Source organism: Paenibacillus antri, from assembly GCF_005765165.1.
Classification (GTDB): Bacteria; Bacillota; Bacilli; order Paenibacillales; family YIM-B00363; genus Paenibacillus_AE; species Paenibacillus_AE antri.
Map to the genome: position 1 here is coordinate 288,357 of NZ_VCIW01000001.1, position 115,343 is coordinate 403,699.

At 62.1% G+C, this 115,343-nt stretch carries 93 protein-coding genes (2 of these 93 cut by a window edge); 20 read left to right on the forward strand and 73 right to left on the reverse strand.

Annotated elements, in window-relative coordinates; genetic code table 11:
• The 16 genes from FE782_RS01090 to FE782_RS01165 form a co-directional block, all read right to left on the reverse strand.
• Positions 1–2,842 carry the 5' portion of a hypothetical protein gene (locus FE782_RS01090; RefSeq protein ID WP_138191630.1) on the reverse strand. It extends 758 nt beyond the left edge of the window, so 2,842 of the gene's 3,600 nt are visible here — the first part of the coding sequence; its start codon is at positions 2,840–2,842; its stop codon lies beyond the left edge, outside the window.
• Between the two features lie 199 nt (positions 2,843–3,041).
• Positions 3,042–3,488: a phage tail protein gene (locus FE782_RS01095; RefSeq protein ID WP_138191632.1), complete on the reverse strand. Its 447-nt coding sequence runs from the start codon at positions 3,486–3,488 to the stop codon at positions 3,042–3,044.
• A gap of 8 nt (positions 3,489–3,496) precedes the next feature.
• Entirely contained in the window at positions 3,497–3,691 is a 195-nt protein-coding gene (locus FE782_RS01100) for a DUF6760 family protein (protein ID WP_138191634.1), read from the reverse strand.
• 2 nt (positions 3,692–3,693) lie between these two features.
• A complete protein-coding gene (locus FE782_RS01105) occupies positions 3,694–4,071 on the reverse strand; it encodes a phage tail assembly protein (protein ID WP_138191636.1) in 378 nt (125 codons plus the stop codon).
• A gap of 164 nt (positions 4,072–4,235) precedes the next feature.
• Positions 4,236–4,673 (reverse strand): phage tail protein, encoded by a 438-nt coding sequence (locus tag FE782_RS01110; protein ID WP_138191638.1) that lies wholly within the window; start codon positions 4,671–4,673, stop codon positions 4,236–4,238.
• Between the two features lie 49 nt (positions 4,674–4,722).
• Positions 4,723–6,408 carry a phage tail sheath family protein gene (locus FE782_RS01115; RefSeq protein WP_138191640.1) on the reverse strand — a complete coding sequence of 562 codons (1,686 nt, stop codon included), beginning with the start codon at positions 6,406–6,408 and terminating at the stop codon, positions 4,723–4,725.
• Positions 6,409–6,568: 160 nt separating this feature from the next.
• Entirely contained in the window at positions 6,569–7,105 is a 537-nt protein-coding gene (locus FE782_RS01120; protein ID WP_238392290.1) for a Pvc16 family protein, read from the reverse strand.
• A 48-nt stretch (positions 7,106–7,153) separates the two neighbouring features.
• On the reverse strand, positions 7,154–9,319 hold the full coding sequence (locus FE782_RS01125) for an ATP-binding protein (RefSeq protein WP_138191644.1): 2,166 nt from the start codon (positions 9,317–9,319) through the stop codon (positions 7,154–7,156).
• Positions 9,316–10,098 (reverse strand): eCIS core domain-containing protein, encoded by a 783-nt coding sequence (locus tag FE782_RS32530; protein ID WP_202914459.1) that lies wholly within the window; start codon positions 10,096–10,098, stop codon positions 9,316–9,318. The genes FE782_RS01125 and FE782_RS32530 overlap by 4 nt, the downstream gene beginning before the upstream one ends.
• A 96-nt stretch (positions 10,099–10,194) precedes the next feature.
• Positions 10,195–11,550: a PP2C family protein-serine/threonine phosphatase gene (locus FE782_RS01135; RefSeq protein WP_138191646.1), complete on the reverse strand. Its 1,356-nt coding sequence runs from the start codon at positions 11,548–11,550 to the stop codon at positions 10,195–10,197.
• Entirely contained in the window at positions 11,547–11,888 is a 342-nt protein-coding gene (locus tag FE782_RS01140) for an STAS domain-containing protein (protein WP_138191648.1), read from the reverse strand. The genes FE782_RS01135 and FE782_RS01140 overlap by 4 nt, the downstream gene beginning before the upstream one ends.
• Positions 11,869–12,333, reverse strand: a complete 465-nt coding sequence (locus FE782_RS01145) for an ATP-binding protein (protein ID WP_138191650.1) — start codon at positions 12,331–12,333, stop codon at positions 11,869–11,871. The genes FE782_RS01140 and FE782_RS01145 overlap by 20 nt, the downstream gene beginning before the upstream one ends.
• Positions 12,334–12,345: 12 nt before the next feature.
• A complete protein-coding gene (locus tag FE782_RS01150) occupies positions 12,346–15,375 on the reverse strand; it encodes an MFS transporter (protein WP_138191652.1) in 3,030 nt (1,009 codons plus the stop codon).
• Positions 15,376–15,514: 139 nt separating this feature from the next.
• Positions 15,515–15,910: a hypothetical protein gene (locus tag FE782_RS01155; RefSeq protein ID WP_138191654.1), complete on the reverse strand. Its 396-nt coding sequence runs from the start codon at positions 15,908–15,910 to the stop codon at positions 15,515–15,517.
• Positions 15,911–16,002: 92 nt separating this feature from the next.
• Positions 16,003–16,770, reverse strand: a complete 768-nt coding sequence (locus FE782_RS01160) for a Na-translocating system protein MpsC family protein (protein ID WP_238392291.1) — start codon at positions 16,768–16,770, stop codon at positions 16,003–16,005.
• Positions 16,771–16,907: 137 nt separating this feature from the next.
• Positions 16,908–17,234 carry a hypothetical protein gene (locus FE782_RS01165; RefSeq protein WP_138191656.1) on the reverse strand — a complete coding sequence of 109 codons (327 nt, stop codon included), beginning with the start codon at positions 17,232–17,234 and terminating at the stop codon, positions 16,908–16,910.
• A gap of 133 nt (positions 17,235–17,367) precedes the next feature.
• Between FE782_RS01165 and FE782_RS01170 the strand changes: the two genes are divergently transcribed.
• The 3 genes from FE782_RS01170 (at position 17,368) to FE782_RS01180 (ending at position 19,800) form a co-directional block, all read left to right on the forward strand.
• The gene (locus FE782_RS01170) at positions 17,368–17,769 is read left to right on the forward strand and encodes a (deoxy)nucleoside triphosphate pyrophosphohydrolase (protein ID WP_138191658.1); all 402 of its coding nucleotides are present in this window, start codon (positions 17,368–17,370) and stop codon (positions 17,767–17,769) included.
• An 88-nt stretch (positions 17,770–17,857) separates the two neighbouring features.
• The gene (locus FE782_RS01175) at positions 17,858–18,622 is read left to right on the forward strand and encodes a glucosamine-6-phosphate deaminase (RefSeq protein ID WP_138191660.1); all 765 of its coding nucleotides are present in this window, start codon (positions 17,858–17,860) and stop codon (positions 18,620–18,622) included.
• On the forward strand, positions 18,619–19,800 hold the full coding sequence (locus tag FE782_RS01180) for an N-acetylglucosamine-6-phosphate deacetylase (RefSeq protein WP_138191662.1): 1,182 nt from the start codon (positions 18,619–18,621) through the stop codon (positions 19,798–19,800). The genes FE782_RS01175 and FE782_RS01180 overlap by 4 nt, the downstream gene beginning before the upstream one ends.
• On the opposite strand, the gene FE782_RS01185 is transcribed toward FE782_RS01180, so the two are convergent.
• The 9 genes from FE782_RS01185 to FE782_RS01225 all read right to left on the reverse strand — a co-directional run bounded on the left by FE782_RS01185 (position 19,767) and on the right by FE782_RS01225 (position 31,158).
• Complete coding sequence (locus FE782_RS01185) at positions 19,767–20,963, reverse strand: ROK family transcriptional regulator (protein WP_138191664.1); 1,197 nt, start codon at positions 20,961–20,963, stop codon at positions 19,767–19,769. The two genes, FE782_RS01180 and FE782_RS01185, sit on opposite strands and share 34 nt — an antisense overlap.
• Before the next feature lie 84 nt (positions 20,964–21,047).
• Complete coding sequence (locus FE782_RS01190; RefSeq protein ID WP_158299196.1) at positions 21,048–22,091, reverse strand: CotS family spore coat protein; 1,044 nt, start codon at positions 22,089–22,091, stop codon at positions 21,048–21,050.
• Positions 22,092–22,106: 15 nt separating this feature from the next.
• Positions 22,107–23,288, reverse strand: a complete 1,182-nt coding sequence (locus FE782_RS01195) for a glycosyltransferase family 4 protein (RefSeq protein ID WP_138191668.1) — start codon at positions 23,286–23,288, stop codon at positions 22,107–22,109.
• A gap of 5 nt (positions 23,289–23,293) precedes the next feature.
• Positions 23,294–24,508, reverse strand: a complete 1,215-nt coding sequence (locus tag FE782_RS01200; protein ID WP_138191670.1) for a CotS family spore coat protein — start codon at positions 24,506–24,508, stop codon at positions 23,294–23,296.
• A 20-nt stretch (positions 24,509–24,528) separates the two neighbouring features.
• Positions 24,529–25,704 carry a glycosyltransferase family 4 protein gene (locus FE782_RS01205; protein ID WP_238392292.1) on the reverse strand — a complete coding sequence of 392 codons (1,176 nt, stop codon included), beginning with the start codon at positions 25,702–25,704 and terminating at the stop codon, positions 24,529–24,531.
• 129 nt (positions 25,705–25,833) lie between these two features.
• The gene (locus tag FE782_RS01210) at positions 25,834–26,904 is read right to left on the reverse strand and encodes an aldose epimerase family protein (RefSeq protein WP_138191672.1); all 1,071 of its coding nucleotides are present in this window, start codon (positions 26,902–26,904) and stop codon (positions 25,834–25,836) included.
• Between the two features lie 919 nt (positions 26,905–27,823).
• The gene (locus tag FE782_RS01215) at positions 27,824–29,380 is read right to left on the reverse strand and encodes a M1 family metallopeptidase (RefSeq protein ID WP_138191674.1); all 1,557 of its coding nucleotides are present in this window, start codon (positions 29,378–29,380) and stop codon (positions 27,824–27,826) included.
• Entirely contained in the window at positions 29,377–30,000 is a 624-nt protein-coding gene (locus tag FE782_RS01220) for an exopolysaccharide biosynthesis protein (protein ID WP_138191676.1), read from the reverse strand. Before FE782_RS01220 ends, FE782_RS01215 begins: the two co-directional genes overlap by 4 nt.
• Entirely contained in the window at positions 30,001–31,158 is a 1,158-nt protein-coding gene (locus FE782_RS01225) for an MFS transporter (RefSeq protein ID WP_238392293.1), read from the reverse strand.
• 1,100 nt (positions 31,159–32,258) lie between these two features.
• Here FE782_RS01225 and FE782_RS01230 point away from each other — a divergent pair.
• Both FE782_RS01230 and FE782_RS01235 read left to right on the forward strand, forming a co-directional pair.
• Complete coding sequence (locus tag FE782_RS01230; protein ID WP_138191680.1) at positions 32,259–33,062, forward strand: phytanoyl-CoA dioxygenase family protein; 804 nt, start codon at positions 32,259–32,261, stop codon at positions 33,060–33,062.
• Positions 32,999–33,922, forward strand: a complete 924-nt coding sequence (locus tag FE782_RS01235; protein ID WP_158299197.1) for an AraC family transcriptional regulator — start codon at positions 32,999–33,001, stop codon at positions 33,920–33,922. The genes FE782_RS01230 and FE782_RS01235 overlap by 64 nt, the downstream gene beginning before the upstream one ends.
• Before the next feature lies 1 nt (position 33,923).
• On the opposite strand, the gene FE782_RS01240 is transcribed toward FE782_RS01235, so the two are convergent.
• The 8 genes from FE782_RS01240 to FE782_RS01275 are packed head-to-tail and all read right to left on the reverse strand — an operon-like array spanning position 33,924 to position 43,056.
• Positions 33,924–34,706 (reverse strand): SDR family NAD(P)-dependent oxidoreductase, encoded by a 783-nt coding sequence (locus tag FE782_RS01240; RefSeq protein ID WP_138191684.1) that lies wholly within the window; start codon positions 34,704–34,706, stop codon positions 33,924–33,926.
• Positions 34,703–35,713 carry a DUF5107 domain-containing protein gene (locus FE782_RS01245; RefSeq protein WP_138191686.1) on the reverse strand — a complete coding sequence of 337 codons (1,011 nt, stop codon included), beginning with the start codon at positions 35,711–35,713 and terminating at the stop codon, positions 34,703–34,705. Before FE782_RS01245 ends, FE782_RS01240 begins: the two co-directional genes overlap by 4 nt.
• Entirely contained in the window at positions 35,710–36,753 is a 1,044-nt protein-coding gene (locus tag FE782_RS01250) for a zinc-dependent alcohol dehydrogenase (protein WP_138191688.1), read from the reverse strand. The genes FE782_RS01245 and FE782_RS01250 overlap by 4 nt, the downstream gene beginning before the upstream one ends.
• A complete protein-coding gene (locus tag FE782_RS01255) occupies positions 36,750–38,723 on the reverse strand; it encodes an alpha-galactosidase (RefSeq protein ID WP_138191690.1) in 1,974 nt (657 codons plus the stop codon). Before FE782_RS01255 ends, FE782_RS01250 begins: the two co-directional genes overlap by 4 nt.
• 38 nt (positions 38,724–38,761) lie before the next feature.
• Positions 38,762–40,060 (reverse strand): ABC transporter substrate-binding protein, encoded by a 1,299-nt coding sequence (locus FE782_RS01260; RefSeq protein WP_138191692.1) that lies wholly within the window; start codon positions 40,058–40,060, stop codon positions 38,762–38,764.
• A 24-nt stretch (positions 40,061–40,084) separates the two neighbouring features.
• Entirely contained in the window at positions 40,085–40,981 is an 897-nt protein-coding gene (locus tag FE782_RS01265; protein ID WP_138191694.1) for a carbohydrate ABC transporter permease, read from the reverse strand.
• A complete protein-coding gene (locus FE782_RS01270; protein WP_138191696.1) occupies positions 40,978–41,922 on the reverse strand; it encodes a carbohydrate ABC transporter permease in 945 nt (314 codons plus the stop codon). The genes FE782_RS01265 and FE782_RS01270 overlap by 4 nt, the downstream gene beginning before the upstream one ends.
• 18 nt (positions 41,923–41,940) lie before the next feature.
• Positions 41,941–43,056, reverse strand: coding sequence for a mandelate racemase/muconate lactonizing enzyme family protein (locus FE782_RS01275; protein ID WP_138191698.1), 1,116 nt, complete (start codon positions 43,054–43,056; stop codon positions 41,941–41,943).
• Between the two features lie 175 nt (positions 43,057–43,231).
• On the opposite strand from FE782_RS01275, the gene FE782_RS01280 reads away from it, so the two are divergent.
• Entirely contained in the window at positions 43,232–43,915 is a 684-nt protein-coding gene (locus FE782_RS01280; protein ID WP_138191700.1) for a GntR family transcriptional regulator, read from the forward strand.
• A 561-nt stretch (positions 43,916–44,476) separates the two neighbouring features.
• On the opposite strand, the gene FE782_RS01285 is transcribed toward FE782_RS01280, so the two are convergent.
• Both FE782_RS01285 and FE782_RS01290 read right to left on the reverse strand, forming a co-directional pair.
• Positions 44,477–45,661 (reverse strand): UxaA family hydrolase, encoded by a 1,185-nt coding sequence (locus tag FE782_RS01285; RefSeq protein ID WP_238392294.1) that lies wholly within the window; start codon positions 45,659–45,661, stop codon positions 44,477–44,479.
• Complete coding sequence (locus FE782_RS01290; protein ID WP_138191704.1) at positions 45,639–45,950, reverse strand: UxaA family hydrolase; 312 nt, start codon at positions 45,948–45,950, stop codon at positions 45,639–45,641. The genes FE782_RS01285 and FE782_RS01290 overlap by 23 nt, the downstream gene beginning before the upstream one ends.
• A gap of 152 nt (positions 45,951–46,102) precedes the next feature.
• On the opposite strand from FE782_RS01290, the gene FE782_RS01295 reads away from it, so the two are divergent.
• Complete coding sequence (locus FE782_RS01295; RefSeq protein ID WP_138191706.1) at positions 46,103–46,888, forward strand: SDR family NAD(P)-dependent oxidoreductase; 786 nt, start codon at positions 46,103–46,105, stop codon at positions 46,886–46,888.
• A gap of 43 nt (positions 46,889–46,931) precedes the next feature.
• On the opposite strand, the gene dapF is transcribed toward FE782_RS01295, so the two are convergent.
• Positions 46,932–47,933, reverse strand: a complete 1,002-nt coding sequence (dapF, locus tag FE782_RS01300; protein WP_138191708.1) for a diaminopimelate epimerase — start codon at positions 47,931–47,933, stop codon at positions 46,932–46,934.
• Positions 47,934–47,993: 60 nt separating this feature from the next.
• A complete protein-coding gene (locus FE782_RS01305; protein WP_138191710.1) occupies positions 47,994–48,737 on the reverse strand; it encodes a hypothetical protein in 744 nt (247 codons plus the stop codon).
• A gap of 160 nt (positions 48,738–48,897) precedes the next feature.
• On the opposite strand from FE782_RS01305, the gene FE782_RS01310 reads away from it, so the two are divergent.
• Together FE782_RS01310 and FE782_RS01315 are read left to right on the forward strand one after the other, a co-directional pair.
• Complete coding sequence (locus FE782_RS01310) at positions 48,898–49,437, forward strand: GNAT family N-acetyltransferase (protein ID WP_138191712.1); 540 nt, start codon at positions 48,898–48,900, stop codon at positions 49,435–49,437.
• Complete coding sequence (locus FE782_RS01315; protein WP_138191714.1) at positions 49,434–50,198, forward strand: CPBP family intramembrane glutamic endopeptidase; 765 nt, start codon at positions 49,434–49,436, stop codon at positions 50,196–50,198. Before FE782_RS01310 ends, FE782_RS01315 begins: the two co-directional genes overlap by 4 nt.
• Here the strand turns inward: FE782_RS01315 and FE782_RS32730 are convergent.
• A complete protein-coding gene (locus FE782_RS32730) occupies positions 50,195–50,920 on the reverse strand; it encodes an SEC-C metal-binding domain-containing protein (RefSeq protein WP_238392295.1) in 726 nt (241 codons plus the stop codon). The genes FE782_RS01315 and FE782_RS32730 overlap by 4 nt on opposite strands.
• A gap of 837 nt (positions 50,921–51,757) precedes the next feature.
• Here FE782_RS32730 and FE782_RS01325 point away from each other — a divergent pair.
• Genes FE782_RS01325 through FE782_RS01330 form a run of 3 tightly spaced genes read left to right on the forward strand, consistent with a single transcriptional unit; the run spans position 51,758 to position 52,761 of the window.
• A complete protein-coding gene (locus tag FE782_RS01325) occupies positions 51,758–52,285 on the forward strand; it encodes an accessory gene regulator ArgB-like protein (RefSeq protein ID WP_158299198.1) in 528 nt (175 codons plus the stop codon).
• Positions 52,282–52,404, forward strand: a complete 123-nt coding sequence (locus tag FE782_RS33070; protein WP_274388661.1) for a hypothetical protein — start codon at positions 52,282–52,284, stop codon at positions 52,402–52,404. The genes FE782_RS01325 and FE782_RS33070 overlap by 4 nt, the downstream gene beginning before the upstream one ends.
• A 21-nt stretch (positions 52,405–52,425) precedes the next feature.
• The gene (locus FE782_RS01330) at positions 52,426–52,761 is read left to right on the forward strand and encodes a LytTR family DNA-binding domain-containing protein (RefSeq protein WP_158299199.1); all 336 of its coding nucleotides are present in this window, start codon (positions 52,426–52,428) and stop codon (positions 52,759–52,761) included.
• 24 nt (positions 52,762–52,785) lie between these two features.
• On the opposite strand, the gene FE782_RS01335 is transcribed toward FE782_RS01330, so the two are convergent.
• The 9 genes from FE782_RS01335 to FE782_RS01375 form a co-directional block, all read right to left on the reverse strand.
• Positions 52,786–53,214: a DUF1801 domain-containing protein gene (locus tag FE782_RS01335; RefSeq protein ID WP_138191720.1), complete on the reverse strand. Its 429-nt coding sequence runs from the start codon at positions 53,212–53,214 to the stop codon at positions 52,786–52,788.
• A gap of 92 nt (positions 53,215–53,306) precedes the next feature.
• Entirely contained in the window at positions 53,307–54,071 is a 765-nt protein-coding gene (locus tag FE782_RS01340; RefSeq protein WP_138191722.1) for an SDR family NAD(P)-dependent oxidoreductase, read from the reverse strand.
• Positions 54,068–55,819, reverse strand: a complete 1,752-nt coding sequence (ilvD, locus tag FE782_RS01345; protein WP_202914460.1) for a dihydroxy-acid dehydratase — start codon at positions 55,817–55,819, stop codon at positions 54,068–54,070. Before ilvD ends, FE782_RS01340 begins: the two co-directional genes overlap by 4 nt.
• The gene (locus FE782_RS01350; protein WP_138191726.1) at positions 55,812–57,158 is read right to left on the reverse strand and encodes an aspartate aminotransferase family protein; all 1,347 of its coding nucleotides are present in this window, start codon (positions 57,156–57,158) and stop codon (positions 55,812–55,814) included. Before FE782_RS01350 ends, ilvD begins: the two co-directional genes overlap by 8 nt.
• Entirely contained in the window at positions 57,155–58,666 is a 1,512-nt protein-coding gene (locus tag FE782_RS01355; RefSeq protein WP_158299200.1) for a M81 family metallopeptidase, read from the reverse strand. The genes FE782_RS01350 and FE782_RS01355 overlap by 4 nt, the downstream gene beginning before the upstream one ends.
• Positions 58,663–60,000, reverse strand: a complete 1,338-nt coding sequence (locus FE782_RS01360) for a GH39 family glycosyl hydrolase (protein ID WP_138191730.1) — start codon at positions 59,998–60,000, stop codon at positions 58,663–58,665. Before FE782_RS01360 ends, FE782_RS01355 begins: the two co-directional genes overlap by 4 nt.
• Positions 60,001–60,037: 37 nt before the next feature.
• A complete protein-coding gene (locus FE782_RS01365; protein ID WP_138191732.1) occupies positions 60,038–61,654 on the reverse strand; it encodes a response regulator in 1,617 nt (538 codons plus the stop codon).
• A complete protein-coding gene (locus tag FE782_RS01370) occupies positions 61,632–63,401 on the reverse strand; it encodes a sensor histidine kinase (protein WP_138191734.1) in 1,770 nt (589 codons plus the stop codon). Before FE782_RS01370 ends, FE782_RS01365 begins: the two co-directional genes overlap by 23 nt.
• A 98-nt stretch (positions 63,402–63,499) precedes the next feature.
• On the reverse strand, positions 63,500–65,230 hold the full coding sequence (locus FE782_RS01375; protein ID WP_138191736.1) for an extracellular solute-binding protein: 1,731 nt from the start codon (positions 65,228–65,230) through the stop codon (positions 63,500–63,502).
• A 229-nt stretch (positions 65,231–65,459) separates the two neighbouring features.
• Between FE782_RS01375 and FE782_RS01380 the strand changes: the two genes are divergently transcribed.
• The gene (locus FE782_RS01380; RefSeq protein WP_138191738.1) at positions 65,460–66,416 is read left to right on the forward strand and encodes an ABC transporter permease; all 957 of its coding nucleotides are present in this window, start codon (positions 65,460–65,462) and stop codon (positions 66,414–66,416) included.
• Positions 66,417–66,426: 10 nt separating this feature from the next.
• Positions 66,427–67,305: a carbohydrate ABC transporter permease gene (locus FE782_RS01385; RefSeq protein WP_138191740.1), complete on the forward strand. Its 879-nt coding sequence runs from the start codon at positions 66,427–66,429 to the stop codon at positions 67,303–67,305.
• A gap of 256 nt (positions 67,306–67,561) precedes the next feature.
• Here FE782_RS01385 and proA read toward each other — a convergent pair whose 3' ends face one another.
• From proA to FE782_RS01405, 4 genes are all read right to left on the reverse strand, one after another.
• Positions 67,562–73,519 carry an anti-phage protein ProA gene (gene proA / locus FE782_RS01390; RefSeq protein ID WP_158299201.1) on the reverse strand — a complete coding sequence of 1,986 codons (5,958 nt, stop codon included), beginning with the start codon at positions 73,517–73,519 and terminating at the stop codon, positions 67,562–67,564.
• 359 nt (positions 73,520–73,878) lie between these two features.
• Complete coding sequence (locus tag FE782_RS01395) at positions 73,879–74,832, reverse strand: DNA/RNA non-specific endonuclease (protein ID WP_138191744.1); 954 nt, start codon at positions 74,830–74,832, stop codon at positions 73,879–73,881.
• Between the two features lie 30 nt (positions 74,833–74,862).
• Positions 74,863–76,242, reverse strand: a complete 1,380-nt coding sequence (gene hydA, locus FE782_RS01400; protein ID WP_138191746.1) for a dihydropyrimidinase — start codon at positions 76,240–76,242, stop codon at positions 74,863–74,865.
• 6 nt (positions 76,243–76,248) lie between these two features.
• On the reverse strand, positions 76,249–77,085 hold the full coding sequence (locus FE782_RS01405) for a sugar phosphate isomerase/epimerase family protein (RefSeq protein ID WP_158299202.1): 837 nt from the start codon (positions 77,083–77,085) through the stop codon (positions 76,249–76,251).
• Positions 77,086–77,299: 214 nt separating this feature from the next.
• Here FE782_RS01405 and FE782_RS01410 point away from each other — a divergent pair, with 214 nt between their 5' ends.
• The gene (locus FE782_RS01410; protein ID WP_138191750.1) at positions 77,300–78,985 is read left to right on the forward strand and encodes a PucR family transcriptional regulator; all 1,686 of its coding nucleotides are present in this window, start codon (positions 77,300–77,302) and stop codon (positions 78,983–78,985) included.
• Here the strand turns inward: FE782_RS01410 and ssuE are convergent.
• From ssuE to FE782_RS01475, 13 genes are all read right to left on the reverse strand, one after another.
• A complete protein-coding gene (ssuE, locus tag FE782_RS01415; protein WP_138191752.1) occupies positions 78,982–79,554 on the reverse strand; it encodes an NADPH-dependent FMN reductase in 573 nt (190 codons plus the stop codon). The two genes, FE782_RS01410 and ssuE, sit on opposite strands and share 4 nt — an antisense overlap.
• Positions 79,555–79,603: 49 nt before the next feature.
• The gene (locus FE782_RS01420) at positions 79,604–80,962 is read right to left on the reverse strand and encodes an LLM class flavin-dependent oxidoreductase (RefSeq protein WP_138191754.1); all 1,359 of its coding nucleotides are present in this window, start codon (positions 80,960–80,962) and stop codon (positions 79,604–79,606) included.
• 29 nt (positions 80,963–80,991) lie between these two features.
• Entirely contained in the window at positions 80,992–82,572 is a 1,581-nt protein-coding gene (locus tag FE782_RS01425) for an ABC transporter substrate-binding protein (protein WP_138191756.1), read from the reverse strand.
• A gap of 38 nt (positions 82,573–82,610) precedes the next feature.
• Positions 82,611–83,627 (reverse strand): ABC transporter ATP-binding protein, encoded by a 1,017-nt coding sequence (locus FE782_RS01430; protein WP_138191758.1) that lies wholly within the window; start codon positions 83,625–83,627, stop codon positions 82,611–82,613.
• Positions 83,587–84,615: an ABC transporter ATP-binding protein gene (locus FE782_RS01435; protein WP_138191760.1), complete on the reverse strand. Its 1,029-nt coding sequence runs from the start codon at positions 84,613–84,615 to the stop codon at positions 83,587–83,589. The genes FE782_RS01430 and FE782_RS01435 overlap by 41 nt, the downstream gene beginning before the upstream one ends.
• Before the next feature lie 17 nt (positions 84,616–84,632).
• Positions 84,633–85,580, reverse strand: coding sequence for an ABC transporter permease (locus tag FE782_RS01440; RefSeq protein WP_138191762.1), 948 nt, complete (start codon positions 85,578–85,580; stop codon positions 84,633–84,635).
• A gap of 18 nt (positions 85,581–85,598) precedes the next feature.
• Complete coding sequence (locus FE782_RS01445) at positions 85,599–86,516, reverse strand: ABC transporter permease (RefSeq protein WP_138191764.1); 918 nt, start codon at positions 86,514–86,516, stop codon at positions 85,599–85,601.
• A 303-nt stretch (positions 86,517–86,819) separates the two neighbouring features.
• Positions 86,820–87,302, reverse strand: coding sequence for a Rieske (2Fe-2S) protein (locus FE782_RS32535; RefSeq protein WP_202914461.1), 483 nt, complete (start codon positions 87,300–87,302; stop codon positions 86,820–86,822).
• Between the two features lie 165 nt (positions 87,303–87,467).
• Positions 87,468–90,599, reverse strand: coding sequence for a discoidin domain-containing protein (locus FE782_RS01455; RefSeq protein WP_238392296.1), 3,132 nt, complete (start codon positions 90,597–90,599; stop codon positions 87,468–87,470).
• 1 nt (position 90,600) lies between these two features.
• Positions 90,601–92,739: an alpha-galactosidase gene (locus FE782_RS01460; RefSeq protein ID WP_138191766.1), complete on the reverse strand. Its 2,139-nt coding sequence runs from the start codon at positions 92,737–92,739 to the stop codon at positions 90,601–90,603.
• Positions 92,740–92,765: 26 nt separating this feature from the next.
• Positions 92,766–94,439, reverse strand: a complete 1,674-nt coding sequence (locus tag FE782_RS01465) for an ABC transporter substrate-binding protein (protein ID WP_138191768.1) — start codon at positions 94,437–94,439, stop codon at positions 92,766–92,768.
• A gap of 121 nt (positions 94,440–94,560) precedes the next feature.
• Complete coding sequence (locus FE782_RS01470) at positions 94,561–96,297, reverse strand: sensor histidine kinase (RefSeq protein ID WP_138191770.1); 1,737 nt, start codon at positions 96,295–96,297, stop codon at positions 94,561–94,563.
• A complete protein-coding gene (locus FE782_RS01475; RefSeq protein WP_138191772.1) occupies positions 96,272–97,807 on the reverse strand; it encodes a response regulator transcription factor in 1,536 nt (511 codons plus the stop codon). Before FE782_RS01475 ends, FE782_RS01470 begins: the two co-directional genes overlap by 26 nt.
• Before the next feature lie 120 nt (positions 97,808–97,927).
• Between FE782_RS01475 and FE782_RS01480 the strand changes: the two genes are divergently transcribed.
• A complete protein-coding gene (locus FE782_RS01480; RefSeq protein WP_138191774.1) occupies positions 97,928–98,899 on the forward strand; it encodes an ABC transporter permease in 972 nt (323 codons plus the stop codon).
• 21 nt (positions 98,900–98,920) lie between these two features.
• The gene (locus tag FE782_RS01485; RefSeq protein ID WP_138191776.1) at positions 98,921–99,814 is read left to right on the forward strand and encodes a carbohydrate ABC transporter permease; all 894 of its coding nucleotides are present in this window, start codon (positions 98,921–98,923) and stop codon (positions 99,812–99,814) included.
• Between the two features lie 78 nt (positions 99,815–99,892).
• Here the strand turns inward: FE782_RS01485 and FE782_RS01490 are convergent, their stop codons facing one another.
• Together FE782_RS01490 and FE782_RS01495 are read right to left on the reverse strand one after the other, a co-directional pair.
• On the reverse strand, positions 99,893–100,855 hold the full coding sequence (locus FE782_RS01490; protein WP_138191778.1) for an aldose epimerase family protein: 963 nt from the start codon (positions 100,853–100,855) through the stop codon (positions 99,893–99,895).
• 17 nt (positions 100,856–100,872) lie between these two features.
• A complete protein-coding gene (locus FE782_RS01495; RefSeq protein WP_138191780.1) occupies positions 100,873–101,655 on the reverse strand; it encodes an SDR family NAD(P)-dependent oxidoreductase in 783 nt (260 codons plus the stop codon).
• Between the two features lie 156 nt (positions 101,656–101,811).
• Here FE782_RS01495 and FE782_RS01500 point away from each other — a divergent pair, with 156 nt between their 5' ends.
• A complete protein-coding gene (locus tag FE782_RS01500; RefSeq protein WP_238392297.1) occupies positions 101,812–102,690 on the forward strand; it encodes an AraC family transcriptional regulator in 879 nt (292 codons plus the stop codon).
• Between the two features lie 138 nt (positions 102,691–102,828).
• On the opposite strand, the gene FE782_RS01505 is transcribed toward FE782_RS01500, so the two are convergent.
• Positions 102,829–103,680, reverse strand: coding sequence for a TolB family protein (locus FE782_RS01505; protein WP_238392298.1), 852 nt, complete (start codon positions 103,678–103,680; stop codon positions 102,829–102,831).
• Positions 103,681–103,714: 34 nt separating this feature from the next.
• Positions 103,715–104,653, reverse strand: a complete 939-nt coding sequence (locus FE782_RS01510; RefSeq protein WP_138191784.1) for an aldo/keto reductase family protein — start codon at positions 104,651–104,653, stop codon at positions 103,715–103,717.
• Positions 104,654–104,821: 168 nt separating this feature from the next.
• Here FE782_RS01510 and FE782_RS01515 point away from each other — a divergent pair, with 168 nt between their 5' ends.
• On the forward strand, positions 104,822–105,166 hold the full coding sequence (locus FE782_RS01515) for a winged helix-turn-helix transcriptional regulator (RefSeq protein WP_202914462.1): 345 nt from the start codon (positions 104,822–104,824) through the stop codon (positions 105,164–105,166).
• A gap of 827 nt (positions 105,167–105,993) precedes the next feature.
• Here FE782_RS01515 and FE782_RS01520 read toward each other — a convergent pair.
• From FE782_RS01520 to FE782_RS01540, 5 genes are all read right to left on the reverse strand, one after another.
• The gene (locus FE782_RS01520) at positions 105,994–106,566 is read right to left on the reverse strand and encodes a hypothetical protein (protein ID WP_138191786.1); all 573 of its coding nucleotides are present in this window, start codon (positions 106,564–106,566) and stop codon (positions 105,994–105,996) included.
• A 141-nt stretch (positions 106,567–106,707) separates the two neighbouring features.
• Complete coding sequence (locus tag FE782_RS01525; RefSeq protein WP_138191788.1) at positions 106,708–107,316, reverse strand: nitroreductase family protein; 609 nt, start codon at positions 107,314–107,316, stop codon at positions 106,708–106,710.
• A gap of 129 nt (positions 107,317–107,445) precedes the next feature.
• Positions 107,446–107,943, reverse strand: coding sequence for a DUF1854 domain-containing protein (locus tag FE782_RS01530; protein ID WP_138192400.1), 498 nt, complete (start codon positions 107,941–107,943; stop codon positions 107,446–107,448).
• The gene (locus FE782_RS01535; RefSeq protein ID WP_138191790.1) at positions 107,943–110,135 is read right to left on the reverse strand and encodes an ABC transporter ATP-binding protein; all 2,193 of its coding nucleotides are present in this window, start codon (positions 110,133–110,135) and stop codon (positions 107,943–107,945) included. Before FE782_RS01535 ends, FE782_RS01530 begins: the two co-directional genes overlap by 1 nt.
• 249 nt (positions 110,136–110,384) lie before the next feature.
• Positions 110,385–112,421 (reverse strand): bacterio-opsin activator, encoded by a 2,037-nt coding sequence (locus FE782_RS01540; protein ID WP_138191792.1) that lies wholly within the window; start codon positions 112,419–112,421, stop codon positions 110,385–110,387.
• A 135-nt stretch (positions 112,422–112,556) separates the two neighbouring features.
• On the opposite strand from FE782_RS01540, the gene FE782_RS01545 reads away from it, so the two are divergent.
• A protein-coding gene (locus FE782_RS01545; RefSeq protein WP_138191794.1) for an S-layer homology domain-containing protein crosses the window boundary here: on the forward strand, positions 112,557–115,343 show its 5' portion. The gene runs 822 nt beyond the window's last position; the window shows 2,787 of its 3,609 coding nt (coding positions 1–2,787); the start codon lies at positions 112,557–112,559; its stop codon lies beyond the right edge, outside the window.

Sequence of the window (115,343 nt, forward strand, 5' to 3'; positions counted from 1 at the left end):
CCGCTTGGAACGGGCCGCCGCCGGACAGCGTCGCGCGCCGCGCCGAGCGATGCAGCATCGGCGAACGCGTTGCGGCCGACGCGCTCCGCGATCGCTCGACGACCGCCCGCGCGGCCGCCATAGGTCCGCCGGCGCCAGCCGTCGGCGCTTGAGGCGCCGATGCCATCATCGGAGTCGACGCGATCCGGCGCCGCGCTTCCGCGGCGACGCGTTCCGGCTCGCGTCGACTCCATGTCGCGCGTACCGTCTGCAGCGCGGGAGGCGCCGACGCGCGGGGGCCGCCATCCAACGCAGCCGCCGAGGCGTGACCGACGACGGTTATCGGAGCGCTGCGCCCCTCGACCTGGGCGGCGCGTTCCGCGAAGCGGACCGTCAACCGTTCCATGTAACGATCCTGGAATCGCTGCGTAATCCGGTCCGCAAACCTGCGCACGTCCGTCGTCGTTCGAGCGTTCGCCGGTGCAACGCCCGCCGAAGGCGGTCGCGCCCGGCTGCTCGCAAGCGGCGGCACCTTCGCCGTCTTCCGTACCGTCAGCGCTCCTCGCGTCGGCGCTTGCCGCTGCGCGGGCGACGAGGACGGTGTGGCGAATGCGGCGCGAGTCGCCCCCATACCGCCTCTCACGAGAGCGATCGGTCGGCGTTGCACCATGCCGACCGGCGCCGGCGTCCCGGCAACGCGAACTGACGACTCGCCCACACTCCTGACTGCCGGAACATGTTCCGAGGCACGCGCTTCCGCAGCCCTTCCGACATCGGATTTACGTGTTGCCGGAGTCCAGCAGCGGCGCTCGATGAGGGTCATGAGGCGTGCGATAAGCGCGACCGGCTTCGGTCCGCTCCCTCGACCCGGTTGAACCGCGGAAGGCAGCGTTGCTGCGGCGACCGGAACCGGCGCCGCAAGCGGCTTCCCCGCGGCGATCCGACGCTGCAGCGGCGCAACCGCGGCCGCTCGGGCGGAAGCGCTCGCTGCGGACCGCTGCGCCTCGCGAGCGACGACCGCTTCCGGCGATCGCGTGCCCGCCGCGCGGGCTCTAACGCCGGTGGCGGCGAGCCGCCCCGCCCGGAGCGGAACCATCGACGGCGCGTGCCCGCGTTCGCCGGCGACATTCGCCGAACGAGCGGACGCACGGTCCGCTTGTCGTTGCGTACCCCCGCCGGACGACGCTGCCGCGCCGTCATTCGCTCGCGATGGCGAACCCGATCGATTGTCTCCGCTCGAAGACGTCGGCCCGCTCGTGTCCGGTCGGTTGGCGGCTCGTTCAATCAAGCGGCGGACGACCGTCATCGTCCGCTCCGAAGCCGTCGAATGCGAGACGAGACGCGTCATATGCCGTACGACTTCTTGCAGCGAGCTTCGTTCGAAGCTTCGCGGGGAGAATCCGTCAGCCTTCGGCCCTTTCCGCTCCACTCGATATACCGGGCGAAGCGGCGATACGCCCGCCGGCGTAACGGTAACGATCGGCGGAACGACGTCGGTCGGCGCGACCTCCTCGTCCGACCTCCGCGACGTATTCGGCCTGGAAGACGAAGTGGCTTCGCCAGGGTTCGCCGACGCCAATGCTTCCTTACGCAATACCGCGCGTTGGAGAGGCAGGGCGCCTGCGTCCGCCTTCCGCATCGCCGCGATCGGCGCTGGCCCCTGCGCTTGCGCAGCGGCATCCGCTCGAGGCGCCTCGCCTCTCTTCCGCGACGCATCGGCGCTCACGCGGCTCGGGACGGGCGCCGCCGGCTTCGCCGCGAACGGCGAAACCCGTACCCGCATCGCCGCGCCGCCCTGCGCCTTCGCATGCACCAACCGCTGCAGCGCGGCCGGCACCGACGCTCGGCGCGTGACGTAACTTTCGCGAACGGCGGTCGCGCCGCCGATCGACTCCTCCGAAACCACGGGCTGTCGCCCTGTGAGGCTGGAACGATTGCCCGCGGCGACGCCTTCGACGACCTCTCGAACGACCCCGCGGACGATCCGCACCTCGCCGCCGGTCTCGCCTCGAACCGCGTCCCGCGCCGGAGCGGCCTCGACGATCCGGCGGTCGCCGCTCGGTTCGAGCAAACTGCGAGCGGCGACCGACGTCAGTCGGCCCGGCGCGGACAGCGCCGTACGCTGAAGCGCCTCGATGCGCCGAAGCGTCGTCGTGGTCTCCCGGAACGTCTCCCAGATCCGCCGCACCTCGGTCACAGACCTCGTCGACGCTCCTGATGCCGCTTCGGAGCGCGACGTCCCGGATGCGGCTTTCGCCGGAGCCGAAGCGCGCGGCGTCCCAGGCGTCGGAGCAGCCGCAGCCGTCTTCGCGGCGGACGCGCCGCCCCGCCCCGCAGGAGCCGCTCCGACAGAGCGCTCCCCTTCGCGGCGAGTCGCGCTCGCCGCCGGCTTCGGCGGATGCACCGTCGCGAACACGCGCGTGTACAGCTGCAGCAGCGGCCTCACGTTGCGAATATGCATGTCGACGTGCATGCTGCGCGAGGCCGGTCGCATCGCTCCCGTCACGCCGTCGCGATGCACGATCGCCGTACGGCCCTTCGGCGCGCCGATCGCCCAGCCGTACTTGCCGAGCAGCCTCCCCGCGAACGCCGCGTCGGACAGCCGCACGGACCGCAGCGGTCCGCCTTGCTTCGCGGCGAGCTCGGCCGCGGCGGCCGCCCTCGGCTTCCGCCCGCGCTTCTTGCCGAGCGTCTCCGCCTGCGTGATCGAGGGCTTCGCCGCCGCCGCTTTCCCCTTCGGTTTCGCTTCGCCCTCACCGGCGCTCGCGGCCTTCCGTTTCCGCTTCGGCTTCGGTTCGACGGCCGGAGGCGGGGACGTATTCGGTTCCGATTTCGCGCGTTTGCTTCGATTCTCGCCGTCCATCCTACCCCTCCGTTCACCGTCCGGTCGAAAGGGAAAACCTCCCTCTCAATCCCCGCCAATCGCCGAAAATCCGTCGCTGAAGCGGAATTCCTCCCTCCGAATCGACGAGTTCGACCCTAATTCTGCGATTTCCGCCGAATAAGAGGGAGCTTTTCCTGTTCGCAACGAACGACTCGACTCGGCACGCCCCTCCGGCAGCCTAGACCGCCTTCAAGCCGTTGTGCGCGAGCTCGATCGACTCGACCGCCACCGCGCTGTTCGACGCATTGAGCTCGGGTCCCGTCCACTTGTACGGGAACGCTTCGTAGAAATTCCAGCGCCGCAGCTCCACGTCTTTCTCATTGTACATGATGACCGAGCCGCTCTTGCGCGTAATCGTGCCGCCGACGACGTTCGAATACCACGTCCACAGCTCGTTCGTCACCGTCACGCCGCGCTTCAAGACGAGCGGCTGCGTCTTCGTCTGCTTCGGCAGCTTATGCATGTAGTGGTTGACGCCGCCTTCCGCGATCTCCTCCAACTCCGTCTCCACGGACAAGCCGCTCACTTCGGAGAAGCCGGCGACCAGCATTCCGTCGAGCTCGACCATGAACCGATGAGACCCGAACACCTGCGGGCGGTCGTCGGCCGTATTCGTCCGAGCCATACCTCTAGTCACCTCTTCTTAAACACGTCGAAAGGATTGTTCTTCTCCGAGCCGTCGTCGTTCATCTTCCGATTGATGCGGGAAATTTCCTCGCACCAACGGCGACGTTCCTTATGCTCCATGTTCATAATTTCGTCGTGGGTCCAATGGAAGTAGTACGCGATGAATCCGGTCTCTTCGTACAACCGGTCTTCCGGATACAACGTTACGCCCCTTCCGCTTCGGACAAAAAAGAGATGTCCACCTCATGCTCATGCTCGCACTTCGGGCACATCGCCCGAACGGTCAGCTTTTCCGTCTCGTTGATTTCGCGGTAGAAGTTTTGCAGGAACGCAAGGTCCGCCGTAAACAGCTTCTCGATCGTCTTCGTGTCGATGGCGCGAAGATCGCCGAGCTTCGTAATGACGCGAGCCAGCAGGATGATGGTCAGATAGCCGGGATTTTGCTGCACCCGCTGATCGCGCATCGGCAAAATTTCGTCCGCCGCGGTCGCGAGCCGCATCGTGCCTCTGCGATGCAAGTTTCCGTTTTCGTCAACATATCCCCTAGGCAGCTCGAATTCGTATTCCGTCTTGAATGCCATGTTGTCTGCTTCCTCCTTGGGCGGTTAAGTTTCTTGGAACACGGAAGCCTGTTTTCCGAAGAAACCCAAGCTCTCGTGATCCAAGAAAAAGCTATCCCGTTTCGTAAAACGAGCAAGAGACGGAGGCCAGCCGCAAGCCTCCCCCGTCTCCGCCCGAACGAACCTTACTGCGTGCGCGTCATGCCTTCGTGCGCCAGCTCGAGCAGCTCGATCGCCACCTCGGAAGCCGTCGCGTTGAAGTCCGGCGCCGTATACTTCGCCGGCCACGCTTCGATGACTTGCCACGTCGCCACGTCTTCGCCCTCTTCGCTGACGGCGATGATCGTCACCGTCTTGCGCTCGATGACGCCCTCCACGATGCACTCTTGAATCCACTCGTACAGATCCATCGAGTCCGTCGCGCCCCACTTCAGGGAGATGTTGCCGTACTTCGCGAGCCCCGGCAGCTTCCGAGGCGTAATGACGTCCGTGCCTTCGCGGTACTCGACGACGTCGAGCGACGCGTCGAAGCCGGACACCTCGCTGAAACCTGCTTGTTCAATGCCCTCTATTTCCACACGAAATCGAAACTTGCGATACGGATCGTTACGTTCGCCCGCCATGTGCTATTCTTCCTCTCCTTAAAAAATAACTGAATCGAATAAGCGGAAATTATTGCTCGTTCGTCTTCTGCGTAATGCGGAAAATGACGAATTCGGCCGGCTTCACCGGCGCGACGCCGATCACGCAAATGAGGCGCCCGTTGTCGATGTCGTCCTGCGTCATCGTGTTGCGGCTGATGTCGATGTAGAACGCCTCTCCCGGGCTAGAGCCCATGAGAGCGCCGCCGCGCCAGACGCGCGTCAGGAACGCGTCGATCGTCCGGTGGACGCGCGCCCACAGACGCTCGTCGTTCGGCTCGAAGACGACCCAGTTCGTTCCCGCTTTGATCGATTCTTCCAAGAAGATGAACAAACGGCGGATGTTGATATATTTCCAGAGCGCGTTGGACGACGTCGTGCGCGCGCCCCACACCCGAATGCCTTGGCCCGAGAAGCTGCGGATCAGGTTGACGCCCTTCGGGTTCAAGATGTCTTGCTCGCCCTTGTTGTATTGAACCTCGAGACCCGTGCAGCCGCGGATGACTTCGTTCGCCGGCGCCTTCTCGACGCCGCGCGTGCTGTCGCTGCGCGCATAGACGCCCGCGATCGAGCCGGACGGCGGGATGAAGATGTTCCGCTTCTCGAGCGGGTCGAACACTTGAAGCCAAGGATTGTACATCGCCGCATAACTCGAGTCGAAAATGTCGCGGTGCGTCAGCACGTCCGGCACCTTCGTCTTCTCGCGCGGAATGTCGAGAATCGCGAATCGCGAGCCGAGGTTTTCGCAGTGCGCCACGAGAGCGAGCTGCACCGCCGGCTCCGTTACGCCCGGAACGGCCATCAGGCTCGCTTGGTCGTTGTCGATGAACGCCTGGATGCCCGTGCGCTTGCCCGGTCCGTTGTCCTCGCCCATGAAGTCCGCCGCGCTTAAAGCGCCCGCGGAGCCGTCGGAGCCGCCGGACAGCGAAATCGTCGACGCGCCGAGCGTCTCGAGCGGATGTACCGCCGCGTCGCTGGGAGCCGCGGTTACCGCGACGAGATTCGAGCGTGCCGCCGCCTTTTCCACGTAGTTCGCCGCAGCGATGTTCAGGGAGCACTTCTCGAATTGCTCGACTTCGTCGCCGTACGCGACGGTGAGCGTGAACTCGCACGTCGAGAGCACCTTCGCCGGCAGGAGACCGCCGTCGACGACATCGCCTTCGAGCGCCGCTTCCAGCTCGATCACGTTATCGCGGGAGGAGATGACCTTGCCGTACTGCTTCTCGCCGGACGCTTCGAACGCGACCACGTCGCCCGCGTTGAAGCCGGCGCCGTTCTTGACGCGATACTTCGCGTCGCCGACGACTTCGTAAATTTGCGTCTTCGCCTTGCTGGAAGGCTCGAGAACCGCCTGCACCGCGTTGCCCCAAGCGCCCGGATTGCGGGCGGTCAGCGTAAGCGTTCCCGCAGAGCCGCTCGCCGGCTTCGCGTCGTTCGGCGCCACCCGCATAATGTAAGCGCGGGATCCCCCGTTGACGAAGTAATGCTCTACAGCGTAAGCCAGGTACCGGTAGGAGCCGAATTGATTTTCGGAAAGATAAGAGCCGAAGTTGCGTTTGAAATCGTTCATGCTCGTCACGAGCACCGGGAGGCCCTCCGTAGGACCTCGCTGCGCAAGGCCGATGAAGCCTGCCGTGCTCGTGCTGACGCCGGCGAGCGGCTGCCCGCCGCTATCGAATTCCTCCACATACACGCCTGGTGATAAATACTCCGCCATGTTTTCCCGGTATTCGGATGTTACGCCACGCGCGTAAGTACAACCGTAACCGGTTCCTCCTTCCGGGGATGTTTATTAGCAAGATCGGCCGGACGCGCTTCGTTAAGCGAAGCGGCCGATCGGTGCATCGGGGGCAAGGTCGGCGCCGCTTAGACCGCGGTCAGCCTTTGTCCTGGAGCTTGATCCTGCGCTCCGTCACGCGAGAGACGGATCTCGTCCGGGTCGAATCGACGAACACCGGACCGACGGCGTAGCTCAGAGACAGCTTATATGGCGAGTCCGGGAAGAAGTTAATCACCGTCTCGAGCGGTACGTCTTGCTTCGCGATCTTGATCGTTTGGCCGGATCCCGCGAGCGAGCCGACGAGCTGGCCGCCCTTAAGCGCGGCGTTATCGTACAACGTCTGAATCGTCTTGCCGAGAATGCGATGCTCGTCGATGCCGCGGGACAAGATGTCCGACGCGGAATGCGCCGTCACCAAATAGAAGAGATCGAGCGCGATCGGAGGGAACCGCAGCTCGCCGCCGCCCCCGTCGATATAGTCGCTGCTGCGGTAGTCGGTGTTCTCCTTCACGCCGTACAGGAACAACGACAGGTTCAAATCCCCTCGATCGGCCGGATGCGCGAGGCCGACGCCGTCGGGATGCGCGATCAGATCGGGAACGAGCGCCTCGCGCAGCAGTCCCACGATGGACATGCCCACGTCGGCGATGACCGTATATTCCGCGATGGTCCTCAGCCTCCCCTAATAATCGGCATACGCGCCGAGTCGATCCTTCAGCAACACTTTGCCGGTTTTCTTGTACTCTTGTTTGACCGCTTCGATCATGTGCTTCATCCCGATCGGGACGCCGTCCTCCGCCGCCAGGAACGCGGCCGTCAGGACGACGTTCTTGATCGGGCCGCCGGCGAGATCGAACGTGCGGGACAAGTATTCGAAGTCGATATCGTGCACGACAGGCGACTCTTTCGGGAACGTCGAGCGCCACAGTTGCTCCCGCTGCGCGGGGTCCGGGAACGGATATCGTACGATGAACTGGATGCGGCGCGTGAACGCCTCGTCCAGATTCTGGGAGAAGTTCGTCGCCAATATCGTCAACCCGTCGTACTCCTCCATCTTCTGGAGCAAATACGACGTCTCCATGTTCGCGTACTTGTCGTGCGCGTCCTTCACCTCGGAGCGCTTCCCGAACAGCGCGTCCGCTTCGTCGAAAAATAAGATCGCGCCTGACAGCTGCGCCTCGTCGAAAATATCGCTTAAGTTTTTCTCGGTTTCGCCTATGTATTTGCTGACCATGCGGGACAGGTCGATTCGATACAGCTCCGCGTCCATCTCCCGCGCCATCACCATCGCCGACATCGTCTTCCCGGTTCCCGGCGGGCCGGTGAACAGCATGGAGATGCCCTTGCCGTACGCGAACTTCCGCTCGAAGCCCCATTCGCCGAACACGACGTGCCGGTACGACAGCCGATTGCACGCCTGGCGCAGCAGCGATTTCGTATCGTCCGGCAGGATTAAATCTTCCCAAGCGAACTTCGGCTCGAGCTTGACCGCTTTCTCGCCGAGGCGGTGGCGGACCTGCATGTAACCGGCGCGATGGAGCGCTTTCGAATCGAGCGTCGCTTCGGCCCGGGAGCCCCCCCGCTCCCATTCGAGCAGCCGCTCCGCCGTCCGCACCGTCCGCTCGATGCGGCCGGTCGCGAAGCGGAACTTCGCGGCGAGCGCCGACGCCTCCGCGTCGGACAACGCGAACGCGCCGTCCGCGGCCGCCTTCCATAACCGTCGGCGCTCCGCCGGATCCGGCAGCCGCAGCGGGACGTCGATCCACGCGGCGCCTTCGAGCGGTCTCTCGGGCATCCACGTCTTCTCCGACAGAAGGAACGCAGGGCCCTCGAGGCCGCGCAGCCGATCCGCGAGCCAATCGAGCCGTCGGTCGCCCGCGAGCGCGTGCAGCCGGTCGAAGGCCGGGACGGCCCCGATCAGCAGCGCCTCCCGAATGGCCAGCTCCAACGCTTCTCGGAAGGGCTCTTCCTCGGCGGGCGCGGCCGACGCGTCCCACTCGAGCAGCCCGCGACGAATCGAAGCGGCGGCGAGGCGGGCTTGCAGCGTCTTGCCGCAGCCCGTCGGGCCGTGCAGCAGGTAGACGACGGGGGACGACGACGAGGCCGCGATATGCGCTTGCAGCTTCTCGCCGACGTCCTGGTCGGTCATCAAAGAGGGCGGGATCTCGGTCGCGTCGTACCGCCGAATGCCGGCCATCGGGCCTGCATACGTCCAATCCAAACCGAGCGCGTAAGCGACGATCCGTTCGTCCGCGCGGATCGGCCGGGACAACGCGGATCGAGCCGCGCCGCCGTCCGGCTGCTCCTTGCGCAGGAGAGAAGACAAAGGGGAGTGTGGGAGTAGTCGCGGGAGGGCATCCCTTCGTTCGCTCTCGGATCGGCAGCTAAGGCGCAGCAACAGATCGACGGTCGCGAATTTGCTGGTCATGTCGTCTTGCAGGTACGCGTAGAGCTTCTCGTATTTTCGGTCGATGTCCGGGGCCATCGCCGCGACGAGGCAGCGAACATCCCGATCCGACAACCGGAACGCGTCCCGCAGCCGGAGCAGCGGCAGCGGAATACCCTGTTGAATCGTAGATGAGACGCGGGAAGCGATATAGCCGTCCCATGCGTCGAGTTCTTGTTGTCGTTCATGGTCTATCGCCGCGAAGCGGCCGTCGTCCAGAAGCAGCTGCTTCGCTTCCGACTCGGTGACGACGAGCCCGCGGAACGGGTCCAAGGCCGGGTCGTCCGCCGGCGCGGTCATCGACTGCAGGCCGGCGTCGATCCATACGTCGAGCCGCCGCAATTCGTCCGTTATGTGCTCCCAAGGGTGTTCGTATGGCCGAAGCGCGGTCGTTGCGTTCATCGGCCGGAGGCCGCCTTCTTCCCGAGCCGATCGGCTTCGGATTCGAGCGACTTATCGTCGTTGAGCGGCACCCCGGCCGCTTCGCCGGTCGGCTGCACGCGCCCCTCGCGCTGCTGCACGACGTGCGCGAGCTCGTGACCGAGCAGCTCCTGGCCGGACTTCGTGTCGGGCCGGTACTGCCCCGGCGCGAAATGAATGTCGTTCCCTTGCGTATACGCGAGGGCGCCGACCTCGGACGCTTCGCCGCCGACGTGAATGTTCACATCGGAGAAGCTCGCGCCGAACGAAGCCTCCATCTTCTGAAGCACCGGCTCCGGAATGCCATTCGACTTGCGCTGGATCGCCTTCGACGGATCGCGCTTCATTTGAAGCTCCTCCTCCTCCGGCGAGCCCATCCGCTGGATCGCCTTCGACGGATCGCGCTTCATCTGAAGCTCCTCTTCCTCCAGTTCAGGGCCTTCCGCTTCGCGCTGTATCGCTTTCGACGGATCGCGCTTCATCTGAAGCTCTTCCTCTTCCGGCGACGCCGCGCGCTGGACCGGCTTCGACGGATCGCGCTTCATCTGAAGCTCCTCTTCCTCCGGCGACGCCGCGCGTTGGACCGGCTTCGACGGGTCGCGCTTCATCTGCGCGATCCATCGATGCATGCCCCGGTTGCCGAGACCTTGCTGCAGCCCCGCGATCGAAGCGATAGCGCTTCCGCCGGAGGTCCCGAGGCTCTTCTTCGATCGGTTCGAAGACGCCTTCTCAGGCCTTGCGATCTTCTCGTGGAACGGCATTTCCTCACCCCCTTGGGTTGATCGTAGCACGAAGATATTCCCATTGTTACACACGGTTTCTCGCGCGCGCAACAGTTTTTTTACGAGATAAATTACCTAGTTTTTTCCGTATTTTACTGCCATTACGGCGATGTCGTCGGAGGGAGGCAACCCTTGGGAAAACGACTGGACGCTCGCCACGAGCGCATCGGCCGCCTCCCTCGGCGAGAGCCCGCCGCAGCGCGACAACGCCTCGAGCAGCCCGTTCGTCCCGAACCATTCGCCGGCGGGACTTTCCGCCTCCGTGATCCCGTCCGTATACAGAACGAGCGACTGTCCCGGCGACAGCGCGATCTCCCGATCCTCGTATTCGGTATCCTCGAACACGCCGACCGGCAGATGCTTCGACGTCTCGAGCGGCGTCGCCGCGCCGTCCTCCCCGAGCAAGTACGGGGTGCAGTGCCCCGCGTCGCAATACCGGAGCCGCCCGGTGCGAGCGTCGAGCACGGCGAGGAACATCGTCGCGAACATCGTGGAGTCTTCGTCGCTGACCTCGCGGTTAATGTCCGCGACGATCGCGGCCGGCGAATCGTACGACTTCGCCTTCGCCTGGATCCAGATCATCAGACCGGACATGAACAGCGCCGCGGGCATCCCCTTGTCCGACACGTCCCCGAGGCAGAGGAGCAGCCGCTCCTCCCCCAGTTCGATGAAGTGATATAAGTCGCCCCCGACTTCCCTGGCGGGCTGCAGACGAGCCGCCAGCTCCACCCGCGCGATCGACGCCGCGTCGCCGGGGAGGAAGCTGCGCTGGATGTCCTGCGCGATCTTCAACTCGCTCTCCATCCGCTCCTTCGCGGCGGTCGTCTCCCGCAGCGTCTCCATCGACTTGACGAGCGCCTCGTACAACAGCATGTTCTCGAGCGCGACCGCCGCCGGGGAGGCGACCAGCTCGAGCAGCCGAAGGTCGCTCCTGCGGAACGTGCCGTTCCGCTTCTTGTTGATGACCTGCAGCACGCCCAGCGTCTCGCCGTTCGAGACGACCGGCACGCACAGCATGTTTCGGGTCGGCATGCCGACCCGATTCGATACCCGGTTCGACCAGCGGGGGTCCTTCGCCGCGTTCGGGATGAGCACGGATTCGCCCGTCTGCGCGACCCAGCCGGCGATGCCTTCGCCCATGCGCAGCCGAATTTCGCGTACCTCGTCGCCCTTCTCCCCCGTAGCGACCTCGAAAAACAGCTCCTGCCGCTCCTTATCGACGAGAATGATCGAGGAGCCTTCCGCCCGAAGCGTCTTCTCCGCCGTCTCCATAATGATGCGGAGCAGCTCCTTGCGCTTGATCGTCGAGTTAAGCCGTAAGCTGACGCGAAACAGCGTGCGCATCCGCCGCCGCTCCATGGCCGCGTGCGCCGCGTAGGCGACGGCGGCCGCGAGGGCGAGCGACAGCGCGGCGATCCCCGCCCCGATCACGGCGCCGAGACGAACGCCGCGGCTTCGCTCCGCGTCGCGAACAGCGCGAAGATCTTATGGAAGCCGGAAATCTCGAAGACTTCTCTGACGTTCTCGTTCAAGCCGAACAGCGCCAGCTTGCCGCCGACGCCCCTTGTCTTCTTCGCCGCGAGCAGCATGACGCGCAATCCCGCGCTGCTCACGTAATCGAGGCGTTCCAGATCGAAGACGAAGCGGCTTTCGCCCGCGGCGAGCTCCTTAAGGAACGCCTCCTCCACCGACTGCACCGTCGTGCCGTCCAACCGTCCGGCGAGCGCGATCGAAAGCGCCTCGCCGTCTTTAACAACCGTGATGTTCATCTTGGCCTTCCCCCCGTGTGCCGAACTTCTTGGTCAACGCCAGCCGATTGCGACCGCCGATGCGTTCGTATTCGCAAGCGTCCATGATTTTCTTCATAAAATGAATGCCGAGACCGCCGACCTCCCGCTCGTCCACCGATAAGTCCACGTCCGGCTCGGGACGCGTCAGCGGATTGAACGGCGGCGCTCGATCGACGAACGTAAGCAGCAGCGAATCGGCCGTCCGCACGATCGTCACCTCGATCGCCGCTTCCCCGGCATCGGGGGGCGCGCCGCCGTAGCCGTGTACGATCACGTTCGTCACCCACTCGTCGCAGACGAGCTGCACCGCGTACGACAGCTTCTCGTCGATCCCGCCTCGTTCGCAGAACGCGGCGACGGCCGCGCCCATACGCCCGAGCTCTCGAAGCGAGGCGGCCAACTCCAGATGCAGACGATCCTCCACCGTCAGCCCTCCTTACCCGAGCTTCAGCACGAGCTGCTCGAGCGTGCGGATGCGATGGCCCGCCGCCCGCAGCAAGCCCACGCCGATGTCCGGGTACAGCCTGACGAGCTTCGACATCTCTCCGCCTTCGATCTCCAGCACCCGTACCGGCTCGAACAAAGCTTGCGCGGAGACGAGCGACGGCCGGTCGTCGAACAGCGCCCCTTCGCCGAACGACTGCTTCGGTCCGAAGACGCCGACCGTGCCTTCCTTGCCCGCGGCGTCGCGCCCGCTCAGCTCCACATGCCCTTCGACGATGACGGTCAGGGAGACGCTCGGCTCCCCTTGCTTCACCAGAAACTCGCCGTCCTCGTACGTCTTCTCGTTCGCGATGCCGGCGACGCGGCCGAGCTCTTCGAGCGAGATGTTTTCGAAGAGCGGCACTTGCTTCAGAAACACCATTTTATCGAGGGCGCTTAAATACTCCCATCGGCTCATGAACGCCGCCTCCCCTTCCTCCGCCTTCGCCTTCACGGCGATCGCTTGCAGCCAGGCGTCGGTCACGACCGGCGGAGCGGCGGACGACTCTCCCGGCTCCGCGGCGAACCGCATCGTCTGGTCGTATCGGTAGAACGCCAGCAGCGCCGCCGACAGACGCGCGTCGCCGAGGCCTTCGGACAAAATCTCCATCCCGTTGTCCCGCACCTCTTCTTCGGGATCCTCGATCGCCTTGCGGATTTGCGGCACCGCCCGCTCGTCGCCGAAGCGAACCATAACGCTCCACACCGCGTCCAACGCGACGCTGCGGATTTCGTCCGTCCGCATCGCCGCGAGGCTCGCCCACTCCTCGCGGCCGAGCTCGGCGATCATGGCGCCGTACCGGCGCACCTCGCGCAGCTCCGCGAGCCGCTCTACGCAGGACGGCACCAGCAGCTGCCGGACCTCCTTATCGCCGCGGCCGCGGCTAAGCACCGACACCGCCGTCTGCCACACGTTCCAGTGCGGCGACTGCAACGCCTTGGCGAGGACGGGCACCGCCGCGTCGCCGATGTTCGCGAGCGCATCGGCGACGGCGGCCCGCGTCTCGGTGTCCGCGCCGATCATCGCCTCGATCAGCTCGCGGGCCGCCTCCTCCCCGCCGAGCTTGCCGAGCGTCCGCACCGCCGCCGTCTTGACCGACGGGCGCGGATCGCCGAGACGCATGAGGACGTCGTAGAAAAACTCCCGCAGCCGGCATTCCCCGATCACGCTCATGGCCGATACGGCCGATTCGCCGCCTTCGTCCAGCATGCGCCGCAGGTCGGCCGCCGCGCGCTCGTCCGTCTCGGCGGCCGCCCCGACCTCGATCGTCGCGAGCAGCGCCTCGGCGAGCACCGCGGGGCTCGCGTCGCCGCGCGCCATGCGTACCCAATCGCGCTTCTCTCCGGCGGGCGCGTTCGTCGTCAGCAGCGTCCGGAACGCGACGGCGCGCACCTCCGCGTCCGAATCGCGGAGGAATTGCAGCCGCCGGTCGGGCGAGAGCGACAGCCAGCCGCTCGGGTGGACCGCCTTCAAGGCGACGACCCGAACGCGCGGCGAAGACGTCTCGGCGCAGCGGAGCAGCTCCTCCGTTCGCGAGGGATCGGGATCGTGCCGCAGCAGCTCGATCGCGACCTCGCGCACGGCCTCGTTCGGGTGGCGCAGATGTTCGGTCAGCGACCTCGCGAGGCGGCCGGCGCTGAGCGAGCCGAGCAGCTCGGTGAGCGCGTCGCGCGCGAACGCGACGCCGACCTCGAGGCTTCGAACGAGCTCCTTCACGTACAGGCCGCGCGCGGCCCAAGACATACCGAGCAGCGCGACGGACAGCCCCGCGCCGATCGCCGCTTGACCGAACATGCCCACCCCGCCCTCGGAATGGAGCATCGACAAGCCCGAACCGATCAGGATGCCCGCCGAAGCCGCGATCGACTGGGCCATGAACCGGATGCCGTCCCGCTTGTGCAGCGGCAGCATCTTGAAGAACAGCTGATGGCTCGGTTCCGCGAAATAATAGAGGAGAAGATACATCAAGCTATACCCGATCGACACCGCGGGAAGCGCGAGACTCGAATCGACGAACGCGACGACGATCGCGAAGCCGAGCAGGAAGATCGCGGAGATGGCGATGAGCATATTGCTCGCGCCGAGCTTATCCATAAGCTTGCTAGAGACGAGCTGCAGCAGGAACGCCGCGCAGAACAGAAGGATGACCATGAGGCCGTAGAAGGACGTCAATTCGTGCTCGTCGGCGAATACCGCTTGCGCGGACGTGAAATATTGGTACTCCATCAGGAAATAGAGGGCGGGCATCAACGTCATGATGCCGATGGCGGTGAGCAGGAACGGGGAACGAAGCGTGTCCCGGACGTACGAGAAGGCGGAGGGCGCCGCTTCGGCCGTCTCGTCCGCGTCCGCTTCCTTGATCGTGAGCGGGACCAAGTACCGCTTCAGCGACTTGCGGAAGTTGACGAAGCCGAGCGCCAGCACGACAGGACCGAGGAAGTAAACCGCTTCGGCGCCGAGCGACGGCGCGAGGACGCGAGACAGCACGCCCGCGGCGACGCCGCCGAGGATGGCCATGGAGACGAAGACGGGCATGACCCGCTTCGCTTGCTGCGTCGGGCATAGGTCGAACGCGGTGCTCCACATGAGGAGCGTCTGCTGGCGCACGACGAAGTTGGAGGTGATGAACAGGAACGGGTAGAACGCGAGCCATTCCGCGCCGGTCGCGCGCATGCCGAACAGCAAGGCGCCGTTCGCGAAGCACAGCGCGATGAAGGACGCGTACATCAACGTCATGAAGCGCGGCTTGGACATGCGCTGGGACACCCAGGCGAGCGCCCAGCCTTCCAGCGGGAGCAGGAACGCTTCGACGATATACATGACGGGAAGATATTGCGTGCCGAACCGGCCGTTGAACAAAGCCATGAACGACGTATAATTCAGCAGCTCGGCGACGCCGGCGAGGAAAAACACGCTCCCCATCAGCCACACCTTGCGCCGATCCTCCGGGCGAAGTCCGAGCATCTTATCGAGAACTTCCAATGGTAAGCTCCACCTTGTCCTAGTCGTAGATTGCTATCTCGCTTTTCGAAGAACCTAATAGTAAATTGTATTCTTCGCCGGAGGCGGGAAGTCCTGCCCGGAGATCAATTTTTCGTCTAACGGTGTCGAACGGACGCGCTCATTCGGCCAAAAGAAGCAGTTCCGTCAACGCCGAAGCGGCCTTGCGAAGCGGCGTCAGATCGGGAAGAGCTCCCTCCTCGAACGCTTCCTTCAGCAGCGATTCCAATGCTTGAAGGCGATACTTCAGAAAATGGAACGACCGGCTCTCCTCCGTCCATCGCCTTGCGTCGTTCGTCCCGCGGCGGCTCGCCTCCGCGAGCTTCGCGGCAAGCATCTTCGCGAGCCGCAGCTCGTCGCGCGCGTCGGGCGTCAGCGCCTCCCTCTTCGCCAATTCGTCCTCCAGCGCGTTCAGGACGTCGTCGATCCGACGGGCGACCGGGTCCGTCAGCTTCAGGAACAACTGAACTCGATTTTCCAGCTTGATTCTCTCGAACGAGAACGACGGATGCTTCATGCTTTCTTCGACCTCCGAAAATGAATGCGAACGACAAAAAAAACCGAACGGGGACCGACGCCGCGAAGCGCCGAATCCCGCTCGGTTTATGATTAGCTCATGTCGACCATGTCTAACGCATTTCCACCGCGCGGCAGCTTCGGATTGAGCACGAATACGATCAAGCTCTTATCCAGATCGAAGTCCCAATCGACGAAGCTGTCGATGATTTTCTTCTGTAATATGCTTTCCAAATGGGTATTGTTATGCATATAGCTCTTCTCGAGCACGCGTTTCACTTGCCTCAGCTGCGGTCCGACGCCGTGCCGGATGAGCTCCTTCTCGATGCGCACGAGAATGCCGTTACGCACGACGACCAGCGTTCGATCGTTCAACTCGCAGGAGTATATTTCCTCCGGCGCCTTCTGCGCGTTCCGGCTGATGTCGACGATCTCGGCTTCTACCGCCTCGCGGCCCGCGTACGCCTCGTTGATCCGCTCGCCGGCTTCCACGGGACCGGAGAAGACGCCCACGATCATGCCGGCGCGGTTATGAAGGCCCCAATCGTAATACACTTCTCCAGGCTTCTGTCCGAGCAGCCCCTCGAGATATCCGTTCAACTCGGGCATCAACGTCTGCATCAGCTTATCCCGCGTCTGCATGACGATGATCTCTTGATCCTGTTCCATCAGAACTTTCTCCGACGGCGTCAGGAAATTGCGCAGATACATCGTGATGAACGTGTACCCGATCGACACGTACACCGATTCGGGTCCCTTGCCGAACGTATCTCGCAGCAGGCGTCCCATGAAGCTTGCGATATTTTGCTGCAGCGTCAGATGCTCTTTCGCCTGATCCTTCGAATGATCCTTCGAACCCACCTCGGCAACACCCCGTAAAAAGTATGGCTTACATTTCCACACTTCCTAGCATGGCCGAATCGCGTTCGAGGTATTACTTATTTTACGATAACCCGCGCGCGCCTCTCCAGAAACAATTCATGCCAATTAGACGGCTCCTATAGAACGGACCAAGCCGTCGTCGCCGCGACGACGGCGAAGGACGTCAGACATACGGCCAGATGCGACGCGGCCTTGCGGCGGTCGTCCCGCCGATGGCGTACGTACGACGCGAACAGGACGACGCACAACGCCAGCGTGACGGCGTTGGCGCCCCAACCGAGCCAAGCCGTCCAACCGGACGCCCCGCCATGCGCGTGATGGGCGTGCGCGTGCAGGCCGGTCGCGCCGGCGGCGGCGATCATCGCGGCCGCGTGCGCCGCGTGGAATAGGACCGATACGGCGGCGGACAGAAGCGCGGGCCAGATCGCGATGCGCCCTTGCATGGGGCCACCTCCCGAGATTCGTATTCGAATGGTTATCGATACAATGTATGGCGCCTCGAGCGCGGTAATGCCCGAAATTCCGGAGATCGACGCGGGACATGATACAATAAGTCGAATAAGGAGGATGGGTTCGATGAAATACATTGTAGTCGTAGGAGCGGTCATTCGCGACGCGCGGGGGGACGTCTTGTGCGCGCTCCGTTCCGACCGCATGTCGATGCCGGGGCTGTGGGAATTTCCCGGCGGCAAGATCGAACCGGGCGAGGCGCCCGAGGACGCGTTGATTCGGGAAATTCGGGAGGAGCTCGGCGTCGAGGTCGAGGTCGGCGCGCTCGTAGCCGACTATACGCATGCATACGAAACGGTCGTCGTGCGGTTGATCACGTACTTCGCCGCGATCGCGCGCGGCGGCGTTCCGCTCGCGAAGGAACACGAGCGGCTCGAGTGGCGCAGCGTCGAGGAGCTGTCCGCGCTTGCCTGGGCGCCGGCGGACGTGCCGACGGTGGAAGCGCTGCGGCGGGGGACGGGCGGCTGACGATTTCTCTTGTCAAATCGGGCCGCCTCCGTCATACTGTAGCTAATTCGTATAATATTTACACTAATTACGGAAAGGGCGATGATTCATGCTGAAACAACGTCTCGTCGATCGTCTCAAGGTTCGCGTCTACGCGAACCGCAAGGAGCTCGGAACGGCCGCCGGCCTCGCCGTCGCGGAACGAATGCGGGACCTGCTCGCCAAGCAGCCCGGCATCCGCATGATTTTCGCCGCGGCGCCGTCTCAGAACGAATTCCTCGAGACGCTCGTCGCGCAGGACGGCATCGATTGGTCCCGCGTCACCGCCTTCCATATGGACGACTACATCGGCCTCGCCCCGGACGCGCCGCAGCGCTTCAGCCGCTTCCTGCAGGATCGGCTGTTCGATCTCGTCCGCCCTGGCGTCGTCCATTTGATCGACGTCTCCTCCGAGATCGACGCCGAATGCGAACGATACGGCCGGCTGCTGTCGGAGGCGCCGATCGACATCGTCTGCCTCGGCATCGGCGAGAACGGCCATATCGCCTTCAACGATCCGCCGGTCGCGGACTTCGACGATCCGCTCCTGATCAAGCCCGTCGAGCTCGACGACGCGTGCCGGACGCAGCAGGTGAACGACGGCTGCTTCGAGTCGTTCGACGCGGTGCCGACGCACGCGCTGACGCTCACGATTCCGCTCATGATGTCCGGCGCCCATCTGTTCTGCATGGTGCCCGGTCCGACGAAGCGGAACGCCGTGACCGAGACGTTGAACGGGCCGATCTCCACCGCCTGTCCGGCCACCGCGCTTCGCCGCCACCCCGATTGCACGCTGTTCGTCGACGCGGATTCGTACGCGGGAGCCGAAGCGTGAGCCGCGCCGTCGTCGAAGGCCGCCTGCTCGGGAGCGGCGCGGCGGCTCGCGTCGTCGTCGACGGCGGCCGCGTCGCGTCGGTCGAATCGATCGACGACGCCGAGGGGCTGCCTTGGATCGCGCCCGGACTCGTCGATCTGCAGGTGAACGGCTACGCCGGCATCGACTTCAACACGACGCCGCTCGCGACGGACGACGTGAAGAAAGCCGTGCGGCTTCTGCTGTCGCAAGGCGTCACGACGGTGTTCCCGACCGTCATTACGAACGGAGACGAAGCGATCGAGGCTTCGATGCGTTCGATCGCCGCGGCGTGCCGGGAGGACGCCCTGACCGGCTCTTGCGTCGGCGGCATCCACCTCGAAGGCCCGTTCCTGTCGCCGGTCGACGGCTCGCGCGGCGCGCATGAGGCGGCGTACGTCCGCGCGCCCGACTGGGACGCGTACCTCCGGTGGCAGGAAGCGGCCGAAGGGCGCATTCGCATCTTGACGATGTCGCCGGAATGGGACGGCGCGGCCGATTTCATCTCGCGCGTCGCCCGGACGGGGACGATCGTGTCGATCGGCCATACGGCGGCGACGCCGGAGCAAATTCGCGAGGCGGTCCAAGCCGGGGCGCGCATGAGCACGCACCTCGGCAACGCCGCGCAGCTGATGCTGCCGCGGCACCCGAACTATATTTGGGAGCAGCTCGCCGCCGACGAATTGACCGCTTGCGTCATTCCCGACGGCTTCCACCTACCGGATTCGGTGCTCAAGGTGTTCCTCCGCGCGAAGGCGGGCCGCATCGCGCTCGTCAGCGACGCGGTGTACTTGAGCGGCCTCGCGCCGGGCGCGTATCGGACCCATATCGGGGGCGACGTCGTGCTGACGCCGGAAGGCCGACTCCATCTGGCGTCGAACCCGAAGCTGCTCGCCGGCTCGGCGCAGATGCTCGTCGAGGGCGTCGGCCGCCTCGCGGAGCGCGGCTTGTGTACGTTGGACGAGGCGTGGGCGCTGGCGTCCGCCGCGCCGGCCGAAGCTAGCGGCCTTGAAGGCGGCGTCGGGACGCTCTCGCCCGGGAGCCCGGCCGATCTCGTCTTGTTCCGCCTCGACGGCGCGCGCGTGCGAATCGAAGAAGTGTATAAGAACGGAACGAGCCGATTCCGTCAGAACGGAATCGGCTCGAGCGGATCGGCCTGATGCTCCCAGGCTCGCACGACGCCCGCGGCGGCCCCGACGGCCGTCGCGAGCGGGTGGAGCGAGGAGCGGACGAGCTCCGCTTGCGCGGATGCGGGGGAGAGCGATCTTCCCCGCATTTCTTGTCGGATGATCGGGAACAGCGTATCCGAGGCGAGCATGAGCGGTCCGTCGCACACGACGTACCGCGGGTTGAGCAAGTTGACGAGCGGCGCCAGCGCGACGCCGATCGCGCGGCCGACGCGCGTCAGCTCCCGGAGGACGGCCTCGTCGCCTTGCCTGGCCCGTTCCGCGAGCGACGCCGCGTCCAGGCGTTCGGGCGGCTCGCCCGTCGCCGCCGCCACCCGGGCGAATAGGGCCGGCAGCCCCGCCACCGCCTCGAGGCAGCCCGCGTTGCCGCAAGCGCAGCGGGGACCGTCCGGCTCCACGACCGTATGCCCGAGTTCCCCCGCGAGTCCCCCTTCGCCCCGCACGATGTCGCCCCCGATCGCGATGCCGCAGCCGACGCCCGCGCCGAACGAGCAGTACGCGAAATGATTCGTCCCGCGCCCCGCCCCGAACCACAGCTCGCCCTGCGCCGCCAGCTTGACGCTGTTATCGACCAGAATGCGGCCGAGCGGCAGCGCGTCCGCGAGCATCGCCCGCAGCGGCACGTCGCGCCAGCCGAGATGCGTCGACAACGCGACGCGGCCGGACGCCGGATCCACCAGCGCGGGCACGCCGAGCCCGACGCCGACGAGCGGGCGGTTCGGCTCGGCCGCTTGCGCCGCCGCGGCGTGCGCCGCGACCGCCGCGACCGTCGCCTCCGGCGTCGTCTCGGAGAGCGGCAGCTCCTCCCGCTCGAGCGGCGTCCCGCACAGGTCCGTCGTCACGGCGAGAATCGAGCGGGACAGCAGCTGGAAGCCGAGCGCCTTCCGGTTCGCCGGCTCGAACGCGACGCCGAGCGCCTTCCGTCCGGCGCCTCCGCTCACCGTCAGCCCCGTCATGCGGACGTAGCCCGCCGACGCCAGCTCTTCGACGATCGCGTTCACCGTATTTTTCGTAAGGCCGAGCGCCGCCGACAGCTCCGTCCGCGTCGTCGTCCCTCGCCGCTTGAGCGCTTCGTAGATCAGCTTGCGGTTGATGTCCTTCGAGAGCGTCGGCCCTCTTCCGCGCGTTCCCGCCATGCCGCGACTCTCCCCTTTTCCTTATGTTTACTCATCGTAACAAAAAAACGCCGCCCGCGCGACGGTTCGCGCATGCGGCGCAGGTTAGCGGACCCACGCGTCCAACCCCGCAAGGAACGATTCCAAGACGCGCTCCTTGCTCGACTCCGTCAGGATCATCTCATGGAGCCGCTGAAGATGCTTCTCTTCGGTCCAGCTTGGCTCCCGGCCCTCGTAATATTTGGACACTTGGCCGTATACCAGATGCGGGAACGTCAGCTCGGCGACCAATGCCGCATACTGGTCCTTCGTCAGCGGATGCGCCTCGTGGTACGCCTTCATCATCGTCAGCATCGTGTCCAAGTCCCAGGCGAGGTCCCGCTTCATGACCTTGTTCAAGATTTTCCGCAGATCCCGGATCGGCACGTCGACCGTCAGCGAATCCATGTCGAACACGTAGAAGCGTCCATCGTCTCCGATGGCCGTGTTGCCCGCGGCGAAGTCCTGATGGCACAACGTCTTCGTCTCGTGCGTCAATCGAACCCAGTCGCCGTAGCCGGTTCGCCGCAACCGCTCCAACGCGTCTTCGCCTTGCGCGACGAACGCGTCGGCGCGCCCTAGGAACAGTCGGTCGAAGCCGTTCGGGTTCGGCTTGCCCGCGGCAGCGCTCTTCCACGCCGCAAGCTGCTCGACGCGCCGACGCATCGTCGTTTCGCGGTCGGTCAGCAAATACGACGGATAGAAGCCCGTCGGCGATTCGAAGCCCTGAGAAGCGACGTGGAACGTCGCCAAGCCGCGTAGCAGCGTTCTTAACTCGGCCTCGATCTTATACTCCGGCGGACGGCCGCGGACGGCGTCGAACAGCACGTAGTTTTGTCCGTCTTCCCGCGCCCAGCCGCCGCCGTCCGACGTCCGGTGCACCCGCGGCGTCCCGAGCCCTCTTCCGCGCATATAGTCGATCGCCGCGATCATAAAGCGGATCGCTTCGGTCCCGAACGGGACCTTCTTCAAAATCAACCCGCCCGCGTCCTCGGCGTCGACATACCATACCGCCTTCTTCCCTTTGTCGGACAGCAGGCGGACGCTCCGCACGGCGTACGGGTACCGCGACAGCGCCCGGACCGCGGCGGATTCCTCATAAGGGTCCATGCTCATCCCACCCTTCTACTCTATTTTCTTGCGGTTCACGGCGGCCATGTACAGCAGCTCGAGGCGGCGCGCCGCGTGCTCGAATCCATGATTTCTTTCGACGAACGCGCGGCCCGCCCGCGCCATCCGTTCCGCTTCCTCCGGATCGCCGAACAAGCGGAGAATCGCGTCCGCGAACGCGTCCGGGTTGGCGTAGTCGTCGATGACCAACCCGTTGACGCCGTGCCGGACGATCTCGCTATTGCCGCCCCGGTTCGTCGTTACGATCGGCAGCCCCGCCGCCATCGCTTCGTAATGCACCCTCGCGAGCGGCTCCTGCCACTGCGAGCTGCACACGAAGACGTCGCCGGCGAGGAAGGCGTCGGGTACCCGGCTCGGCGGAAGGAAGCCCGTGAACACGATGCGGTCCCCGAACGCCTCCGCCGACCGGCGAAGCCGTTCGCCGAAATCGTCGAGCGTATCGTCGGAAAACCACTTGCTGCCGACGATGAGCAGCACCGCCTCCGGATCGCTCCGAAAGACGCGCTCCATCGCTTGGATCAGCACGTCCGGTCCCTTCACCGCGCTGAGCCGCCCGACATACAGGACGACCTTCTTCCCTTCGAGACCGTACTGCCTCCGAAGCTCGGTTCGAATCCGCTGTCCCTCCTCCGTCCATACCGGCGCGTACCGTTGAAGGTCGACGGCGGAATACACCGTCCGCAGCTTGCCCGCCGCGGCGGGGAACCGGGTAACGATCGTATCCCCGATATAATCGCTGATGCTCATGATCCTGTCGATCGCGCGAACGGAAAGACGGCCCATTTCCTCGGAAATTTTCCCTTCTCGGAACATCTCGTTATGAAGGCTTACGACGAAACGGCTTTCCGGCATCGCCGATTTATAGATCAATACATGGGCCGGACGGTTGAACACATGCACGACATCGTAAATCAATCCGGCCTTGCGGGCCTCTTCCAGCTTAACGGCCACGTTATACACGTACCGATCCTTCGGTACGCGCTCGAACGCGACCCTTCCCGCGACCTCGCGATCCGGCAATTCCGGATCGGCGACGCAATAGACGGTTACCCGATGCCGCTTCGCCAAATGCGGAAGCGCCCCTCCGATCAAAATTTGGATCGCGCCGCCGCGGATCGGCGGAACGGGCAGCCGCTCCGTACAAATCATTGCGATATGGAGCGATCTTCGCGCCATGCGCCTCACCTCTTTCTTCCATGCGCGATCACCTCGTCGATCCGGCCGAGGAACGCCTGAAGCACCTTCCCCTTGCTCCGCTCCGTGGCGATCATGTCCCGAAGCTTCTCCAGGTGCTTCTCCTCCGTCCACCCCGATTTCTCGCGCCTCTTGTAATATTTAGACGCCTGTCCATACACCAGATGAGGGAACGACATCTCCGCGACCAGCGCGCGGTATTGCTTCGCCGTCAGCGGGTTTACCTCCTGATACGCCTTCAGCATCGCCACCATCCGCTCGAGATCCCAGACTCCCTTCTTCATGACCTTGTTCAAGATTTTCCGAATGTCGCGAATCGGCGCGTCCACCGTCAGCGCGTCCATGTCGAACACGTACAGCTGCCCGTCGTCCCCGATCGCGAGGTTCCCGGCGGCGAAGTCTTGGTGGCAGAGCGACTTGTTCGTTCGAAGCTCCTCCGCCCACGCCGCGAAGTCGGCGCGCTTCAGCAGCGCGATCGACTCCTCCGCCTGCTTCAGGAACGGATCCGCATGCCGCAGAAACAACCGATCGAACTCGGTCGGCTTCTTCTTGGCCGCCGCCGCCGCTTTCCAGGCCGTCAGCCGTTCGATGTTCGCGCGTTTCCGCGTTTCCCAGACGTATAGCAGAAGAGACGGATAATATCTCGTCGGCGACGCGATGCCTTGCGAAGCTTTATGGAATTGCGCCATGCCCCGCATAATCAGCCGCAGCTCTTCTTTACGCTCGTAGTCGGGCGTTCGGCCGCGCACCGCTTCGAACACGACGTACCGGTCCTCGTTCAACGCGACGAAGTTCTTACCGTCCGTCGTGCGAATGACGGCCGGCGTACGCAGCCCCCTCTTGCGCATATAGTCGACGGCATACGCCATGAAATCGATGTCCCGGTCGCCGAACGGAACCTTCTTCACGATGCGTTCCCCTCGGTCCGTGCTCACCGACCAGACCGCCTTCTTCCCTTTGTCCGACAGCAGCCGAATGCTTCGGACTTTGCCGGGATAATGAGCCATCACCTTCGAAACGAGCTCGGCGTAAGCCCGGTCGGCGCCGTCCGCGCGATCGCCGCTTGCGGGGCGATTCGTGCGATTCGTGCGTTCCGCGCGATCCTCCCGGTCCGACCGGTCCGCGCGGATCGCCGGGCGCCGCCGGTCCGTCCGACGCGGCCGCGAGCGGCCCGCCTCCCCTTTTCCAACCGTGCGCTTCATGCGATGCCCCCTTCCATACGTTATTTCCGCTCGGCTCCCATAGCCTCCTCGTACAGACGCTCCAGCCGCTTCGCCACATGCTCGAACCCGTGATTGCGCTCCGCGAGCTCGCGGCCCGCCTTCGCCATCCGCTCCGCTTCCTTCTTGTTGCGCAACATGTAAAGAATCGCGTCCGCGAACGCTTTCGGATTGCTGTAGTCCTCTATTACGAGTCCGTTCCTCCGGTGATTGACGATCTCCGCGTTGCCGCCTCGATCCGTCGTGATGATCGGAAGCCCCGCGCCCATCGCCTCGTAGTGCACCCGGGCCAGCGGCTCCTCCCACTGCGAGCTGCAGACGAACACGTCCCCCATGAGGAAAATGGAAGGCAATCGCTTCGGCTCTACGAACCCCGTAAATCGGAGATGCTTCATCATCGGCTCCGCGATTTCCCGAAGCTGCAGCATGTACTTGCTCATCTGTTCTTGGAACGACTTCGCCCCCACGATGACTAACACCGCGTTCGGAATTTCCCGAACGACATGTTCCATCGCCTGCACCAGAACGTCCGGGCCTTTCACGGCGCTGAGTCTGCCGACGAACAAGACGACCTTCTTGCCCTCGACGTTGTAGGTTTTCCGGAGCTCGGCTCTGGCGGCCTGCGCCCGCTTGGACCAGATCGGCTTATACTGGTTCAAGTCGATGCCGGAATAGACGGTCCGGAGCTTGCCCTTCGCCGAGGGAAACCTGGAAACGATCGTCTTGCCGATATAATCGCTGATGCACATGATGCGCTTCGCCTTCCGGATCGACCGAAGGCCGTCTTCTTCGGATATTTTGTGTTCGCGGTACATCTCGTTGTGCAAGCTGACGACGAATCGGCTTTCGGGCATCGCAGCCTCGTAGACTAGCAAATCCTTAGGCCGGTTGAACACGTGCACGACGTCGTACCTTTTCCCGGCTTTCCTCGCTTCCTGGAGCGCCTTGCCGACGTGCTGCACATAGTTGTCTCGCGGCAGACGCACGTAATCGATGCCTAGCTTCGTCTCGCGCGGCGGCAGCTCCGGATCGTCGGGGCAATACACCGTTACCCGATGCTTCCGGCCGAGAAACGGCAGCACGCCGTCGATCAAAATTTGGATCGCTCCGCCGCGAATCGGCGGAACGGGCAGTTTCTCCGTACAAATTAAGGCAATTTTCAATCCGCGATTCCCCAATGGTTCCCCCTCCCTCGTCACCACTAAGGTATGTCCGGGACGGCGGGAAGGCACGGCAAACTCTACGAAAACGAAAAAATAGGCCGCCCTCTATCATTGATAGAGGACAGCCTATGGACGTTCGCGCGCTTATCGCGCCGAAAACTTGTACGACGTCGTATGCTTATACGTCTCGCCCGGCCGCAAAATCGGCGACGGGAAGTTCTTATGCTTCATGCTGTTCGGAAAATATTGCGTCTCGAGGCACAGCCCGGAGCGCTTCCCGTACGCCGCGCCGCCCTTGCCGATCTCGGAGCCGTTCAGGAAGTTGCCGGAGTAGAACTGCACGCCCGGCTTCGTCGTGAACGCCTCCATGACGCGGCCGGTCGTTGGCTCGTACACTTCCGCGAACTTCTCGAGCTTCTCGCCGCCGACGTTCAGCACGAAGTTGTGGTCGTAGCCGCCGCCGTTGCGGATTTGTTCGTCGTCCGTCTTCGCGAGCCCCGGTCCGATCGGGGTCGGCTTTCGGAAATCGAACGGCGTGCCGTCGACCTCGCGGATTTCGCCCGTCGGCACGCAGGCGGCGTTCACCGGGGTGAACTTGTCCGCGTCGATCGTCAGGACGTGGCCGCCGATGTCGCCGGCCGCATGTCCGGCCAAGTTGAAGTACGCGTGGTTGGTCAGGTTGACGATCGTATCCCGATCGGTGACCGCTTCGTAGTCCAGCACGAGCTCGTTGTCGTCGGTCAGCGAATAGGTGACGGTCGCGCGCAGCGTGCCCGGGTAGCCCTCTTCGCCGTCCGGGCTGACGTACGTCAACCGCAGCGCCTGTCCGGCGCCGTTCGGCGCTTCGACGATCTCGGCGTCCCATAGCTTCTTGTCGAAGCCCTCGCGGCCGCCGTGCAGCGTGTTGTCGCCGTCGTTTTTCGCAAGCGCGTACTCGGCGCCGTTCAGCTCGAACGCGGCTCCCTCGAGGCGGTTCGCGAAGCGGCCGATCAGCGCGCCGAAGTACGGTCCCTTGCGCAGGTACGGCTCCGCCGTCTCGTAGCCGAGCGTAATGTCGGCGAACGCTCCGTCGCGGTCCGGCGTCCGCAGCGCGACGATGACGCCGCCGAGGTCGGAGACGTCCGCGGACATGCCCGCCGCGTTCGTAAATGTGTACAGTCGAATCGGCTTGCCGTCTTCGGTCGTTCCGAACGGCTTAGAGGTAATGCTGCTCATGTGGATTCGCTCCTTTGTTTTGTGCTGCGACGGACCGATGCGGGCGCGGGGGCGGCGGCGGCGGCGGCGGGAACGACGAAGCGTGTCCGTCGGCTCGCGCCTGTGAGCGCTTCCGAGCAGGCGCAAGCGCCGGGCGGCCGCCCGCCGGCGGCTGTAAGCGCGAATTCGCGCTTATTTCGCCCGTGCGGCCCCCCGCCGGCGGCTGTAAGCGCGAATTCGCGCTTATTTCGCCCGTGCGGCCCCCCGCCGGCGGCGATAAGCGCGAATTCGCGCTTATCTCGCCCGTGCGGCCGCCCGCCGGCGGCTGTAAGCGCGAATTCGCGCTTATTTCGCCCGTGCGGCCCCCCGCCGGCGGCTGTAAGCGCGAATTCGCGCTTATTTCGCCCGTGCGGCCCCCCGCCGGCGTCTGTAAGCGCAAATCTGCGCTTATCTCGCTCGCGCGGCCCTCCGCCGGCGGCTGTAAGCGCAAATCTGCGCTTATTTCGCCCGCGCGGCCCTCCGCCGGCGGCTGTAAGCGCACATATGCGCTTATCTCGCCCGTGCGGCCCCCCGCCGGCGGCTGTAAGCGCACATATACGCTTATCTTGCTCGCGCGGCCCTCCGCCGGCGGCTGTAAGCGCGAATTCGCGCTTATTTCGCCCGTGCGGCTCCCCGCCGGCGGCTGTAAGCTCGAATTCGCGCTTATTTCGCCCGTGCGGCCCCCCGCCGGCGGCTGTAGCGCAAATCTGCGCTTATTTCGCCCGCGCGGCCCTCCGCCGGCGGCTGTAAGCGCGAATTCGCGCTTATCCCGCTCGACCGGTCGCTTCCCGACTTCCCCATAATCGGTCGACGCAGCAAAATGTTCCGTCTGTCCCTATCTTACCGAAAAACTCTCGCGCCACCAACCGGATTTTTCCTATGAAACTCCTACGACGCCCCGCTAGGGTAGCCACCGGTCGAAGAACGCATCCATCGGCTCCCCCCGCACGCGCTCCGCCGCCGCGGCGAACGATTCGGTCGTGACGACTCCGAATCGGAACTCCTCGTAATACGCCTTCAAGAAGCGATCGAACCCTTCCTCCCCGAGCTCGCCGCGCAGCGCATGGAGCAGCAGGGCGCCCTTGCGGTAATTGCCGTTCCAGTACGCCGACCAGCTGTCGTACGTCCGGACGTCCCCGACCGCCGCTCCCTTCCGCAGCGTGCGCAGCCGCTCCGCGTACACCGCGTCCAGCCGGTCGCCGAGCAGATAGACGTCCGTCGCGTACGTCGCGAAGCCCTCGTCGAGCCACGGCTCGCGCACTTGATCGTTGCCGATCACGTTGTAAAACCACTGATGCGCGACTTCGTGCGCCACCGTCTCGACGCCGTCCGGATCGTTCAGCCGATCGGCGCGGACGAAGGCGAGGCCGGGGTATTCCATGCCGGTGACGAACATTTCGTTTTCGAAAATGTCCATCTCCCCATACGGATACGCCCCCACCCAGCCTTCCAGCAGGTCCGCGATGCCCGCGGCGGCTTCGGCTGCGGCCGCCGCCCGCGCTTCCGACGCATGCCGGAAGTGGACGAACACGCGCGCGCCGCGCGCCGTCGACGCTTCGGCGACGCGATAGCCCGCGCCGAGCGCGAACGCGAAGTCGCGCGCGAGCGGCGCGTCGACCGTCGTCGTCGCCCAGCCGTCGGCGGCGGACGCGGACGCGGGCGCAACCGTCTCGTCGCCGGTCGCGACGACGTCGTATTCGCGCGGCGCCGTCAAGCGCACGCGGAAATCCGCGACCGTCGAATAGAACGGGTCGCCGACCGGCTCATACGCGTAGTCGCGCCATTCGCCGTCGAACGCGGCGAGAATCGGCAGCGCGTTGCCGAACCAATACGCGTCGTCTGCGGCGCCGAAGCGGTGATGCACGGCGGGCAGCGTCGCCTCCCACGCGAGCTCGATCCGCCGCCATTCGCCCGGCGCCCACGGCTCCGGCAGCGCGACGGCGATCGTCTGCCCGCGCCGCTCGACGGCCGCGGGCGCGCCGTCGACGCTCGCGCGGACCGCCTCCAGCCGCCCGTCGAGGGCGTCCGGCGCCGCGGCGGCGTACGCGCGCTTGCGGTGCTCCGGCAGCACCGGGTCGCGCGTGCGGATCGCCTCGGCGGAGAACGCGTTCAGGTAGGCGGTCCACCTCGCCTCGGACGTCGCGACGGCGGCGTCGTTGCGGGCGAGCGCGACGGTCGTCCCCGTCAGACGGCGCGACGCCGGATCGAACGTCGCTTCGATCTCGTACGTCGTCCGCTCCGGCATCGGCTCGGGCTCCGGCTCCGTAGACTCCGGCTCCACCGCCCCCGGACCCGCTGCCGCCCCCGGCCCCACCGGCTCCGGCGCAGGCTCCTCAGCCCTCGGCTCCCCCGCAGCCGGCGCGCCCGACTCCGACGACGGCGGCGCGCTCGCGTCCGAGCAGCCCGCCGCCGCAAGCGCGAGCGCCAGCGCCGCCACCCCCGCGGCGCCCCGCCTCAACCGCCCCACGCCTTCCGCGTCAGCAGCTGTAACCCTTCGATGCCGACGACCGCGATCAAGGCGAAGTACGCCCCGGTAAGCAGCGCGAAGACGTACGCCAGCAAAAACAACGCCCCGTCCCGCAGCAAATAGCCGAGCGCCACGAAGGCGACGACGTACGCCGGCAGCGAGTTGGAGAACGGGATCGGCAGCGGCAGCATGAGCAGCACCGAGCTGACCAACATCAGCAGCGCATGGCCCTTCAGCGCGCCGTCCGACGCCGTCAGCGCCGGCATCCGCCGGGGCTTCGACCAGCGCTCGAGGCGGCGGAACAGCGCGACCGCGCCGCGGAACAGCAGCGAGACGCCCCTCTGCGGCAGCGCGTAGCGCCGAATCCATCCCGGCATTGGAAGATCTTGCCCGATCAGTATGCCGATGGCGAGGAGCGCGAGAACGAAGCCGAACGGCGTGCTCACGCCCGGCAGCGCGATCGGTTGAAGGAACGGTACGGACAGCACCATAAGAATGAAGAATGGCCCCTTATCCCGCAACGCTTCCAACAGCTCGCCGACGCGGAGCCGCCGGTCCCGCTTCAGCTCGTGCCGCATCTCCTCCAGAATGTCCGATACGTTTCGTTCCAATTATATCACCCGTCCTTCTTTATGAAGCCAACGATAGAGCACGACGCCCGCCGCGGCGCAGCCCAGCGCGCTGAGGCCGATGAGCGAATAACCGGCGCGATAGCCGAGGGCGTCGGTCGCGGCGCCGATCAAGAAGTTCCCGACGATGCCGAGAATGCCGATCGTCGTCACCGTGAACGTGATCGCGGCGTCCGTTCCGTGCGGGTACCGCTTCGCGAGGAACGCCATCACCGTCGGGTAGACCGGAGCGATGCCCGCGCCGGCGAGCGCCAGCAGCGCCGCCCCCGGCTCGCCGAGCAGGATGCCGGCGCAGGTGCACGCGCCGGAGAAGCCGGCGAACAGGACGATCGATTTCACGAAGCCGAACCGGTCCGTCAGCGGGCCGAGCACGAGACGCGCGATCGTGAAGCAGAAGAAGAACGCCGAGAGCATGCCGGAAGCGCGCACGGTGTCCCAGCCGTACGATTTCTCGAGGAAGTTGACGAGCCAGCCGCCGACCGCGAGCTCCGCCGTCACGCCGAAGGCGAGCAGCACGACGACGCACCACGCGACCTTGTCTCGCATAAAGCTCCGCCACGTAACGCGTGCTTCCGCCTGAGCCGCGGACTCCTTCGGGAACTTCGCGAGCAGCGCGGGCAGCATCGGCAGCGCGCAAGTCAGCAGCAAGACGGTGTACATGCCGCGCCAACCGAGCGCCTCGCCGCCGACGCTCCAAGCCATCATGCCGGTCGCCGCGAGCGGCGCCCCCGTCGAGCTGAGGCCGTAGAAGAAATGCGAGAGGTTCATCATGAACCCCGTGTTTTTCGTGAATAAGCGGGCGCTCAGCACCGCCAACGCGATCTCGAGCAGCCCGTTCCATACGTAAAAGAAGAAAAACGCCCCGGCGAACGGCACGAACCCTTGCGCCGAACCGATCAGCCAGCCGGACGCGGCCATAAAGCCGAACGTCAGCAGGCAGGCGGTCCGCAGGCCGATCGTCTGCACGACGCGCCCCGCGAACGAGCAGGCGAGCAGGAAGCCGAGCGAGTTAAATGCGAGCAGAAGGCCCAGTTGCCACTCCTCGAGGCGGAAATCCTCTTGCATGCGGGGCAGCGCGGGCCCTTTCATATTTTCCGAAATTCCGAAAATCAAATAACCGACGAAGACGACGGCGAGCAATAAATAATAATTCCTAGTCAGCTGCTCTGGCGATGATTGCGACTGTTGCAGAACGATTCCCCATTCCTAAGTACATTCTTCTTCACTATATAAGAAAACGGGGACCGCTTCAAAAAACTATGCTATGCTTGCAAGGAGATCTTCCCTTCGATCTTAGGGGGGAGGTCGCCTGCCATGGCCGATCGAAAACGACTCGAACATCTGCAAAAAAGAGCTCTAGAGTTAACCGCAGCGCAACAACATGCAGTCCATCTGCTTATTAGCAATCGACGAAAGTTAAGAAACAACAGAGCATTGCTAAATGAAAATCTACTGTTTCTAAGAAACCTGAAGAACGAGTTGAATCATATTCGAAAAAATAAGCCGGAATAAAGCCTTCCCGCCCTCTCCCCGCAAACGCAAATCAGCCCCGTTCGAGATCGCTACGGCGTCTCCAACGGGGCTACTTTTCGCACTCGCTATTCACTTGTATTCGTCAACCCTCCGATACATGCACCGCATGCACATTTTCCCGATCGACTTCACGCATGCTTGGCATGAACCCACGCGCTAACATACGTTCCAGATTCCGTACGTTTCGACTTCCTTCGTATACCCGCATGCCGGGAGGCGTGCTGACATGCTTCGCCTAACGCTGCGTCATCGGATGATTCTCCCTTCGTCAAGGATGGTATATTAATCAGTTCAGGCGTTCGTCATTCGGTCGGATCCGCTGCGACGCAAGTCGTGCAATAACGTCCGCTGCGTTCATCCGGGTTCATCGCCTGAAGCTGAGTAATATCGATTCGGAGAGCCGAGAGGTTTGCGGCCGGCGGCTTGTCCGTTTCATGTCTTTATCATACGCCCGCCGGTAAGTTATGTAAATATTCAGATAATTCAGTTATATTGGGAAAATGCCCTCTTTTCTCCCGTTCGCTCGGAATTGGTCCCCCGCACGCATGATTGCGCGTTTTTCGAATCCGCACAACGGTGCCCGACTGCCTGTGACAAAGCTCACTAGAACAGCAACTTTTAGTGTGAATCGAGCAACTTTACCTCTTTATGAAACCGATATCATCCGGTAAAATCAAGATATATCAACGTTATGGAGGTCGATCGGCATGAAACTTCACGGATTAACGGAGGAGCAATATATCGCGTGGAACCGGGACGGATATTTGGTGCTGGACGGCTTCTTGTCCCCGGAAGAGGTCGACCGCTACAACGCCGAGACCGACGATGCGTTCGAGCGCTGGCGGTCGAACGGCGGGGGCAATCCGGAGCACGGCCAGCTGAATCATGTCGAGCAAATTTGCGGCATTATCGACTACGGCGACGCTTTCCTTGAGCTGATGGAGCATCCGAAGATGATGGCCGTCATGCGCGACGTCATCGGCGACCGGTTCGTCATGATCGACAACGACGCGATGCTGAAGCCGCCGAAACGCGAAGCGCATACGAATTGGCACCGCGATACGGGCAATAAGCTGTTCGTGAACGAACGGGAAATTCCGTTCATGGTGAAGGTGTTTTATTTCTTGTCCGACGTCGCGGACGACGGCGGCTGCCTCGCCTTCCTGCCCGGCAGCAACCATCTGCCGAACGAACGGCTGCCGAGGGTCGAGAAGCAGGAAGATATGCCGGGGCACGTCCGGATGACGGTGAAGAAGGGGACGGCCGTGCTGTTCAACGGGTACACGTATCACTCCGCGCTCAACAACTATTCGGACACGACGCGCCGCTCGCTCATCTACAACTACGGAGCGTCCTTCGTCCGCACGTGGCCGGGGTACGAGGCAAGCGAGGAGCTGCGAGCCAAGGCGACGACGAATCTTCGGAAAATGCTGCTCGGCGTCACCCCTTGGGTCGCCGATCCGAAAGCGTTCGAGGAACGACCGGAGCCGGTTCCGGCCGCCAAGCCGTGATTCCGTCCGGCAACGTCCAGTACATCGCCTCGCCGAGCGGGTTCGCCCGCTCGAGGCTATACTTCGCCCTCATCGGCGGCGTCGAACAGACGGCGCCGACGTTCGCGTTGGAGAGAGACCGCTACCACGCGTTCGAGATGATCTACATTACGAAGGGGCGCGGGTCGTTCCGGTACGGCGAGACGGAATACGAGCTGGGACCGGGCGACGGCGTCGTCTACGACATGCGGCTGCCGCATGCGTTCCGCGCCGATCCGAGCGATCCGTACGAGATGCGCTACGTCGTCTTCCAAGGAACGGATCTCGATAAGCAGTGGGGAGCGTGGTTCGAGGCGCCCTGCGTGGCGCTGCCCGCCGGAGGGGAGAAGGAGCCGCGGTACGCGGCGCTGCTGCTGCTCGTGCTGGAGGAGATGGCGCGAGGCGCGCTCGAGCGAGAGCCGTACGTCTCCGGCCTGCTCTACGAGCTGCTGATGGAGGCGCTCTCGGCGGACCGGACGGCTCCCGCCGAGCGCGGCGCCGCGGCGCCGCCTGCGCTCGACAGCGGGCGGCGTTACTTGGAGGAGCGGTACGCGGAAGCGGACGCCGACATTCACGGCGCCGCTCGGGTGGCGGGGCTCAGTTATTATCATTTCATCCGCCAGTTCAAGCGGTATTACGGCTCGTCGCCGAAGGAATTTCTAACGAAAATTCGGCTCGGCCACGCGAAGCGCGCGCTGCTGCATACCGACCTGTCCGTCGCCGAGGCGGCGGAGGCGGCCGGCTTCGGCAGCTACAACGCGTTCCTGCACACCTTCCTGCAGCACGAGGGCTGTTCGCCGACGTTTTATCGGAAGGCTTGGCGCCGGCCGCCGGCGGAATAAGCTAGAACGTCACCGACAGCCCGCCGTCGACGGGAATCGTCGCGCCGCAAATATACGACGCGTCCTCGGACGCAAGGAACGCTACGACGGATGCGATTTCTTCGGGTCCCCCGGCTCTCGCTTGGGGGATTTTGCGTCTTTCGACGTAGATGTCCTTGAACCATTCCGTGTCGAGCTCGTTCTCGCCGTCGACGATCGACATCGGCGTGTCGACAAAGCCGGGATTGACCGCGTTCACGCGAATGCCGTGCGAGGCGAGCTCGACGGCCGTGCAGCGCGTCAGCTGATCGGTTGCGCCCTTCGCCGCGTTATAGTGGCTCGACAGCGGCAGCGCCCGGTACGCGTTGATCGACGACACGTTCACGATCGCGCCGCCGAAGCCGCGCTCGATCATATGTCGCGCGACGGTACGCGTGCAGCAATACGTGCCGAAGGCGATGACGTCGAACACCGGCTTCCACTCCGACGTCTCCGCTTGTACGAAGTCGACCGACGTCGACATCGCCGCGTTGTTGACGAGCACGTCGACGCCGCCGAAGGCGTCGACGACCGAGCCGATGCAGCGGACGACGTCCTCCTCCTTCGACACGTCGCCCTGCACGAACATCGCCCGGCCGCCGGGCGCGCGGGCGCGCAGCTCCGCGATCGCCTTCTCGAGCGCGTCCGCGCGGCGTCCCATGATCGCGACCGCCGCGCCCTCCTCCATAAACCGCAGGGCGGTCGCGAACCCGATCCCGGTCGCCCCGCCCGTGACGAATACGGACTTTCCTTCGAATCGCTTCATTCCTTCGCTTCCCCCTCTACGTTGCCTTCGAGATCGATGCCGCTTACGGCCTTCATTCCCGCGTATACGACCGCCGTCACGTCCGTCGCGAACGTCTCCCCCGGAGCCAAGGTCCGGTGCGTGCCCGCCGCCGCGCCGTCCGCGACCGAGATCGGATATCCGGTGCACGGCTCCAGCACGACGGTGGACAGGCCGCGCCAGCCGCCGTACGTCGCGAACAGCCAACACGAACGGAACGCCTCCGGATCGAAGGCGAGGCCGAGGCCGACGCCGGACGCGGTGTCCGTGTACGCGCACCAGCCCCCGTTCAGCTCCGTCAAATATTGAAACTCGTTGACGCCGGACGAGGCCGGCAAGCAGCGCCGCATATCGTGCCGAACGCCGTCTTCTCCCGTCGCGAACGGCCAGGCGTACGACGCGCCCGTCTTCCCGGTGCGCGGCGGGCCGAAGTCTTCGATGTACGCGTCCCGCGCGCCGACGTCGATCCGCCCATACTCGTCGGCCTTCACCGCCGCATGCAGCTTCCATAAATACGGCAGCTCGACGCGGCCGAGATTCGTCAGCCGGTGCGAGAAGCGAAGCTTCGCTTCGCCCGCCGCCAGACGGATCGTCTTCTCCATCCGGCAAGCCGATACCGGCGTCTCCACCCAGAGCTTCACCGACGCTTCGCCCTCGTCTCGCCGAACCTCGAACTCCCAAGGCAGCGACCAGATCTCGCCGTGATCGGGCATCGCTTCGCCGCCGAGCGTCTCGGGCACGTCGTTCGGGAACAATTCGTCCCAGCCGCCGAAGAAGTGATCGTCGTACGACGCCCCGAACCCGATCGGCCGCGGCGCGATGCGCGGATGCTGCCACAGGAGGTCCTTGCCTGTCGGCTTGTGCGTAATTTGCCAAATTTTCGCCCCGAGCCCCGGCAGAAGAACGACCTTCAGCAGATCGTTCTCCAAGATGACGGCCTGGAAGCCGCGATACGACCAATCCGTCGATACCGTCGCCGCCCCGCTCATTCCGCCGCCTCCTCCGATACCGTCAACAGCACCTTCGACACGGCGCCGGGATCGTTCAGCAGCCGTTCGTACCACGCCGCTCCGTCCGCGAGCGGCGCCTTCGCGAGGCCGGATGCGAGGCCGGCCTTCCCGGACGCGAGCCAGTCGAGCGCCGTCTCGAAGTGCGACACCCCGTACGCGAACGAGCCGACCGCGCGGATTTCATTGCGCACCATATGGTTGACCGGCAGCGAGGAATCCGCTTCGTGCAGCCCGACGAAGACGACCGCCCCGCCCGGCATGGCCGCGTGAACGCAGGCGCAACGCGTCGCGCCGGCGCCGACCGCGTCGATCGCGACTGAGACCCCCGCGCCGTCCGTCAACGCCTTCACCGCTTCTACCGTATCGATCTCGCGCGGGTTGATCGTCTCGGCGCCGAAGGATCGCGCGAACGCAAGCCGCTCGGCGTTCGTGTCGGCGACGAGGATGCGCCGCGCGCCGCGAATCTTCAGCGCCTGCAGCGTGAAGATGCCGATCGGGCCCATGCCGACGACGAGCGCGTCCGTCTCCGGCGCGACGCCGCCGAGGTCGACGGCGCGCGCGGCGCAGGCGATCGGCTCGGCGAGCGCGCCTTGCTCGAGCGTCACATGATCCGGCAGCGCGTACACGTTCCGGGCCGGTACCGCGACGTACGTCGCGTTGCTGCCGGGCAGCGCCGCGCTCAGCAGCTTGCGGTCCAAGCAAAGCTGCTCCTTCCCGGCGGCGCAATACCGGCAGGCGCCGCACGAGACGAGCGGATTCGCCGTCACGCGCGTTCCGACGGCAAGCGTCGGCCGAATCGCGGAAGCCCGATCGCCGAGCGCCGCCACGCGTCCGGAAAACTCGTGGCCGAAAATGAGCGGCGGCTTCCGCAAACTGTTTTTCCCGAGATACCCGCTCAACTCCGAGCCGCAAATGCCCGAGTACGCCACCTCGACCAACACTTCGTCGGCTCCGATCGACGGAACGTCCACCTCGCGAAGCGTCATGACGCGAGGGCCTTCGTATACAAGCGCGATCATCCTTCGACGGCCTCCTTCCGAATGCGCACCAAGGCGCTCTCTTCCTCCCTCAGGGCGAACGTCAGCCCTTCCTCCATCATCTCCGCGCCGGTGCGAATCGCCGGCTCGCCGCCGTCCAGCGGCGACACCGCGTATCGCGCCGAAGCGTCCAAGGCGCGAAGGTCGAACGAACGCGACTTCCTCCCTTGCGGACCGTGCAGCCGGAACGCGAACAGCAGATGCTCCTCCCCGCCCGGCATCGCGTATTGGAACGCGGCCCACCGCTCGCCGCGGGCGAACCGCTTCGGCTGATCCGTCAGCCGGTAGACGTCGGCGCTCCGCACGAAATCCGCGACGACGTCCCGATACGTCTGAATATGATACGCGAACCGCTCCGCCACCCAGTCGGGCAGGTCGGGCAGCTTCTGCGAGAAGCCGAACCCGCCGAGCATCGAAATATGCGTGTAGTAATCGAGCTTCTCCCGCGTCAACGCCGGATCGCGGGGGTCGAACTTCTGGTAGCGGTGCTCGCCGAGCCAATCGCAGTACCCCCAATGCAGGCAGGCGTTCGGCGCGAGCATCGTCGTCGCGCCCCAGAACAGCTGCAGGTCGTGCTCCGGCCAGTCCGGATCGCTCAGGAACGTCGCGTGCGTCTGCCGCATCAGCCCGAGGTCGATGCGCAGCCCCCCCGACGAGCAGCTCTCCAGCAGCACGCGCGGATGCTTCGCCCGCACCCGCTCGAGCAGCCGGTAATACGCGGCGATATGCTCGAACAAGCCGTCGCCGCCGCCATGCCCATGATCCGTGCGATTGCAGCCCGCCCCCGGATCCAAGTTATAGTCCAACTTGATCCAGTCGCAGTTATGTTCCGTAATGATCCGGTCGAGCGTCTCGAACGCCCACTCCGCCGCGGCCGGGTTCGCGAAGCAGACGTAGCCGAGCGGCTCCCCGTCCCGCAGCGCGACGAAGTCCGGCCGCGAACGCGCCAGCTCCGCATGCCGCCCGAGCGCCTCGATCTCGCACCAGAGGCCGAACTTCATCCCGCGCTCATGGCAAGCGTCGGACAAGACGCGCAGCCCGTTCGGGAATCGGATCGTATTGACGAGATCCCAGTCGCCCCGATAGTCGTACCAATGCGTATCCGGATCGGTCGGACCGAACCAGCCGGCGTCGAGCGTGCAGACGTCGATCCCCATCGCCGCCGCCTTCTCCACATTCGCTAGGAACACTTCTTCGTTAATCGCCTTATCCTCGTAGCTCCACCAATGGTTCCACTCGGCGGGAAGCGAAGCCGACAGCTCGTTGCGCGGATACCAGTATTCCCGTCCGACGCGAGCGTACTGGATCGAGACGTCGTTCAAATCCCCGGTATCCGCGGATGCGACGACGACGCCCGGACTCTCCATCGACTCGCCGGGCGCGAGCTCCTTCCAGAACTCCCAATCGTTCAACCCGCCGGTCAGCAGCATCGCGCCGTCGCCCTTCGGCGCGAGCGTCAGCGCCCAGTTGCCGGACCACATGACCGACGCGGTCACGATGAGGCCGCTCGCGCGGTCGAAGAGGGCGACCCACGGATGGACGTCCGCGGAAGAGCGCCCCTTGCGCGTCTCCAGGCGGAACGGCTGCCCGTGCGGCGGCAGCGTCCGGAGCACGTTCTCGAACTCCATGCCCCAGCCGCTCGTATAGTGCATCGTCTCGTAATCGCGGACCGGCAGCTCGAGCGCGATCGTGTCGATCGCCTCGATCCTCGCCGCCCGCGTTCCTTCGTTCCTTACGATCAGCCGCTGCTCCGCCAGATTCGTCCCGTCGTACCGGATCGTGCGGCGCTCCACCTGCACGCCGGTCGCGTCGTCGACGAAGAAGGCCGCGTCGACGACGCGGCCTCCTTCCTTCGTCTGGCGCGAGCCGGTCAACGACATGCCCTGCGCCGCCGGGCTCCGGTACGAGCCGTCGATGCGCAGCGCGAAGCCGATATCGTTCGTCTTGACCATGCGCGCAAACCCCTCTCCGTGCTGTAGTTCTTACAACCCTATTCGCTCTGGAGCAGTGCGTTGATTTCCTTCTCCGCGTTCGCGAGCGCCGCCTTGACGTCGCCGCCGTTGATGAAAATTTCGTCCTGCATCGGCGTCATGAACTTGTCGGTCGCTTCTCTCCACTTGAGGTGGTAGATGTCGCCGATCCGGCCGTCCTTCAGCCATTCGAAGCGCGCTTCGCGGTAGCCTTCCGGCACCCAATCCGGCAGCTCCGCTTCGTCGCGGGACGGGTTGTGCACCGGAATCCAGGATTGCTGCTTCGCGAGCGTCTCTTGGTTTTCCGTCATCGTCCACTTGATGAACTCCCACGCTTCGTCCGGATGCTTCGTCTTCTCCGCCATCGCGTAACCGCCCATGAAGTACGGCGTCGCGCGGCCTTCGCCCCATTTCGGAATCGGCGCCATGCCCCACTCGAAGTCCGTGATTTCCTTCAGGGAGCCGAGATCCCAGTCGCCGCCGACGTACATCGCGAGCTTCCCGGTTTGGAAGTTCATGCCGTTCGCGTCCTTCGTCGCGACGTCCGGCGAAACTTTATGCTTATAGATCATGTCCTGCACGAACTGCAGCGCGGTTTGGGTTTCCGGCGTGTCGAGCGTAATCGCCTCCGGCTCGTGCACGTCCGCGGCGATGCTGCCGCCCTGCGCCCAGCTGAGCGCCATCCACGCCCACCAGATGCCGAGCGCCGTCGCGTCGAAGCCGTATTGCGTCGTCTTGCCGCCTTCGGCGATCGTCAGCTTCTGCGCGGCGGCCAGGACGTCTTCCCACGTCCAATCGGCGTTCGGGTAGTCGAGGCCGGCCGCGTCGAACGCCGTCTTATTGTAATAGAACGTCAACGTCTGGTAGTTTTCCGGCGCGACGAACATGTTTTCCCCGTCGAACTTGAACGGCTCGAACAGCTTCGCGTCGTATTGGCTCATGTCGATATCTTTGTCGAAGTACGGTTGAAGATTTTTGAACAGCCCTTTCTTATACCAAGCGTAGGCCGGAACGTCCCAGTAGAACAGGTCGACCGGATTGTTCGAGGCGAGCGACAGTTCGATCTTCCGGAACGTCTCGTCCCAGGGGAGAAGCGTCATCTGTACCTCGATGTTCGGGTGGCTCTCGTTGAACCGCTTGATCTTATCTTCCTCTTCCGCGTCCAATGCCGGCCCGTTCGACCAACGGATGAACTGCAGCGTCACCTTTTCCCCGGAACCCGATCCGCCCGACCCGCCGCTCTGCGAGCAGCCCGCGACGAACGTCACCAGCATCGACGCTACGATGAGCAGCATCCACATCGTCTTGTTCTTCTTCATTCTCCTTCGACCTCCCTAAGGATATTAGCCTTTCACTCCGGTAAATACGATCCCCTTGACGAACACTTTCTGGCTGACGAAAAACAGGAGAACGCATGGAATGATGGAATAAATCGTCGCCGCCATCAGCAGATGCAGCTCCGGCGACGAACGAGCCGAGCCCTGGAAGTACGACAAGCCGAGAGCGATCGTCCGCTTGCTCTCGTCCGTCAAGTAGATGAGCGGACCCATGAAGTCGTTCCACGTCCACATGAACGAGAACACCGCGGCGGTCGCGAGCACCGGCTTCGTCATCGGCACCATGATGCGGAGCCACGTGGAATACGCGTTGCAGCCGTCGATCCGGGCCGCGTCCTCGAGCTCCTTCGGCACGCCCATGTAGAACTGTCTCATCAGGAAGATGAAGAAGGCGCTTCCGAAGAACGACGGTACGATCAGCGGGAGGAACGTATCGATCCACCCGAGGCGGTTGAACAGCAAGTAGAGCGGAACCATCGTCACCGCCGCCGGCAGCATGAGCGTGGACAGCAGGACGAGGAAGATCAAATCCTTGCCGGGCGCCCGCAGCCGGGCGAAGCCGTACGACGAGAACGAGCAGGAGAACAACGTCCCTATGAGCACGAACACGACGATCGTGAAAGAATTGAGCGTATATAACGGAAAAGGGAACGTCGTCAGCGCCTCGGCGTAATTGCCCCATTGAATCGGATCCGGGATCCACTCCGGCGGGAACACGTACACGTCGATCTTCCGCTTCAGCGACGTCGAGATCATCCACGCGAACGGCGCGAGGATGACGATCGCTCCGGCGATGAGCAGCGCGTACGAGAACGCGGCCGTCAGCCGATCGCTTAGCCGCTTCCCCATCTTGGGGCGCGGCGCGACGCCCGCGTTCGACGATAGGTTGCTGGAGAGCGTCATGCCGTTTTCCCCCTTGCCTTCGATTTCTTGCCGCCCTTCTGCTCTTCATAAAATACCCACATCGGCGAAGAACGAAAGACGAGCAGCGTCAGCAGCAGAATGACCAGGAACAGCACCCAGGCGAACGCGGACGCGTAGCCCATAGAGAAGTAGTTGAACGCTTGGCGATACAAGTACAGCACAGCGAACAGCGTCGAGTTGTTCGGACCGCCCGCCGTCATAACGTAGCCCTCCGTGAACACCTGAATCGAACCGATAATGCCCATGACCAAGTTGAAGAAGATGACCGGCGACAGCATCGGAATCGTCACGCTTAAAAACTTGCGGAACCGGTTCGCGCCGTCGATCTCCGCCGCCTCGTACAGCTCCGTCGGGATGCCTTGGAGTCCCGCCAGGTAGATCAGCATGCTGCCCCCTACGCTCCAGAGGCTCATGAGAATGAGCGACGGCAGCGCCCACTGCTCGCTGAAAATCCAGGCCGGACCTTGGATGCCGAACAGCCCGAGGAACCAGTTCAGCAAGCCGAACTCCGGGTTGAACACCCATTTCCAAAGCAGCGCGACGGCGACGCCGGAGATGACCGCCGGCAAATAGTAGATGACGCGGAATAAATAAATGCCCTTGAGCGTTTGGTTCAGCAGCATCGCCAGCAGCAGGGCGACGACGAGGCCGAGCGGAACGCTGACGCCCGCGTAGATGAACGTGATCTTCATCGAATGCCAGAAAAATTTATCTTGGAACAGCTCTACGTAATTCTGTAAGCCGACCCACACCGGCGTGCTCAAGATATCGTAATCCGTGAACGAGATGTAGGCGGAGAAGAGAATCGGTCCCAGCGTAAACACGAGCAGGCCGATAATGGCGGGACTCATGAATACGTAACAGTCGATCGCTTCCTTCCGGGAACGCGTCAATTTCTTGCTTCGGGTCGAAGTCATCATCGTGCGCAGTCACCCCTTTCAGGCCTTGTATCGCGCTTCTACCTCCGGGTCGATGTCGATGCCGAGTCCGGGGCGATCGGGAAGGTGGACGTAGCCGTCTTCGAAACGGATCGGATTCTGTACCAAATGGCGCGCGAGCGGCGATTCCGACATCGTGTATTCGAGCAGGAAGCCGTGCGGCATGCTGGCGACGAAGTGCGTGCTCGCGGCGACGAGAATGCCCGTCTTGAACGCGTGCGGCACGACCTTCTTGTTGTTGTCGTACGCCATGTACGCGATCTTCTTGCCCTCCGTCAGACCGCCGCAGCGCCCGAGGTCCGGCTGCAAGATGTCCAGATGCGCGTCGCGGATGAGCCGCTCGTACGCGAGCCTGCCGCTCTCCTGTTCGCCGGCGGCGATGTAGATGTCCGCCGCGTCCGCCAGCAGCGCGTACCCGCGGTGATCGTCCGGCGGCAGCGGCTCCTCGATCCAGTAGACATTGAACTCCTCGAACCGTTTCGCCATCCGAATCGCCTGCTGCGCGTCCCAGGTGTGCCCGATGTCGACCATGAGATCGATATCGTCCCCGATCGCCTTGCGGAGCGTGCGGATCGCCTCCACGTCGAACTTGTCGTCCTTGCCGAGCGGTCCCCAGCCGAACTTCACGGCGCGGTAGCCGAGCTCGACGTACCGTTCCGCGAGCGACGCCGCTTCCTTGATCGTGTCCGGCATGAGCAGACTTGCGTACGCTTTCACTTTGTTCCGGTACGCGCCGCCGAGCATCTGCGCCGCGCTGCGGCCCGTCGCCTTGCCGATAATGTCCCACAGCGCGATGTCGATGCCGCTCATCGCATGCAGCGCGGGTCCGCTCCGGCCGAAATAGAGCGAGCCCTGGAACATCTTGTGCCACAGCCGCTCGATGTCGAACGGATCTTCTCCGATCAGGAGCTCCTTCAGGCCGTTCGCGATCGAGTGCGACGCGTGCGCCTCGACGACCGCCCGCGCGACGGCCGGCGCCGAATCGATCTCGCCGATTCCATAGATGCCTTCGTCCGTCTGCACCCGGATCAATAAGGTGTCTTGCGTGCCGTCGCATTTCGTCGCGTCGATGACCGGCAGTTTGAGGTATATGACTTCTACGTCGGTGATCTTCATATAGGTTCCCCCCATGCTGTGACGATTTTGGAAATTGGTAAGTGAAGCGCTTTCAATTTGCTTACTTAACACTATAATATGCTGATTGTAGATTGTCAACAATCCGTTATTGACTCTATTTTCGTTGGAGCATACACTAGGAGTATCAAGATCTTGGAAGACGGAGTGGTGTACGATGTCGTCATTTAAATTTCCCGAACAGAAAGCCGTATCGCTTCGACACCGCATCGCCGACGACATCCGACGCGCGATTCTGGAAGGAAAGCTGAAGCCTGGGGACCGGCTGCTCGAGCTGGAGATGTCGAAGCAGATGGGCGTCAGCCGCGGACCGATCCGCGAAGCGCTGCGCGCGCTCGAGCAGGAGGGACTGCTGCATTCGCAGCCGTTCAAGGAAACCGTCGTGGCCGAATTTTCGACCGAAGAGGTCGTTCACGTCCTCATTCCGATTCGTCTGACGGTCGAGACGTACGCGCTTCGGAAAGCGCTTCCGACCTTCGTCGAGCAAGATTTCGCGTTCCTCGAGCAATGCCTCGCCAGCATGCGCGTGAACGGCGAGGCGAACGACGTCGTCGGCCTCGTCGAGAGCGATCTCGCGTTCCATGAATATATCGTCGTCAAGTCGAACGTGCCGAACCTGATGAACATCTGGTCCAGCATCTTCACTCGGATTCGGATGCACTTCTACATGCAGGATCAACATTTCGAGGACGTGACGAAGGTGTGGGAGCAGCATCAGCCGCTGCTCGACACGATGCGCACCGGCGACGTCGAGCGCGCTTGCGCCGAGCTGACGCGGCATATTTACGACACGAACCTGCAGTCGCTCGGCTTGCCGGTGCCGCCGATCGTCGGGCGGTAGCGCCGCGACGGCAAAGAAGGACCGCCAGGGGGGATCCCCTGGCGGTCCTTCGCGTTTGTAGTCGGAGTTGCTCCGACTACTTTGTCTTTGCGCCGTCGGCCGGGCTGCGGTCGGAATTTCTCCGACTAGTTCGCCAATTGCACCACCATGCAGCACTTTTCGCACCATACCGCAGCAATTTTCGCCCCATCGTAGTGCACATCGCCTGCCTCAGCAGGCCGCTAGAGTAACATTACTCCCCAATCGCACCACCATGCAGCACTATTCGCACCATACCGCAACAAGTTCCGCCTCATCGTGGTGCATATCGCCTGCCTCAGCAGACAGCCAGAGTAACATGACTCGCCAATCGCACCGCCATGCAGCACCTTTCGCACCATGCCGCTACATATTCCGTCTCATCATGGTGCACATCGCCCGCCACAGCGGACAGCCAGAGTAACATGACTCGCCGATCGCACCACCTTGCAGCACTTTTCGCACCATGCCGCAGCAATTTTCGCCCCATCGTGGTGCACATAGCCCCTATCCGCGACACCCAAGTAACCTACGCTCGCCGAATTAGAACGTCGGCCCGATCCGCCAGATGCCGAAATCGTGCTGCTTCAAAATTTCCGACTTCGTCCACTTGCCGTTGCACACCGCGACGACCTCGTCCATCAGCCGATCCGCCGCCGCAGCGATCGATTCGGTCCCGTCGATGACGGTGCCCGCGTTAAAGTCGATGTTGTCCCCCATCTTCTCGAAGATCGGCGTGTTCGTCGAGATTTTGATGCACGGCGCGATCGGCGAGCCGGTCGGCGTTCCCCGCCCCGTCGTGAACAGCACGAGCTGCGCGCCGCCCGCGACCATGCCGGTCATCTGCTCGATGTCGTGGCCCGGCGTATCCATCCAGACGAGCCCCCGCTTGCTCGGCCGCTCCGCGTAGTCGATCAGCTGCTGCAGAGGGCGCGTGCCGGATTTCGCCGAGGCGCCGAGCGACTTCTCCTCGAGCGAGCTCAGCCCGCCCTTAATATTGCCCGGGCTCGGATTGCCCGTGCGGATGTCGATGCCCATGCCGATCGCCCGCCGCTCCATCGCTTGGATAACCTGGAAGACGCGCTTGCGGGTATGGTCGTCTACGGCCCGCTCCGCGAGCAAGTGCTCCGCGCCGATCAGCTCCGTCGTCTCCGCGAGAATCGACGTGCCGCCTTCGTCGATGAGCGCATCGCTGAACCGGCCGACGACCGGATTGGCCGACAGCCCCGAGCAGGCGTCGGAGCCGCCGCATTCCGTGCCGACGATCAGCTCCGCTAGATCGCATTCGACGCGCATTTGGGCCGAAGCCTCCTGGACCATGCGGGCCGCGTTCTTCGCCGCCTCCGCGATCGCCTGCAGCGTGCCGCCGTGGTCTTGGATCGACACGAGCGCGACCGGCTTGCCGGTCTTTTGCAGCTCCGAGTAGACGCTTCGCGCCTGGTGCGTCTCGCAGCCGAGCCCCATGACGACCACGCCGTAGACGTTCGGGTTGGCGCCCATCCCGTAGTACGTGCGGAACGTCTGCTCGTAGTCGATGCCGACCTGCGCGCAGCCGTGCTGATGAATGAACGAGTAGGCGCCTTGCACCAGCTCCGCCGCTTGCTTCGCCGCCTGCGTCGCGCACGTGATCGTCGGCAGGATCAGCACATGATTCCGAATGCCGATCCGTCCGTCCGGACGGCGGTACGCCCATATTTTCCGACCGCTATGCCCCGTGTTGTTCGACAATCCGATCGCCCCTTCCCCGTTTGCCCTCCAGATTGTGCACATGGACGTGCTCGCCCGGCCGAATGTCGCCTTTCGCCGCGCCGATTACGGATCCGTACTTGCGAATGTCCTCGCCTGCGCCGATCGAGCGCACCGCGAACTTATGACCGAATTCGATCGACTCCCGAAGCTCTACCGCGATCGCCTCGCCGTCCGTCTCGACCTTGACGACCGCGCCCGCCTCGATCGGCTCCAGCGCCGTCGCTACATTGTCCGTCCGATGCAGCCATACCGTCTTGTACCCCGTCATCTTCGTCCCTCCGTCCTGAAATTCTCCGTCAGCTTCATGATAGCTCACCCCTTTTGAAAGCGCTATACTTTTACGAAGGGAGGCGCCCGTTCCGGAATTTGGTATACTACTAGGGAATCGATGGGATATCGGGAAAATGGGAGGCACACGTCATGGATTTAGGCTTGCAAGGGAAAGTCGCCCTGATTACGGGCGGTAGCAAAGGGATCGGCCTCGCGACGGCGATGCGCCTCGCGCGCGAAGGCGCCGCCGTGGCCATCTGCGCGCGCGACGAAGCGCATCTGCGGGCGGCCGCGGGGAGAATCGCCGAAGAGACGGGATCGACGGAGGTGCTGTTCGTGGCCGCGGACGTCACGAAGCAGGAGGATTGCGAACGCGTCGTCGCCGCGACGGTCGAGCGGTTCGGACGCCTCGACGTCCTCGTCAACAATGCCGGCACGTCGGCGGCGGGACCGTTCGAGCGCGTGACGACCGACGCGTGGCAGCAGGATCTCGATCTGAAGCTGTTCGGGGCGATCCACTGCTCGCGGGCGGCGGTCCCGCATCTGCGGAACGCCGGCGGCGGCTCGATCGTCAACGTCACCGCCTCGTTCGCGAAGACGCCGGGCGCCTCGTCGCTGCCGACGAGCGTCAGCCGCGCGGCGGGCATGGCGCTGACGAAGGCGATGAGCCGCGACCTCGGACCCGACCGCATTCGCGTAAACACCGTCTGCATCGGACTGATCCGCAGCGACCAGATCGAAAAGGCGTGGCAGCGAACGGCGCCGGACCTCGCCTGGGAGCAATACGCCGCCGATCCGCGGCACGACGTCCCGCTCGGGCGAATCGGCGATACCGAGGAAGCCGCGAACGTCATCGCGTTCCTCTCGTCGAGCGCAGCCTCCTACGTCACCGGTACGTCCGTCAACATCGACGGCGGCAAAGGGGCGGCGTTATAAAAAAAGCGCGGCCCTCCTGGATTGGAGGGCCGCACTTCCATTTTTACAGCTTATAAAACGACGCCAGATCGATCTCGCGTCCGACCGACGCCACCAGCCCGTCGTACTGCCGGTTTTCCTCTTCGAAGTACGTCCGCTCGCCGACCGTCCAACCGCTCGGGTCCGCCGAAGGGACCGCAAGCGTCGTCTCGAACACCCAAGTCGCGTTCCCGATCAAGTGCACGCTCGCTTCGCCGCGCGCGATGCCCTCAGCGTCGCCGTCCACCAAGCAATTCACCATGCCGCCCTTGTTATACACCTTGATCGGCACGTTCGGGTCGCAATGGCCGAGCAAGCAGGAGACGAAGGACGACGCCGACATCGCCGTACCGCACGAATTGGTGATCCCGACGCCGCGCTCGTACGTCAGCACGAACACCGAATTGCGTTCCAGCACCTTAAGGAAGCTCATGTTGACGCCGCGGGGGAATACGGTTCTCTCCCGGTTCGCCCGCTCCGCGATATCGACCAGCTCCGGCTCGAACGTATCGACGACCGCGATCGCGTGCGGGTTCGGGATGCTCGCCGCCGTGAACCGAAGCGTCGGCGACAGCTCTTCGATCGGACGGTCGATGTGCGGATCCGCGCTCGAAATCATCGGCAGCGACGCGATGGCGAGGCTGGGCTCCCCGATCGTCACGTCGAACGTCGGCACGTTCGGGAACAAGTCGGCGACGCGGCGAATCGGGATGTCCCGCTTCATCGTCTCGATAACGACCTCGTCCTTGCCGAGCAGCTCGCATACGTAGCGGCCGACGCAGCGGACGCCGTTGCCGCACATCTCGGCCTCGGAGCCGTCCGTATTGAAGAAGCGCATCCGCGCGTCCGCATGCTCGCTTCGTTGGACGAAGAGCAGGCCGTCGGAGCCGATCAGCTTCCCGCGGTCGCTTAATTCCGTCACCAGCTTGACGCGAAGCGCCTCGTCGATGCCGTAATCGTTCGAGATTTCGTCGATCAGGACGAAATCGTTGCCCGAACCGTGACACTTCAACAGCTTTATATTCATGAAAGATCATACTCCCCGAATGGATATATCTCTTTATTGTAACGATTCGGCGCGCGCAAGTCATCGGTTTTTTTCGCCCTCGGCCTCGACGAGAGTCAGCCCCTGCGGCGCGTACCGGTAGTCGGTCGTCGTCTCCGTCGATATCGAATACGCCTCGAAGACGCCGGCGCCTGCAACGTACCGGACCGAATCCGCGTCCAACGCCTCGTTCACGTCGGCGTATTCGAACCGACCGCCTTCCCAACGGTACACGTAGGCTTGCGACGGCAAGCCGTGCTCGGACACCACCTCTTCCGTCCCGTCCCCGTCGAGGTCGACCTCCATAGCGTTTCCTGTGTCCACGCGGAGAAGCACGGTGTCGGCCTCTTCCTTCTCCGCATCCGCGTACACCGCAACGGGCGCGTTCGCTCCGTAGACGCCCTTGAACCGGATGACGCGCTTCCCGCCGAACGATATTTCGGCTATCGATAGCAGCTCCGCGTCGTATGCGGGCTGCGGCCCGCCCACCGGGCCGACGCCGCGGGCGAGCTCCTCGCCGTCGAAGGCGATCGCGCCGTACAGATGCTCGGAATCATCCGCGATCGCGTACACGTACGCCGTGCCGCCCTCGATCGGTCGCTCCAGAATCGTCTCCTCCCATTCCCCCGGACGCGGCGCGGGCAGGCCGATATCGGTCGATTCGATCGACCGGAACGTCAGCGGGACCGGCGCGGCCTCCGCCGGCGGCGCCTCCCGCTCCGCGCAAGCGGCAAGCGTCAGCAGCAAGCCGGCGGTCGACAGCGCCCTTACTATGCAAGGTCTCATACAAGGAACTCCTCCTTCGATTATCCATTGTGCCCAACCTTCGCGGGAAAGCGCCCCCTCCAAGCGAAGCGAGGCAATTTTCATCCGTTCTAATGTGCTTGTTAGAACAAACTTCCGAAGGTATGATGAGGGTTCACATGAGAAATACGAGGTGACCGGCATGGAAGGAAACGTTGAAACTCAATACATCGCTGCGTCCGAAAAGCTCGCGATCCGGCGTTCCGGCGCGGACGATCTGGCGTTCGTGGTCCGCGCGGAGCGGGAGGACGAGAACCGCCCGTTCATCGCGCCGTGGGAGAGAGAGCGTCACGCGGCGGCGCAGAACGACTCGGACGCGATGCACCTCTTGATCGAGGATCCCGAGGCGAACCCGGTCGGCTTCGCGATCGTATACGGACTTCTTAACCCGAACCGAAGCATCGAACTCCGGCGGCTCGTCATTACGGCCAAAGGCCGCGGTTACGGCAAGGAAGCGCTCCGCATGCTCCAAGTGTTCGCGTTCGGCCGGCTCCGGGCGCATCGGCTGTGGTTGGACGTGAAGGAGAGCAACGAGCGCGCCAAGCGCTTGTACGAGTCCCTAGGCTTCCAGCACGAAGGCAAGCTCCGGGAGTGCATCCGCACCGCCGCCGGGTACGAATCGCTGCTCGTGATGAGCATGCTGGCGCACGAATACGCGCGAGACAACGAGGTCGCCCCTTGAAGCGGTTGATCCTAGGCGTCGCCGGGTTCCTTCTATTAAACGTATATTTCAATGCGACGACCCATTTCCTCCCCCATCCGATCCTGCAGTTCCTGGGGTTGCTCCTGTTTTTCCCGTTGGCCGCAGCCGTCGCGCGATGGAACGGGCTGCCGGGACTGCGCGGGCTCGGACTCGTTCGAAGCCGGACGGCGGCCCGGCATTTCGCGATGAGCTTCGTGCTCGGCTTCGGCTGTTGGGCGCTCATGTACGCCGCCTATTGGGGGCTTGGGAAGTTCGACATCGTCGGTTGGAAAACGCCGCTCGACGCCGTATTGACCCTCGTCCAAATTATGGCGGGCTACTTCTTCGGCTCGCTGATTAACGACCTGATCACGCGAGGATACGTGCTGAATGTACTGCGCGGCAAGCTCCCCCCGCTGCTGCTCGGCGCCGTCAGCGTCGCGATCTATGCGCTGGACGACTTCTGGAACGGAGATGTCACCGCGATGAACTTCGTCTTCTCGCTCGCGCTCGGCTGCTCGCTGACGTACGCCTTCCTTAGAACGGGCACCGTATGGGCGAATACGGGCATCCACTTCGGCCTGAACATGGCGTACGGCTTGCTGTACGGCTTAGGCGGCAGCGTCGGCGGGGGCGTATGGACGATGCGCGAAGGCGAGCTCGCTTCGCTGCCGAACAACGCGATTTTACTAGGTACGACGCTCTTGTTATTCGCGGCGGTGTACATGTACTACCGGAAGTCGTCGACCGTTCGCGCTTAAGCGCCGCAGCACTTCTTATATTTCTTCCCGCTGCCGCAGGGGCAAGGATCGTTCCGCCCGGCCTTCGCGGCCGCCGGAGCGGAAGCCCCTTGCAACCGCTGCATCGCCTTCCCGACGGCTTCCGCCTCCTTCGTCAAGCCGGCTTCGAGATAGAGATCCTGCAGCCGTTCCATTACGACGGTACGTTCCTCCAGCCCCTCGACGGCGAGCGCGCGCAACAGCACGTCGGCGCCGCGGACCGCGTCTCGGACCTCCTTTTCCCCGAAACTCCCGTATTGCTCGGCCCAGCCGATCCACCCCCACGCCCAGGTCGGATGCTCCTCCGTCAACGTCCGGAAGATCGCCTCCCCTTCTCGGTAATCGCCAAGCTTGAAGCGGGCTTCGGCGATCGCCCGGCGCATGTGCAATCCGTCCTGATCGTTCGGATTCGCCATTCTCGCCAAATACGCGCTGCAAAAATCGACGCACATCCGGGCATACTCGCGATCGTCCAGGATGGCGTTATGCAGTTCCATTTCGAACCGCGGCGCCCAGTTTTCGATGGACTGCTCCCCGTCGAATACGGGGTCGAATCGATCGACGGTCGCGATCTGGCGCGCGTCCATCTCCCGTTCGATCCCTTCCCAAACTTGCATCCATACGTCGCAAGCTCCCAGCGTATCGCCTTCCATCGACAGCTTGTACCCTTCTTGCATGCGTTCATCCAGCGCCTTCAACGACACGGGCGTTCGCCTCCTCGACTCTCGTTTTCCATCCCTACATTATAACACTGTTCCCATCGATCTATGAAAATAGCAAATCCTGCTAAAAATAGCTTGTTGGTTGCCAAAACATAGGTTATATTTTCCTTAAGAGCAGAAACGATTTAGGGCGATAAGCTTTCGACCCGGAATCTTCCGCGAGGAGAGCGCTTCCGATGGAATTTACATTGTTTATGATTTTTTCGATGGTAGAAGCCTTCGCACTCTATTATTTTATGTTTCGACTGTTTAAGATCGATTTGCACATTCCGTCGATCGTTTTCGCGTCGCTGATAGGCTCTTATGCGTCTTATACGCTGCGAATCTCTTCGACATTGCCGGACGTAGACATATTCGTCCAGGTATCGCTCATTATTGCATTCGTGCGACTGTTGTTCCAAGTTCCTTTGTATTACTCCGTTCTTATGGCATGCGTCTCGTACGCCTCATTCGTACTTATCCAAATTTCGTTGCTGTTCATTCTCACCGCTTCCTTCCCGGTCCCTCGCGACCTTGACCCCACGCAGAATATGATTTACGGCGTCCAAACGGGGACAGCGCTTGTCGTTACGTGGATCGGATGGTTGATACATAAGAAGAGAAAAGGCTTTTCCTTTATACCTCATAGTTCTTTCATCCCCGTGAAGATGAAGTCTTATCAAGCGGCATTGCTGATCCTTTACGTTCTAACGTTCTGTTCGGTACCCATAACGTACTTACTGTTATATAAATTCAGTCCTGCCTTTATCACTACGCCGTTTATCATCGGCCTCTTATTGACATTATGTCTTTATGCCGCTTATAGGAGCGATCGGACGCATGATTGAAACTGTCGCGAACAGAGCCGCGGGTTGGATCCATCGTCATTCGCCGGATTCAACGGCCAGCCAGGAAGTGTTAACTTACGCGTTGTCGATTTATTTCAACGCGTTCTCGATAGTGTCTCTTTCGCTCCTAATCGGTTTTTTCGCCGGAACGTTCATAGAAACGGTAGTAGTTATCGTCGCTTTTAGCGTCTTGCGCGCCTTTAGCGGCGGGAACCATATGCGGACACCGATGATGTGCCTGTTGGTTTCGGTTGCTGCATTTACGTCCATTCCGCACGTTCCTGCTCCGGAGCCATGGCTTCGCGATGCGCTCCTTTGCGTCAGCCTCCTATTGGCGCTTCTCTTTGCGCCGAATGTACGTCACGACCCTATATACGGGAACAAACTGCTGCCGTATATGAAATGGATCGCCGTCGCGATCGTCGGGACGAACTTCCTGATCGCATCATGGGTAGTCACCCTTGCCTTTTTCATTCAATGCATCACCCTTATTCCGCTGCAAAGGAGGTGTATGAAATGAAGCTTCGAGTAGCCTATGCCGCATCGAGAGGACTCGGTCTTAGCGCGCGGTGGTTCGTGAAGGGGTTCAAGTTCTTCCTCTTCTCGCCGGAAGTACCGAAGGAATTGAGCAAGGAGTAAGTACATTGGGGATGGGACATGATGAGGGTGCTTCGTCGAGACGGGACCGTCTGCGAATTGAGCGAAGATCAAATTCTATATATTACGACGTTCCAGAAGGTGATCACCGTTCACACTCGCGACGGGGAATACATCTTCCCGACCACGTTCGAGCATGTGCAGCGCGTCATCGAAAGTTTGGGGTTCGCCAAGCTTGACCGCTCCTTCCTTGTACAGCTGGGGAAAGTGTGCCGGTACGACGCGGAACGCCGCGTCGTCCATTTCGACGATGCCCCCGGCATAAGCGCACCCGTATCCGAGCCCAATGTCGCCAAAGTCGTAGACTATCTGAAAGACAAAAAATCGGAGAACCCGTAGCGGGTCTCCGATTTTTTCGTGCGTTTACGACTTTGGGTAGGTTTCTTGCAGGAATTCCACGGATCTAGCGATCAGCTTCTTCATCACTTCGACGTCGACGTCGGCGACTTTGTTGATATAGACGCAGCCCTTGCCGGCCGTATACTTGCCGAAATGCTGCAGCAGCGCCCCTCTTGCTTCCTCGTCGCCCGGCGCGAAGTACAGGCTGATCTTCGCTTTCCGCGGCGAGAAGCCGACGAGCGGCGCGTCGCCTTCGTGGCCCGAGGCGTACTTGTAATGGTAGGAGCCGAAACCGATGATGCTCGGTCCCCACATTTTCGCGGGGAATCCCGTCGTCTCCGCGAAGATGTCCAGGAGCTGATAGGCGTCTTCCCGCTTCTTCGGGTTGTCGACCTGCTCGATAAACTCGATGACGCTGTTTTCGGTTTCCTTCGTCTTCGCTTCGTATGCCACTGTTCGCTGCCTCCCGATCAACCCTTTTCCCAAACCATGAATCTAGTATAAACGAAAAGGCACGGGAACAAACAATAGAAATACATTCTCGTCTAATGCATCATCCAACCGCCGTCGACGTTGAGCGTCTGCCCCGTGATGAAGTCGCTGTCGGAGGAGGCGAGGAAGACGAACGCGCCTTCGACGTCCGCTGCGCTCTCTCGCCTAGCGAAGCATTGCGCCTTCGCCAAATATTCCCCGCTCTCGCGAATCGTCTGCTCGCTCACCTTCTCGTACTCCGTCTCCGTCAATACGGCTCCCGGCGTGATGCAGTTCACTGTGATGTTATGCTGACCCACTTCGCGAGCCAGCGCGCGGGTGAAGCCGACGATGGCGCCCTTCGAGGTGACGTAATGCAGGAACTGCTTCTGTCCGGTGAAGAACGTCACGGAAGAGACGTTGATAATCTTGCCGTAACGTTGCCGCTCCATATAAGGAAATACGGCCTTGGCGCACAGAAATTGGGACCGCACGTTCACGCCCATGATGTAGTCCCAATCCTCCACTGTAATCTCATGCCACGTCTTCCTCGGATCCATCGCCGCGTTGTTGACGAGGATGTCGATGCCGCCGTAGCGCGCTGCCGCCTGCTCGACCATCCGCGTCACATCGTCTTCCTTCGAGACGTCCGCTCCGATCGCGATCGCCTCGCCGCCCGCCGACCGAACGTCTTCGACGACGCGCTCCGCCAATTCCGGATGGGAGCGGTAGTTAACGACTACCTTCGCGCCCTCGGCAGCATACCGCTTCACTACCGCCGCGCCGATCGAACGGGACGACCCCGTAATAAGCGCGACCTTGCCTTGTAATTTCGTCATCGGCCGATGCCCCCTCCTTGTGCGCAAGACCCGCCTTGCAGCGCCGGGTTCGCGGAACGCGTATACAGTCCGAGCACGCCCTTGTGGCGGAACGTCGGCGGTGACCACGAGGCTCTCCGTCCGGCGAACGCTTCGTCGATCTCCTGCGGAGCGCGCTCCTCGCCTTCGATGCCGACGACGTCGATCCGGCGACCCGGAATATCGACGCGGACGACGTCCCCGTCCCGCACGAACGCGATCGGGCCGCCGTCCGTCGCTTCCGGCCCGAGGTAGCCGACGCAAGGCCCGCGCGTGGCGCCTGAGAATCGACCGTCCGTCACGAGCGACGTCGTGTGCGACAACACCGGATCCGACGCGATCAGCTCGGACATGAAGAACATCTCCGGCATCCCGACCGCCTTCGGCCCTTGATAACGGATGACCACCACGTCGCCCGGTTGGATGACCTTAGCGACGTAGGCATCCACCGCCTCCCGCTCGCTGTCGAAGACGCGCGCCGGTCCGGTGTGAACCTGCATCTCCGCCGCGACGGCGAACTTCTTGATCAGCGCTCCTTCGGGCGCCAGATTGCCGTATAGCACGGCCAAGGAGCCTTCCTTCTTCAGCGGCTTCGAGAGCGGATAAATGACGTTCCTTCGGTTCAGCTTATAGTTGGCGAGGAACATCTCGGCGTAATTGCGCATCTCCGCGCCTCGCATCTCTTCCAAGTTTTCGCCCAGCGTCTTGCCGGTTACGGTCATGACGTCGAGATGCAGAAAATCCCGGATTTCGTCCATGACGAACGGCACGCCGCCCGCGTACCAGAACAGCTCCGTCGGGTAATGCCCCGCCGTCTTCGTATCGACCAGCACGGGGATGCGCCGGTGGATGTCGTCGAATCGCTCGGGGGTCAGCGTTATGCCGATCTCTCTGGCGATCGCGATCAGATGCATGACTGCGTTGAGCGAGCCGCCGACCGCGGAGTGGACCATGATCGCGTTTTCGAAGGCGGCCTCCGTCAGGATGTGCTCCGGCAGGATGCCGGCCTTCGCGAGCCGCATGACCTGCTGTCCGGAGGCTCGGGCCGCCCGGCGAAGTTCCGCGTTCGTCGCCGGAATGAGCGCCGACCACGGCAGCGCGAGGCCGAGCGCCTCGGACATCACCTGCATCGTCGCGGCGGTGCCCATGTATTGGCATGCCCCGCAGGTCGGGCAGCACGCGCGCTGGAAGGCGAGGAACTCCTCCTTCGTCATCTGATTGCGTTCGACCTCGACGCTCATATGCCACAGCTCCTCGTTGGAGCGCATGCACGGACCCGCCCCCATCGCGCCGCCCGGCACGTGAATCGCGGGAATGTTCAGCCGGGCGATCGCCATCAGATGCGCGGGCACCGCCTTGTCTCCCGCGGACGTGAGCGTCATCGCGTCGAACGGCGTGCTGAGCGCATGGATTTCCACCATCGAGGCGATCAAGTCGCGAGAGGGCAGCGAATAATGCATGCCGTTATGCGCCTGCGCGATGCCGTCGCAGATGTCGGTCGTCGTGTAGACGGCGGGCTTGCCGCCGTATTGATAGACGCCCTTCTCCATCTCGCCGATCAGCTCGTTCAGGTGGTACGAGCTCGGATGACTGTCCCCGTGCGTGCTCTCGACGAGCACCTGAATCCGATCGAGGTCGTCGACGGTCCAATCCATGGACATACGCAGCGCGTCGCCCTCGAAGCTGATCTTGCGCACCTTCTGACTCGCGCGTTCGGAATCTTCAACCACGCCGCTCGCCTCCTTCCGTCCGCCGTTCCGCGGCCAACCGCGCCAGCGCCCGATCCGCCGCCTGCAGCGTCGCTTCCGCATGCGCCTCCGTATGCTCCGTGGATACGTACCAAAGCCCGTTCGTCCGAACGAGCACGCCTTCCTCGAGCATCCGCTCCGCGAAGTCGGAATATAGCGCTCCATCGCGTTCGGAGAACGCCGCGAAATCCTCCACTGCGTCCCGGTCGATAAACATCATGTGGAACACGGGCCCCTCTTGATTCACGACGCCGCGGAAGCCGTTCGCCGCGATTCGCTCGCGAAGCCCCTGCGCCAGCCGAGCCGCCGTCGCCTCCATTCGGACGAACGCCTCTCCGCCGTTCCGACCAAGGATGTCCAACGTAGCGATCGCTGCGGCCGTCGCCACGCAATTGCCGTTCAGCGTCCCAAGATGGCTGACTTTCCCGCTCGAGACGACGCGCATCAGCTCCCGGGAGCCGGCGACCGCGCTCAGGGCGATGCCGCCGGCCAGCGCCTTCCCCATCGTCATCAGATCCGGCGCGATGCCGAATCGCTCGTGCGCGCCGCCGAGTCCGAAGCGAAACCCGGTAATGACTTCATCGAAAATGAGTACGATACCGAGCTCCCTCGTCAGTTCTCGCATGCGCTCGAGGTAGCCGTCGCGCGGACGAATGCAGCCCGAGTTGCACATGACCGGCTCGGTGATGACGGCGGCGACCTCATGGCCGCGCGCGCGAAGCGTCTCTTCCAGCGCGACGGCGTCGTTCCAAGGCAGGAGGATGACGTCCTGCAGCGCGAGCTCGCTTTGCCCGCCGGTGCCGGGCATCGTTTTGCCGCCGGCGTCCGACGCGGCGCCGCCCTTCATGTCCGCGCTCGGGAACGCCGTGAAGATTGCGTCGGACCAGCCGTGATAATGTCCGTGGAAGCGCACGATCTTCGTCCGGCCCGTGTGCGAGCGCGCGATGCGCAGCGCCAGCATGACGGCCTCCGTGCCGGAGCCGCTGAACGCGACCTGCTCCGCGCACGGGAGCGCCTCGGTCAACCGGGCGGCGAGCTCGATCTCTCCCTCGTGCTGGAGTCCGAACGTATACCCGTTCGTCATCGCCGCATGAATGCGCTCCGTCAGCTCAGGATGCGCGTGACCTAGGATCAAGGGCCCGTAGGCCAACAAATAGTCGATATACCGGTTGCCGTCCGCGTCTGTGACGACGGCCCCGCGTCCCGACGCCGCGAACAGCGGCACGGGACGCATCGCCGCGCGAAGCGAGCTGGACACGCCGCCGGCCAGCGCCGCGCCGGATCGCTCGAATAGCCTCTTCGAGGTGGTGTACGCCTTCATCCGGGATTCCTCCAATCAAAGTCGTCGTCGAACGGGAAACAGGGCCGGGTCAGCTTACGGAAGGAGAGCCGATGCAAATTCGCGGGACTCCGTCCCGGCGTATCCAGAATGTAGATGCTTTTTGCGATCGAGGTGTAGTCGGCGCGGAATTGATTGGCCGATTTCACGAGCACAAGATCCGCCGAAGCCGGCTCGAGACCGACGCTTCGATACATGCTTGGGTCGCCGGAGAAGGTCGCCCGCTCCGTAATCAGAAGCGAGATTCGGCCGATGTCGAAGACGACGCATCGCCCCATCCGCGCGATCGTGCCCTTGGCGTAACCGCCCAGCAGCCGGAAGTCGCCGTTCCCGATCGATCGGACCGTGCCGACGATGCGCAGCGGCTCCCCGTCCTCTTTGCACATCGAGTATCCGACATCCAGCTCGAGCCGCGATCCGACGCCGGCGGCGATCGCCTTCGCGACGGCCGGCGCGTCCACGATCGTCAGCAAGCACGTCAGCCGTTCCTGCGCGCCTTGGCGCAGCAGCTCCCGCAGCACGACGTTGCTGTCGCCCGTCGAACCGGCGCCCGGGCTGTCCGCCGAATCGGACACGACGATCGGACCGCCGCCGCCCGTCGTCGCGAGCGCCGACGTCACCATCTTGTCGATCGGATGAAGCTCGGCCTGGAATTCATGGCGCTTGCGCCAGAACAGCTCGGCCAGCCGATCCGCTTCCCGCTCCGCCCGCGCTTCGTCCTCGCCGACCGTCACGACGGCGCAGCCCATCTCCGCGATATCGAGCCAAGGCTGAACGGGGAATAAAGAAGTGATCAGCGACTCCCCGAGCGCCTCGCCGGAACGGGCTTCCTCCCAAAGGTCGAAGAACGGCCCGGAATCGCTCTGGCTGTTTTCCGCCGGTACGATCATCGGCAGCTTCCGAAGGCGCGTCTTCGTCCGGCGGCCGCTCCGCAGCATGCGCAGCAGCAGCTCGGCGGAGCGCTCCCCCGTCTCCTCGAAGTCGACATGCGGATAGGTGCGGAAGCCGACCAGCGCATCGACGCCGGCCGCCATCCGCGCCGTTACGTTCGCGTGCAGGTCGAGCGAGACGACGAAGGGAACGTCGCCGATGACGCCGCGAATGAGCTCGATCAGCTCCCCTTCGACGTCGTCGCAGCCCTCCGCGACCATCGCCCCGTGCAGCGCGAAATACGCCGCGTCGCAGCCCGGGCCCGACGACCCGACGGCGAGCTCGAGCCTGCTGCGCAGCAGCGCCTTCAATTCCGCGAACGCCTCCCGGGCGAACACCCCCGAAGAGATTGCGTTCGCGGACAGCGTCGGCGCGAGCTCGACGCCGGCGGCCGACGCAACGCGGACGAAGCCGCTAAGCTCGTTCCGCGTCGTCGAGGTCAGCAGCTCGTCGCCGAACAGCAGCCGATGCCGCCGGAAATCGTCCATACCGCTCTTCGCCGGGCTGAACGTATTGCTCTCTTGAATGACGGCGCCGACTAAGACGCGAGGCCGCTTCACCGGGTGACGCTCACATACAAGACCGAGTGCTTCGGGGCGGTCAGCTTCAGCTCCAACGCGGAAGAAGCCTCTCCCTCCGCGATCCGCTCGAACGTCCGCTCCGCGTCGATCGCGAGAACCTCGTAACGCGCCGGCCCGGAGGAGCCCGCCGCCGGAAGGCCGGTCAGCGCGATCGTCAGTTCTCGAGCTTCCGAGTGGAAATGGCTGATCAGCGCCGCGACGTCGCCGGCGGGCGTTCTCCCGGCTAAGCAAGCGAGCCCCTCGGCTTCCTTCGGCGCAGAGCACGCCAGGCGCTCTTCGTGGCGGCGCAGCCGTTCGAACGCTTCGAACGCGTAATACGTCTTCTGCGGCACGCCGTGATAATCGAACAAGCCGCAAAACAGCGCCGTCGGCTGTCCGTCGTAATAGTTCGCGCGATCGACGGGCAAATCTTGCAGCAGCGACAGGACGAGCGCCGCGAACGAAGCGCCCTCTTCCGACTTCTGCCGGTCGAACGCGTCCTTGCGGACATACTCGTTGCCCTTGTTCCAGATCGTGCGGAAATCCGCGACGAAATAATTCCATTCGTTGAAGTGGCTTTCCGTCCGGGCGAAGCCGTTCCGATCGAGCAATTCGCGGACGTGCAGCGCATGGCGGACGATCGCGTTCGGATCGGCGGTGTACGTATGCCACGAGAAGAAGTCGAGCGGCGCCCCCGCATTCCGCACGTACGCAAGAAACTCCGGCACGAATTCCCGCGTCGGCCCCGCCGCGGCCGGACCTCCGACCTTCAGCGACGGGTCGAACCGCTTGATCTTGGCGGCCGCGACTTCGTAAAGCCGGTAATATTGCTCGTGCGTCCCCGACCACATCCGTACGCTGTAATCGGGTTCGTTCCAAATTTCCCAATATTCGATCCCGTACCGGAATCCGTTCGCCCAGCCTTGGTTGTAGTGCTTAATAATGCCGATACAGACGTCCGCCCACTTCTCGTAGTCTTTCGGCGGATGCACGAAATACTTCGTCTCCGTATGTTCGATACTCTCGCCGAGGCGGAACACGATGCTTGCGCCCGTCGCGGCGACGGTGCGCACATACTCGTCCGTCTGCGCGAAGTTATAGCTGGCCGGATCGGCCGGATCCTTATCGAAATCCGGGAAGACGATGTGAATGTCGACCTCCCGGGGATGCGGCCAGTTCGGGTCGTGCAGCCGGACGAGCGGAACGCCCATCGAGACGTAATAATCGGTAACGTCGACGAGCGAGCCGTACGTGACGGGCCCGTTATTGACGCCGTGAATCGCCTTGAACGAAGCGCCGGTCGCTTGATCGGCATAGATCGTAATGTGCGTCATCCTGCGTAACCTCCGCCATTTTCGTAAAATTAGTAATTTATCGGTCCCGATACTCCTGTGGAGTAACGCCGAACGCTTTCTTAAACACCTTGATGAAATACGCCGTATTGAAATACCCGATCTGCCCCGCGATCTCGTAGATCTTGAGGTCGGAGCTTTTCAGCAGCTTCACGGCTCGCTCCAAGCGAATCCTGGACAAGTATTCCTTCAGCCCTTCTCCGGTCACGAGCTTATACACCTTCGACAGGTACACCGGATGCATATCGACGTGAGCCGCAAGCGCTTGCAGAGAGACGTCTTCCGCGAGATGAACGTGAATATATTCTTGGATTTGCCCGATCAACGTCGCCCGCGCGTCCTGGATTTCCTCCTGATTGGACGTCGACAACCGAAGGCATGCCTCGAACGCCCAATGCTTCAGCATCGACACGGATTGCATCAGTTCGGGAGATTGGTAGAAGCTCAAATCATGTTCGCACTTCAAGGCCTGGGCGACCGTCTGTCCGTTCGCGTGCGCGTAATGATAGCAAGCGGCGAGCACCGTATGGTAGATTTCCGCCAATACGTCCGCATGCACGGCCTCGTCGGCTTCTCGAAGCGACTCGACCTCCATAAAGATGCTCAGCAGCTTTTCTTTCGCTTCCTCCCACAGTCCCGCGGAAAATAAATGCGATATCGAAGGCGGCGTCTGCAGGACGGAAGCCGCCCTCGGCACCGTCGCCGCCTCCGCCGCGTACCCCGCTTGCGTCAACAGCCCGTCGTCGCGGCCGATCCGGCGCCGCAGCGTGCGCACCGCGGCCTCGTAGGCGACCGGCAAATCGCGGGGGAACGCTTCGCAAGCGCCGTAAACGATGGACAGATGCATCTTCACGTAATGCGACACGAGATGCTGCCACTGACTGAGCAGCCGCGATACGGACTCGCCGCCCGCTTCCTCGCGCGTCCTCGGCTTCAGCACCATCACTAGATACCCGTGAACATCCTTGCATGTCCAGAGCTGACAGTGCGGCTCGATCACTTCCTCCGCGACGTTCATGACGGCGTATTCCAGCAGCGCTCGGTCGTGGCGTCCTTGATGCGGGCGCTCGATCCGGACGACGACCGGATACGCGTCGTCGCCGTCCTCGAACGGAAGCTGCAGCAGGCCGAGCTTCTCGCGAACGTCCTCCGGCGCAAGCCGCCCTTCCAGAATGTTCCGAAGCAGGTCGGAGCGCAGCGTCGGCAGATGATCTTGGACGTATTGAATGGACGAACGCTGCGAGGAAACCTCCAGCCACGTCTCCCGCATCGACGTCGTCAATCGCCGGATCGATTCGATCAACGCCTCGTCGCGCACGGGCTTCAGCAGGTAATCGGCCGCATGGAGCCGAAGGGCGTCCCGGGCGTATTCGAACTCCGCGTGCCCGGTGAGGAGGATGAACTGCACGCGGCCCGACCGCTTCCGGATCGCTTCCATCAATTCGATGCCGTCCATTCCGGGCATGCGAATGTCGGTCAGCACGATATCGACGTACTGCCCTTCGACGACGGCCAGCGCTTCCCGCGCGGAATAGGCGGTGAACACTTCCTCGACGTCGAGCTCCGGCCACGGCATCGTCTGGGAAATCGCGTCCACGACCGACGGCTCGTCGTCAACGATCAAGATGCGGAACATCGCTCTCCTCCCCCTTCCCTCGGATGACGATCGTTACGGCGGTTCCGCCGCCTTCCTTCCGGCTCACCGATAAACCGGACGACTCGCCGAACATGAGCTTCAGTCGTTGATTGACGTTCCATAACCCGAACGATACGTTGTCTTGGTTGTCCGGCTGCTCCAGCCGCCGCTGCAGCGCCGCCAGCCGATCGTCGTCCATGCCGACGCCGTTATCCTCGATCCGCAGCGCGTACCCCGACGCGTCCTTGCCGCCTTCGATCGAGATATACCCCCGACCGTCCTTCGGCTCGATGCCGTGAATGACGGCGTTCTCGACCACGGGCTGCAGGATGAGCCTCGGAAATTCCATCGCCTTCAGCGATTCGTCCACGTCGATCCTGTACGAGATCCGGTTCGTGCGCAAATTTTGAATTTCCAAGTAATTCACGATGACGTCCAGCTCCTCGCGCAGCTGCGCGGTCTGCTTCCCCAGCCGCGTCGTGTAACGGAAGTATTCTCCCAAATTCAAGGACATCGCCACGACGGATTCTTCGTCGCCGAGCCGGGCCATATTCTTAATGTAAAATAGGCAATTGTACAAGAAATGCGGGTTGATCTGCGATTGCAGCTGCTTCAGCAGCGCTTCCCGCGATCGGATTTTCTCCTCGTACACCCGCTCCAGCAGCGTCTGAATCTCCTCCGCCATCTCGTTGAATCGTTGGAAGAGATAGGAGAATTCGCTCGAGCCTTCCATCTGGATCCGGGACCCGTAGTTCCCGCGCTTGATCCCTTGGATGTTCTTCACGAGCTCCCGGATCGGCACCTGCAGCTGGCGGTACAAGATATACGAGGCCAAGCTGCCGAAGCCGAGAAGCGCCAAGGTGAACGCGTAGAACAAGTTGCGCGCGTTCGTCACCGGCGATAAGATGCTGTCGACCGGGATCGAATCGACCAAGTACCAATCCGTGCCGTACATCGGCAGGAAGCTCATCAAATAGCGCTCGTCGGAAAGCTGCACCGACAAATTCGTCCGACCGTCGCCGAGCTCCGTTCCGCCGAGATATCGCAGCGCCTCGGCCGCGTAGTCCCCGTCGATCGTCCGATTCCCGATCATGCCGAGCTCCGGGCTGTAGAGCAGCGGGTCGCCCTGGCCGTTGGATTTGAACTGATCCAGCACGTTCTGCAAATACGACGCGTCGAACGCCGTCTTCACGATCAGGCGCGCCGACGCCGGGTCGTCGTAAGCGGTCTCCGGCGTAACGGCGTACCAGACGAACTTATCCGATTCGCCCGCTTCGCCGCGTTGGAACTGCCAGCCTCTGCGGATGACGTCGATCAGCTCCTCGTCCACGAAGCCGAACGTGTCGCTTGACGTCGAGACGACGTCGTGGGTCATGCGGGAATAGACGGTGATTTCCGTCCACCAGCCGGTTATGCCGGACTGCAGCGAGATGTGATCCAGAATCATGCGCGTCAGCTTCTGCTTATCGTACGGGTCGCCCGACTGCTGCAGAAACTCGAGCTCCCGGATGGCGGGATCGCTCGCGAGCGTGATCGCGTTGATCGAAATTTGGTTGATTTTCTCTTCCAGCTGATCCTTCAAGAAAACCAGCTTATTCAGATTGGCCGTCTCGATCTCGGTCTTCATGACCTGCACCGTGACGCGGTTGTAGATCGTGAAGAACGACATCATCAAGAACAGTAGGCCGAAAATGAGAATGGCGACCTTCGCGAAGCTGTTCAGCTTCCGATGCATTGGCTTCGGCATGGCGATCACGCGTCCTTACGATTAAGTTATGGTTTCTTTCACCGTAACCGTAACACAGCCTCCGGCCGCGTGTCGCCATGAATCCTGTCCCTGCGCCGTTATTGCGCTACGCTGCGGTACCAGTCGTTCACTTCCTTCGTGATTTCCTCGCCGCCTTGCGCATACCATTCTTCGACGAACGCGTCGAACGCGTCGACCGGCTCGTTGCCGAAAATGATCTTGCTGTACGTCTCCAGCTCCAGCTTGCTTAAATAATCCCACTTGCTCTCCATCGTCGGCGTCGTGCCTCCGGTGAAGGCGTTCTTGACGGAAAATTGTCTGGAGTTCCATACGTCCGTCGCCGACTCCAGCTCGATCGGGGGCACGAAGCCTCCCCAGATTTTCTCGTACGGCGTCTCCGGCTTGCCCGAGGCGGCGATCTTTACCAGCGCCTGTACGTTCTGCGACGGGATGCGCGGGCCTTGATCGAGCAGGCCGTAGAAGAAGACGCGGACGCCGCCGCCCGGAATTTTCGTCAGATCGTAAGTGACCTCGCCGTCGACGATATCCCAGTCGTACCCCTTCGCCCAGCCGTTCTCGAACTCGCTGCCGGGCTTCGGATCCGCGACGTTGTCGAACATATAGTTCGCGTACGTGAAGAAGATTTCCGGATTTTTCATGTCTTTGTTAATGAAGAGGGCTCCGTTGTAAGGATGGCGTCCGTAGTGCATGCTCTTGCCGTCCGGTCCGACCGGAAGCGTGAACGTCGTCAGCTCCGCGTCGGGATTGTTCTTGTTCAGGTCGCCCATCGGCCACGCCTCGGACCAATACGGTCCGGCGAACGTGCCCGCGCTGCCCGCCGACATGAACGAGCCCGCCTTCGACGCGTCCCAGATGCCGGCTTCTTGCGGAATGTACCCCTTCTGCACCCAGTCCTTCAGCTTCTGCAAGCCTTGCTTGATCTGAGGGAGAACCGAGCCGTACGCGATCGTGCCGTCGTCCTGCTTCAGCCAGAAGCTCGGCATCGAGCCGTACGCGCCGAACACCCAGCCGAGGCCGAACGAATCGCCGTACGAGCTCTTCAGGCCCGTCGAGACGCCGAACGTGTTCTTCTGTCCGTCGCCGTCCGGATCCCCGTTCGCGAAGGCGTCCAGCATCTTCTCGTATTCGTCGAGATTCGTCGGCTCGCCGAGGTTCAGCTTCCTCATCCAGTCGGCGCGAACCCACAGCACCGGATCGTTGTTATAATCGTAGTCGAGGTTCGGAATGCCGTAGCGCTTGCCGTCCCGCGTGAACTCGTACCATACGGTCGGATCCTCGTTCATCGCTTTCTTCCACGTGTCCCCCGCGTACTTATCGAACAGCTCGCCGACCTCCATGAACTTGCCGGAGTCGATCAGCATCTGCGCTTCCGCGCCGCTCGCGAACAGCACGTCGGGCATCTCCTCGTTCGACGAAAGCGCGAGCTTCAGCTTCGTCGCGTACGCTCCGTTCGTGTCCTTGACGGACCACAGGTTCTTGATTTCGATGCCGAGCGCGTCCTTCGCCCAACGATAGTGGACGTTATCCTCCGCCGTTTCGCCGTTCTTGAACTCGGCCGCGCCCGCGAGCCGCTTCACCGTCGTAATCGTCACCGGCGGATCGTATTTGCCTCCGGACGTCGGCAGCCCGGCCGGTTCCGTCTCCGGCGCGGCCGTTCCGGCGTCGTCCGTCTTCGGCGTCCCACTCGCCGGCGGCGGGTCGTCGGTCGCCGCCGGGCTCGAGGAGCCTCCGGTACAAGCGATCATTGTAATAGAAACTAGTAATACGACCATTGCGAGAAGAAATGTTTTGCGAATGCGGCTGGCCATTTCCGTTCCCCCAATCCATAGTTAACATCTACAAGATTCATCCTACTCTCGTTTTCCAAGGGGCGAAATAGTTCGTTCTTAACCCCGAGATAAGAATTTCTAAACATCCTCGTCCCTTCTTCACGCCGTGTTAATAAAACACTATTCGCAGGTTAAGGATGGGTTATATAGGGCTTCTTTCCATCGTGCTACAATGTGAAGTAATTCGACGGTAAAGGAAGGTTTGCCCATGGATTCACGCCCGGATCGGATCGTACGCTCGCCATTGACCGACGTCGCGCCCGGCAGGAGACGCCTGCCCAAGATCATGTGGTCGTTCCACGCGATGCTGCTGCCTGCGGTCGTACTCGCCTTTCTTTTTCAATACTTGCCTATGTTCGGCGTCGTGATGTCGTTCCAGAACTTCAAGCCTTGGACCGGCTTCCTTCATTCCGATTGGGTCGGGCTCGAGCACTTCCGTACGATGTTCGAGCGGAACGACAGCAAGCAAGTCATTGGGAACACCTTCATCATAGCTTCGTTGAAAATCGTCTTTATCATTTTAATCCCCGTGACGTTCGCGCTTCTCCTCAACGAGGTTGGCCGCATGGCGTTCAAGCGGACGGTGCAGACGTTAGTGTATTTGCCGCACTTCATGTCCTGGGTCATTCTAGGCGGCATCCTCGTCGACCTGCTGTCTCCGCAATCGGGATTCGTCAACCGGATCGTCCAAGATTGGTTCGGACTGCAACCGATCTTCTTCCTCGGGAACGGGGATTGGTTCCGGTTCACGGTCGTCGTCAGCCATATTTGGAAGGAGTTCGGCTTCGGCACGATCATCTACTTGGCGGCGCTCGCCGGCGTCAACCCGAATCTGTACGAAGCGGCCGAGGTCGACGGCGCGAATCGCTGGCAGCAGACGCTGTTCATCACCTTGCCCGCGCTCGTCCCGATCATCGTCGTGTGCACGACGCTCGAGCTCAGCAACATCCTCAGCGCCGGCTTCGACCAAATCTTCAATCTCTATAATCCGATGGTATACGATAAGGGCGACATCATCGACACCTTCGTCTATCGCGTCGGCATTTTGGACGGACAGATGAGCTTCTCGGCGGCCGTCGGGCTGTTCAAGTCCGTCGTCAGCTTCGCGTTGGTCGTTCTCGTCTATCGAATCGCCTACAAAGCGGCAAACTACCGAATCTTCTAGGAGGCGGGTTATGTATTACAAAACGAAGCCTTACCGCATCTTCAGCGCCGCGAACCACGCGCTTCTGCTCGGCGTCGCCGTCTTATGCATGCTGCCGCTCTGGCATACGCTCGCGCTCTCGTTGAGCGGCAGAGCCCCGGCCAACGCGAACCGCGTCGGGCTGCTGCCGATCGACTTCACGCTCGACGCTTACCAGAAGACGTTGGCGAATCCCGACTTCCTGCAGTCGCTGTCGATCGCGTTCCAACGCACGGCGCTCGGTACCGTCTTCGGCATGATCGTCATTTTCCTGGCGGCGTACCCGTTATCCAAGACGGGAGGCATGTTCCGGTCGCGATCGTTCTACGCTTGGTTTTTCATTATTACGCTGCTCTTCAACGGGGGCTTGATCCCGACCTATATCGTCGTGCAGAAGCTAGGATTGATGAACTCGCTGTGGGCGTTGATCCTGCCTTCGGCGGTGAACGTGTGGCTGCTGGTGCTTATGATGAGCTTCTTCCGGGGCGTGCCGCGGGAGCTCGAGGAGGCGGCGCTGATCGACGGCGCGGGGCACTTCCGCATCCTGCTCGCCATCTTCCTGCCGATCTCGCTGCCCGCGGTCGCGACCTTATCGCTGTTCACGATGGTATTTCATTGGAATTCGTGGTTCGACGGATTGATCTATATCACGAAGGCGGAAAAGTATCCGCTGTCCACGTTCCTGCAGACGATCCTCGTGCAGATCGATACGTCGCAGCTCGGCTCGACGAGCCGCGACCTCGAGAACATCTCGAACAAGACGGTGAAGGCGGCGCAAATTTTCATCGGCGCGCTGCCGATCTTGGCCGTGTACCCGTTCCTGCAGAAGTATTTCGTCAAGGGCATGGTGCTTGGGGCGATTAAGGAGTAACAATGTAAGTTCCTGTCCATAGCCGCTCTCGTCGCAGGCGCGTTGCGCGAAGCGTTGGTCAGGAAGGATCGATACGTGCGCGCATAGCCTCCGAGGCGTTAACGCAGCTTCGCGCCGACGACGCCGTCGACGCGATGCTCGATTATTTCCGCGCCGCGCGATGGTGTCCCGACACGCATCGGGAGAGCCTGTTTTAAGACATGACGAAGAAGACCGCACCCGATATTCGGGCGGTCTTCTTCGTTCGTCTCGGCGCTTAAGCGCCGCCGATCACGCGGTCCTGGTCGTCGATCGAGGCGAAGCCCCGTTCGAGCGCGAGCTCGAGGCCCGCCTGCATCGCTTTGTCCAGCGCGGCGCCGCTTCGTTGATAGCCGAACGCCCGCGCCGTCTCCCGCAGCAGATCGTCCCGCTGCAGGCTGATATGCGCGGCGAGCAGCGCCTTCATCGCGGCGGCCGTCTCCTCCGGGGGCAGCTCGTCGGCGCTTCTCCGATTCGCTTCTTGGCTGCTCGGACGGTACGTATCGTACGTCGACGGGTCGGCGCCCGCCGGCCAATAATACGCCGTGCCGTTCCGCTCGGTACGGACGAAACGCAGGCCCGCGAGCAGCTCGTCGATCCGCCGGTCGATTCTCGCGCCGGCGCGGGCGATGCCCCAAGCCTGCAGCACTCTCTTGTTTAACAGCGCGCGGCAGATCGGACCTTCCGCGTCGACGACTTGCCGGAGCTGATCCTGGATCAACCGGTCGCGGCTCGGCGAGTAGAACTCCTCCGTCGGCAGGGATACCGACTCGAGCGCGCAGGGCGCGTATTCCGCGTTCGGCGAAGGCGTCGCCTCGGTCGGCGGGGCGGCCGCTTCCGCCTTCGCCGATGGAGCGCCAAGCGGCGCTTCGGCCTGCGCCGGCGGCACCGGTATAGACGCGGGCTCGGGCGCGGTCGGGGGAGCCGCAGGCGCCTCCAAGGCACCCTCGATCGCCGCGACGATCCGTTCGAGCTCCCGCTCCGGGTTCTCCCACCACTCCAACGACCATACGTGGTGCAGCTTCCAGCCGAGCTGGGTCAGGACGTCCATCCGCAGCAGATCGCGATCCCTCGCCGTAGCGGCGGTCCGGTACGTCGCTCCGTCGCATACGATGCCGAGCGCGAACGAGCCCGGACGCTCCGGATGGACGACCGCCGCGTCGATGCGGTAGCCGGAGCAGCCGACGCGCTCCTCGACGTCGTACCCGCGCGAGCGGAGCGCTTCCGCGATATACTTTTCCACGCCGTGGCTCTTCGACATCGCCGCGGCTTCGGTGCGAAGCGCGAGCGCCTGTCTCCCATGGGCCGCGTATTCGAGGAACGCCTTAAGTCCTGCCACGCCGGTCGCGGCGGTGCGGGACACGTCCAGCTGATCCGGGCGCAGCGTCGAGAACACGAGCATCTCGTGCCGCGCGCGGGACACCGCGACGTTCAGACGGCGCCAGCCTCCGTCCCGGTTGAGCGGACCGAAGTTCAGCGTGACCTTCCCGTTCGCGTCCGGGCCGTACCCGATCGAGAACAGGATGACGTCGCGCTCGTCGCCCTGCACATTTTCCAAGTTTTTCACGAATATCGGTTCCGCGGCCTCCATGGCCGCCGATTCCGCGTCCGGGTTGGCGCGGAACGCCTCGTCCAACAAATCCTCGATCAAGCTTTGCTGTACCGAACTGAACGTGACGACCCCGATGCTGCGCGACGACGACTCCGGATCCTTCAACCGGCGAAGCACTTCGGCGACGACGGCTTCGGCTTCGGCGCGATTTTGCTTCGTGCGGCCGCGGTCGTAGACGCCGTCCACGGGAATCCACCGCACGCTCGACACCCGCTCGTTCGGGGACGGGAACGTGAACAGCTTGTTCTCGTAATATTGCATGTTGCTGAAGGCGATCAGGCTCTCGTGCCGGCTCCGGTAATGCCACAGGAGATGACCTTGCGGCATGCGGAGCGCGAGGCAGTCGTCCAACACGCTCTCCATGTCTTCCTTCAGGACGCTCCCGTCGTCGTCGCCGTCCGCGGAAGGCCCCGAAGAGAAGAAGCTCGTCGGCGGCAGCTGCTTCGGATCGCCGACGACGATGACGTCGCGGCCGCGCGCCATCGCGCCGACCGCCTCGCTCGTCGGCATCTGGGACGCTTCGTCGAAGACGACGATGTCGAACGGCGGCAGCGACGGATCGACATACTGCGCTACGGAGATCGGGCTCATCAGCATGCAGGGGCAGAGCCGGCGCAGCACGTTCGGAATTTGCTCGAACAGCCGCCGGATCGAGACGCCGCGCCCGCCGCTGCGAATCGCGCGCTCCAGAATGCCGAGCTCCGAGCTCTGCACCGCGGCCTGACCACCGGCGTTCGGCACCTTCGCCGACAACCGCGCGACGATCTCCTGCCTCGTCAGCTCTTCGTACCGCCCGGTCGTCTCCCGGAACGCGGCGATCGTCTCCTCGAACAATCGGCTCGAGAACGTGCGAAGCGCCTCCTCCGACGTGACGATCGCTTCCGCCCAGGCGCGGTACAGCCCGCGCTCGAACGCCGGAACCGCCTCATCGTTCGTCACGCGGCCGCTCTCGTACGCGTCGACGAGCGGCGCCAAGCCGACGGACAGCGCCTTCTCGCGAAGGCGCCGCCACGCGCACCAATCCCGCAGGCCGTCCAAGTTCGATTGCCAGCGGCCGAGCCGCTCTCGCAGCGTCTCGAACCAGCTTTCCGTCTCCCCTTGCCATGCCGCATCGTCGATGCCGAGCTTCGTCGCGAGCTCTCGCTCCGTCTCCTCCATGCGCCGCCTCGCCTCCGCGTAGCCGCGCAAGCTCGGGCCGTACCGCTCCAGGAACGCCTCGCTCCCCGACTCGAACCGCTCCGCGACGGCCGACAGCAGCTTCCGCTGCGCTTCTCGGTCGGCCGCGACCGAAGCCGTCAGCTTCGGCGCCTGCTCCGCCCAAGCGGCGAGGCGCTCCAGCCGCCGCCAATCGGCCTCGCCGCCGGCCCATGCCGCTTCTCCGACGATCGGCGCGGCGAACGACGAAGCCGCCTGCACGGCGCGCTGCTCCTCCTGATAGCGAACGATATCCGCTAATCGTTCTTCGACCGCAGCCTTCTCGAGCCGGCGTCCCGGCGCCGCCATCGAACGCAGCATGCCAAGGATGCGGCGCTGCCCGAGCCATCGCGGCAGCAACCACTGCAGGTTCGCCTGCCGCCAAGCCGCCAGCGCGCCTGCCGCGTCGAACGTCAGCGCCGCCGGCGAGAACCAAGCCGCGAGCTCCTCGCGCAGCGCATCCTTCGCGGCCCCATGGCCGGCGACCGTCTTCAGCTTCGCCGCCGCGTCGTCGATACGCTCCTCGCGAAGCAGCGCGTCGACGCGCGGACCCGGCGCCGACAGCAGCCACTCGCACAGCTTCGCGAGCGCGTCCAGCTCGGACGCCCGCTCGTCGCCGAATGCGATCGGCAAGACGCCCCGCAGCTCCTCCAACGAGCTCGAGCATGCCGCCAGCTGCCGTTCGAGCTCGGCGATCGTCGATGCGATCGAGGAGCGGAGCGTCGGTGTATATTCCGCGCAGGTCGCCTCTCGCCAAGGATGGCGGTGCGGATGACCGCAGCCTTCCGCCGCCGCGCGAAGCTCCTTCGCCGCGTCCTCCCGCCTCATGCGCTCGTCGTCGGCGAGGCCCGCGACGTCCTCGGGCGCGAACGCGACGACGTCCGGCGCCGCGCGCACCGATTCGTACCGCGCGAGCGCGTCGTACAGCGACAGCCCGAACGGACGCTTCCGATGCAGCGCCTCGACGTACCCGTTCAAGGCGCGGCGCGCCTCGGCGAGCCGATCCGCCTGCTTCGCCCACGCTTCGGCGGAACGCGCTCCGCCCGCTTCGAGCGCGAGCCGCAGCTGCTCGAGCACCGCCTTCTTCTTGCTCTTGTTCGAATGCAGCTCGAGGCTGAACGGGTCGAGCCCGATCGCGGCCAGCCGCCGCTGCACGACCGTGAGAGCGGCCATCTTCTCCGCGACGAACAACACCGTCTTGCCGTTCGCCAGCGCGTTCGCGATCAAGTTCGTGATCGTCTGCGACTTGCCCGTCCCCGGAGGCCCGTGCAGCACGAAGCTGTTCCCCGCGCCGGCCGCGGCGATCGCCGCCAGCTGCGAGGAATCCGCGCTGATCGGGACGAGCAGCTCCTTCGGATGGAACGTCTCGTCGAGCGTCGACGCCTCCGGGAAGGCATCCGGCTGCGTCCACGTCATCGAGCCCGCCATGAGACTCGCGACGACTTTATTTCCGGCAAGCTGTTCGGCCCGCGAATGGATGTCGTTCCACATGACGAACTGGCTGAACGAAAACAGCCCGACGTACGCCGCCTCCATGACGTCCCATCGCGGCAGCGACATGACCGCTTGCCGCACCGTCGCGAAGATGCGCTTCAGGTCGACGCCGTTGTCGTCTTTGGGCAGCGTCTCGAAGCCGCCGATCGCGATGCCGAAGTCCTGCCGCAGCATCTCGAGCAGCGTTATGTTGAACTGCGGCTCCTCGTCCCGAGCCCGCAGCACGATGCCGCTGCGCGACGTCTTCCGCACCAGCTCGACCGGCAGCAGCACGAGCGGCGCGTACCGCGGCTTCCGGCTCGCCTCCGTCTCGTACCATTGCAGCAGCCCGAGCGCGAGGTACAGCGTATTCGCGCCGTTCTCCTCCATCGCGGCGCGGGATTGCCGGTACAGGTGAACGACACGGTCGTTCAGCTCCCGCTCCGTCAGGTCCGCCCGCAACCGCTTCAGCAGGAACTCCTGCTTAATGAGCGCCGCGACCGGGTGATCGCTCGCGATGCGGCGATACAGCTCCGCGTCGCGCGGCGTATCGCTCCAATCGCCGGGCATCGGCAGCAGCTGGAATTCGTCGTTCCCGGCCAGCGCGTCCTCGAGATCGCCCAGCTGCGTGCTCATGACCGGGATGCTCGAGCGCGTCGCCCGGAAGTTGAGCAGCGTATTGCGCAGGCTCAAATCGAGCAGCCGCCGCTCCCATTCGCGCTGCTTCGTCATCGGCAGCGCGGAAACCTCTTCCGGACGGTCCAGCACCTCGAGCGCCTCCGGCACGGCCCCCCGCAAAGCCGCAGCCGAAGCCGCGGCTCCGGCCGAACCCCCGTCGTCGCTTCGAATCTCCCAGCCGTTCGGCGTCGGAACGCGCAGCGGCAGCGGCCGAATCGAGCTCGCCCGCGTTCGCTTCACGTCGACGAAGGCGAAGAAGCTCTCCGGGTCCGCGAGATGCCGCTCCGCGGCGCGCGACGCGTCCTCGAAGGAGACCGAATCCCCGCCTCTCGCCGTCGCCGCGGTCGACTCGACCAGGCACACCTCGTGGATGCCCGGAGCCAGCCGCTTCGTCAGCAGCGACAGGTCGTCCTGCACGCACTCCGCGAACGTCTCTTCCACGAGCCACGCGCCGACGAACGCATGCCCCTTCGTGAAGACGATGAGCGGGTGCAAGCCGACGGCTTCGAGACATGCGGCGAAGGCGACCGTCATGTCCAGGCAGTTGCCCATCTTCCGCCCGAACAGCGCATCCGGCAGACGAACGCGCTGGCCGATCGGCTCGAAGCTCGCCGGCGCCACCGCATACGTCACCTGCTCGTTCTGAAGCGCCGCGTAGATCGCCGCGACTTGACGGCGGACTTGGTTCTGGTCCTTCGACTGATACGCGTTGAAGGACGCCCGGCCGTCCCACATCGCGAGAATGTCGGCGGCGGAGCGGACGATTCGCGCGATCTCCGGATGGTTCGGCGCGACGAAGGCGGCGATCATCTCCGGCAGCGCCGCGAGCCCGCTCCATTCGTCGAAGGCGAGCGCGTCGATCGGCGCCGACGCGGCGAACAACGTCTCCCGCTCCGCTTGCGGATCCGCGTCTCCCGCCGAAGAAACAGGCCTCGTCACCGTTATATCCAAGCTGCCGGCCACGCGCTCCGTCAGCTCCGCCAACACCGTCGGCGACAAGCGCAAGTCGACGACGCCGACGTCCACCGTCGCCCCCGCCGGCACGACGTCCAGCGTCTTGCTCCATGGCGCCGCGAAGGCCGGCTCGGACGCGATCGACACCGTCACGTCCTCTAGATCGGCGTCTCCGCCGTTATGCAGCCACAGTCTTCGTACGACGGGCACATGATTTTGCTGCATCGCGAAGTTGACCGTCCGGCCGTACTCCCACCGGCACTCCAGCGTCGTCTCCCTCGTCACTCGGCACATCCTCCTTCGGTTCCCTGCACTTCCATGAATCTGAATAATTAGGTAAATATTCGACAGCGTTAAGCGATTTCCCTTGTTTTCCCTTCTGCCGAATCCTGGATGAGGCCATCCGAACGGGAAAAGCTCCCTCTCATCGGCCCGCTCGCAGCGGAATTCGTCTGACGAACGGGAAAAGCTCCATCTTAATAGCAGGAAAATGACGAAAACCGTTGGTTATCGCGGAATAAGCGGGAGGTTTTCCGGTTTGACGATCGTTTCAGACGCGCGGCGAAGGTTTAGGAGGGAGGTTTTCCCGTTCGGCGCAACCTGCGCCGCGCAAAAAAACAGGCCTCCGTCGCCGGAAGGCCCTATCATGCGTAATCGACCGCGATATGAATAAGCGGATGGCTGCCCTTGATCGCGGCGTTAATGCGCTTCAGCACCGAATCTTCGAGGTCCGGCGCGTTTTCTTCATACAAAGCTTCATTGAAATCGTCGATACTCGAGGCGCTGCTGCTCAGATGATTTAAATAATGGACAAGCTTGGTACCTTCGCCCAGGCCGAGCAGCAGCGCCCACGTCGACGCCGTCATCTCGTCCAGCGTCCTCGTCTTGATGCCTCCCGCGAACTGCGGCGGCGTCAAATCGAGCGAGGTGCCGCTCTTCGCCATCGATACCCAGGCTTGCTTCCCCGCATCGTAATATTGCGAGATCCCTTGGATTTTCTTCGGGAATCCGCTCGGGTAGCTGGCGTCGTACGTAACGTTGGTTTTCGTCCAGATCCATTCGTTGTTTTCGTAATGCGACTTCAAATCCGTCTCGTATCCGCTCCAGGTGGATCCGGTATTGATCGCATGCGTCGTCGGCACGAGGTTGTTGACGTTGTTGCCGGGGCCGCCCACATTTTCGTTGATCAGGTGGAAACGGACCCAAGCTCCTTTCACCTTCCCGGCGTTGGACAATACATGATTCCAGCCCTCGGGCTTCACGGACGGCTGACCGCCCTTAAGAACGCCGGGATGGTTTTTCTTATTTTGGATTTCCGGCGCGCCCGCCATCGATCCGTTCGCGTTATTTTCCCACTTCGGGGTCGTCGGCTGCCCTTCCTTCGCGGTAAGTTGGACGACGTCTCGGCTCGATTTGCGCTGGATCGGGTTCGCGCCGCTGCGCGCTTGAAGCATCCGAACCATCGCTTGGTTCCCGACGAGCGACTGCAGCTGCAGGATGCCCGGGGCAGCGGAAGCAGCCTGCGCGGCACCGCGCCGGAACGGCTCTTGTTTGGCCGCCGCCGTTTCGCGCGTCGGCAGCGCCGTATAGCGATGCATAATATGAATTCCCACCTTTTCCCTTGGGGCTCACCTCACATTATACACCTCTTCCGTCTCCCGATGAATCATTTTCCCTCTTCCCCTTGCGCCTACGTAACGGCCGTCCTCGACGATCGATTCCCCGCGAGACAGGACGTGCGCGACGGTGCCGGCGACGCGCACCCCCTCGTACAGGTTGTAGTCGTTCTCCTGTTTTTGCCGTTCCTTCGATATCGTTCGTTCTCCGTTCGGATCGACGATCACAAGGTCCGCGTCTTTCCCGATCGCGATCGCTCCCTTCGTCTTCAATCCGAAAATTTCGGCCGGGTTCGCGCTTACGATTTGTACGAACTTCTGCAGCGAAATTCGTCCCTCCGCTACTCCATAATGATATAAAAGCATAAACCGATCTTCGATGCCCGGAACGCCGTTCGGGATGTCCGCGAAGTTATTTCTTCCTAACATCTTATCGGTCTGAAAATCATAGGAGCAGTGATCGGAGCCGATCGCGGCAATCCAGCCGTCCCGGATTCCGTCCCAGAGCGCCTCTTGATCGCTTGTCTTTCTTAGCGGCGGGGAGCATACGTACTTCCCCCCTTCGAAATTCGGGAGCTCCAAGCGGCTCTCGTCGAGCACCAAGTATTGCGGGCAGGTTTCAACCCAGAGATCGATTCCTCTCCGCTTGGCGCGGACGACCTCCTCCAGCGCGGCGGCGCAGCTTAAGTGAACGATATAGATCTTCGCCCCCGCGACTTCCGCGATCGAGGCGGCGCGCGCCACCGCTTCCGCTTCAAGCGCCGGCGGTCTGGTTCTCGCGTGATAGACAGGCTCCGTGTCGCCCCGTTCGACCGCCTCCCGAATCAACTCTTCGATCACGTCCCCGTTCTCCGCATGAATCGCGACGACGAGATTCCGTTCGGCCGCCTTCTTCATAACCTTGTAAATCCGGGCGTCGTCGACCATCGTCGTTCCCTTGTAAGCCATGAATATCTTCAAAGAAGTCACGCCGCCTTCCAGCAAGACGGGAAGCTCATCCAACAGCGAGTCGCGGAAGTCGTCGCCGGACAATATGAGGTGAAAGCTGTAATCGATAACGGAGCTCCTCGCCTTCGTCTTCCATTCCGCGAGGTATTCGGCGATGGTCTGCCCCCGCCTAGGCGCCGTCATATTAATGAGACTCGTCGTTCCGCCGACCGCCGCCGCGATCGTGCCCGATTCGAAATCGTCCCGATCGGTGTTGGCCAGATGCGCGTGTACGTCGATGCCGCCTGGGAATACGTACTTCCCGGTCGCGTCGATCGATCGATCGCCCGGTTCGGGGGAGAGCGTCTTCGCGATCGCCGCGATCGTTCCGTCTTCGATCGCGATATCCGCCTTGAATTGTTCTTGCGCGGTAACGACCATTCCGTTCCTGATCAATGTCCTCATTGGGTATCACCTTCCCGCGGTCGTCTCGATCGAATGGAGATCCAATATGGCGCTTAAATCGTTCGAGCAGGCTTTCATCAGCCGCTCCGAACAGTAAGCGTATCCGGGCGGCGTCGTGATCAGGAAGCCGTCGTATCGCACCTTGCGAAGCGCCTCCATAATGCGCGGCCACCGGACGTCGCCGGACAACGGACTGACGAATTCCCTCGACGAGATTCGATAATCCTTCGCGTGGATGTTGACGATCCGCCCTCCGATCGACGGGATCCAATGCTCCGCGTATCCCGTAGCCATTGCGTTGCCTATATCCAAATACGCCTGTATGTGCGGTTCGTCGATCTCCTCGAGGAATCTCCTGAATTCCTTCGGGCTCGGAAGGAAATGATTGCAGATATTTTCCACGCCCAGAATTACGTTCGCTTCGCGCGCCGCCTTCCCCAGCGTCGACAAGGATTCCTGCGCGAATCCGTACGCCTCTTCGTAAAGCGTCTCGCGCGCGATGACGCCCGGGACGATCTGGACGATCGAGGCCCCGATCTCGGCGGCGATCTCGATCAATTTCATGCCGATCTCCTCGCCCCTCTTTCGTATGGCGGCCGCGCCGGACGACAAAGGATATCGATTGTGCAGATTCGTCGACAAGGAATGAATCGGCACGCCGCAGTCCAGACTGATTCTCTTTACTCGCTTCCTATCGCCGTCGGAACCGGCGAGCCCCAAGTATCCGCCGTCCTCCAACACGTTCAGCTCGACGCCGTCGAACCCCGCAAGGCATGCCTCCGCGAAGAAGGTCTCCGCATTCCAAAATCCAAGGAAGGGCACGTCGTGTATCCCCTTCTTCATCCGCTCACCATCCGCCTTGTCTGGAATGGAATGCACCCGAACGACTCCCCAAGTCATCCCCATGTTATAAAATTCATAAATATTACTCTAAACACGTTATGTTTATTAACAAATTTCCGATCGTATTTGGACACCTTTTTAATAAGTTCGTATAATCGGATTATACAAGTAATATATCTTTACATAAAATTCCGCGAAACGAGGTGACTGTCCCTTGGAATTGCGCGAGCTCCTTCGACTCACGACGCTGAAAGACGCTACCGTTCTCGCAGGTTCCAGAGGCATCGACCGCAAGGTAAGCTCCGTGAATATCATGGATGCGCCGGACATTGTGGATTTCGTAAAACCGGAACAATTGCTGCTCACGAATGCATACGCGATCAAGGACACCCCTTCGGCATTGGTTCGGATTATCGAACGCATGGCCGCGGGCCGAGGCGCCGGCATATTCATTAAGACCAAGCGTTTCCTCCGCGAGCTTCCCGAAGATGTACTGCTGCGAGCGAACGAGCTCGACTTCCCGATCGTAGAGCTGCATATGCAATATTCCTTGGGCGAAGTGTTACATCAGACGCTCGGTTTCATCCTCGAGAAGCAAACGGAGCATTTCCGCTATGCGCTCGACATGCATAAGCAATTTTCCGAAATGATGATGAAAGGAAGGGGGTTGCCGCAGCTCGTCGAGGCGTTGGCATCCATTCTCGATTGCCACGTCCTCATTACGGACGAACGGAACGACGCCATGATCGTGTCGAAATCGCTGAAGACGGTAAGGCACGAGCCCGTCGTTCGACGGATCGCGGAGATGGTCCGCCGTCATTCGTCCGAAGCGAGCCTCGCCCCCGGAGCGTCTTGTTTATGGGGAGAATCCCCGTACCAACCGTTCGAGGTATCCTTCCATCCGATCGAAACCTTCTCGAGACAATGCTTCCTCGTATTCATCCGGTCCGAACAGACAGGAAGTCCGGAGGGACCTTTCCGACAGCTGGCCGTAGAGCAAGCGGCGAATGTCATCGAATTCGAGTGGATGAAGCGGCATGCCGTCAAGGAACGCTCCAGACGGTTCAAGTTCGAATTTTTCTCCGATCTTGTCGAAGGCCTGATTCAATCGGAGGAAGAAATCTATCATAGAGGCAGAACCTATTACGATTTCGAGCCCCACCCGCACTGCCTCATCGCGGCCATGACGGACGGCCGGAGCCGCGACGGCATTACGGCTTCGAGTCCGGAAGAAGCGATTCCCTTCGCAACCAAAGAACTGATATACGACCGAATCAAACTGCATATGGAACAATCGGCGATCCCATACGTTCGATTCATGAAGAACGATCTCTTCTGTATCTTGCTGAACGCAAAGAACCTTCCCTTCCCCGCCGCAGCCATCGACGTCGCCCGCCGGCTCCAACACGAGCTGCACGCCCGTCACGGCCTGTCGATCTCGTTCGGCATCGGTACGCCCGTCGAATCGTTCATAAGCCTATCCGTATCGTACAAGGAAGCATTGGAGGCGCTTAAGGCCGGTACCGAAAAGCGAAAGCCACGGTTCGTCGAGACCTATACGGCGAAGCAAACCGAAGACCTGCTGCGCTTCCTCCCGTTAGACGTGATCAAGAACTACTACTCCACGACGTTCAACCGCCTCTTGGACGTGGACGACAAAGAGAAAACCGAGCTCCAGAAGACGGTACGAACGTTCTTGGAGCATCAAGGCTCGATCAGCGATACCTCGAAGAAGTTATTCATCCATCGCAACACCGTCGTCTATCGTTTGCAGAAATACGAGCGGCTGACGCAGCGCAGTCTTCTCGACCCGAACGATACGCTGCGCATCCGTCTCGCCTTGATCATGGAGAAGCTCCTCGAGAACGCGCCTTCGGAAACGGAAGCTCCCAAGGATTAAGGGAGTCGCCGCTCGGCGCGTACGGGATCGGCGACAGCCGCATTCCGCTCCAACTCCGACGCCAGCTCCTCGAGCGACGCAGCGAGTCTGACCGTTAATTCTTCGGTCATCGCGAACCCGTTCTCGGTCCGTTGAATCCATTGATCCACGCCGTATACTCCGCCGAGGATATGTCTCCCCGCCAACGCGGAGACGACGGGCTTGAGCGCGTAATCGATCGACAATAGGTGCGCCATGGATCCGCCGACGAACAGCGGAAGCACGATTTTCCGCTCGAGCCCCTTCTGCGGCAGCATATCCAGAAACAGCTTCAGCACGCCCGTATAAGACGCCTTATAGACGGGGCTGACCAAGATAACGGCCTGCGCCGCTTCGACCCACCGCACCTTCTCCTGAATGGCGGCGCTGGCGAAATTCGCTCTCACCAAATCCTCCGCCGGCAGCTCCGAGACGTTCACCGTCTTGACGGCGAACCCGCGGCCGACCATATATTGCAAGGAATAGTCGATAAACGCGTTTACGCGCGAACTCAAGGAAGGGCTGCCGGACACGATCACGACCGACGACATGCGATCAACTCCTTCTTATCATGTGTCTTACCAGATGCGCCGGGAAGCCCTACCCGATCTTGATCGGCGTCGTCGCGAATTGATTGACCGGCCGGGTCAACCCCATATTCTCGCGAAGCGTTCGACCTGCATATTCCGTGCGGAACAGGCCTCTGCGCCGCAATTCCGGAATGACGAGCTCGATGAACCGCTCCATGTCGTGCGGGAGATGCGGAAACAACATGTTGAACCCGTCGCAGCCCCCCTCTCGGAACCACTCCTCGAAATAATCCGCGATTTGCTCCGGCGTGCCGGCGTACGTACCGTGTCCCCGGCCGAAGGCGATCCGATGAATCAACTGGCGAATCGTCAAATTTTCCCGCCTCGCCAGATCGACGTATACCTGATACCGGCTCTTCCCTCCGTTGATCGACTCGACACTCGGCACCTCCGGCAAGGGACCGTCCAACGGATACGTGAACAGATCCACGTTCAGCGACTTCGACAATTGATGCAGTCCGTATTCGGGCACGATGTACTCGTTGAGCTCCTGCTCCTTCTCCTTCGCCTCCGATTCGGTTAACCCGACGATCGGCGCCATTCCGGGCAGAATGTTCAACTGGTCCGGCGTTCGGCCGTACTTCAGCATCCGCCTCTTGACGTCCGTGTAGAATTCTCGGGCGTCGTCCAGCCGGTTCTGCGCGGTGTAGATCGCTTCGGCATACTTCGCGGCGAACTCCCTGCCGTCCTCCGAAGAGCCGGCTTGCACGAGCACCGGATATCCTTGCGGCGACCTTGGAATATCGCTAGGACCGCGCACGTCGAAGATATTTCCCTTATGATGGATTTCCCGAATTTTGCTCGGGTCGGTGAACATCCCCTTGCGGCGGTCGACGACGAGCGCGTCGTCGTCCCAGCTGTCCCACAGCTTTCTCGTCACCTCCAAGAACTCGTTAGCCCGAACGTACCGTTGACTATGCTCCAGATGCGCCTCTTTCCCGAAATTGTGAGCCGACATTTCGTTCCCCGTCGTCACGATATTCCAGCCCGCGCGGCCCTTGCTCACGTGATCGAGCGAAGCGAACTTCCGCGCGACGTCGTAGGGCTCGCCGTAGGTCGTCGAAGCGGTGCCGATGAGACCGATGGATTCCGTCACGGCCGCGATCGCGGCCAACAGCGTGAACGGCTCGAAGAAATTGTTGAACGGGCCGAAGTTGATGTTGCTGTTGATCGCCAGGCCGTCCGCGATGAAGATGGAATCGAATTTCGCCTCCTCCGCCCGCTTCGCCAGCCGTTGGTAGTATCCGATATCGAGCATGTTCATCGGATCCGTGTTCGGGTGACGCCATGCCGCTTCATGATGGCCGATCCCTTGAATGAACAGGTTCAGATGCATTTGTCGCCGTTGTCCGTTCGCATTCGTGCTCATACGCGTTCGCGCACCTCCAGAAGTCGTCTTTATTTGCTCTTGATTTCTTCCACGTAGAACATAGAGTCGACGCGCGGCGTAAATTCGATGTCGTCGCCGACGGAGTAATATTCGTTGCTGCGGTACAAGTAGATGTAAGGCAGCTCCTCGGCCGCGATCCGCTGAACCTCTTTGTACTGTTCCGCCCGCTCTTCCGGATTCATGTTTACGGCCGCCCGATCCAACAATTCGTCGACGAGCGGATTGTTGTAGCCGAACCCCTTGGGGTTGTAGGTAGAATGGAAATGAATCAAGGCCAGCGACGGGTCGAACATCGTATTGTTCCACCCCGTGCCGAGCAGCTCGGCGTTCTTACCGTTGGTGCGAACATCCACGTATTGGCTCGCTTCCAGAAGCTGCAGGTTCACCTTGATGCCCGCGGCCTCCAACATACCCGTAATCATCTGCGCCATTTCGCTGTCCGCATACGAACGGCCCTGCGAAGCCGTGTACGTAATCTCCAACGGATTGCCCTCGCCGTAACCGGCTTCCTCGAGCAGCTGCCTCGTACGCTCCGGATCGTAGCGGGAAGTGTTGTATAAGCTTTCCTCGAATCCGGGTACGCCGGGCACGATCCGCGTGCGGGTCGGCGCTGCCGTCCCGTCCGTAAACTTATCGATCAACGCCTGCTTATCGATCGCGTAGTCGATCGCCTCGCGAACTTTGGGGTCCGACGTCTTGAATTCCGGATTTTGATTCACCATCAGCATCATAACGGTCGTCGTGTCGTTTGGAACGATCGTCGTGCCGTCGTTATTCTCGACCCTCTCCAAGTCGGTCGGCGGAATGTTCGACGCGATATCGACGCCGCCGGTCAACGCCTCCCCGATCCGGGTCGAGTTTTCGATGATCGTCCGGAATACGACGGTATCCCACTGCGCGACGTCGCCTGCGAAATAATCGTCGTATTTACTCAGCACCAATCGATCGCCCTTGCGCCACTCCACGAATTCGTAGGGACCGCTTCCGACCGGATGCTTCAAATACCCTTCCCAGCCGACTTCCTCGATATATTTTTTCGGAAAGATGCCGGACGCTTCTCGGGCGATTCGGTACGGGAGCACAGGGTCCGGACCGTTGGTAATAATGTTAAAGCGCGTCTCGTCGATAATTTCCACTTCTTTGATCGTCTTATAGTTTTGGTGCTGCACCAACTTGTTGTCCAAGGCGACGCGCTCCAAGGAAAACTTCACGTCCTCCGACGTTAACGGATCTCCGTTATGGAACGTAATGCCTTCCTTCAGCGCGAACGCCCACGTTACGTCGTCTACGCTTTCGTACGATTCCGCCAGATGCGGCTGCACCTTGCTGTCATGATCCCTCTTCAATAAATAGCTTTGTAGATTTACCATGACGGCTTCCGTCGAGATGGCCGTCGTATTGTGCGTATCGAAAGTGTCCACGTCCTGACTCAAGGCGATCGTCAGGACCTCCCCCGATTCCGCCGCTCCCGCAGCCGCCGGCTCCGAAGCCGATTCGTTCGCGCCGCCCTGACCGCCGCAAGCCGCGAGCAGCAGCAGCGCGATCGCCGACGCCCGCGTTCCCCACCTGGATAAGGATCTCTTTTTCATACTCCACTCCCCCGGTCACTTTTTATAGATTCCTTCATCTACGACGCATGCCAGCTCCATCCCCCCAACGGCTCGTGACAGGCGACGAATCGCCCCTCCCCTTCCACCTCCTTCAGCGGGGGCTCCTCGAGGGAGCAGCGCTCTACCGCATAAGGACAGCGCGTGTGAAATCTACAGCCGGGCGGCGGCGCGGTCGGACTCGGCATATCTCCCTGCAAGATCGCCTTCCTCCCGCCTATACGCTGCGACGGATCCGAGATCGGGACGGAAGAGAGCAGCCCTTCCGTGTATGGATGCTTCGGTTGCCGGAACAACTGCTCCTTACCCGCGATCTCCACGATCTTCCCTAAGTACATGACCGCGATCCGATCGCTCACATACTTCACCGCAGGCAGCCCGTGACCGATGAAAATATACGTCAGGTTGAATTCCTTCTGCAGGCGGACGAGCAGATTCAAAATCTGTGACTGAATGGATACGTCCAACGCCGACACCGCCTCGTCGCATACGATCAACTTCGGCCGCAGCGCCAAGGCGCGCGCGATTCCGATGCGCTGGCGTTGGCCGCCGCTGAACTCGTGGGGGTATCGTTGCGCGAACGAAGGGCTCAGCCCCACCGTCTCCATTAATTCGAACACTCTGTCGCGAAGCCGTTCCCCATCCAGCACCTTATGAGCTCGCAACGGTTCGGCGATCAGCTCCTCCACCCTCATCCTCGGATTCAAGGAAGAGAACGGGTCTTGGAAGATCATCTGAATGTCCTTGCGCTTCTCCCTCATTTGTTCGGACGACAACGTTCTTACGTCTTGACCCTCGAACCGAATTTCGCCCTCCGATGCCTCCAACAATCGAAGAATGGCATTGCCGGTCGTCGATTTCCCGCAGCCGGATTCTCCTACGATGCCGAAGGTCTCTCCTCGATTGACCGCAAAACTCACGCCGTCCACCGCTTTCAGGACCGTCTTCCCTCTAGAGAACCACCCCCGGCTCAAGTCGAAGTACACCTTCAACCCCTCAACCTCCAGCAACGGCGTCGCCCGGCTTTCGTTCGTCAACGAGATTCACCTCCCCTTCCTCGTGCAGCCAGCACCTCGCCTTCGTTCCCGACCCCAGCTCGCGAAGCGGCGGAGCCTCGCTCGCGCATCGCTTCGCCGCGAACGCGCACCGGGGATGGAACCGGCACCCTGCCGGCATCCGAGAAGGCGCCGGCACCGTGCCGGGAATCGAATCCAGCTCGACTCTCGTCTCTTCCAGCCGCGGCGTGCTCCGAATCAACCCCAAGGTGTACGGATGCTTCGGGGCGCGGAAGAGTTCGTACACGTCCCCTTCTTCCACGACCTGCCCGGCATACATGACGATGACGCGATCGACCATCTCGGCGATGACGCCCAGGTCATGGGTAATGATCATAATCGAGGCTTGCGTTTCGTCTCGAAGCTCTTGCATCAGCCGCAAGATTTGCGCTTGTATCGTGACGTCCAACGCCGTCGTCGGCTCGTCGGCGATGAGCAGCTTCGGATTGCAAGAGAGGGCGATCGCGATCATCGCGCGTTGCCGCATCCCGCCGCTCAGCTCGTGCGGATACGAGCGGAACACCGCCTCCGGCCGCGCGATGCCGACCTTGCGCAGCATCTCGATGCTTCGTTGCTTCGCCGTTTTCTTCTTCGCGGCTTGATGCAGCATAATATTTTCCGAAATTTGATAACCGATGGTGAGCAGCGGATTCAGCGACGTAAGAGGCTCTTGGAAAATCATGGACATCGCATTGCCCTGCAGCTTTTTCAACTCGCCCTTGGAAAGCTTGGCAAGATCCGTTCCTTCGAAAATGATTTCTCCCCCGACGATCCGTCCGGGCTCCTCCACCAACCCCATGACCGAATACGACATCACGCTCTTGCCGCACCCGGACTCGCCCACGACTCCCAGCACCTCTCCGCGTTCGATCTTGAAGGATACGCCGTCCACGGAGCGAGTCACTCCCGTCTCGGTCGAATAATACGTCTTTAGTTCGCGTACCTCCAACAGCGCTTCTCGCCTCGACATTGTACTCCCTCCTTACGTTATGACCTCCGGCTCTGCACGCGGGGATCGAACGCGTCGCGCAGCCAATCCCCTAGGAATATAATGCCGAGCACCGTCACCGTGATGGCGACGCCGGGGAATGTCGATATCCACCAACTCGTGGCGATATGATCCCTTCCTTCGTTGAGCATGTATCCCCAGGAGACGATCGGAGGTTGGACCCCTAATCCCAGGAAGCTCAACGAAGCTTCCAGTACGATATTGCCGCCGACCGTCAAGGTGGAGACGACGATGCAGAGGGACACGATATTCGGCAATATGTGCTTCAGCATAATCGTCCGATCCCGGGTGCCGATCGCGCGCGCGGCCCGGATGTAATCCCGCTGTTTGAGGCTGAGCACCTCCCCCCTGATTAAACGCGTATATGCCGTCCATTCGGTCAGTCCGATGACCAAAATGAGCGTCGTGACGCTTGTGCCGAATACGCCGATAATGACCAACATCAGCAAGATGCCCGGGATTGCCATCTTCGCGTCGACCACCCTCATAATCAAAGAGTCGAACCAACGTCCTCCGTAATACCCGCAGACGATCCCGAGAAAGATGCCGATCGCCCCCGCGATCATTACTGCCGCGACGCTGACGAGCAACGAGATCCGGGATCCGTAGATGATCCGGCTGAGCATATCTCTGCCGAGATTATCGGTCCCGAGCGGGTGCTCCATCGATCCGCCCTCCAGCCAGAACGGCGGCGCCAGCGTGTTCCTCGCATCCATTACGCCCGGGTCGTGCGGGGCCAGATAGGGCGCAAGCGCCGCGGTCAAGACGACCAAGGCGATCATCGCGAAGCCTGCCGTGCCGGTCTTGCTTGAGAACAGCAGCTTCCTCCACCTAAGGAACGTACTCGCCTTTACCGGGACTTCGAACCTTGCACTCTCCCGCTGCAACGGATTCGCCAACTCGATTCGAGTGCCGTCCACCGACATCGCGATTCCCCCTCTCGCTTACTCGTACTTGATTCTTGGATCGATCCACCGATAAGCGACGTCCGCCAGGAAGTTCATCAGAATGATGATCATGGCGCTGACGAAGACGACCGCCTGCACGACCGACATATCGCGGACGCTGATCGCCTTCACGAGCAGCTGCCCCATCCCGGGCCATGCGAATACCGTCTCCGTAATGACCGCGCCTCCGAACAGAACCGCGACCTGCGTCGCCATGACCGTAACGACGGGAAGCAAGCAATTCCGGAAGGCGTGTCGGAAATACACGACCGCATTCGACACCCCCTTGCTCTTCGCGGTTCGGATATAATCTTGACTCAACACGTCGAGCATGCTGGATCGAATCAATCGAGCGATCTCCGCCGCCGCTCCGCTCCCTAGCGTAATCGCGGGAAGAACCAAGTGCTTCCACGACCCTTCGCCGGAAACCGGGAACAGCTGCAGCGTGATGGAAAACAGCAGAATCAGCATGATCGCTTGCCAGAAATTCGGGATCGCCTTGCCGACGACCGAAAATCCCGAGATCAACAAATCGACGAAAGTATTTTTCTTAATGGCGGAGAGCACCCCCAAGGGGACGGAAATTACGATCGCGAACGCGATGGAGGCCGATCCGAGCAGCAGGGTGCTCGGCAATCGTTCGAGGACGATGGTCAGCGCATCCTCGCGGTAAACGTAGGAGATGCCGAAGTCCCCTTGAAGAAGGTTCAACATATAGATTCCGTATTGGACGTAGAAGGGACGATTCAACCCCAACGACTCGCGCAGCTCCGCGATCTGCTCGGGCGTCGCTTGATCCGAAATCATGAGCGCGACCGGATCCCCGGTCAAATAGAGCAACGCGAAGATGACCGACGAAATAATAAACAGTACCGGGATGAACTGCATGATGTATTTGAGCAAATAAGCTCTTATGTGAATCGCCCCCGTTCCACTTTGATCCCCGCCTTATAAACCTTGTTACATCGACGTCCCCTATGCGTGATGTACACTAACATGTTATCAACGCCGCGGACGGATTGTCATTGGTCAAAGCGACCAAGAATCTCGAAAGGCGTTGTACATTATAGCTAAAGCAATACATATACGCCGTTAATTAATGGATAAACGCGTCATGTTTAGGGACATATAATGATATCCCATCGTCAGGTCTGAACATAACGAAAAAAACCTCCTTCCAGATTCGCGATCGCCCGTATTCCGAGTCGAACCGCGAGTCTATAGGAGGTTTTCCGTTCGTTGCTTGAATGTTCTTACGCCTTCCATCGGTAACCTGTTGCGGTCGTCGCCTGGGTGAAGCGGGGCGTCAAGGAACGGAACGAATGCGAAGCCGCGGCCAAGATGTGGAACGAGACGGACCGGAAGCGGCACACCGCGCCGACAGTGAACGCTGGCCGTCAGCTTCAAGCAACAAGGCGCTGACGGAGGAACGCATGCGGGAGATCGGCGCGATGTAGCGTGCCACGGGCAACGGACGATCTCCCGGTCGCGGCCGTAAATAAACTCGTACACTCGCGACTCGAGCGTCGTCCCGCACACGGGCCCGGCGCACAGCTCCGCGCCCTGATGCGGGCAATAATTTTGTATCGCGTAGTACTCGCCGTTCACGTTATAGACGCCGATAGAGCGCCCCTTCACCTCTACGATCTTCGACGTGCCTTCCGGTATGTCTACAGTCGCGGCTACCGGATACCATTCCATGGCGTCTCCTCCCACGCGTCTTTCGCTTGTTTCCTATTATATCGGGGTTCCCGCACGTTTTCGTAGGCCGAAGGTTTGACTTCGGGCGCAACTTCTTTTACCTTTTCAGCGGGAAAAGACCGCACCCTCCGCCGAGGATGCGGTCTTCCCGCGATTCGTAACGTATTATTGTTTTGAATATAAGCTGAACACCAGGTCGCGCCGGCCGCCGTTTTCCGTGATCCAGGTTTTCCCGCCGTCCAACGACAGCCGTTCGTATCCGTCCGGATAGGAATTCTCGTCATTGTACGCGAAGCCGTATTGATTGTCCGTCGAGCCCGTATCCGCCGATTTCGGGGACCTCAGGACGAGTCCGTATCGGATGCTCGTATCGAGGTCCTTCAATTTCGGGTAGATGGAGTACGGACTGACCGAACCCGGAATGTTGTACGCCGGAAGCGAAGCGGTGAACAACGTGTCCAACGGCTCGTCGTTCGCGTCCAAGGTCACGATGTCGAAAAAGTACGCGTCCGCCGGAACGGCATTGACGTAGCTTTCATAAATGTACACGTCCAGCTTGGGCAGATCGCTGTGCTTGAGCGTAAACACCTGCATCCGCCGCACCTGCGCGCGAATGTCCGAGTAGGCGCCGTACGGCGCGCCGCTGTTGTCCTGGACGAGCACCGGACCGCCGTTTCCTTCGATATAATAGGCTTCTACCTCTTCGATCGAAGGGAGGATGTAGTTGCTCTTCAAGTAGAGGCGCAGCTTCGTCGTCCGGACGGTATCGAAGTCGATGACCTTGTCGTCGCCTAACGTGAAGCCCTTCGTCAAGTCGACGTACCGTTGCCGCTCGGCATCCCAGTACTGCAGCGCCCAGTTGGCGGTCTGGAAGTAATCGCCTTTATGCTCCTTGACGACGACCCGGTTCACCGCCGTCTCCGCGCCGAAGTCGACCTCGACCCATTGGTCGTCTTTCGCTCCGTCGGCCGCGCTCCACCGCGTCCGCCAATCGCCGTCCGTCAGGTTGGCCGCTTCGTACCCGGCGCCGCTCCACGTCGACGACGCGGTCGCCGGCTTCCCGAGCGCGAGGTTCGCCGGTGCGTCGTCGTCCTTATGCCCTTGTCCGTCGCCCCGCGCCGCCTTGACGATCGCGGTGCCCTTCGGCGGAAGCGTATACCGGAACTCGTCTTTGACCTTCCCGAGCTTGCGCCCGCTGTATAGCTCCGTTAACGTGTAGTTGCCGTTCGGATCGAGTCCCAACTCGCCCAACGCTACGGTCAAGTCCAACTCTTCCGTCGCGCTCCAGTTCGACAACCCGACGATCGCGTCTCCGCTGTCGTCCACATAATGAATGACCGACGGCGAGCGCTCGCCCTTGTGGTATACGTTCGGCAGGTCGAGCGGCTTCGCCGCCTTGCCGGACGCGACGAGCCTCAGCAGCTCCTCGTTCTCCAGCAAGCTCATGCGGTCTTCCGCGAGGAACGGGAAGTTGTCGCCGGCGAGCCAATGCCCGCCGCCGAGCGCGACGGTCGTCGCCAGCAGCTTTCCCTCGTTCTGGCTGAACTTGTACCAGAAGCCTTGCGCGAAGTTTTCCGGAAGCATCATGTCCGCATCGTTATATTCGTACAGCGTGCCGTTCGTCCACCACGAGGCCGCGCTGTTGAACGCCTGACGCTCGAGGCCGGAGTAGCCGTCCACGCCGATCGTCGTGTCGCACGCCGCTCTTCTCCCATGCGCGAAGGCGGCGGGAAGCAGCGGAGCGATCGATTCGTTGATGTAAATCGGACGGTCGGCCGCAAGCACCGTGTCGCGGATCATGCCCATGCCGAGCCGATACGCCTGCATCCCGTTCATCGAAGGGTCGTACCGCGCTCCGTCGTACATACCCATGTCGATGAAGTCGAGCTTCAGATAATCGAAGCCCCAATCGATGTACTTCTGAATCGCGCTCCGCAGGGCGACTTGCGCGCCCGGATGCGTCACGTCCATCGCGTACGTGCCAAGGTACGTACGGATCAGCTCGCCGTTCTCGTCGCGCAGGCAGATGTCCCGATGCGTATACGGCGTGCCGGGAATCGGCAGATCCAACCATTCGTTGTAGATCGTGAACGGCGTCTGATAGCCGCCTACCTTCAGCCCCTTCTCGTGCACGTAATCCGCGAACTTCTTCATGCCGTCGTCGAACGGCAACCCCGCCTCCGGGTTGAAGCCGCCGTCGAGGTTGAAGTATTCGTAGCCGAGCGGCTGCAGATGCTCCGCCATGTAATCGACGAGCGGGTACATCGCTTCCGCGGACGCATACCCGTAATGGGAATAGTAGGTGTTATAGCCGACAGGCACTTCGCCGTCCCACTCCATGCGCGGTTCGCCGATATTGTACACCTTGCCGTACTCCTCGAGACCGGCTTGGTAATCCGCATAATATCCGAAGAAAAATTTGTCCGACGCTATCGCCGTCCCCTGCTGCGAACCGCCCCAGTTATAGACGCTGAATGCGGTGAGCGGACCGTTCGCGGTCGCCGCCTGGCCGAGCTTCTGCGCGCTCTTCCAGTTGACTGCCGTCGCCGCGCCGGCCACGAGCCCTTGCCCTCCGGCGTTGTCGAACACCGCCGCCACCCAGTGGCTGACGCCGTCGAACGGCTGCCACGTCAGCTGTTCGCCCTCGAATCGATCGGCGCCGTTCTGGCTGCGGCCGAAGTCGTGAACGGGCGCGACGCCGAAGTCGAAGTTGTTGCTGTACGGCGTCGTGAAGATGCGGCGGTCCGTCCCCGCTTCGATGTCGAGGAAGGGCGCGGCGATCGGCTCGAGGATCGCGACGTCCAGCGCATCCTCGCTCTCCACCGTCAAGTCTGTCAAAAAATACGAGCGGTTCGGGTACAGCTCCAGCGACAGGCGGATCGTCGGGCCGGCTTCGAGCGCGCTCGAGATCGTGAGCCGGACGCCGTCGCTGCCGTAGCCGTTCGCCTCGATGCTCTCCCATTCGGCCGACCGCGTCGCCGGGTCGGAGGAGCGGAACCGCGTCTCCGCTCCGGCGAGCCGGTAGTTCGAGTGGAAATCCTGTATCGCGAGTCGCCCGTTCCAAGCGACGCTTCCGAGTCCCGTCGCCAGATCGTAGACGATCGTATACGTCCCGTTCGTCGCCGTCACGATCCCGTTCTTCTCATCGATCGAAACCGCGGTCGGCTTCGCTATAGCCTTCGCTTCGATCGCGGCCGCGCTCGCGGTCGCGGTCGGCTGCGCCGCGGACATCAGCGTCACTCCCATCCCGAGGATCAGCAAGACCGCTAAGGCGCGAAACCATCGGTTGTTCGCCATCTTACGCCTCCATTGCTCGAATTCGGATCAAGAGACTGTCGAAGTCGCCGCGCATCGGCAATGGAATTCCCGCATGCATCAAGGTGCTGCCATGCGCCGTCATGACGTGATCCCCGATTCCGGTAATCTCGTAAGGCTTGTTCTCGTCCAGTCCCTGCAGCCGCAGGGCGGGCAGCCGTCCGGCGAATCTCTGAGCGTGCAGGAACGCGAACGTCACGCTCTCCGTCCGTTCGTCGTTCACGTATTGCACCGCGGCGAGCGCGGAATCGCGCAGCGTCGATAGACGGTATTGCATGCCCTCTTGTACGAGCGGCCGGATGTCCTTATACAAGGCGATATGCTTCGCCGCCTCTTCCAGCTCCGCGTCGGACCATTCCTTCAGGTTGCCGCCGATGCCGAGCGAGCCCGTCATCGCGCTGCGGAACCGGAACGACAGCGGCAGCCGGCGTCCGTTCAGCCCGTTGGGCGAATCGGTCACCCAGCACATCATGACCCGGGGACTGTAGACGTACGAGAAGCCCTCTTGGATGGCGAGCCGGTCGAACGCGTCCGTGTTGTCGCTCGGCCACGCTTGATCGGCGAAGCGCAGCATCCCGAGATCGATGCGCCCTCCGCCGCCGGCGCACGTCTCGAACTCGACGCTCGGGAATCGCTCCCGCAGCTCGGCCAAGATGTCGTAGACCGCCTGCGCGTGCCGGATCCAGATTTCCTTCTGCCGATCCGGCGGAAGAGCGGCGCCGAGACCCGGTTCGGTGATCGTCCGATTCATGTCCCACTTGACGAAAGCGATCGGATGCTCGCTCAGCAGCTTCGTCATGAACTCCAGAATGTAGGCCCGAACTTCCGGCAGCGACAGATTCAGCAGCAGCTGATTGCGCAGCTCCGTGCCGGCGCGCGTCGGGAAGCCGTATACCCAATCGGGATGGTTCCGGTACAGCTCGCTGTCGGGATTGACCGACTCGGGTTCGACCCAGATGCCGAAATCCATGCCGAGCCGGTGCACTTCTTCGATCAACGCCCCGAGCCCGTTCGGAAACTTCTCCGGATTGACGGTCCAATCGCCGAGCCCCGCGCGATCGCTGTTCCTGGCCCCGAACCAGCCGTCGTCGACGACGAACCGCTCGACCCCTAGGCGCGCGGCCTTTCGGGCCAGCTCCATCTGCCCCTCCGCCGTCACGTCGAATGTCGTCGCCTCCCAGGAGTTGTACAGCACCTTGCGAAGCTTCCGCGAGGGCAGCACGCGCTCCAGTTGGTACCGGTGCAGCGTTCGGCTCATGCCGCCGAAACCCGCGCCGGTGAAGCCGCCGACGAAGACCGGCGTCCGGAACGACTCTCCGGGACCGAGCCGCCATTCGCTGTCGAAGCCGTTCATGCCGCCCGTCACCCGGACGTGGCCGAAGCTCGACTTCTCCGCGACGACGCTCCAGTTCCCGCTCCAGCCGAGCGCGCCGAACCAGACGTCGCCCGACCGCTCCGTCGCGTCGCCGCCGTCGATCGCGAACCAAGGATTCGCATGCGGTCCGGTGAAGCCTCTGCGCGATTCGATCGTCTTCTTGCCCTCCGACAGCAGCGTCTCCCGCAGCTGGAACTCGCCGGCCCAGCGGCCGGTCACATGCGTCATCCGATATTGCGGACGCGCGGGGAGCGACCAGGCGGCCGATTGGAACGATTCCAGCGCGATGTCTTCAAGGCCGTCGTTCACGGCCTCGGCGTACCGCTCGATCAGGTCGAGCCCCGGGAACGCCTGATAATATAGGTGCACCGTCAGCGGGTAGCGCACGTCCTTCATCGTGACGACCAAGCGCTCGGCTCCCTCCGAAGCGTCGTCTCCCGAATCGACGCGCCAGCCCTCGAGCCGCATCTTCAGATCGCGCACGCCGTCGGCGAAGCGAACCTTCAAGCTCGGCTCGACGTACCCTACGCCGCCCCAGAAGCTGTACTCTTCGTACTCGCGCTCCACCTCGGCGTCGAACGAGCTGTGGTGGACGCTGCGGATCCGAAGGGCGCTCTCGCGCCCGACGATCCGCTCTCCCCAGTGCAGTTGGTGCAGAATGCCTCGTTCGTTCAACCCGAAGACGTAGGACGTCCGGGAGGTTTGAATCTCGAACAGCCGCAAATCCTCGTGTACGGTAATCGCCACGCTCTATCCCTCCGACGGCAACGCGCTTATTTCCAAAGCTCTTTGCGCTCGTTGTAGTTTTTCGTGTAAATGGCTTCGAGTTCGGCCAGCCCCGCCGTCTCCAGCTCTTTCATCATCGTCTCGTACAACGCGACCGCCTCGGCTTCGGACGGCGCCATAACCATTCTCGGGAAATACTTCGAGGACGTCTCGTTCACCTTCTGCTGCATGATCGCTTCCGGCGTGCCGCCGGCCGGTCCCAGGTTGTCGTAAGGCGCCGTATCGAAGGAGGAGTCGGCCAAGTTCTTGATCGCGAGGCTGGATACCGGATCCGTCTCGTAACGCCCGATCAAGTCGTACGGCGTGCCGTCGGAGCCCGGACCGTTCTTGATCGCCCACGTCCACTTCCGGATGCCCGTTTCTTTGGAATAATTGGCCCAGTCCTTCTTGAAGCCTTCGAGCACTTCGGGACGAGGCGTATGCTTGCCGTCCTTCATGTCCCAATGAACGCCTTCGACGCCCCACATCATCAAATACTGCCCTTCCTCGCTTGCCAGGAAGTCGAGGAATTGAATCGCGCGGACAGGATCCTTATTGCTCTTCGAGATGCCGATGCCGTCCCAACCGAGCGAACTCTTCGGACCGTACGTCGTCTCCTTCGGATCGACGCCCGGCGCGACGACCTTATACGGGTAAAACTGCGCTTCGTCCTGCGCGGCCGCGTCCGCGGCTTCTTCCTTCAAGATCGTGTTCGGCTTGCCGAGATTCCAGAACGCGTCCGCCGTGGAGAAGAACGCGCCGCTCGCGAGCTTCTGCTCGTATTGCTGCGTCTTGTTCGTCGCCCATTCCGGATCGATGAGGCCGTCGCGGTACAGGGAGTTCATGAATTTGATCATTTCGATGTATTTCGGATCTCTGACGTCGCTCGCAAGGCCCGCGTCCGTCTCGTAGTACGGGCGAATGCCGAACATGCCCTTGAACGTGCCGGTGATGGCCCCCATGTTTTCGCCGTTGAACGTCATCGCGTACGCCGGCTTGCCGTCGACCGCCGGCGCTTTCGCTTGATACGCTTTCAGCAGCGCCACGAACTCGTCGGACGTGAACGCCTCGCCGTTATTGACCTTGTCGCCGGCGCCGAGCTCCTTCATGACGTTCATCCGCATCAGAAATCCGAAGACCGGATATTGCTCGAGACCGTACCAGTTGGCGAGATAGTAGTTTTTCCCGTCCGCCGACCTCGTCTTGTTCAGCATGTCGCCGTACATTTCCTTAATGTTCGGACCGTGTTGGTCGATTAAGTCGTTCAGCGGCATGAGCGCGCCCGCGGCGATATACTTGTCGAGAATGTCGCCGCGGCCGATCGCGAGGAAATCCGGCAAGTCGTTGCTCGCCAGCATCAAGTTCAGCTTCTCCGAAGGATTGCCCGTCGGCTGCTGGATTTCGAGGGATACGCCGGTCTTCTCGGTGATCGCCTTCGCGACCGGATTGTCGAACTTGTCGCCGACGTTCTTGTCGAAGAACGTGAACGTGACCGGACTCGTATCGGGCGCGCCCCCTTCGCCTTCGTCCGAAGCGCCCGCGCCTCCCGTACCGCCCGTCCCCCCGTCGCCGGACGCGCCGTTCTCGGGGGCTGCGCCGCCGCCGCTGCAAGCGGCCAGCATGGCCGCGATCACCGCCAGTATGATCGCCAATCTGAAATGGAAACGACCCTGTGCCTTCATCGTATCTTTATTCCTCCTCCAGTGAGTTGACAGCGGTTCCAATCGCTGTGGACCCATTGTACCTACCCGATCTGTCGGTTATCTATAAAACAAAATAACGAATCGTATCGGAAAACGTCTTTCATAGAAACCGCGTCGTCTTCGGAATGCGGATGCGCGCCGCCGTCCCGATGCCGAGCCGGCTGTGCAGCTCGACCCCGTAACGTTCCCCGTACGCCAACCGAATGCGCCGGTTCACGTTGTAGATGCCGTACCCCGCGGGCGGCTCGTCCGAGTCTTCGGCATGCGCCAGCAGCCGCTCCGCCGTCTCTCGCGGCATGCCCGCGCCGTCGTCGACGACGGAGATGAGAACGTCGTCTCCGTCCTCCGCCAGCCGCACGACGATGTTGATCGCGGCTTCGTCGTCCCAGATCGCGTGATTGATGCTGTTCTCGATGAACGGCTGAATGATCAGCTTCAGCGTCGTGTACGGAAATAACGATTCGTCGAGCGCATAGTGGATGCGGAACATGCCTTCGAACCTCGTTTTCTGAATGGAGACGTAATGCTTGGTCAGCTTCAGCTCGTCCCCGAGCGTAATGCACTTCTTGCCCTTGTTCAGCGAGATGCGGTAAAACCGCGCCAGCTCGTCCGCCATTCGGTGCACGTGCGGCGTCTTGTGCTTGATCGCGAGCGCGGAGATCGAAGCGAGCGTGTTGTACAGGAAGTGAGGCGTAATTTGAGCTTGCAGGCTGGTCATCTCCGCTTCGTTCCTCAGCAGCTCTTTCTTGTACACGTCATGGATCAAATCTTGAATCGTTAAGGCCATTCGCTTCAGCGCGATCGACAGCTGCCCGATCTCGTCATTGCCCATCGCGCGGTCGGGAAGCTCGAACGTGCCGCGTTCGACCTTGCGGATAAGCTGCAGCAGCGTCTCGATCCGCTTCGTCATGAATCGGCTCGTGAAGAAGATGAGCAGAATCGCGGCGCCGATGCACGCGAGCGAGATGAGGAGCATGTTCGTCGACGCCTTCTGCGCGTCCCCCAGCAAGGTGGCGTACGGCAGCAGGACGACGGTCCGCCACCCGTTCGGCAGCGTCTTCGTCACGATCATAAACTCCGTCTTCGACACGTCCAGCTCGGAGACGTTCGCGATCGCCTTATTTTCCAGGCCCGAAGTAATGATGTCCCCGCGTTCGTCCGCGAGCAGAATCGTCTTGTTCTGGGTCTCTTTCTCGATAAGCGAGTACAGCTCTCGTTCCGAAATTTCCATCGTCAGGATGCCGTACGGGAAGTTGAGGCTGAGATAATTGAGCGAGCGCGCCAGCGTCACGGTCTTCTCCCCGTCGGCCGCCCGCGTCAGGAACGACGTAATATTTCCTTCCGCCGCGAACGTCTCCTCGCGCAAGCGCTCGGGGAAGTCGTCCATGTATTTAATAAAAAAACCGTCCGAATGCAGCGTCTTATTTTCCGTATAGATCGAGATCGACTTCATATTCGGGTTCATCGCAAGCATCTTATAAAGCGAATCGTTGATGTAGTCGTATGCGTCCAGGTAATGCAAGTCGTTCTTCTCGTACCGGTAGGACAAATAATTGCGCATCTGTTCATCCATGTAGATCAGCGTGGCGATCTGCGAGTACATGCTCAGCTTGTTCTGGATATTGTTGTTAATTTGATCGATCGTGCTGCCGATATTGTCCACGGCCTGCCGCGTCAGCTGCTCCTTCACCGTATGGAACGAATAGGCGACCAAGAACGAGATCGGCAGGATCGTGACGAGCAAGTAGACGACGAACAGCTTGCTTCGCAGCCGCTGATTGCTCATCCGCTTGCGGACCGCATCCAAGAGTCTATAGAAACTTCTTGCGATACTCATTCGGCGTGACCCCTTGGGTTTTATAGAACAGCGAACAGAAATAAGACGTGTTATCGTACCCGACGCAGCCCGCGACGTCCTTGATCTTCAGCGATCGATCGCGCAGCAGCTCCAGCGAGCGCTGCAGGCGGACCGACGTCAAGTAATCGTGAATCGTAACGCCCCGCTTCTCCTTGAAGAGCGAGCGCAAGTAATTCGGGGACAGGTATACCTTCCCGGCCAGCGATTCGATCGTCAGCGGCTCGGCGTAATGCGCATCCAAGTACGCCGCGACCTCCGTCACGATCTGCGCGTGCCGGTCTTGCGCTTTATCCGCGACATACTCGCAGACGTCTCGAAGCAGCGAGACGACGTACGACTTCACCTCGCCGATCGTCTGACGCGTCTCGATCGTCCGGCGCCACGCCTCGAAGCCGCCGAGCCCCCGCTCCGGCCAATCCTCGTACTTCTCGAGCTCGGCGGACAAGCCTCGCAGCCACGCCGCCGCCCGCTCGCTCACGAACGCGCGCGGCGCGCGCCGCTCGGCCATTCGATCGAACGCCGCCTCGATCGCCGCAAGCAGGTCGGGCAGCTCCCGCGGATTCATCTTCGAAGGTAGGTCGTCTATGCCGTCGTCTTCCGCCTCCTCCGGATTCCCGGCCTGCTCCGCATCCTGCGGAAGCGACGCGTCGCCGGAGCGGTAGATGCGACCGAGACCGTCGTGGAAGCGGCACTCCGCCGCCAGCCTCGCCTCCGCAAGCATGCCGGGCGCGTCCGACAACAAGCTTGCGCGGTCGCACACGCCGACCGTCGCGCGGAGCGCCCGCTCGGCGAAGGCGGCGGTCAGCCGTTCCCACGCCGACCCGTTGGAAGCGCTTACCGATATCGCAATAAAGCGTTCGCCCTCTCCGGACGTCGCGACGACGACGTCATCGCCGATCGGCTCGAGCGCTTCCCGCGCGAGTCGATCGATCGAGTCCGAGGCGGCGTCCGCGCAGGTCAGCACCCCGCCCTCGAAGAGACGATCGCGGTACGCCGGTTCGACGCCCGTCAGCTCGGCCCAGGCCGACCGTCGGCGCTCCGGATCGTCGGCCGTCAGCAGCGTCTCGACCTGCCTCTCGATCAACGCTTGCTTCGAACGTCGAAGCAGCCGCGCCTTCTTCACCTCGTCCTTCACCCTCGCCATGACGTTCGCGAGCTCCCCCGGATCGATCGGCTTCAGCAGGTAGCCGACCGCCCCGGATTCTAATGCCGACTTCACGTAAGCGAACTCGTCGTGCCCGCTGAGGAACACGACCTTCATCCAATCGAAACTCTCTTGCACGAGCGCCGCGAGCCGCAGCCCGTCCATGATCGGCATGCGGACGTCCGTCAGCACGATGTCCGGCTGCAGCTCCTGAATTTGCGCCCACGCCCGCTTCCCGTTCCGCGCGGCGCCGACGACCGTTAGGCCCATGTCCTCCCACGCGATATGCTCCTGCAGGAGCTCCAATTCCACGACCTCGTCCTCGACGAGGAAGATCGTATTCATTTCGCATCGCTCCTTGTTGAAGATTAGACGTTTTCCCGTATGAATCCACACATTGTATTATTGAGAGCGCTTTTCCGCAACCCGTATAATTTCTTCATCCCCATCGAACGAGGTGCTCACATGGAACCTGCGGTAACGATTTCCCCTCAACGAACGAAGACGGAACGCCGGCGGAATTGGAAAACGCTGGTCGTCGAACAGCGCTACCTGCTGCTGATGCTGCTGCCGGCCTTGCTTTGGGCGATCTTCTTCTGCTACTTGCCGATGGCCGGCCTGTACATGGCTTTCGTCAACTATCAGCCGTCTCTCGGCGGCTTCTGGACCAAGCTGTTCCAGAGCGAATTCGTCGGCATGGACTGGTTTCAATACTTCTTCCGGAACGGCGACTTCTACAAAATCATGCGCAACACGATCGCGTCCACGATGCTTACGCTCGTCATCTCCTTCCCCGTCCCGATCCTGATCGCGATCGCGCTGAACGAGGTACGGGGGGCGCTGTTCAAGAAGACGGTGCAGACCGTGTCCTACCTGCCCCACTTCATCTCCTGGGTCATCGCGGCGAACATCATCGTCACGATGCTGTCCTCCGGCGGCATCGTCAACGACATTCTGAAGTGGCTGAACCTGACGGATACGAGCATCCTGTTCTTGCAAGAGGGCCGCTACTTCTGGTGGATCGTGGCGCTCGGCAACACGTGGAAGGAGATGGGCTATAACTCGATCATCTTCCTCGCCGCGATCTCCTCGATCAACCTGGAGCTGTTCGAGGCCGCGAAGGTGGACGGGGCCGACCGCTTCCAGCAAATTCGGTACATTACCCTGCCGCACCTGAAGCCGACGATCGTCATTCTGCTCATTCTGGCGCTCGGCGGCGTCCTGAACGCAGGGTTCGACCAGCATTACCTGCTCGGCAACGGGCTGAATCAAGACTTTTCCGACGTGCTATCGACCTATTCGTTCCGCTACGGTTTGCAGAACTCTATGTTCTCGTACGCCTCCGCGGTCGGATTGTTCAACTCCGTCGTCGCGTTCCTGATGGTCGTCTTGGTCAACTACGCATCCAAGAAGCTGAACGACCAATCGCTGTTCTAACAAGAAGGAGGCTTCTCGCTTATGCTTCGCAACGCTTCGCTCTCCGACTACGCGTTCAACGTCTTGCTGTATGCGTTCTTGTCCGCCGTCTTCGTCGTGACGTTCTATCCGTTCTGGAACATTCTCGTCGTCTCGCTGAACGATGCCACCGACTCGGTGCGCGGCGGCTTGTACTTATGGCCGCGCGAATTTTCGCTAGAGAGCTACCGCTCGATCTTCCGCAACGACGAGCTGCTCCTCTCCGTCCGCGTCACCGTGCTGCGGACGATCGTCGGCACTCCGTTGACCGTGCTCGCCATCAGCATGATGGCGTACTCGCTCAGCAAGCGGAAGCTGATCCTCTGGCGGCCGCTGACGTTGTTTTTCATCTTCACGATGTACTTCGGCGGCGGACTCATTCCGACGTATATGGTCATTAAGTCGCTCGGGCTGATCGATACGTTCAGCGTGTTCATTTTCCCGGGCTTGATCGGCGTCTTCCTGATGATTCTGGTCCGGACGTACATGGAGCAGCTGCCGGGCGAGCTCGAGGAGTCCGCCAAGATGGACGGCGCGAACGATCTGGCGATCTTCGCCCGGATCGTCCTGCCGCTCTGCGTGCCCGTCCTCGCCACCATCGCGCTGTTCGTCGGCATCGGGCATTGGAACTCTTGGTACGATTCTTATATCTACACGTATAAGCCGGAGCTGAAGACGCTGCAGGCGGTGCTCGTCAAAATTTTGAACCAGTTCCAAACCGGCGCCATGGTGTCGGAGGCGGAGCAGCTCGCGAACAGCTCGAAGCGGATTCCCGTTTCCGGCGAGAGCATCCGAATGGCGGTGACGATGGTCGCGACGATCCCGATCGTGATGGTGTATCCGTTCATTCAGCGCTACTTCGTCAAGGGCATCATGATGGGCGCCATTAAGAGTTAATTCGGAAAAGCTCCCCCTTATTGCGAGAAAACCGGCCGTCGAGGCACCGGATCGTAGCATAGGCGGGAGCTTTCCCTGTCAGCCGTCCCCCAACTCGCCGGGGGAGCCGCGGCCGAGCCGCACATCCAGCCGCCATGCCGCGGCGCCGTCCGGCGGGATCCGGAGCGTCATGCCCCGCGCCGCCGCATCGGACAGCTTGTCGTAAAACCCGTTGCTAGGCTCCAGAGCGCACACCGCCCGATCGTTGAAGCCGCCTTCGTCGATCCAGACGCCGAGGTACGGAAGCTCCTCCGGCGCCCATTCCATCGAGAGATACTCCCCGTCGTCGCCTTCGTACAGTCCCGCAAAGCCGCGATCCACCGGACCGTCTACATACAGCTTGCGCGAATCCCGCCGTTCCGCCGGACCGATCCGATCGAGCCCTTCCGGCCACGCGTGCCGCTTCCCCGCCTTCATCGTCCGTCCTCCGTAGACGCAGAGCAGCCGGTCGACCGAACGGGGCAGGCGAATGCGCGTATGCTCCGTCACCCGGAATTGGGGATGCGCCGTCCATAACGCCGCCAGCGGCTCCGCGCCTCGATTCTCGACCGTATACTCCAACCGCAGCGTGCCGTCCGCCGCGAAGAACATCCGCCGCTTGAACGCGTACGGCAGCGCGCGACCCGCGACCGTGCAGACGAGCGAGCCCTCTTGAAGGTCGGCGCTCCAAGGAAGCGACCATAGCTCGCCGTGATCGGGCAGCGGTCGGCCGGCGTACGCCCCATCCGCCGGATATGCGCACGCATCGATCGTAGGGAAGCATTCATCCCACCCGCTCATATCCGCCTCCGCGAAGGCGGAGCCGTAGTCCGGCTTTCGAAGCGCTCTCGCCCCGGGGTCGATCAACCATTCCTTCCCCGTCGGCAAGTACCGCAGCGAGACGATCTTCGCGCCCAGCTCCGGGACGACGACGGCTCGGATCGTCCTCGATGCCAACTCGACCGCCTTCCACCCCGCATGAACCGCGGGTTTTACCGTCACGCCGTCCCGCAGCATCCCCATCCCGCTCGCCTCCCCGCTTAACAAAGTCTGGAATGGTATAGACGCGCCGACAATCCGCCGTCGATGACGATTTCCGCGCCCGTCACCATCTCCGCCTCGTCCGACGCCAAGTATATCGCGAGCTTGCCGATGTCCGAGGGCGAGGCGATACGGCTCCCGGCGTGCAGCCAGGCGACCTCTTGTTCGATCTCGCGGGCGTTGCCTTGGCTTTCGAGCCACGCGCGGTAATGCGGCGTATCCGTAAAGCCCGGGCAGATCGCGTTCACCCGAATGCCGGACTTGCCGAGGCTGAGCGCCATGCTGCGCGTCAGCCCGTTCACCCCCGCTTTCGCCGCCGCGTACAGCTCCGTATCCGGCAGCGTCGCCTTCGCATGATTCGACGAGATGTTCACGATTGCGCCCGCGCCTCGCTTCGTCATCTCCGCCGCGACGTATTTGCTGCATAGAAACACGCCGCGCAGGTCGATGTTCATGACCGCGTCCCAATCCTCGAGCGTCGCCTCCAGCAGCGGCTTAAACAACGTAATGCCGGCATTGTTCACCAGCACGTCGATCCCCCCATAGGCCTCTGCCGCCTGCCGAACCATATCCCGCACGCTGTCCTCGGAGGCGACATCGACTTGTACGAATACGGCCCTTCCCCCCTGATCCGCGATTTCCTGGACGACTTGCCTGCCTTCCTCCTCGACCAGCGTTGCTACGATTACCGTCGCGCCTTCCTTCGCGAATTCGATCGCGATGCCTCTCCCGATGCCTCTTCCGGCTCCCGTGACGATCGCCGTTTTCCCAATCAACCGCATACGAATCTCTCCTCTTCCCTGCGAATTGTGCGTATGCCTTCACTTTACTTCCTGTGCGGCGTGTTTTAAAATTCACAATCATACTAAGCATATGGACAATAATCCGATCGCCCGATCATCCGGGCGTCGGGTCGGAAATCGAAGGGGGATGCCGAGGTGCGGAAAAGAGAGGGGTTCGATTCGGAGAAAATCCTCGTCTTGCCCGAGTCGCGCATCCGAGAGCTGTCGAGCCATCCGCTCCTCCGGCCGCTCTTCGCGACGGACATCGGTTACTTCCCGCATGCAAAATATCACTATCGCGAACGACCCGACGGCTGCGATGCGTACATCCTTATGCTCTGCGTCGGCGGCGCCGGCTGGATTCAAGTCGGAGAGGAGAAACGGAAAGAGGTGGGGAAGTACGACGTCGTCGTGCTGCCTCCCGGCGCGAAGCATCGGTACGGGGCATCCGAGGACAATCCATGGAGCATCTATTGGGTTCATTTCCGGGGGGAGTCGGCCCGGGATTTCGTCGACCTGCTCCCGCTCGAGAGCCATACGCTGCAGGTGTCCGGACGGGATGCGGTGCGCCTCATCGAATGGTTCCAACCGTGCTACGAGCTCCTGTCGCGGCAGGGGTATTCGCTCGCGCATTGCCTCTTCGCGAATCAGCAGCTGCAGCAGCTGTTAAGCTTTCTAGCCATGCAGCGTACGCCGGGCGGAGACGACTCGTCGAAGGAGACGGTCGAGCGATCCATCCAATACATGATGCTGCATCTTGGCTCCAACTTGAGCTTACGTCAGCTCTCGGAGCAGGCGAATCTATCGCGCTCTCATTATTCGGCCGTGTTCAAGCGCGTGACCGGCGCCTCGCCGCTGCATTACTTCACGAGGCTGAAGATGCAGCAAGCGTGCACCTATCTCGACCTTTCCGCGTGGAGCGCCAAAGAAATCGGAGCGAAGCTCGGGTACGGGGACTCGTTGTACTTCTCGAGGGTGTTTCGGAAGGAGATCGGCATGTCCCCGACCGAGTATCGGAGGAAGATGAAAGGGTAATGGGACGTACGGGTGAATTATGTTCCATTTTGCGCATGGGTTGATCGGTCAGTCGTATAAAAAACTCCCGCTGCTCTATCGCTCGGGGCCGGCAATCGGCCTTCGGAGCGAGAGAAGCGGGAGTTTCCATTTCTCGACTTACGCGTTCGATGGGCTTCCGTAACTGACGAAAGCGATCCGCTTGCCGTCGGGAGACCACGAATTTACGTTGATCGTCCCTTGCCCGCCGAACAGCTTCGCCAGCGTGCGGGACGGACCGCCGGCGCTCGGCATGATCCGGAGCTCGACGTCCTTGTCCGGCGGATGATCGCCGGGCGCGACGTCGCCCGTTCGGTAGGCGAGGTAGACGACGCGCTCCCCGTCCGGAGAGACGTGCGGAAACCAGTTGTTGCTGTCCTCGAACGTCATCCGCGTCGGCTCGCTGCCGTCCGCGTTCATCCGCCACACCTGCATGAGGCCGGAACGCGTCGAATTGAACCAAATGCGCTTCCCGTCCGGCGAATACTCCGGTCCGTCGTCCAGCCCGGGAAGATTCGTCAGCTGCGTCTCCACGCCGCCGATCGCCGGGATCGTATAGATGTCGTATTGCCCTTTGCGTTCGGCGCAATACGCCAGCGTCCGGCCGTCGGGCGACCATCCGTGCAAGTAGGACGGGCCCAGCGGCGTAATCAGCGTCGGATGCCCGCCCGCCAACGGCAAGACGTAGATCCGGGACCGGCCGTCCTCCGCCGTATGATGGCTGATCGCGACGGACCGGTGATCGGGGGACAGCACATGGTCGTTGTTGCAGGCTGCGGCGAACCCCGTATCGATCCGGTCGCTGACGCGCGTCTCGAGATCGAAGGAGAAGAGGCCGCCTTCGCAGTTATAGACGAGCTTCCCGTCCCGCGTCCAGTTCGGCGCTTCGATCAGCCGGTCGAATGCCGCCAGCGTCGTCCGCTCGCCGGTGTCTACGTCCATCATTTCAAGGATGCTCGTCGTGCTGCGCAATGGCTCGCCCTCCCTCGCGTCGAACTTCCCCGGCTTACGCCAAAATCGCTTCGATCCGCTCCAACACGTCCGCTTCGAGCTTGATGCCCGACGCCTTCGCGTTCTCGACGACCTGCTCCGGACGGCTGGCGCCGACGAGCGCGCTGGCGACGTTCGGCTGACGCAAAATCCAAGCGAGCGCCAGGTTGCCGACGGAGATGTCCAGCTCCTTCGCGATGCCTTCGAGCTGGCGCACCTTCGCCAGCTTCTCCTCGGTGATGCCGTTACGCATCCACTCGAGCTTCGCGGCGCGGCTGTCGGCCGGTACGTCGGTCGCGGACGTGTACTTGCCCGTCAGCAGCCCTTGCGCCAGCGGCGAGAAGACGACCTGGCCGATGCCGGAGCGTTCGCTGAGGGGGATGATCTCCTTTTCGATATAGCGATTGAACATGTTATACACCGGCTGATTGACGACGATGCGGTCGAGCAAATACTTGTCCGCCGTGCCGAGCGCTTCCGCGATCTGCGACGCCTGCCACTCGCTGACGCCGACGTACAGCACCTTCCCTTGGCGCACCAGATCGTCGATCGCCCGCAGCGTCTCGTACAGCGGCGTCTCCGGATCGTGACGGTGGCAGTAGTAGATATCGACATAGTCCAGACCCAGACGCTTCAAGCTCGCGTTCGCCTGCTCGATCACGTGCTTGCGGGACAAGCCGCGGTCGTTCGGACCGTCGCCCATCGGCCAAAACACCTTCGTCGCCAGGACGTACGACTCGTGAGGGTACGCTCTCAGCGTCTCCCCGACGACCTCTTCCGCGGCGCCTCGCTCGTATACGTTCGCCGTATCGAAGAAGTTAATACCGAGGTCGTACGCCGTCTTGATCGCGTTGACCGCGTTCTCCCGTTCGACGTAGCCCCCATATGTAAGCCAGCTCCCCAAGCTGATCTCGCTCACCTTCAGGCCGGTGCCGCCTAGCTTTCTGTAATTCATGTGTACATCCTCCTTCTTCCCGACGAAGCCGCCGAATCAGATTTAGGTTCTTTCTCTTTAAATCTTAGGACAGTTCCTATAAGATGTGAAGAAGGGAAAACCATTTCACTTAATTATATGGAGTGTACTTACTATACATAATATAGTTAATGCAAGGAGGATGTACGCATGACCATCGCGAAGAAAGCAAGCAGTTACATCCCGAAGACGCCGGACGTCATCGAGTGCAATATCGAGAAAACGTTGGACGTGTTGGGCGGAAAATGGGCATTCCTCGTCATTCGCGAATTGTTCTGCGGAACGCGCCGATTCGGCGAGCTGCAGCGGCTCATCCCCGCCGTCAGCCCGCGGGCGTTGACGAGTACGCTTCGCCATCTCGAGGATCACGGCGTCCTGGAGCGGCACGTCTTTCCGACCGTGCCGGTGACCGTCGAATATAAGCTGACGCCCAAAGGCCACGACCTGCACAAAATCTGTCACGAGATGAAGTTATGGGCGGCTCGGTGGACGTAGGGCGATCATTGCAATGTCCTTGAAAAGGAAAGCTCCGTGCCGAGTGTCGCACGGAGCTTCTATTGCTACGATTGGTTCTGTTCCAACCATGCAGCCAGCAAACTAGACGTCAAGTCCACTGCGGACTTTTCCTTCATATACCCCAAGTCCAAGCGCTCTCGGTGAAGAAGAAACAATCGATAGCCCCACTCGCAATCCGATGTAGAGATCCGATGAACACAAGCCCTCATCCGATCTAAGATAATATCTTCGATTCCTATAACATATACGTAGGAGTCTTCTGATAGTTTGAGCTTAATCACCTTGTCGCTGTCGGCCAAATCTAAGATATCGTTCGGAATCTCTATACTAATGCCAAGGCGTTCATGGTACCAGTGACGACCCGCCTTCATGAAACCTAATTGAATAAAGCACTCGTCGGCAATATCTCTTCTACTGAAAATCAGATCCACGTCCGACCAACTTATCGATCGCGACCAACGCTTGTTCAATATTCATAGTACCACTCGGTCCTACTAGAGTATCTGATTTTCCCCGCTTCCTCGGCCGCCTTCCACTTCTCTACGGCGATCCGGTCGAGGATTCCCTGTTCTTCCTCGTCTCGAGGGCGCCTGCGGAACGATCTATGCGAAGGTTTACTGGATAATAGGATACGCTCCGCTTCGGCTCTACCGACTTTAAGTTCTTGCTCCAACTGACGTAAATCCAACTGTTTCAATCCCATCACCGCCCCGACCGAGTTACTATTATTATAGCATCCGATTGGGAAAACGATACCCGGTTCGACAGACCCCGTCGCATTTTACGATCGGCTGCGCGACGGCGATTCAATCCTGAAAGTCTTCCGTCGCCGTAAGCGGATGGTCGGCCAGTATGCTCTCCACTTCCTCGTACCCGGTCGGGAAAGCATAGTTGTACCGCGCCGGAAGAGCGAACACATACTTGGAATTACGCCCGAGCTCGCTCGGACCGCTCGGCGCCGCGCCGACGTGCAGTTCGTCGTCTTGGATCCGGTCCCATTGCTCCGTCGTGAAGATCATGATCGGGATATCCTGCCTCGGCGCTTCCGCCGTCCATTCCGGATGACGGATGGACAGGAGCGGCCCCTTCGTTCCAGAAGATTCGGTCGCCTCCAGCGTCGTCCCTTCCCACTCGTCGACTACGATCGTGTACCCCTTCCAGCTGTCCGGCAAAGCGAAGTCGAATCCGTAATCGGCGTTTCGATACGTGCCGTCGCCCGCATCCGCATCGGTCGTATCCGTCGCGTCGTCCTGTGGGGCTTGCTCCTCCGCCGGGGTTTCCGACGGCTGCGGCGGGGAAGTCGCGTTCCCTACGCCGGTACAACCATATCCAACGCCCATCAGCGCCAGCATCGTTAAGAACAACAAAACTTTCTTCATTCCAACGGTCCCTCCCTATCTTAGATGATTCTCTATAGACGGGAACGGTTTCCGGATTGTTACACCCGATTCCTAACGGAAAATGCCGAAGTCGCATCGCGATCCGCGCTGCGCTTCGGCACCCTTTTCCGAACAAGCTGCCTATTCTCCCGTGAACTTCCCTTCGTGCACGATCTCGCTCAGCGGCTTGCGCGGCGACGGCTTCTCCCGCTCGCGCTGTCCCTCGGTCAAGACGGCGGGATCGCCGCGGTAGCCGATCGCGATGACGATCATCGGCTCGTAGTCGTCGGTGAAGCCGAGCGCCTCCTTCGCCTTAGCGGCGTCGAAGCCGCCCATCGCGTGCGTGACAAGCCCTTTGTTCGTGGCCTCGAGCGCCAGCGTCGCCCAGGACGCTCCGGCGTCGAACGCATACGTGCGCATCGGGTTGCCGTTGCGCGTCGACGTCTTCTTCGCCGCGAGCAGCGCCAACGCGGGCGCGCGTTCGCACCAGCTCCGATTCCCTTCGTTAATGAATTCGTAGAACGCCTCACGATCCTCTTTCGTTCGAGCGAGGACATAACGCCAAGGCTGCTCGTTGTTCGCCGACGGCGCGTACCGCGCCGCTTCGAACAGACCGAACAGAAGCTCTTCCGGCACCTCCCGCTCGTCGAACGCGCGGGGGGACCAACGCTGCAGCACGTTCGGATGAACCTCGTATGCGGTCGGCCGCGCTTCCCGCACCTCGTCGTCCGGACGGTTCGTCTCTGCCATATTCATGCACCTCCGACCTTCATTATGTAGGAAGCGCGGTTCGTTGTCCAAGTATCGTAAACGAATGCCTCCCCGGAGCAAACGCGAAAGAAGCCTGTAGTCATCCCCCGTCTACAGGCTTCTTTCGCGTTACAGCACTTCCTCCAGCTGTCTTCGGCTGTGCGAGTCGAGCGCCTGCCAGTCGGTAATTTCGCAGCGCTTGCCGCCCAGATCGGTCAGAATGACCCGACGATCGCCGGGATATTGCAGATGCTCGTGAAGATTTCGCATCGCCATCCGGGTCGGCCCTAGATGCGTCTGAAGCTCCCATAACCAGAGATCGGACTTGAATTTCACGCTGTCGACGCGCGTCACCTTCGGCAGGAAGTACCGATACTGAAGCTCCTTCGTCAGTTCGGCGACGCTTTCCTCGTTCAACTCCGCGATGTCGCGCACGATCCCAAGCTCCTCGCCCTTGGCGTCGCGGACCGATATATACTCCGTAGCGTACCGAAACGGGAACGCTCGGTAGACGACAAGCTCGCCGTACGGCTTGCCGTCTATGACGCCTTGGAGCACGCCGCCCTTGTTGCGGCTAAAATATGCGTCGTTCGGCCCCAGGATCCGGATATCGAAGCTTTCCGCCATCACCCCTCCACCCCCTTGATTTTGGACAACTCCTTCTGGGCGTCGACCAGCTTGCGATAGACGCCGTCCTCCTTCTCGAGAAGCTGCTCGTGCGTGCCGACTTCGACGATCTTCCCGCGCTCAAGAACGACCAGCCGGTCCGCGTTGCGGAGCGTAGACAGCCGATGGGCGATCGCGAACGTCGTTCTCCCTTGCACCAGCCTCGATATCGCCTCCTGAATTTGCCGCTCCGTCTCCGTATCGACGGAAGCGGTCGCTTCGTCGAGAATGAGAATGCGCGGGTCATGAATGATGGCTCGCGCGATCGCCACGCGCTGTTTCTCGCCGCCGGACAGCTTATGTCCCCGCTCGCCTACGCGCGTGTCGTAGCCGTCGGGCAGCCTGACGATGAAATCATGCGCGTTGGCGATCTTGGCCGCCCGCATAATTTCCTCCGGCGTCGCGTCGGACTTGGAATACGCGATATTGTCCGCGATCGAGCCGTCGAATAGGAACGTCTCCTGCAGGACGACGCCGATTTGCCTTCTTAAATCGGATTGGCCGATGCTGCGGATCGGGACGCCGTCGATGCGGATGTCTCCCTCGTCCGTGTCGTAAAATCTGCATATGAGATTGATGAAGGTCGACTTGCCGGCTCCCGAATGACCGACCAAACCGATCATCTCCCCGGCCTTTACTTGCAGATTGATATCTTTTAATACCGGGTGGTGTTTCTCGTAACCGTAGGTAACATTTTCGAAGACGACATCGCCCTTGATCACGCCGAGCGGCGCCGGCTCGAGCGCGTCGGGCACTTCAGACGGGGTATCCATAATTTCGAACACCCGATGGGCGGCGGCCATCGCATTGCTGGCCCAGTTGATCATCTGGCTGACCCATTGCAGCGGCCCGAACAGCATACCGAGGTACGCGATAAGGGCCATCAAGACCCCTAACTGCATCTCGCCGTTCAACACCTTGTTGCCCCCGCTGTACCATATCAGGAGCGTACCGATTCCCGCGATAAGGTTGAACGCCGGGAACATGAACTGCCAGAGCCCCTCCATCCGAATGTTGTTCCGAACGACGTCGACGTTGGCGTCGCCGTAGCGGGACATCTCCTCTCGCTCTCGGCCGAACGCCTTGACTACGCGAACGCCCTGCAGCGAGTCGCCGACCAGCGTATTGAGCCGGAATATGGAACGCCATTGCTGGTACCAACGGCGTCCGATCTTCGGCCAGATCGTCATCGACACCGCCACCATGACCGGCATCGGCAGCAGCGCGAACAAGGACAGCTTCCAATCCAGCGCGAACATAATGACGAAAATGGCGACGATGCGCATCGACTCGCCGCAGACGAAGACGACGCCGTCCGTCATGAACTGGCGCATCGCTTCCGCGTCGTTGTTGACGCGGCCGATGAACTGCGACGTCTGCCGACGGTCGAAGAAGGCCAGCGACAGTCTCATCAACGACCCGTAAATGTCCTTGCGCAGATCTCCCATCAGCTTGGAGCCGACCCACACTCCGATGAATCCTCTTACCGTCTGCATGGCGCTCATCAGCAACATGGTAAGACCTAATCCGGAGATAACAAGCAGGAGCGTAGAACCCATGCTTTTCGCCTGGAGCACATCGTCGATGATGACCTTCGTGAGATACGGCGGCACCAGTTCGACCAACGTCGTCCCTACCAACATACAAGCCGCTAGGGCCAGTTGGAGTTTGTACGGCTTCGCGTATCGCAGCATACGTCCGGCTACCTTGCCGTTGTTCAAGCATTGCTGGCACACCTGCGTGCCTTCGGCGAGCGGATTGCCGCAAGTCGGGCAATACCGCGGGAAGTCGCGCTCCGAGGCGACCGGCAGCTCCTCCTTCTTCGCCAGCGCTCCTATCAGCTTTGCGGCGAACGTGAAGACCGGGCTCAACGCGGCCGTATAGCGGGCAATCACGACCGGTCCGCCCTCCGTGTCGGCGAGCAGCGCGCCGCCGCCGATTCCGCCGACGGCTCTCGCGTCTTTCAGTTCCGCGGTCGACAATCGCAACGCCGCCGGACCTTCCTCCGGCCAGATCGCGATGTCGCTGCGGGTAACGGCGATCCACTGCAAGCCGAATCGTCCGTCTGGCAGAAGATCCGTCTTGGCGCTGAACAGCAGTTCGCCTGTAAGCTGCTTCCGAAGATGATCCGGAAGTCGATCCCGGGTCGGCATTGGCATCCCCCAATTGTGTTAACCGTTTCTATCATTTCATAAATTGGTATTTTGTTCCACGTCATAGAAAGTATAGCGCTTACTTTCGGACGTGACAACCTATCGTTTTGTATTCACATACCTATGATTCCCTTTGCGGCATCGCTTGCTCCTTTCCAACGAGATCGCTGACGGTTCAGCCATTGCTCGCCCAAATTGGGAACGTCATGTTCCCTAACAGCCGGGAGCATGGGCATTCCCCAAGTGCGGTCAGCCATTCAACGCCTGGGCGAGACGCCGTAAGGCGGATTGGCTGTGCCGGTAAAACGTCGTGCGGCTCATGTGGAAATCGTCGGCCAGTTGGTTTTTATTCCGAGCCTTCGTAAGGTAACTTTCCCGCAATATCCGCTGATCCAGCGGCGACAAGGGATGCGTGGGACGCTCTTCCGTCAGCAGCGCCAGCACCTTCCCGCGCAGCTCGTCCTTCGTCCGGTAACGTCCACCATCCCCGACGTACGGATCCAGCGCGTCGCCTTCGTCGTATAGCCGTTGCAGGATGAGCTTTGCGTCCTGTTCGGCCAGGCGCATCCGTTCGCCCGTCCCGCCGGCCGGCCGCTCCTCCCCGTTGCCGCCGTCCGCCCCCGTATGCCGAATGACCGTCTTCATCCAAGCGTCGAATCGAACGTGCCGGAAGTCGATCTCCCACTTCGTCATGCCGCCGACTTGTCCCAAATCGTGGAACCCGAACACCGACAGCAGACCGTTCAGCTGCGGGTCGGCCGACACCATCCTGCCTCTCCAGCCGCCGGTCATCATGATGAACCACTCCAGCATCAAGACGCCGCCGATTTCCTCCGGCTGGTAGACCGAGCGGCTGGAGTCGACGGCGGCAAGCGCCACGAGCATCGTATCCGCCGCCTCGGGAGGAAGCTGACGAAGCGATTCCGCTTCTTCCCCGAGCAATACCGGAAATTCGGGCGTGTACCGTTCGAGCAGCGGCATCGTCCGCGCATGCAGCAGGATGCCGGCGCTGAAGGCGATCGGGCGGCCCTCCGCGTTCCGTACGACGCAGATCCCCTCAGGGGAATGCGCCGCGATCTCTTCGAGCAGCGCCGCATACTGTCCCGCGAGCGCCAGCTCCGATTGCCAATTGTTCTCCTCCACGGACGCGGCCAGCAGCCGCTGCAGCTCCGGCAAGTCGGCCGGCTCGAACGGGCGCCGCTCCCCGATGTCCACGTTGGACGTAAAGACGGCGTAGGCGTTGGTCGAGGGCAGAAACTCTCGGTACAGCTCCAAGACGTGACCCGCGATCCGCATCTGCGACTTCTTGTCGGCTTCGGGGAACCGCTCCTCCAGCAGCGCGAACGCCTTCCGGCGCAGCCGTCGGAACGCCTCCGGGAACGCGGCGGCGTAATCCTCGCGCAGCAGGCGGGCGACCAGCGGATGCAGCGCCCATCCTTGCGGCGTCCCGAGGACGAACGACAGCCGTCCCAGCGCATGCACGTCGGCGACGTCGAGGGGAGCGTCCAGCATTCGATTCAGCGTCTGCGGGTCGGACGGCGGCAGCAGCGACATCGCGGTCAAGACGCGGTGCAGCGACGGCGAGGTCGCTTCCCGCAGCAATTCGGCCGTGACGATCGAAGGGATCCCGCGAGGCGCGGCTTCGCCGTTCGAACGCATCCACTCGACGGTAAGCGCGAGCAGGAGCGGATGCCCCTCCGACTTCCGCGCGATCTCCTCCTGTACGTCCGCCGCGAGGCCGCTATGCCGCAAGTACGCCTGCACCTCCCGCCGCGTGAACGGCTGCAGCGGAAAGGAGCGAACGCGGGGCCCCCAATGCGGATTCGTTCGCCAGGTCAAGGGCAGACCGTTCCGAGACGCCGCCGCGAGCAGCACCTGAGCGGATGCCAGCTTCGGCAGGAAGCTGGACAGCAGCCAGCCCTCGAGACGATCGATCCGCTCGCCGTTATCCAGCAGCAGCACGGTCCGCTGCCGCGACAATTCGGCGACGACGAAGGTTAACAGCGGCATGTCCGCCGGACGCGTACGACCGTACTCGCTCTCCAGCGTCGTCTCCAGACCGGTCAGGAACGCGCCGGACGTGGACGTCTCGCCCGACCCGTCCAGCCACAACGTCATCGCCGATGCCCGACCGGCGCCGCGCGCCATCTCCATCAGCAGCGTCGTCTTGCCGATCCCCCCGATGCCCGAGATCGAAAAGACCGTCGTCTCGGCGGCCGGATCCGTCATCCATTCCTCGAATCTCGCTATCTCTTCGACGAAGCCGATCACAGGTACTCGATTCATCCCGCACTCAACTTTCTTCGGACAAAGTATGAAATATGAAACAAAAACGAAACATTCCAGAACCTACTATTATTTTATACTATGAAAAGGTCTGAATACATTTCATCTTGCACGCAACGAAGGAGCAATGCATCTATGAAACGCATTTCCTTATTCGTAGTCTGGACGATCGTCCTGGCGCTCGCGATTCCGCCGGGATGGCACATGCCGTCGGCCCGCGCCGCCGAGCCGCCGGTTCCGCCCGTCGTCGACGGGTGGGTGCAGGTGTCCACCGCCGCCCAGCTGATGTACCTGAACGAAAATCAAACGGAGTACGTCGCGGGAAACATCCGGCTGACGAACGATATCGCGCTGCCGGAAGGCTTCGAGTGGAGACCGTTCGGCGGCAACGGCGTCCCGGCTTTCAGCGGCGTCTTCGACGGCGGGGGACACCGCGTTACCGGCGTCTCGATCGTAGACGACGCCGGAGACGACGGCGACGATTACGCGTACGCCGGATTTTTCGGCGATACTCGCGGTACCGTTAACAACCTCGGTGTGTCGGTCGACATCTTCGCCGGCGAATACGCAGGCGGGTTGGCCGGAGTGCAGAGCGGCGGCCTCATCGACCGCTCCTATTCGGTAGGAATCGTGAGAGGAAAGCTAGGGGCCGGGAGTGCCTCCGTCGTCGCGGGACTCGTCGGCGCGTCGAATAACGCGAGTATCGCGCGCTCCTACTCCGCGGCCTCCGTCGACAGCGGAACCGCGCCTAATATTTACGCAGCGGGTCTCGTCGGAAGCAAAGGCGCGGGCGACGTCGACGACGTGTATGCGAGAGGCTCCGTCTCCAACCGAAGCGGAGGCGTCTATCTGCACTCCGCGGGTCTCGCGGCGTTCCTCATTAACGGCGACATACGGGGCGCCTATTCGGCCGGACCGGTCGGTGCCGCCCCCCCGGGGACGGCCTACCCCTTCGTCCGCGGATTTATCGCCTCTATCGCCTCCACCGGCAACGTCGCGAGCTCGTATTTCGATCGCGACGCGAGCGGTACGACGGACGGAGGGGCGGGCGGGGCGATCGGCCTTCCGACCGCTTCGATGAAGCAAGCGTCCAGTTACGCGGGGTGGGATTTCGCGAATACGTGGGTCATCCATCCGAGCGTGAACGACGGGTACCCGTACTTGCGCCACGCGATCGTGACGGAGTCGCTGCCCTCCGCAACGAAGGACGTACCTTATTCTTATACGCTCGGCGCTTTCGAAGGCGCGGATACGACGTTGAATTGGAGCGCCGACGGGCTGCCGACCGGGATGACGATGAACGGGGCGGGGGCGATTCAAGGGACGCCCGAACAGTCGGGCGCGTTCGAGGTGACCGTCACCGCCGTCGATGCTGGGGGCGTCGGCGATTCGAAGACGTTCTCCCTGGTCATCGAAGCATACGCTTCGGAACCGGCTTCGTTCGCGGTCGGACCGGGCGCCGCCTACGGTACGACCCGGGCGACCGCGGTTCCCGGCGCGGCGGACCATACGTTCCTATATACGCTTACCGGCTCTGCGCCTGAGCGGCCGCTCGTCGGAGCCGACGTTCCGGCGGAAGCGATCGCGTATGAGGCGGGCAGCGACATTCCGTCGGCGAACGTCGGCCAATACCTGGCCCTCTACGAAGCCGACGCACAAGGGCGGGTCGCGGCATGGGGGAGCGTCGCGCTCGAGGCGGGGCATATCCAGTCGTCCGTCGGCACGGTGACGGGATCGGTCTACGGCGTAGGCGACGTTCCGATCGCTGGCGCGACCGTCTCCATCGACGCCGCGTCGACGACGACCGACGTATACGGACGCTTCGCGCTCGCGAACGTCGGGCAAGGCGGCCGAACGCTGCAGGCGGTCGCCGGCGGATACGATCCGGCGGACGTCGCCATCGTCGTCGTCGCGGGCGAGACGGTCGATATCGGGATCGTCTCGCTCTCGCCGACGCCGATTCCGGCCACCGGCGTGCGCATCGACGCGTCCGACTTCACGATGACCGTCGGCGATCCGCCTCGGCGGCTGACCGCGACGGTCGAACCGGCGAACGCTTCCGATCCGACCGTCGTCTGGCGCTCCGATCGCGAGGACATCGCGACGGTCAGCCCCTCGGGCGAGGTGGCGGCCGTCGCTCCGGGCGTCGTGACGATCGCGGCGACGACGGCGGACGGCGCGCATACGGATCGCGTCGCCGTGACGGTGATGCCGGCGCCGCCGACCGTCGGCTCGGTGACGGGCGCGGTGTACGGCGCGAACGGCAATCCGCTCGCCGTCGCGACGGTGTCCGTCGACGGCGTAGAGACGACGACCGACGTTCGCGGAAGCTTCGCGCTGACGAACGTCGCGCCGGGCAGCCGGACGGTGCGCGCGAGCGCCTCCGGGCATTCCCCGAAGGACGTCGCCGTCGTCGTCGTCGCGGGCGAGACGGTCGACGTCGGAACGATCGCCTTGTCGGCCGTCCGCGCGGACGACGACGATGACGACGAGGACGACTTCACCGCTTCGCCGGCGCCGGCGTCTCCGGCAGTCGAGACGATGCAAGTCAAGCTGAACGGAACGAGCCTAGCGATTCCCGTTCGACGGGAAACCGCGCCCGACGGCCGAAGCGCGCTGCGCTTGATCGCGGACGCGTCGATCGTAAGCGAGCTGTTCGCGGCCGGCGGCATCGCCGTCGTCGAAGCGAACGTCGATGACCCGATCGTGAAGCTCGACCTGCCCGCCTCGGCGCTAAGGGAAGCGCGGGAAGCGTACCCCGACGCGGCGCTGGAGCTGCGGGTCGACGGCGCGAGCTACAGGCTTCCGCTGCGCTACTGGCCGTCGCTCCCGGAAGCGGACACGCTGACGATCGCAATCGCGGATGCCGCGGGCGACGTCCAAGTCCGCGTGAGGAACGAATTGGCGAAGCAAGGCTATGAG

What these genes read in the sequence shown, in the direction of transcription:
- FE782_RS01095 (WP_138191632.1), bottom strand. Translation starts at nt 3,488, where the DNA reads ATGGCTCGGACGAATACGGCCGACGACCGCCCGCAGGTGTTCGGGTCT.
- FE782_RS01105 (WP_138191636.1), bottom strand. Translation starts at nt 4,071, where the DNA reads ATGGCATTCAAGACGGAATACGAATTCGAGCTGCCTAGGGGATATGTT.
- FE782_RS01110 (WP_138191638.1), bottom strand. Translation starts at nt 4,673, where the DNA reads ATGGCGGGCGAACGTAACGATCCGTATCGCAAGTTTCGATTTCGTGTG.
- FE782_RS01115 (WP_138191640.1), bottom strand. Translation starts at nt 6,408, where the DNA reads ATGGCGGAGTATTTATCACCAGGCGTGTATGTGGAGGAATTCGATAGC.
- FE782_RS01120 (WP_238392290.1), bottom strand. Translation starts at nt 7,105, where the DNA reads ATGTCCATCGTGGGACTGCTGCGCGAGGCGCTCGTTCCCGATCTGATC.
- FE782_RS01125 (WP_138191644.1), bottom strand. Translation starts at nt 9,319, where the DNA reads ATGAACGCAACGACCGCGCTTCGGCCATACGAACACCCTTGGGAGCAC.
- FE782_RS32530 (WP_202914459.1), bottom strand. Translation starts at nt 10,098, where the DNA reads ATGCCGTTCCACGAGAAGATCGCAAGGCCTGAGAAGGCGTCTTCGAAC.
- FE782_RS01140 (WP_138191648.1), bottom strand. Translation starts at nt 11,888, where the DNA reads ATGAACATCACGGTTGTTAAAGACGGCGAGGCGCTTTCGATCGCGCTC.
- FE782_RS01155 (WP_138191654.1), bottom strand. Translation starts at nt 15,910, where the DNA reads ATGAAGCATCCGTCGTTCTCGTTCGAGAGAATCAAGCTGGAAAATCGA.
- FE782_RS01165 (WP_138191656.1), bottom strand. Translation starts at nt 17,234, where the DNA reads ATGCAAGGGCGCATCGCGATCTGGCCCGCGCTTCTGTCCGCCGCCGTA.
- FE782_RS01170 (WP_138191658.1), top strand. Translation starts at nt 17,368, where the DNA reads ATGAAATACATTGTAGTCGTAGGAGCGGTCATTCGCGACGCGCGGGGG.
- FE782_RS01175 (WP_138191660.1), top strand. Translation starts at nt 17,858, where the DNA reads ATGCTGAAACAACGTCTCGTCGATCGTCTCAAGGTTCGCGTCTACGCG.
- FE782_RS01185 (WP_138191664.1), bottom strand. Translation starts at nt 20,963, where the DNA reads ATGGCGGGAACGCGCGGAAGAGGGCCGACGCTCTCGAAGGACATCAAC.
- FE782_RS01190 (WP_158299196.1), bottom strand. Translation starts at nt 22,091, where the DNA reads ATGGACCCTTATGAGGAATCCGCCGCGGTCCGGGCGCTGTCGCGGTAC.
- FE782_RS01195 (WP_138191668.1), bottom strand. Translation starts at nt 23,288, where the DNA reads ATGGCGCGAAGATCGCTCCATATCGCAATGATTTGTACGGAGCGGCTG.
- FE782_RS01200 (WP_138191670.1), bottom strand. Translation starts at nt 24,508, where the DNA reads ATGAAGCGCACGGTTGGAAAAGGGGAGGCGGGCCGCTCGCGGCCGCGT.
- FE782_RS01210 (WP_138191672.1), bottom strand. Translation starts at nt 26,904, where the DNA reads ATGAGCAGCATTACCTCTAAGCCGTTCGGAACGACCGAAGACGGCAAG.
- FE782_RS01230 (WP_138191680.1), top strand. Translation starts at nt 32,259, where the DNA reads ATGAAACTTCACGGATTAACGGAGGAGCAATATATCGCGTGGAACCGG.
- FE782_RS01240 (WP_138191684.1), bottom strand. Translation starts at nt 34,706, where the DNA reads ATGAAGCGATTCGAAGGAAAGTCCGTATTCGTCACGGGCGGGGCGACC.
- FE782_RS01245 (WP_138191686.1), bottom strand. Translation starts at nt 35,713, where the DNA reads ATGAGCGGGGCGGCGACGGTATCGACGGATTGGTCGTATCGCGGCTTC.
- FE782_RS01250 (WP_138191688.1), bottom strand. Translation starts at nt 36,753, where the DNA reads ATGATCGCGCTTGTATACGAAGGCCCTCGCGTCATGACGCTTCGCGAG.
- FE782_RS01255 (WP_138191690.1), bottom strand. Translation starts at nt 38,723, where the DNA reads ATGGTCAAGACGAACGATATCGGCTTCGCGCTGCGCATCGACGGCTCG.
- FE782_RS01260 (WP_138191692.1), bottom strand. Translation starts at nt 40,060, where the DNA reads ATGAAGAAGAACAAGACGATGTGGATGCTGCTCATCGTAGCGTCGATG.
- FE782_RS01265 (WP_138191694.1), bottom strand. Translation starts at nt 40,981, where the DNA reads ATGACGCTCTCCAGCAACCTATCGTCGAACGCGGGCGTCGCGCCGCGC.
- FE782_RS01270 (WP_138191696.1), bottom strand. Translation starts at nt 41,922, where the DNA reads ATGATGACTTCGACCCGAAGCAAGAAATTGACGCGTTCCCGGAAGGAA.
- FE782_RS01275 (WP_138191698.1), bottom strand. Translation starts at nt 43,056, where the DNA reads ATGAAGATCACCGACGTAGAAGTCATATACCTCAAACTGCCGGTCATC.
- FE782_RS01280 (WP_138191700.1), top strand. Translation starts at nt 43,232, where the DNA reads ATGTCGTCATTTAAATTTCCCGAACAGAAAGCCGTATCGCTTCGACAC.
- FE782_RS01290 (WP_138191704.1), bottom strand. Translation starts at nt 45,950, where the DNA reads ATGACGGGGTACAAGACGGTATGGCTGCATCGGACGGACAATGTAGCG.
- FE782_RS01295 (WP_138191706.1), top strand. Translation starts at nt 46,103, where the DNA reads ATGGATTTAGGCTTGCAAGGGAAAGTCGCCCTGATTACGGGCGGTAGC.
- dapF (WP_138191708.1), bottom strand. Translation starts at nt 47,933, where the DNA reads ATGAATATAAAGCTGTTGAAGTGTCACGGTTCGGGCAACGATTTCGTC.
- FE782_RS01305 (WP_138191710.1), bottom strand. Translation starts at nt 48,737, where the DNA reads ATGAGACCTTGCATAGTAAGGGCGCTGTCGACCGCCGGCTTGCTGCTG.
- FE782_RS01310 (WP_138191712.1), top strand. Translation starts at nt 48,898, where the DNA reads ATGGAAGGAAACGTTGAAACTCAATACATCGCTGCGTCCGAAAAGCTC.
- FE782_RS01325 (WP_158299198.1), top strand. Translation starts at nt 51,758, where the DNA reads ATGATTGAAACTGTCGCGAACAGAGCCGCGGGTTGGATCCATCGTCAT.
- FE782_RS33070 (WP_274388661.1), top strand. Translation starts at nt 52,282, where the DNA reads ATGAAGCTTCGAGTAGCCTATGCCGCATCGAGAGGACTCGGTCTTAGC.
- FE782_RS01330 (WP_158299199.1), top strand. Translation starts at nt 52,426, where the DNA reads ATGAGGGTGCTTCGTCGAGACGGGACCGTCTGCGAATTGAGCGAAGAT.
- FE782_RS01340 (WP_138191722.1), bottom strand. Translation starts at nt 54,071, where the DNA reads ATGACGAAATTACAAGGCAAGGTCGCGCTTATTACGGGGTCGTCCCGT.
- FE782_RS01350 (WP_138191726.1), bottom strand. Translation starts at nt 57,158, where the DNA reads ATGAAGGCGTACACCACCTCGAAGAGGCTATTCGAGCGATCCGGCGCG.
- FE782_RS01360 (WP_138191730.1), bottom strand. Translation starts at nt 60,000, where the DNA reads ATGACGCACATTACGATCTATGCCGATCAAGCGACCGGCGCTTCGTTC.
- FE782_RS01365 (WP_138191732.1), bottom strand. Translation starts at nt 61,654, where the DNA reads ATGTTCCGCATCTTGATCGTTGACGACGAGCCGTCGGTCGTGGACGCG.
- FE782_RS01370 (WP_138191734.1), bottom strand. Translation starts at nt 63,401, where the DNA reads ATGCCGAAGCCAATGCATCGGAAGCTGAACAGCTTCGCGAAGGTCGCC.
- FE782_RS01375 (WP_138191736.1), bottom strand. Translation starts at nt 65,230, where the DNA reads ATGGCCAGCCGCATTCGCAAAACATTTCTTCTCGCAATGGTCGTATTA.
- FE782_RS01380 (WP_138191738.1), top strand. Translation starts at nt 65,460, where the DNA reads ATGGATTCACGCCCGGATCGGATCGTACGCTCGCCATTGACCGACGTC.
- FE782_RS01385 (WP_138191740.1), top strand. Translation starts at nt 66,427, where the DNA reads ATGTATTACAAAACGAAGCCTTACCGCATCTTCAGCGCCGCGAACCAC.
- FE782_RS01395 (WP_138191744.1), bottom strand. Translation starts at nt 74,832, where the DNA reads ATGCATCGCTATACGGCGCTGCCGACGCGCGAAACGGCGGCGGCCAAA.
- hydA (WP_138191746.1), bottom strand. Translation starts at nt 76,242, where the DNA reads ATGAGGACATTGATCAGGAACGGAATGGTCGTTACCGCGCAAGAACAA.
- FE782_RS01405 (WP_158299202.1), bottom strand. Translation starts at nt 77,085, where the DNA reads ATGAAGAAGGGGATACACGACGTGCCCTTCCTTGGATTTTGGAATGCG.
- ssuE (WP_138191752.1), bottom strand. Translation starts at nt 79,554, where the DNA reads ATGTCGTCGGTCGTGATCGTGTCCGGCAGCCCTTCCTTGAGTTCGCGC.
- FE782_RS01420 (WP_138191754.1), bottom strand. Translation starts at nt 80,962, where the DNA reads ATGAGCACGAATGCGAACGGACAACGGCGACAAATGCATCTGAACCTG.
- FE782_RS01425 (WP_138191756.1), bottom strand. Translation starts at nt 82,572, where the DNA reads ATGAAAAAGAGATCCTTATCCAGGTGGGGAACGCGGGCGTCGGCGATC.
- FE782_RS01435 (WP_138191760.1), bottom strand. Translation starts at nt 84,615, where the DNA reads ATGTCGAGGCGAGAAGCGCTGTTGGAGGTACGCGAACTAAAGACGTAT.
- FE782_RS01440 (WP_138191762.1), bottom strand. Translation starts at nt 85,580, where the DNA reads ATGTCGGTGGACGGCACTCGAATCGAGTTGGCGAATCCGTTGCAGCGG.
- FE782_RS32535 (WP_202914461.1), bottom strand. Translation starts at nt 87,302, where the DNA reads ATGGAATGGTATCCGGTAGCCGCGACTGTAGACATACCGGAAGGCACG.
- FE782_RS01455 (WP_238392296.1), bottom strand. Translation starts at nt 90,599, where the DNA reads ATGGCGAACAACCGATGGTTTCGCGCCTTAGCGGTCTTGCTGATCCTC.
- FE782_RS01465 (WP_138191768.1), bottom strand. Translation starts at nt 94,439, where the DNA reads ATGAAGGCACAGGGTCGTTTCCATTTCAGATTGGCGATCATACTGGCG.
- FE782_RS01470 (WP_138191770.1), bottom strand. Translation starts at nt 96,297, where the DNA reads ATGAGTATCGCAAGAAGTTTCTATAGACTCTTGGATGCGGTCCGCAAG.
- FE782_RS01475 (WP_138191772.1), bottom strand. Translation starts at nt 97,807, where the DNA reads ATGAATACGATCTTCCTCGTCGAGGACGAGGTCGTGGAATTGGAGCTC.
- FE782_RS01480 (WP_138191774.1), top strand. Translation starts at nt 97,928, where the DNA reads ATGGAACCTGCGGTAACGATTTCCCCTCAACGAACGAAGACGGAACGC.
- FE782_RS01485 (WP_138191776.1), top strand. Translation starts at nt 98,921, where the DNA reads ATGCTTCGCAACGCTTCGCTCTCCGACTACGCGTTCAACGTCTTGCTG.
- FE782_RS01490 (WP_138191778.1), bottom strand. Translation starts at nt 100,855, where the DNA reads ATGGGGATGCTGCGGGACGGCGTGACGGTAAAACCCGCGGTTCATGCG.
- FE782_RS01495 (WP_138191780.1), bottom strand. Translation starts at nt 101,655, where the DNA reads ATGCGGTTGATTGGGAAAACGGCGATCGTCACGGGAGCCGGAAGAGGC.
- FE782_RS01510 (WP_138191784.1), bottom strand. Translation starts at nt 104,653, where the DNA reads ATGAATTACAGAAAGCTAGGCGGCACCGGCCTGAAGGTGAGCGAGATC.
- FE782_RS01515 (WP_202914462.1), top strand. Translation starts at nt 104,822, where the DNA reads ATGACCATCGCGAAGAAAGCAAGCAGTTACATCCCGAAGACGCCGGAC.
- FE782_RS01520 (WP_138191786.1), bottom strand. Translation starts at nt 106,566, where the DNA reads ATGAAGAAAGTTTTGTTGTTCTTAACGATGCTGGCGCTGATGGGCGTT.
- FE782_RS01525 (WP_138191788.1), bottom strand. Translation starts at nt 107,316, where the DNA reads ATGGCAGAGACGAACCGTCCGGACGACGAGGTGCGGGAAGCGCGGCCG.
- FE782_RS01530 (WP_138192400.1), bottom strand. Translation starts at nt 107,943, where the DNA reads ATGGCGGAAAGCTTCGATATCCGGATCCTGGGGCCGAACGACGCATAT.
- FE782_RS01535 (WP_138191790.1), bottom strand. Translation starts at nt 110,135, where the DNA reads ATGCCGACCCGGGATCGACTTCCGGATCATCTTCGGAAGCAGCTTACA.
- FE782_RS01540 (WP_138191792.1), bottom strand. Translation starts at nt 112,421, where the DNA reads ATGAATCGAGTACCTGTGATCGGCTTCGTCGAAGAGATAGCGAGATTC.